The organism is Dyadobacter psychrophilus (assembly GCF_900167945.1).
Taxonomy (GTDB): domain Bacteria; phylum Bacteroidota; class Bacteroidia; order Cytophagales; family Spirosomataceae; genus Dyadobacter; species Dyadobacter psychrophilus.
The window spans coordinates 57,672-173,014 of the sequence record NZ_FUZA01000009.1 but is presented as its reverse complement, the minus strand read 5'-3'; the positions used below and the strand labels follow the sequence as shown (position 1 = coordinate 173,014).

Annotated in this window: 101 protein-coding genes and 1 tRNA gene (2 of these 102 cut by a window edge); 56 read left to right on the top strand and 46 right to left on the bottom strand. The window is 44.5% G+C overall.

Translation table 11 applies throughout. From position 1 onward, the window contains the following. Nucleotides 1–123 carry the beginning of an MlaE family ABC transporter permease gene (locus B5X68_RS25410; RefSeq protein WP_082217572.1) on the bottom strand. Its footprint begins 606 nt before the window's first position, so 123 of the gene's 729 nt are visible here — the first part of the coding sequence; the start codon lies at nucleotides 121–123; its stop codon lies off the left edge, out of view. A 62-nt stretch (nucleotides 124–185) separates the two neighbouring features. Between B5X68_RS25410 and B5X68_RS25405 the strand changes: the two genes are divergently transcribed. The 4 genes from B5X68_RS25405 to B5X68_RS25390 all read left to right on the top strand — a co-directional run bounded on the left by B5X68_RS25405 (nucleotide 186) and on the right by B5X68_RS25390 (nucleotide 4,760). After that, nucleotides 186–896 (top strand): SDR family oxidoreductase, encoded by a 711-nt coding sequence (locus B5X68_RS25405; RefSeq protein ID WP_082217571.1) that lies wholly within the window; start codon nucleotides 186–188, stop codon nucleotides 894–896. A gap of 73 nt (nucleotides 897–969) precedes the next feature. After that, nucleotides 970–1,878: an ROK family protein gene (locus B5X68_RS25400; RefSeq protein ID WP_082217570.1), complete on the top strand. Its 909-nt coding sequence runs from the start codon at nucleotides 970–972 to the stop codon at nucleotides 1,876–1,878. Nucleotides 1,879–1,934: 56 nt separating this feature from the next. Continuing rightward, nucleotides 1,935–2,645 carry a glycosyltransferase family 2 protein gene (locus B5X68_RS25395; RefSeq protein ID WP_082217569.1) on the top strand — a complete coding sequence of 237 codons (711 nt, stop codon included), beginning with the start codon at nucleotides 1,935–1,937 and terminating at the stop codon, nucleotides 2,643–2,645. Nucleotides 2,646–2,765: 120 nt separating this feature from the next. Next, nucleotides 2,766–4,760 carry a T9SS type A sorting domain-containing protein gene (locus B5X68_RS25390; RefSeq protein ID WP_082217568.1) on the top strand — a complete coding sequence of 665 codons (1,995 nt, stop codon included), beginning with the start codon at nucleotides 2,766–2,768 and terminating at the stop codon, nucleotides 4,758–4,760. A gap of 3 nt (nucleotides 4,761–4,763) precedes the next feature. On the opposite strand, the gene murB is transcribed toward B5X68_RS25390, so the two are convergent. Further along, on the bottom strand, nucleotides 4,764–5,780 hold the full coding sequence (gene murB, locus B5X68_RS25385) for a UDP-N-acetylmuramate dehydrogenase (RefSeq protein ID WP_082217567.1): 1,017 nt from the start codon (nucleotides 5,778–5,780) through the stop codon (nucleotides 4,764–4,766). A gap of 55 nt (nucleotides 5,781–5,835) precedes the next feature. Here murB and B5X68_RS25380 point away from each other — a divergent pair, with 55 nt between their 5' ends. Together B5X68_RS25380 and gmd are read left to right on the top strand one after the other, a co-directional pair. Further along, complete coding sequence (locus B5X68_RS25380; RefSeq protein WP_082217566.1) at nucleotides 5,836–6,462, top strand: SPOR domain-containing protein; 627 nt, start codon at nucleotides 5,836–5,838, stop codon at nucleotides 6,460–6,462. Between the two features lie 58 nt (nucleotides 6,463–6,520). After that, on the top strand, nucleotides 6,521–7,633 hold the full coding sequence (gmd, locus tag B5X68_RS25375) for a GDP-mannose 4,6-dehydratase (protein WP_082217565.1): 1,113 nt from the start codon (nucleotides 6,521–6,523) through the stop codon (nucleotides 7,631–7,633). 80 nt (nucleotides 7,634–7,713) lie between these two features. On the opposite strand, the gene B5X68_RS25370 is transcribed toward gmd, so the two are convergent. Continuing rightward, on the bottom strand, nucleotides 7,714–8,190 hold the full coding sequence (locus tag B5X68_RS25370) for a thioredoxin family protein (RefSeq protein ID WP_082217590.1): 477 nt from the start codon (nucleotides 8,188–8,190) through the stop codon (nucleotides 7,714–7,716). 164 nt (nucleotides 8,191–8,354) lie between these two features. On the opposite strand from B5X68_RS25370, the gene yihA reads away from it, so the two are divergent. The 5 genes from yihA (at nucleotide 8,355) to B5X68_RS25345 (ending at nucleotide 12,542) form a co-directional block, all read left to right on the top strand. Further along, complete coding sequence (gene yihA / locus B5X68_RS25365) at nucleotides 8,355–8,963, top strand: ribosome biogenesis GTP-binding protein YihA/YsxC (protein ID WP_082217564.1); 609 nt, start codon at nucleotides 8,355–8,357, stop codon at nucleotides 8,961–8,963. A gap of 108 nt (nucleotides 8,964–9,071) precedes the next feature. After that, entirely contained in the window at nucleotides 9,072–9,596 is a 525-nt protein-coding gene (locus B5X68_RS25360; protein ID WP_082217563.1) for a DUF5606 family protein, read from the top strand. Nucleotides 9,597–9,675: 79 nt separating this feature from the next. Then, the gene (deoC, locus tag B5X68_RS25355; protein ID WP_082217562.1) at nucleotides 9,676–10,335 is read left to right on the top strand and encodes a deoxyribose-phosphate aldolase; all 660 of its coding nucleotides are present in this window, start codon (nucleotides 9,676–9,678) and stop codon (nucleotides 10,333–10,335) included. Then, complete coding sequence (locus B5X68_RS25350) at nucleotides 10,332–11,453, top strand: glycosyltransferase (protein ID WP_229208563.1); 1,122 nt, start codon at nucleotides 10,332–10,334, stop codon at nucleotides 11,451–11,453. The genes deoC and B5X68_RS25350 overlap by 4 nt, the downstream gene beginning before the upstream one ends. 144 nt (nucleotides 11,454–11,597) lie before the next feature. After that, nucleotides 11,598–12,542 carry a 3-oxoacyl-ACP synthase III family protein gene (locus tag B5X68_RS25345; RefSeq protein WP_082217560.1) on the top strand — a complete coding sequence of 315 codons (945 nt, stop codon included), beginning with the start codon at nucleotides 11,598–11,600 and terminating at the stop codon, nucleotides 12,540–12,542. Nucleotides 12,543–12,619: 77 nt separating this feature from the next. On the opposite strand, the gene B5X68_RS25340 is transcribed toward B5X68_RS25345, so the two are convergent. After that, a complete protein-coding gene (locus B5X68_RS25340) occupies nucleotides 12,620–14,614 on the bottom strand; it encodes a M1 family metallopeptidase (RefSeq protein ID WP_141110411.1) in 1,995 nt (664 codons plus the stop codon). A gap of 137 nt (nucleotides 14,615–14,751) precedes the next feature. Here B5X68_RS25340 and meaB point away from each other — a divergent pair, with 137 nt between their 5' ends. Further along, nucleotides 14,752–15,741 carry a methylmalonyl Co-A mutase-associated GTPase MeaB gene (gene meaB / locus B5X68_RS25335; protein WP_082217559.1) on the top strand — a complete coding sequence of 330 codons (990 nt, stop codon included), beginning with the start codon at nucleotides 14,752–14,754 and terminating at the stop codon, nucleotides 15,739–15,741. Nucleotides 15,742–15,956: 215 nt separating this feature from the next. Beyond that, nucleotides 15,957–16,391, top strand: coding sequence for a lipocalin-like domain-containing protein (locus B5X68_RS25330; RefSeq protein WP_170916721.1), 435 nt, complete (start codon nucleotides 15,957–15,959; stop codon nucleotides 16,389–16,391). A gap of 50 nt (nucleotides 16,392–16,441) precedes the next feature. Here B5X68_RS25330 and B5X68_RS25325 read toward each other — a convergent pair whose 3' ends face one another. After that, complete coding sequence (locus tag B5X68_RS25325) at nucleotides 16,442–16,876, bottom strand: YybH family protein (RefSeq protein WP_082217588.1); 435 nt, start codon at nucleotides 16,874–16,876, stop codon at nucleotides 16,442–16,444. A gap of 225 nt (nucleotides 16,877–17,101) precedes the next feature. Here B5X68_RS25325 and B5X68_RS25320 point away from each other — a divergent pair, with 225 nt between their 5' ends. Together B5X68_RS25320 and B5X68_RS25315 are read left to right on the top strand one after the other, a co-directional pair. Next, on the top strand, nucleotides 17,102–17,980 hold the full coding sequence (locus B5X68_RS25320; RefSeq protein WP_082217557.1) for a diacylglycerol/lipid kinase family protein: 879 nt from the start codon (nucleotides 17,102–17,104) through the stop codon (nucleotides 17,978–17,980). Next, nucleotides 17,980–18,315 (top strand): translation initiation factor, encoded by a 336-nt coding sequence (locus B5X68_RS25315; protein WP_082217556.1) that lies wholly within the window; start codon nucleotides 17,980–17,982, stop codon nucleotides 18,313–18,315. The genes B5X68_RS25320 and B5X68_RS25315 overlap by 1 nt, the downstream gene beginning before the upstream one ends. Before the next feature lie 81 nt (nucleotides 18,316–18,396). Here the strand turns inward: B5X68_RS25315 and B5X68_RS25310 are convergent, their stop codons facing one another. Both B5X68_RS25310 and B5X68_RS25305 read right to left on the bottom strand, forming a co-directional pair. Continuing rightward, a complete protein-coding gene (locus B5X68_RS25310; RefSeq protein ID WP_082217555.1) occupies nucleotides 18,397–18,846 on the bottom strand; it encodes a DUF8785 domain-containing protein in 450 nt (149 codons plus the stop codon). Nucleotides 18,847–18,912: 66 nt separating this feature from the next. Next, on the bottom strand, nucleotides 18,913–20,154 hold the full coding sequence (locus B5X68_RS25305; protein WP_082217554.1) for an ABC transporter permease: 1,242 nt from the start codon (nucleotides 20,152–20,154) through the stop codon (nucleotides 18,913–18,915). Nucleotides 20,155–20,300: 146 nt separating this feature from the next. Here B5X68_RS25305 and ggt point away from each other — a divergent pair, with 146 nt between their 5' ends. Continuing rightward, nucleotides 20,301–22,067, top strand: coding sequence for a gamma-glutamyltransferase (ggt, locus tag B5X68_RS25300; RefSeq protein WP_082217553.1), 1,767 nt, complete (start codon nucleotides 20,301–20,303; stop codon nucleotides 22,065–22,067). Between the two features lie 47 nt (nucleotides 22,068–22,114). After that, nucleotides 22,115–23,455, top strand: coding sequence for a hypothetical protein (locus B5X68_RS25295; protein ID WP_141110410.1), 1,341 nt, complete (start codon nucleotides 22,115–22,117; stop codon nucleotides 23,453–23,455). A 16-nt stretch (nucleotides 23,456–23,471) separates the two neighbouring features. Here B5X68_RS25295 and B5X68_RS25290 read toward each other — a convergent pair whose 3' ends face one another. Beyond that, nucleotides 23,472–23,987: a cupin domain-containing protein gene (locus B5X68_RS25290; protein WP_082217551.1), complete on the bottom strand. Its 516-nt coding sequence runs from the start codon at nucleotides 23,985–23,987 to the stop codon at nucleotides 23,472–23,474. A 147-nt stretch (nucleotides 23,988–24,134) separates the two neighbouring features. Between B5X68_RS25290 and nudK the strand changes: the two genes are divergently transcribed. Further along, the gene (gene nudK, locus B5X68_RS25285; RefSeq protein ID WP_082217587.1) at nucleotides 24,135–24,761 is read left to right on the top strand and encodes a GDP-mannose pyrophosphatase NudK; all 627 of its coding nucleotides are present in this window, start codon (nucleotides 24,135–24,137) and stop codon (nucleotides 24,759–24,761) included. A 20-nt stretch (nucleotides 24,762–24,781) separates the two neighbouring features. Here the strand turns inward: nudK and B5X68_RS25280 are convergent, their stop codons facing one another. The 3 genes from B5X68_RS25280 to B5X68_RS25270 all read right to left on the bottom strand — a co-directional run bounded on the left by B5X68_RS25280 (nucleotide 24,782) and on the right by B5X68_RS25270 (nucleotide 26,599). Continuing rightward, the gene (locus B5X68_RS25280) at nucleotides 24,782–25,114 is read right to left on the bottom strand and encodes a YtxH domain-containing protein (protein WP_082217550.1); all 333 of its coding nucleotides are present in this window, start codon (nucleotides 25,112–25,114) and stop codon (nucleotides 24,782–24,784) included. A 123-nt stretch (nucleotides 25,115–25,237) separates the two neighbouring features. Next, entirely contained in the window at nucleotides 25,238–25,969 is a 732-nt protein-coding gene (locus B5X68_RS25275) for an SIMPL domain-containing protein (RefSeq protein WP_082217586.1), read from the bottom strand. Between the two features lie 195 nt (nucleotides 25,970–26,164). Further along, the gene (locus B5X68_RS25270; RefSeq protein ID WP_082217549.1) at nucleotides 26,165–26,599 is read right to left on the bottom strand and encodes a MarR family winged helix-turn-helix transcriptional regulator; all 435 of its coding nucleotides are present in this window, start codon (nucleotides 26,597–26,599) and stop codon (nucleotides 26,165–26,167) included. 285 nt (nucleotides 26,600–26,884) lie between these two features. Here B5X68_RS25270 and B5X68_RS25265 point away from each other — a divergent pair, with 285 nt between their 5' ends. After that, the gene (locus tag B5X68_RS25265; protein WP_170916720.1) at nucleotides 26,885–28,702 is read left to right on the top strand and encodes a M12 family metallo-peptidase; all 1,818 of its coding nucleotides are present in this window, start codon (nucleotides 26,885–26,887) and stop codon (nucleotides 28,700–28,702) included. 8 nt (nucleotides 28,703–28,710) lie between these two features. Then, nucleotides 28,711–29,301 (top strand): hypothetical protein, encoded by a 591-nt coding sequence (locus tag B5X68_RS25260; RefSeq protein ID WP_141110409.1) that lies wholly within the window; start codon nucleotides 28,711–28,713, stop codon nucleotides 29,299–29,301. A 91-nt stretch (nucleotides 29,302–29,392) separates the two neighbouring features. Here B5X68_RS25260 and B5X68_RS25255 read toward each other — a convergent pair whose 3' ends face one another. The 3 genes from B5X68_RS25255 to rpsU all read right to left on the bottom strand — a co-directional run bounded on the left by B5X68_RS25255 (nucleotide 29,393) and on the right by rpsU (nucleotide 33,217). Then, a complete protein-coding gene (locus tag B5X68_RS25255; RefSeq protein ID WP_082217546.1) occupies nucleotides 29,393–31,978 on the bottom strand; it encodes a phosphoenolpyruvate carboxylase in 2,586 nt (861 codons plus the stop codon). Between the two features lie 66 nt (nucleotides 31,979–32,044). Further along, nucleotides 32,045–32,917 carry a tyrosine-type recombinase/integrase gene (locus B5X68_RS25250; RefSeq protein ID WP_082217545.1) on the bottom strand — a complete coding sequence of 291 codons (873 nt, stop codon included), beginning with the start codon at nucleotides 32,915–32,917 and terminating at the stop codon, nucleotides 32,045–32,047. A gap of 105 nt (nucleotides 32,918–33,022) precedes the next feature. After that, nucleotides 33,023–33,217 (bottom strand): 30S ribosomal protein S21, encoded by a 195-nt coding sequence (gene rpsU, locus B5X68_RS25245; RefSeq protein WP_026629542.1) that lies wholly within the window; start codon nucleotides 33,215–33,217, stop codon nucleotides 33,023–33,025. A gap of 156 nt (nucleotides 33,218–33,373) precedes the next feature. Between rpsU and B5X68_RS25240 the strand changes: the two genes are divergently transcribed. The 3 genes from B5X68_RS25240 (at nucleotide 33,374) to B5X68_RS25230 (ending at nucleotide 37,695) form a co-directional block, all read left to right on the top strand. Further along, nucleotides 33,374–34,309, top strand: coding sequence for a Ppx/GppA phosphatase family protein (locus B5X68_RS25240; RefSeq protein ID WP_082217544.1), 936 nt, complete (start codon nucleotides 33,374–33,376; stop codon nucleotides 34,307–34,309). 96 nt (nucleotides 34,310–34,405) lie between these two features. Beyond that, nucleotides 34,406–36,985 (top strand): zinc-dependent metalloprotease, encoded by a 2,580-nt coding sequence (locus B5X68_RS25235; RefSeq protein WP_082217543.1) that lies wholly within the window; start codon nucleotides 34,406–34,408, stop codon nucleotides 36,983–36,985. 8 nt (nucleotides 36,986–36,993) lie between these two features. After that, a complete protein-coding gene (locus B5X68_RS25230) occupies nucleotides 36,994–37,695 on the top strand; it encodes a peptidoglycan DD-metalloendopeptidase family protein (RefSeq protein ID WP_229208562.1) in 702 nt (233 codons plus the stop codon). On the opposite strand, the gene B5X68_RS25225 is transcribed toward B5X68_RS25230, so the two are convergent. The 4 genes from B5X68_RS25225 to B5X68_RS25210 form a co-directional block, all read right to left on the bottom strand. After that, nucleotides 37,692–38,924, bottom strand: coding sequence for an MFS transporter (locus B5X68_RS25225; protein ID WP_082217542.1), 1,233 nt, complete (start codon nucleotides 38,922–38,924; stop codon nucleotides 37,692–37,694). The genes B5X68_RS25230 and B5X68_RS25225 overlap by 4 nt on opposite strands. Before the next feature lie 2 nt (nucleotides 38,925–38,926). Next, the gene (locus tag B5X68_RS25220; protein ID WP_082217541.1) at nucleotides 38,927–39,679 is read right to left on the bottom strand and encodes an SDR family NAD(P)-dependent oxidoreductase; all 753 of its coding nucleotides are present in this window, start codon (nucleotides 39,677–39,679) and stop codon (nucleotides 38,927–38,929) included. A 43-nt stretch (nucleotides 39,680–39,722) separates the two neighbouring features. Beyond that, complete coding sequence (locus tag B5X68_RS25215) at nucleotides 39,723–41,426, bottom strand: S41 family peptidase (RefSeq protein ID WP_082217540.1); 1,704 nt, start codon at nucleotides 41,424–41,426, stop codon at nucleotides 39,723–39,725. A gap of 137 nt (nucleotides 41,427–41,563) precedes the next feature. Continuing rightward, nucleotides 41,564–43,513, bottom strand: coding sequence for an acetoacetate--CoA ligase (locus tag B5X68_RS25210; protein WP_082217539.1), 1,950 nt, complete (start codon nucleotides 43,511–43,513; stop codon nucleotides 41,564–41,566). Nucleotides 43,514–43,811: 298 nt separating this feature from the next. Between B5X68_RS25210 and B5X68_RS25205 the strand changes: the two genes are divergently transcribed. Continuing rightward, the gene (locus B5X68_RS25205; protein ID WP_082217538.1) at nucleotides 43,812–45,419 is read left to right on the top strand and encodes a pseudouridine synthase; all 1,608 of its coding nucleotides are present in this window, start codon (nucleotides 43,812–43,814) and stop codon (nucleotides 45,417–45,419) included. A gap of 76 nt (nucleotides 45,420–45,495) precedes the next feature. Here the strand turns inward: B5X68_RS25205 and B5X68_RS25200 are convergent, their stop codons facing one another. From B5X68_RS25200 to B5X68_RS25180, 5 genes are all read right to left on the bottom strand, one after another. After that, a complete protein-coding gene (locus tag B5X68_RS25200; protein ID WP_082217584.1) occupies nucleotides 45,496–47,028 on the bottom strand; it encodes a Do family serine endopeptidase in 1,533 nt (510 codons plus the stop codon). 221 nt (nucleotides 47,029–47,249) lie between these two features. Next, entirely contained in the window at nucleotides 47,250–47,681 is a 432-nt protein-coding gene (locus tag B5X68_RS25195) for an Hsp20/alpha crystallin family protein (RefSeq protein WP_082217537.1), read from the bottom strand. A 234-nt stretch (nucleotides 47,682–47,915) separates the two neighbouring features. Continuing rightward, on the bottom strand, nucleotides 47,916–48,662 hold the full coding sequence (gene rnc / locus B5X68_RS25190; RefSeq protein ID WP_082217536.1) for a ribonuclease III: 747 nt from the start codon (nucleotides 48,660–48,662) through the stop codon (nucleotides 47,916–47,918). A gap of 14 nt (nucleotides 48,663–48,676) precedes the next feature. Beyond that, nucleotides 48,677–49,930: a beta-ketoacyl-ACP synthase II gene (gene fabF, locus B5X68_RS25185; protein ID WP_082217535.1), complete on the bottom strand. Its 1,254-nt coding sequence runs from the start codon at nucleotides 49,928–49,930 to the stop codon at nucleotides 48,677–48,679. 43 nt (nucleotides 49,931–49,973) lie between these two features. Further along, entirely contained in the window at nucleotides 49,974–50,210 is a 237-nt protein-coding gene (locus tag B5X68_RS25180; protein WP_026629555.1) for an acyl carrier protein, read from the bottom strand. Between the two features lie 231 nt (nucleotides 50,211–50,441). Here B5X68_RS25180 and kdsA point away from each other — a divergent pair, with 231 nt between their 5' ends. From kdsA to B5X68_RS25160, 4 genes are all read left to right on the top strand, one after another. Next, complete coding sequence (gene kdsA, locus B5X68_RS25175) at nucleotides 50,442–51,254, top strand: 3-deoxy-8-phosphooctulonate synthase (protein WP_082217534.1); 813 nt, start codon at nucleotides 50,442–50,444, stop codon at nucleotides 51,252–51,254. Beyond that, a complete protein-coding gene (locus B5X68_RS25170) occupies nucleotides 51,254–51,967 on the top strand; it encodes a phosphatase PAP2 family protein (RefSeq protein ID WP_082217533.1) in 714 nt (237 codons plus the stop codon). Before kdsA ends, B5X68_RS25170 begins: the two co-directional genes overlap by 1 nt. A gap of 81 nt (nucleotides 51,968–52,048) precedes the next feature. Then, a complete protein-coding gene (locus B5X68_RS25165; RefSeq protein ID WP_082217532.1) occupies nucleotides 52,049–52,507 on the top strand; it encodes a GyrI-like domain-containing protein in 459 nt (152 codons plus the stop codon). A 28-nt stretch (nucleotides 52,508–52,535) separates the two neighbouring features. Then, complete coding sequence (locus tag B5X68_RS25160; RefSeq protein WP_082217531.1) at nucleotides 52,536–53,087, top strand: DNA-3-methyladenine glycosylase I; 552 nt, start codon at nucleotides 52,536–52,538, stop codon at nucleotides 53,085–53,087. On the opposite strand, the gene B5X68_RS25155 is transcribed toward B5X68_RS25160, so the two are convergent. Together B5X68_RS25155 and B5X68_RS25150 are read right to left on the bottom strand one after the other, a co-directional pair. Then, a complete protein-coding gene (locus B5X68_RS25155; RefSeq protein WP_229208561.1) occupies nucleotides 53,088–53,849 on the bottom strand; it encodes a glycerophosphodiester phosphodiesterase family protein in 762 nt (253 codons plus the stop codon). Between the two features lie 123 nt (nucleotides 53,850–53,972). After that, complete coding sequence (locus B5X68_RS25150; RefSeq protein WP_082217529.1) at nucleotides 53,973–54,890, bottom strand: PfkB family carbohydrate kinase; 918 nt, start codon at nucleotides 54,888–54,890, stop codon at nucleotides 53,973–53,975. Between the two features lie 185 nt (nucleotides 54,891–55,075). On the opposite strand from B5X68_RS25150, the gene B5X68_RS25145 reads away from it, so the two are divergent. The 3 genes from B5X68_RS25145 to B5X68_RS25135 are packed head-to-tail and all read left to right on the top strand — an operon-like array spanning nucleotide 55,076 to nucleotide 57,998. Continuing rightward, nucleotides 55,076–55,462 carry a DUF5618 family protein gene (locus B5X68_RS25145; protein ID WP_082217528.1) on the top strand — a complete coding sequence of 129 codons (387 nt, stop codon included), beginning with the start codon at nucleotides 55,076–55,078 and terminating at the stop codon, nucleotides 55,460–55,462. A 32-nt stretch (nucleotides 55,463–55,494) separates the two neighbouring features. Then, nucleotides 55,495–56,997, top strand: coding sequence for a cysteine--tRNA ligase (gene cysS, locus B5X68_RS25140; RefSeq protein WP_082217527.1), 1,503 nt, complete (start codon nucleotides 55,495–55,497; stop codon nucleotides 56,995–56,997). A 2-nt stretch (nucleotides 56,998–56,999) separates the two neighbouring features. Then, nucleotides 57,000–57,998, top strand: coding sequence for a M28 family peptidase (locus B5X68_RS25135; protein ID WP_082217526.1), 999 nt, complete (start codon nucleotides 57,000–57,002; stop codon nucleotides 57,996–57,998). A 2-nt stretch (nucleotides 57,999–58,000) separates the two neighbouring features. On the opposite strand, the gene pbpC is transcribed toward B5X68_RS25135, so the two are convergent. Further along, nucleotides 58,001–60,298: a penicillin-binding protein 1C gene (gene pbpC / locus B5X68_RS25130; RefSeq protein ID WP_082217525.1), complete on the bottom strand. Its 2,298-nt coding sequence runs from the start codon at nucleotides 60,296–60,298 to the stop codon at nucleotides 58,001–58,003. Nucleotides 60,299–60,404: 106 nt separating this feature from the next. On the opposite strand from pbpC, the gene glpK reads away from it, so the two are divergent. The 6 genes from glpK to B5X68_RS25100 all read left to right on the top strand — a co-directional run bounded on the left by glpK (nucleotide 60,405) and on the right by B5X68_RS25100 (nucleotide 68,157). Then, complete coding sequence (glpK, locus tag B5X68_RS25125) at nucleotides 60,405–61,910, top strand: glycerol kinase GlpK (protein ID WP_082217524.1); 1,506 nt, start codon at nucleotides 60,405–60,407, stop codon at nucleotides 61,908–61,910. Between the two features lie 130 nt (nucleotides 61,911–62,040). Next, entirely contained in the window at nucleotides 62,041–62,850 is an 810-nt protein-coding gene (locus tag B5X68_RS25120) for a 3'-5' exonuclease (RefSeq protein WP_082217523.1), read from the top strand. Between the two features lie 104 nt (nucleotides 62,851–62,954). Further along, nucleotides 62,955–63,308: an NADH-quinone oxidoreductase subunit NuoK gene (nuoK, locus tag B5X68_RS25115; RefSeq protein ID WP_026629568.1), complete on the top strand. Its 354-nt coding sequence runs from the start codon at nucleotides 62,955–62,957 to the stop codon at nucleotides 63,306–63,308. Nucleotides 63,309–63,338: 30 nt separating this feature from the next. Next, the gene (nuoL, locus tag B5X68_RS25110) at nucleotides 63,339–65,255 is read left to right on the top strand and encodes an NADH-quinone oxidoreductase subunit L (protein WP_082217522.1); all 1,917 of its coding nucleotides are present in this window, start codon (nucleotides 63,339–63,341) and stop codon (nucleotides 65,253–65,255) included. Nucleotides 65,256–65,302: 47 nt separating this feature from the next. Further along, nucleotides 65,303–66,751: a complex I subunit 4 family protein gene (locus B5X68_RS25105; RefSeq protein ID WP_082217521.1), complete on the top strand. Its 1,449-nt coding sequence runs from the start codon at nucleotides 65,303–65,305 to the stop codon at nucleotides 66,749–66,751. Between the two features lie 8 nt (nucleotides 66,752–66,759). Then, nucleotides 66,760–68,157, top strand: coding sequence for an NADH-quinone oxidoreductase subunit N (locus B5X68_RS25100; RefSeq protein WP_082217520.1), 1,398 nt, complete (start codon nucleotides 66,760–66,762; stop codon nucleotides 68,155–68,157). A gap of 17 nt (nucleotides 68,158–68,174) precedes the next feature. On the opposite strand, the gene B5X68_RS25095 is transcribed toward B5X68_RS25100, so the two are convergent. After that, complete coding sequence (locus B5X68_RS25095) at nucleotides 68,175–69,098, bottom strand: alpha/beta hydrolase (protein ID WP_229208560.1); 924 nt, start codon at nucleotides 69,096–69,098, stop codon at nucleotides 68,175–68,177. Nucleotides 69,099–69,459: 361 nt separating this feature from the next. On the opposite strand from B5X68_RS25095, the gene B5X68_RS25090 reads away from it, so the two are divergent. The 5 genes from B5X68_RS25090 (at nucleotide 69,460) to B5X68_RS25070 (ending at nucleotide 74,095) form a co-directional block, all read left to right on the top strand. Beyond that, a complete protein-coding gene (locus B5X68_RS25090; RefSeq protein ID WP_082217519.1) occupies nucleotides 69,460–70,233 on the top strand; it encodes an alpha/beta fold hydrolase in 774 nt (257 codons plus the stop codon). 84 nt (nucleotides 70,234–70,317) lie between these two features. Then, complete coding sequence (locus tag B5X68_RS25085) at nucleotides 70,318–70,989, top strand: CBS domain-containing protein (RefSeq protein WP_082217518.1); 672 nt, start codon at nucleotides 70,318–70,320, stop codon at nucleotides 70,987–70,989. 90 nt (nucleotides 70,990–71,079) lie between these two features. Beyond that, on the top strand, nucleotides 71,080–71,955 hold the full coding sequence (locus B5X68_RS25080) for an NAD kinase (protein WP_082217517.1): 876 nt from the start codon (nucleotides 71,080–71,082) through the stop codon (nucleotides 71,953–71,955). Between the two features lie 11 nt (nucleotides 71,956–71,966). After that, nucleotides 71,967–72,980, top strand: a complete 1,014-nt coding sequence (locus tag B5X68_RS25075; protein ID WP_082217516.1) for a dipeptide epimerase — start codon at nucleotides 71,967–71,969, stop codon at nucleotides 72,978–72,980. A 20-nt stretch (nucleotides 72,981–73,000) separates the two neighbouring features. Beyond that, nucleotides 73,001–74,095 carry an aminotransferase class I/II-fold pyridoxal phosphate-dependent enzyme gene (locus tag B5X68_RS25070; RefSeq protein ID WP_082217515.1) on the top strand — a complete coding sequence of 365 codons (1,095 nt, stop codon included), beginning with the start codon at nucleotides 73,001–73,003 and terminating at the stop codon, nucleotides 74,093–74,095. Between the two features lie 7 nt (nucleotides 74,096–74,102). Here B5X68_RS25070 and tatC read toward each other — a convergent pair whose 3' ends face one another. Further along, entirely contained in the window at nucleotides 74,103–74,978 is an 876-nt protein-coding gene (gene tatC / locus B5X68_RS25065; RefSeq protein ID WP_082217514.1) for a twin-arginine translocase subunit TatC, read from the bottom strand. A 138-nt stretch (nucleotides 74,979–75,116) separates the two neighbouring features. Then, nucleotides 75,117–76,148, bottom strand: a complete 1,032-nt coding sequence (gene pdhA / locus B5X68_RS25060) for a pyruvate dehydrogenase (acetyl-transferring) E1 component subunit alpha (RefSeq protein WP_082217513.1) — start codon at nucleotides 76,146–76,148, stop codon at nucleotides 75,117–75,119. Nucleotides 76,149–76,275: 127 nt separating this feature from the next. On the opposite strand from pdhA, the gene recF reads away from it, so the two are divergent. Continuing rightward, nucleotides 76,276–77,379 (top strand): DNA replication/repair protein RecF, encoded by a 1,104-nt coding sequence (gene recF / locus B5X68_RS25055; RefSeq protein ID WP_082217512.1) that lies wholly within the window; start codon nucleotides 76,276–76,278, stop codon nucleotides 77,377–77,379. A gap of 191 nt (nucleotides 77,380–77,570) precedes the next feature. Here the strand turns inward: recF and B5X68_RS25050 are convergent, their stop codons facing one another. Continuing rightward, nucleotides 77,571–78,638: a mannose-1-phosphate guanylyltransferase gene (locus B5X68_RS25050; protein WP_082217511.1), complete on the bottom strand. Its 1,068-nt coding sequence runs from the start codon at nucleotides 78,636–78,638 to the stop codon at nucleotides 77,571–77,573. Between the two features lie 300 nt (nucleotides 78,639–78,938). Between B5X68_RS25050 and B5X68_RS25045 the strand changes: the two genes are divergently transcribed. Then, nucleotides 78,939–82,019 carry a carboxypeptidase-like regulatory domain-containing protein gene (locus B5X68_RS25045; RefSeq protein ID WP_082217510.1) on the top strand — a complete coding sequence of 1,027 codons (3,081 nt, stop codon included), beginning with the start codon at nucleotides 78,939–78,941 and terminating at the stop codon, nucleotides 82,017–82,019. A gap of 7 nt (nucleotides 82,020–82,026) precedes the next feature. Here B5X68_RS25045 and upp read toward each other — a convergent pair whose 3' ends face one another. Further along, complete coding sequence (gene upp / locus B5X68_RS25040; protein ID WP_082217509.1) at nucleotides 82,027–82,671, bottom strand: uracil phosphoribosyltransferase; 645 nt, start codon at nucleotides 82,669–82,671, stop codon at nucleotides 82,027–82,029. Between the two features lie 125 nt (nucleotides 82,672–82,796). Here upp and B5X68_RS25035 point away from each other — a divergent pair, with 125 nt between their 5' ends. The 6 genes from B5X68_RS25035 to B5X68_RS25010 all read left to right on the top strand — a co-directional run bounded on the left by B5X68_RS25035 (nucleotide 82,797) and on the right by B5X68_RS25010 (nucleotide 90,748). Continuing rightward, entirely contained in the window at nucleotides 82,797–84,581 is a 1,785-nt protein-coding gene (locus B5X68_RS25035) for a hypothetical protein (protein ID WP_082217508.1), read from the top strand. 58 nt (nucleotides 84,582–84,639) lie between these two features. Next, nucleotides 84,640–85,503: a carboxylating nicotinate-nucleotide diphosphorylase gene (gene nadC, locus B5X68_RS25030; protein ID WP_082217507.1), complete on the top strand. Its 864-nt coding sequence runs from the start codon at nucleotides 84,640–84,642 to the stop codon at nucleotides 85,501–85,503. Between the two features lie 24 nt (nucleotides 85,504–85,527). After that, complete coding sequence (locus B5X68_RS25025; RefSeq protein ID WP_082217506.1) at nucleotides 85,528–87,651, top strand: helix-hairpin-helix domain-containing protein; 2,124 nt, start codon at nucleotides 85,528–85,530, stop codon at nucleotides 87,649–87,651. Between the two features lie 59 nt (nucleotides 87,652–87,710). Then, complete coding sequence (gene recQ / locus B5X68_RS25020; RefSeq protein ID WP_082217505.1) at nucleotides 87,711–89,861, top strand: DNA helicase RecQ; 2,151 nt, start codon at nucleotides 87,711–87,713, stop codon at nucleotides 89,859–89,861. Nucleotides 89,862–89,894: 33 nt separating this feature from the next. After that, the gene (locus B5X68_RS25015) at nucleotides 89,895–90,278 is read left to right on the top strand and encodes a RidA family protein (RefSeq protein ID WP_082217504.1); all 384 of its coding nucleotides are present in this window, start codon (nucleotides 89,895–89,897) and stop codon (nucleotides 90,276–90,278) included. A 152-nt stretch (nucleotides 90,279–90,430) separates the two neighbouring features. Further along, a complete protein-coding gene (locus B5X68_RS25010) occupies nucleotides 90,431–90,748 on the top strand; it encodes a hypothetical protein (protein ID WP_082217503.1) in 318 nt (105 codons plus the stop codon). A 15-nt stretch (nucleotides 90,749–90,763) separates the two neighbouring features. Here the strand turns inward: B5X68_RS25010 and B5X68_RS25005 are convergent, their stop codons facing one another. The 5 genes from B5X68_RS25005 to B5X68_RS24985 form a co-directional block, all read right to left on the bottom strand. Further along, the gene (locus tag B5X68_RS25005) at nucleotides 90,764–94,546 is read right to left on the bottom strand and encodes an SNF2-related protein (protein ID WP_082217502.1); all 3,783 of its coding nucleotides are present in this window, start codon (nucleotides 94,544–94,546) and stop codon (nucleotides 90,764–90,766) included. An 88-nt stretch (nucleotides 94,547–94,634) separates the two neighbouring features. After that, nucleotides 94,635–95,075, bottom strand: coding sequence for an NUDIX domain-containing protein (locus B5X68_RS25000; RefSeq protein WP_082217501.1), 441 nt, complete (start codon nucleotides 95,073–95,075; stop codon nucleotides 94,635–94,637). Between the two features lie 40 nt (nucleotides 95,076–95,115). Then, nucleotides 95,116–95,700 carry a D-sedoheptulose 7-phosphate isomerase gene (gene lpcA / locus B5X68_RS24995; protein WP_082217500.1) on the bottom strand — a complete coding sequence of 195 codons (585 nt, stop codon included), beginning with the start codon at nucleotides 95,698–95,700 and terminating at the stop codon, nucleotides 95,116–95,118. Between the two features lie 13 nt (nucleotides 95,701–95,713). Next, nucleotides 95,714–96,370 (bottom strand): tRNA (5-methylaminomethyl-2-thiouridine)(34)-methyltransferase MnmC2, encoded by a 657-nt coding sequence (mnmC2, locus tag B5X68_RS24990; RefSeq protein ID WP_082217499.1) that lies wholly within the window; start codon nucleotides 96,368–96,370, stop codon nucleotides 95,714–95,716. A 35-nt stretch (nucleotides 96,371–96,405) separates the two neighbouring features. Further along, on the bottom strand, nucleotides 96,406–97,674 hold the full coding sequence (locus B5X68_RS24985) for an aspartyl protease family protein (protein WP_082217498.1): 1,269 nt from the start codon (nucleotides 97,672–97,674) through the stop codon (nucleotides 96,406–96,408). Between the two features lie 299 nt (nucleotides 97,675–97,973). Here B5X68_RS24985 and tpiA point away from each other — a divergent pair, with 299 nt between their 5' ends. Then, nucleotides 97,974–98,735, top strand: a complete 762-nt coding sequence (gene tpiA / locus B5X68_RS24980; protein ID WP_082217497.1) for a triose-phosphate isomerase — start codon at nucleotides 97,974–97,976, stop codon at nucleotides 98,733–98,735. Nucleotides 98,736–98,740: 5 nt separating this feature from the next. Here the strand turns inward: tpiA and B5X68_RS24975 are convergent, their stop codons facing one another. From B5X68_RS24975 to B5X68_RS24960, 4 genes are all read right to left on the bottom strand, one after another. Beyond that, nucleotides 98,741–99,766, bottom strand: coding sequence for an OmpA family protein (locus B5X68_RS24975; RefSeq protein ID WP_082217496.1), 1,026 nt, complete (start codon nucleotides 99,764–99,766; stop codon nucleotides 98,741–98,743). Nucleotides 99,767–99,853: 87 nt separating this feature from the next. Further along, nucleotides 99,854–100,612 (bottom strand): DUF5672 family protein, encoded by a 759-nt coding sequence (locus tag B5X68_RS24970; protein WP_229208559.1) that lies wholly within the window; start codon nucleotides 100,610–100,612, stop codon nucleotides 99,854–99,856. Between the two features lie 14 nt (nucleotides 100,613–100,626). After that, complete coding sequence (locus B5X68_RS24965) at nucleotides 100,627–101,604, bottom strand: glycosyltransferase family 2 protein (RefSeq protein ID WP_082217495.1); 978 nt, start codon at nucleotides 101,602–101,604, stop codon at nucleotides 100,627–100,629. A 69-nt stretch (nucleotides 101,605–101,673) separates the two neighbouring features. After that, a complete protein-coding gene (locus tag B5X68_RS24960; protein ID WP_082217494.1) occupies nucleotides 101,674–102,972 on the bottom strand; it encodes a hypothetical protein in 1,299 nt (432 codons plus the stop codon). 100 nt (nucleotides 102,973–103,072) lie between these two features. On the opposite strand from B5X68_RS24960, the gene B5X68_RS24955 reads away from it, so the two are divergent. The 4 genes from B5X68_RS24955 to B5X68_RS24940 all read left to right on the top strand — a co-directional run bounded on the left by B5X68_RS24955 (nucleotide 103,073) and on the right by B5X68_RS24940 (nucleotide 108,345). Further along, the gene (locus B5X68_RS24955) at nucleotides 103,073–103,624 is read left to right on the top strand and encodes a hypothetical protein (protein ID WP_082217493.1); all 552 of its coding nucleotides are present in this window, start codon (nucleotides 103,073–103,075) and stop codon (nucleotides 103,622–103,624) included. Between the two features lie 23 nt (nucleotides 103,625–103,647). Continuing rightward, nucleotides 103,648–104,436 (top strand): cysteine hydrolase family protein, encoded by a 789-nt coding sequence (locus B5X68_RS24950; RefSeq protein WP_082217492.1) that lies wholly within the window; start codon nucleotides 103,648–103,650, stop codon nucleotides 104,434–104,436. 115 nt (nucleotides 104,437–104,551) lie between these two features. Beyond that, nucleotides 104,552–107,416, top strand: coding sequence for an excinuclease ABC subunit UvrA (uvrA, locus tag B5X68_RS24945; protein ID WP_082217491.1), 2,865 nt, complete (start codon nucleotides 104,552–104,554; stop codon nucleotides 107,414–107,416). Nucleotides 107,417–107,508: 92 nt separating this feature from the next. Continuing rightward, on the top strand, nucleotides 107,509–108,345 hold the full coding sequence (locus B5X68_RS24940) for a fumarylacetoacetate hydrolase family protein (RefSeq protein ID WP_082217490.1): 837 nt from the start codon (nucleotides 107,509–107,511) through the stop codon (nucleotides 108,343–108,345). A gap of 61 nt (nucleotides 108,346–108,406) precedes the next feature. Here the strand turns inward: B5X68_RS24940 and B5X68_RS24935 are convergent, their stop codons facing one another. The 3 genes from B5X68_RS24935 to era all read right to left on the bottom strand — a co-directional run bounded on the left by B5X68_RS24935 (nucleotide 108,407) and on the right by era (nucleotide 111,415). Further along, complete coding sequence (locus B5X68_RS24935; protein WP_082217489.1) at nucleotides 108,407–108,790, bottom strand: hypothetical protein; 384 nt, start codon at nucleotides 108,788–108,790, stop codon at nucleotides 108,407–108,409. Between the two features lie 326 nt (nucleotides 108,791–109,116). Beyond that, nucleotides 109,117–110,427: a ribosome biogenesis GTPase Der gene (der, locus tag B5X68_RS24930; RefSeq protein WP_082217488.1), complete on the bottom strand. Its 1,311-nt coding sequence runs from the start codon at nucleotides 110,425–110,427 to the stop codon at nucleotides 109,117–109,119. A 64-nt stretch (nucleotides 110,428–110,491) separates the two neighbouring features. After that, nucleotides 110,492–111,415 carry a GTPase Era gene (gene era / locus B5X68_RS24925; RefSeq protein WP_082217487.1) on the bottom strand — a complete coding sequence of 308 codons (924 nt, stop codon included), beginning with the start codon at nucleotides 111,413–111,415 and terminating at the stop codon, nucleotides 110,492–110,494. Nucleotides 111,416–111,576: 161 nt separating this feature from the next. Between era and B5X68_RS24920 the strand changes: the two genes are divergently transcribed. Continuing rightward, a tRNA-Met gene (locus B5X68_RS24920) sits at nucleotides 111,577–111,649 on the top strand. An 87-nt stretch (nucleotides 111,650–111,736) separates the two neighbouring features. Here the strand turns inward: B5X68_RS24920 and B5X68_RS29300 are convergent. From B5X68_RS29300 to B5X68_RS24910, 3 genes are all read right to left on the bottom strand, one after another. Then, nucleotides 111,737–112,909 carry an ABC transporter permease gene (locus B5X68_RS29300; RefSeq protein WP_229208558.1) on the bottom strand — a complete coding sequence of 391 codons (1,173 nt, stop codon included), beginning with the start codon at nucleotides 112,907–112,909 and terminating at the stop codon, nucleotides 111,737–111,739. Between the two features lie 129 nt (nucleotides 112,910–113,038). Beyond that, on the bottom strand, nucleotides 113,039–113,617 hold the full coding sequence (locus B5X68_RS29295) for an ABC transporter permease (RefSeq protein ID WP_229208557.1): 579 nt from the start codon (nucleotides 113,615–113,617) through the stop codon (nucleotides 113,039–113,041). A 32-nt stretch (nucleotides 113,618–113,649) separates the two neighbouring features. Continuing rightward, a protein-coding gene (locus tag B5X68_RS24910) for an ABC transporter permease (protein WP_082217486.1) crosses the window boundary here: on the bottom strand, nucleotides 113,650–115,343 show its 3' portion. It continues 685 nt past the right edge of the window; only the last 1,694 of its 2,379 coding nucleotides appear in the window; its start codon lies beyond the right edge, outside the window — the gene reads right to left on this strand; it ends in the stop codon at nucleotides 113,650–113,652.

The following is a 115,343-nucleotide window of genomic DNA, read 5'->3' as shown; positions in this document are numbered from 1 at the left end:
GAATATTGAGCTCACCCCTATTCCCACACATTCTTCCATGAGCCGCCGCCAGTACACCGATAGTTTTTCACCCTTTCCGAATAGCGTTCCTAAAAAAATGAAGTATTTCCCGATTACAGACATGATATCTTAATTGTATTCAATATTTTCGGGAAAAATAGGCAAAAAAAGAAGCAATCAGAAAAATGAATCCATTAGCGGTTGTTACCGGAGGTACGAAAGGGATTGGAAAAGCATGCATCGAACGGTTTTTAGGTGAAGGGTTTGATGTAATCACTTGTGCGAGAAACGCTAATGATCTCGAAGAGCTGGAAAAGGAATTAACTAACCGGTTTGCCAATGCCAGACTCTACTACCAGGCCGCTGATCTTTCCCTGAAAGAGGATCTCAGTGCATTTATTGATTTTATTATTTCAAAAAACAGAATTACAGAGGTCCTTATTAACAACACCGGCGTATTCATTCCGGGCCAGATCCATAATGAAACGGAAGGCACTTTGGAAAAAACAATAGAGACCAATCTTTACAGCGCCTATCACCTCACACGGGCAATCGTTCCCGGAATGATGGAAGAACGGAAAGGTCATATTTTCACCATGTGCTCTACAGCAAGCATTATGGCTTATCCGAATGGCGGTTCATACTGCATTTCCAAATTCGCGCTTTACGGAATGACCAAAGTGCTTCGGGAGGAAATGAAGCCGCATAATGTAAAGGTAACTGCCGTATTACCCGGTGCAACGTTTACGGATAGCTGGAAAGGCGCAGACTTACCCGAAGACCGGTTTATGGACTCGAAAGATATTGCGGATACGATTTGGGCTGCGTATACATTGTCCCCAAGGGCCGTGATGGAGGAAATATTGATCAGACCGCAGCTCGGAGATTTAGATTGATTGGTGTACAATAGCGCAATTTTACTAAATTGCCGCATTTTTAAAATTATTTATTAAACCCATATTTCATTTCATGGAACAATACCTCGGTATAGACGTGGGCGGTACTAACGTAAAAATGGGGATCGTTGACGCTACGGATGGAAGAATTTCAAATTTTTACAGTCACGATACCGCCAGCTGGCGCAGTTCAGGGCATTTTATTGAACGTTTGGGTGATGCGATAGCGCTCCAGCTTGTTGAATATCCCGAGGTTAAAAGAGTTGGAATCGGCGTTCCGGGCCTCACTACCCGCGACAGGACTACATTGATCGAGATCACAGCTATCCCCGAAATTGACGGAATTGCCATTGTCCCCGATTTGAAACAAAGGTTTCCGGATCACGATTTTTATCTTGAAAATGACGCCAATGCAGCTGCGTTGGGCGAATATTATTTTGGTGAAGACAAGCTTCCTGAGGACTATATTTTCGTAACGCTCGGCACAGGCATCGGCGGTGCGGCGATCATTGATAAGAAAGTCTTCAAAGGCGGTGGCGGAAATGCTATGGAGCCAGGCCACGTGCCTTCTAAGAACGGCAAAGTTTTGGAAAGGAACATTGGTAAAAAAGAGCTTCTGGACCTTGCCATCTCCATGCGTGCCAGTTATACAGGGCAAACGCAGCTTCCATCTGACGGAACAATCTCCACAACGGGCCTTGTAGCGGCCGCGTCGAAAGGCGATGAGCTGGCGATGCAGGTGTTCCAGGAAATGGGTTATCTGCTGGGTGAAGGATTGGTTTCCATGATCCGCATTCTGGACATTACAACGATCCTGATCGGCGGCGGGATTTCTGCTTCGTTTGAATACATTCTGCCCGCTATTAATGAGCGTTTTGAATACTGGTTAACCCCATATTACCTGAAAACAATAACCATTAAGAGAGCCACATTGGCCAATGACGCAGGTCTTTTGGGCGCGGCTTCTTTATGTTTTGATTAATAGCATTTTACCTTACTCGCTGAACGGTCCTTTATATCCTCCACAATTTTTACCTGATGAAGTTATCAGTAATTGTCCCCGCGTACAATGAAGAAAAAACAATCTGGAAAGTGCTCGAGAAGCTCAAATCCGTTGAATTGATTGGTGGTTTTCAAAAGGAAATTGTGATCGTAAATGATTGTTCAGCGGATAATACCGAGGGCGTAGCCAAAAGATTTATTACTGAAAACCCCTCATTAGAGGTAAGTTACTTTCGTCACGAATACAATCAGGGCAAAGGCGCCGCATTACATACAGGCATTCGCAAAGCCAGCGGCGACTACATTATCGTGCAGGATGCCGATCTGGAATATGATCCGGAGGAATTCAATATTCTACTTAAACCGGTTATCAATGGTTACGCCGACGTAGTTTATGGATCCAGGTTCATGGGTGGACGCCCGCACCGCATCCTTTTCTTTTGGCACACAATCGGCAACAAATTCCTGACTTTCCTGAGTAACATGTGCACCAATCTGAATCTGACGGATATGGAAACCTGTTACAAACTCTTCCGGGCGGATCTGCTCAAAGGCCTCAATCTCAAAGAAAACCGCTTCGGTTTTGAACCCGAAGTGACGGCCAAAATCTCAAAAATCCCCAAAATCCGCATTTACGAAGTCGGCGTTTCCTACTATGGCCGTACTTACGAGGAAGGTAAAAAGATTAACTGGAAAGATGGATTCCGCGCGCTTTACTGCATTGTACGGTATGGTTTGGGCCGTTAGAAAACTCAGACGCCCCGTGTAATAGTTATTGTAATCCATTTTCCTGTTTTCTTCGTACTTACGGAAAAACCTTTATCTTAGTGATAAAGCAAACCTTCTACGTCAGCACCCCTTTACTGCATGAAAAAATTTATACTACTGGTTTTTTTAACATTTATCGGTTCCTCTATTTTTGAAGTTAATGCACAACAATCCGGCATAGCCATTCTTGATAAAGTCCCTGCCGACATGCAACTTTTTGCCAGGGACAGCACCAATTACGCGGATGTGGATTTTTTAGGCCGGGTCCAGGTTTCTGGTTATGCTTATTTTTCTGTTGTAAGATACAGGAATAAAACGAGGGACAGTTACCAAAGAAAAGCGCTTCAATACAACGGCTCACAGGCTCCATTCAACTTTTCATTCAAGATAAAAGCCGAGCTGGCTGAAAATGATTTTGAAATTTACGCCTGCAAATCCGGCTCGGATTCCACGCTGATCGCGAGAAGGGAGAACATTGTCGCCGGAGATTTCTACCTTATTTACGGGCAGTCCAATGCAGTGGCCTGGGAGGTTGACTATGCATATAGAAATGAATTTGCGCGGACTTACGGCTCGTCGGGTGGCGCCGCTGCGTGGGGTTTGGCCAATGCCATTGGTCAGCGCGTGGGAATATTTGGAATAGAATTTCAAAGAGTGATCGCGGAAAGATACCAGATCCCGACCTGCATCCTCAACGGCTCCGCAGCAGGCGCATCTTTAATTGACCTTACCGACAAATCGAGCTTTTACGGGCACTTGCTCAACGCCGCCAGGGAAACCGGATTATTGCCGTCTCTGAAAGCCATCTTTTACTGGCAAGGAGAAACAGAAGCCTCTTCTAACGATCCCCTAACCTGGGCACCGCGCTTTGACAAACTGGTGCAAATGTGGAAAGAAGATTACCCGATGGTCAAAAAGATTTACGTTTTTCAACTCCCTCTGTTTGGCGGCGGTCCCTATGACGACCGGATCGGGGTTTTACGGGAACAGCAAAGAACATTGGACCGAAAATATCCCATTATTCAGCCTTATGCAGCTCTGGGAGCAGAAGGGTGGAACGGATTTCATTATGGCTTAGAAGGTTATCTGCAACTTGGCCGCGATCTGGCGGATATGGCAGGATATAATCATTATGGCGAAAAAGAAAAAATTTCTTCCCCCAGCTTGCAGAAAGCGTTCTTTTCCACACCGGAAAAGGATGAAATAACGATGGTCTTTGAAGATTATCAGCAAATGGTTTATCCCAAAGACACAGTCGCTGTGAACATTGAAGGAAGCTTGGAACCGTCTTCCGTTTTCTCTATGAAAGATTATTTTTATCTGAATGCGGAGTGGAAAAAACTGGCGTCGGGCAGAGCGGAGGCTAATAAGATCATTGTAAAGCTGAAAGAGGTTGGCAATGATTCTACGATCAAATACCTGCCTTCCAAATATCATTACTCGGGATTGCTGAATGCGGCATGGGTTTACATAGGGCCTTTTCTTAAAAACACAAAAGGACAACGCGCTTTTGCTTTCCATCACAATAAGATTTTCCCATATACAAATCTGGGCATCCTAACGCTTGCCGCCGCCGAACAAGACAAACAAGTGATCTTGAAATGGAACAAGTTGCCAGATGCAACGGGATATATTTTGGAAAGATTTGAAGCCAGCGATACGCTTGCTGCGCATGAAATCCTGCGTTTTCCTGCAAATCAACTTGCATATACAGATCCATCCGCGAAAAAAGGCATTCCTTATATTTATCGGATCAGAGGTTACACCGACCAGTCCGAATCAAAGCTGGCGTCCACAACGATAACAAAGCAGAGTGACGACATTGACGTTATACTCGGCGAAGATCCTACACAAGAATTAAGCATCAATGTATATCCCAACCCTGTTACCGACTTAATCAATATTGTCTCCGCCAGATCCGGAATCAATCTGGTAGAATTATTCACAATGAATGGCAAGAAGTTGAAGGAAGCAGGTTATGCGAACAAGGATTGGGCAACATTCAATGTGAACGAATTGAGTAGCGGGCAATACATTCTCAGGGTTTACTACGGAAGTAAAGTCAGCACCAGTAAGGTTGTACTTGTGCGCTGAACACTATACAAAATTGACTTCCGGCGATAAGCGTATGCCGTATTTTGCTTCAACCGAATCCTGAATGGTGCCTGCTAGATCACGGATCTCGTTCCCATTGCCGCCACCGTAATTGACCAGCACAAGCGCCTGTTTCTGGTGCACGCCAATGGCGCCCTGGCGGTAACCTTTCCAACCAGCCTGTTCGATCAGCCAGCCAGCCGGAACCTTCACCATTGTTTCGCCTACGGGATAACCGGGCATTTCCGGAAATGCGTTTTTAAGGGGATTGTATTGTTCCAACGGGATTTCCGGATTTTTGAAGAAGCTCCCCGCGTTTCCGATCTGGGCCGGATCGGGCAATTTGCTTCGGCGGATTGTAATGATAGCCTGGCTTACATCCGCTATGGTGGGATCGGACACGTTCATTTCGGCCAATGTCTTTTGCACATCGCCATAACCGACATTAATCGCCGGTTTTTTATTCAACACAAAGGTCACCCCGGTTACCACAAATTGGTTTTTCAGTGCTTTTTTAAATACACTTTCGCGGTAGCCGAATGCACATTCCTTGTTGGAAAAAACCTTTTTCTGGCCATCCTCAATAGAAACAGTTTCAACCGATTCCACAACATCTCTGATCTCAACTCCATAGGCCCCGATATTTTGCATCGGTGCTGCTCCTACCGTGCCCGGAATGAGCGACAGGTTTTCAACGCCGCCATAGTTGCTTTCAACGCAATGCATCACGAAGCCGTGCCAGCTCTCGCCCGCGCCCACTTTCAGCCAGACATGGTCCTCATCTTCCCTTATTTTATCAATGCCTTTAATAGCCGGATGGATCACCAGTGCGTTAACATTTTGGGTAAAAAGCACATTGCTTCCGCCACCGAGAATAAATTTAGGAGTCTCGTGCCATACGGGATCCAGCAAAATTTCTGTTAATTCTCCTACCGACCTGACTTCGGCGAAAAAAGATGCCAAGGATTCCAGGCCGAATGTATTGAAATTACGAAGCGAAAAGTTAGATTGAATTTGCATTGAACCGGTAAATAAATCCTTGTAAAGTTAGCTATTACATTCAAAATAGCATGTTATGGTGATTCATCCATTTTTGATTAAGTTTGTAGGCTCAGTGATAACGACTAAGGATATGATGCTGAAAAAGAATTTTTTATGGGCTCTTCATCTTTTCATTATCATCCTTTCAGGTTGCAGCAAAAAATCTGTTGTAAGCTCTTCCGGTTCGGAATACAAGGAAGATCTGTCTTCGGTGAGGCCCCGTTTCGAATATGTTGAACCGACGGTTACCGAAAAAGCCGCCCCGGTAAGCACACCTAAAACAAGTACAGCGCAAAAGGGAAATGTGGACAAGCCGTTATATGTCAACAAGCGGTTGGAAACGGTGCTGGATACATTGGCAAAGCACAATAAATCAATCCGTTATGCCAACGGTTTTCGGATACAGATTTATGTGGGCAATGTAAGGCAGGAAGCAGATGATGCGAAAAGCTACATTTATCAGGCTTTCCCGGACCTTAACCCCTACGTTTCTTACACACAACCCACCTATCGCGTGAAAGTAGGCGATTTTATGTATCGGACTGACGCAGAGCAATATCTGGAGCTTATCCGCGAGCGGTATTCTTCGGCTGTGATCCTGGCAGACCGGGTGGACATTAAGCGGAGCCTGCTGGTTAACCCTACTGCTGAAAGCAACTAGGATTTGAAATGTTTCTAACTTTTTAACCCGGATATTATTTATCCACATATACATACTAATGAAAATAGCCTTAATTACCGGGATTACCGGGCAGGATGGTGCTTATCTGGCTGAACTCCTTTTAAGCAAAGGGTACGAAGTGCATGGTATAAAGCGTCGCAGTTCGTTATTCAATACACAACGTATTGACCACATTTACGAAGATCCGCACGAAAAAAATGTGAGGTTCAAACTGCATTATGGCGATTTGAGCGATTCTACCAACATTATTCGCATCATTCAGGAAGTACAGCCTGACGAAATTTACAATTTGGGTGCGATGTCTCACGTCCAGGTTAGCTTTGAAGAACCTGAGTATACTGCCAATGTTGACGGAATCGGAACGTTGCGTATCCTGGAAGCAGTTCGTCTGCTGGGTTTGACTAAAAAAACAAAAATTTACCAGGCTTCTACGTCAGAGCTTTATGGTTTGGTCCAGCAGGTTCCGCAGTCGGAGACTACGCCCTTTTATCCGCGCTCACCATACGCGGTTGCCAAGCTTTACGGTTACTGGATTACAGTGAACTACCGCGAAGCTTATGATATGTTTGCTGTGAATGGTATTTTGTTCAACCACGAATCACCATTGAGAGGAGAAACATTCGTAACCCGGAAAATTACCCGCGCAGTTGCCCGGATTGCTTTGGGATTGCAGGATAAAGTTTACTTAGGAAACCTGGACGCACAGCGCGACTGGGGACATGCAAAAGACTTTGTAGAGGCAATGTGGCTCATCCTTCAGCAGGAAGTGGCAGAAGATTTTGTGATTGCAACGGGCATTACAACACGCATCCGCGATTTCGTAAGAATGGCTTTTGCAGAAGTTGGCATCGAAGTTGATTTCAGTGGTGAGGGTGCAGGTGAAATCGCGAAGGTGGCTAAATGCAACAATCCTGATTTTCAGGTCGAAATTGGTAAAGAAGTGGTTGCAGTGGATCCAAGATATTTCCGTCCGACCGAAGTTGAGCTTTTGATTGGTGATCCTACAAAATCAATGACCAAACTAGGTTGGAAACCTAAATATGATTTGAAAGCATTGGTTAATGATATGGTTACAGCCGATGTATTGCTGTTCAAGAAAGACAGACTTTTGGAAAGCAGCGGACACCGCGTTCCGAATTACTACGAATAAAATTAAGCATTGCTTGTTAAGTAAAAACCCCGAAGGACAATCCTCCGGGGTTTTTACATTTTATATGGGTCAGTTCAGCATCAGATCGCCTTAGGAGATTTTTTCTGAACAGATTTCGCAAGATCAATCAATTTTTCAGGAGTCTGGTAACCGATAACCTGTTTAACAACTTTGCCTTTTGCATCAATGAAAAACAATGTTGGATAGGCTTCCAAAGGATATTTGCCCGCAAGTTTCAAGCCTTCGCCGCTTTCCATATCGTACTTAACATTGATAAAATCTTTGTTAAAAACAGCCGCAACATCCTCACGCGTAAAAACATTCTTCTGCATTAGTTTGCAAGGCCCGCACCAGGTGGTGTAAGCATCGAAAAATATGATTTTGTTTTCTGCTTTGGCTTTTTTGAGGATTTCCGCCCATTTAGCTTCTGTAAACTGAATGCCCTTTTCCTCCGCTTTTACTTCTTTTTTATCCCCGTCAGTTTTATTTCCTTCTGCTACAACAACAACTGTGAATGTCAATGTTAAGATTGCAATTAGGAAAGACAGTTTTTTCAGACCTTTCATTTTTTTGATTTAGTTATGGTTTCAATTGTTCTTAAACGAAAATACCCTATTGTTTTATTTTATCCAATCGTGCTCCCTGTAATATGCCACAAGGGCATTTGAGGTTAGTAAAAAAAGAAAAAGTAACTTCGCACTATTATTAACGTCAAAAAAGCATGAAAGTTCAGGAAGCAAGATACGTAATGAGCAATTCGGATTATGAGAAATGTCCAGACCCGGTTTTGCCCGAATATGCTTTCATCGGGCGCTCTAATGTTGGTAAATCCTCGCTGATCAATATGCTGACCGGGAAAAAATCGCTTGCGAAAACCTCGCAACAGCCGGGTAAGACGCAGCTTATTAATCATTATTTTATCAATGAATCCTGGTATCTGGTCGATTTGCCGGGTTATGGTTATGCCAAAGTGAGCAAAGTTGAGCGTGAGAAGTGGGAGAAGATGATCGGCGATTATCTGCACAACCGCGAAAACCTCATTTGTACATTCGTCCTGATCGATATCAGACATAGCGCATTGGCCGTTGATTTAGAATTTATGGCAGATCTTGGCGAAGCCGGAATTCCTTTTCATATTATTTTCACGAAAGCCGATAAGCTGAAACCCAATCACGCGATCAACCAGATGGAGGCTTACAAGCAAAAACTGGCCGAAATATGGGAAGAAGTGCCGCCAATGTTCATTACGTCCGCCGAAAAAAACGAAGGGCGCGATCCCATTCTTGAGGCAATAGAAACTTATAATCAGTCGTTTGAAAGGACAAAGTGAACCAGAGGTTGTTTAACGCTCAATCTTTCCGTTATTTTGCGCAAAAATTTAGTTGGTCATTGCATTCAACATAATCATTATTAAGATATAACTAATTAGTAAGAAAGGATGAGTGAAAAAGTAGAGTCAACAGGGATGGATTTGTTGAAAGAAATAGCAAATGTTTCAGGAAAAGGTGGATTGTTCCGTATTCTTAAGCCCAGCCGTGCAGGCGTCATCGTAGAAAGTCTGGATGAAAAGCGCGAAAAAACGTTAATCGGACCAACCGCACGTGTTTCAGTTTTGAAAGACGTTTCTATTTTTACCGACGGTGAAGAAGAATCAGCTCCATTGGCAGACGTTTTCCTTAAAATCCGCGAAGTGCATGGTGAAGAAGTTACCTTGCAGCCAAAAACGGCATCAGACAAAGAGCTGATCGAATTTTTAGATAAAATTCTTCCGGAGTTCGACAGGTCAAAAGTTTACGTGTCCGACATCAAGAAGATCATTACCTGGTATAACCTGTTGTCTAAATATACGCCTGAACTATTTGTTCCCGCTGCTGAAGAAGCTGGCGAAGAAGTAGAAGCAACGGAAGTGGTTGCAGAAGAAGTGTCGGAATCGCCCGAGAAAGAAAAGAAAAGCAAAAAATAATCTCAGTTTATAGATCATTGCAGTAAACCCTGTCATTCAGACGGGGTTTTTACTTTTACACTTATTGCCTTACGGATTTATGACCTCCCTTTCTGCTTACATTGATCATACGTTGCTCACAGCCAACGCGAGTGAAACTGATGTCCGGAAATTGTGTGAAGAGGCATGGGTCCATCAGTTCAAGGCAGTTTGCGTCGCTCCCACTTATGTCGCCTACACGGCGGAAATGCTGGAATTTTGCCCTGTTAAAATAGAAATCGCCACTGTCATCGGTTTCCCATTTGGTTACGCAACTGCTGCTGTCAAGATTTTTGAAGCAAGTAATGCCTTGCAAAACGGCGCAACAGAGCTGGACGTCGTGATGAATATTGCACAGTTTAAATCGATGGCATATCTCAGCGTGCGGGAAGAACTTACCCAGATCGCTGCACTTGCGCATGAGCGGAATGCAATCATTAAGGTCATCATTGAAACCTCCTACCTGGACTCTTTTGACCTTTATACTGCCTGCGAGATTTGTGCAGAAGCAAATGCAGATTTTGTAAAAACTTCGACCGGTTTCGCGCCGCAAGGTGCTGATCCTGAAATTGTTCGTAAAATGCGTTCTATCCTCCCGCCAGGTATAAAAATTAAGGCATCCGGTGGGATAAAGACCAGGGAACAAGCCCTTGCGATGATTGACGCGGGTGCAGAGCGTATCGGGACTTCTGCCGGCGTTGCCATTGCAAGTGCATTGTGAAGCGACGCGTCTTGCTGCTCAGCACCGTTCACCCGGCAACAGATCCCAGGATTTTGTATAAAATCGCACCCTCACTCGCAAAGGAGTATCAAGTGTTTTGCGCTCTACCCAATGCCAAACCTGACACAGCTGACGGAACATTTACCGTGATCTCGCTTCCTGACTTTCAAAGTCTGTTTCTCAGATTGCTTTTTTCACACATCGTTGTCCTTTATAAATGCCTCCGTATCCGGCCGGACCTGGTGCATATTTTTGTTCCGGAGCTGATTCCCATTGCATTTGTGTTCAAATTGCTCGGCGGAAAAGTCATTTACGAAGTGCAGGAAAATCTTTTCAAGAAGTTCAGTATTAAGACTCACAACAATGCCTGGCTGTATCGCAGGCTTTTCAGGTTTTTTGACCATTGCGCAAGAAAGCATTTTGCCCTGATTTTCACGGAAGACGCTTATGTGCGGGAGTATGACAAACTGGCTCACCCCGCAGCGATTGTCCGTAATTACGCACTTCCTTCATTTATAGATACATATCTGGCAAACGGACCATCAACCAGCGTAAATCCCGAGATTATTTACATGGGGGTTATCTCGCTGGAACGATCTTTTGATACCATTGTCGTCGCTTTGGCAACATTAAAGAAACGCTATCCTGACTTTAAAATGCATTTGTTTGGCAGTCTGCGGATTGCTCAACATGAAATAGAAAAACTGCCAGGTTACGATGAGATTGCGGAAAATCTGACTTTTTACGGTTATACAGATCAGAAAAAAATCTTTGAATACGCCCGAAATGCAGTTGCCGGCATTGCACTATTGAAACCCGTTGCCGATTATCCCGAATCTTACACAACGAAATTGTTTGAATATATGTCCTTGCAGGTGCCCGTTATTACATCAGATTTCCCATTATACAGGAATGTTGTTGAACAATCGGGATGTGGTTTTTGTATATCTCCCTATAGGGCTGATCTGTTGTCAGAAAAGCTGCAATGGTTGATTGAAAATCCGGAAGAGCGTATCAGAATGGGTAGAAATGGCCGGAATTCGGTTGAAAAAATGTACAATTGGACTTCTGAAGAAGATACACTTTTGTCGTTTTATAGGGCTTTGCTTAGAAATTAATGTTTTTTCAGCAAAGTTTGCTATTTAGTATAATTTTATAAACTTATTATTGAATTGTTCAAATATTAAGTACTACGATTTCTACGAAATATTTAACTTTCGGAATTAAAAAGAATCGTAGCTTGCGAAGTCAACTTCTCAATCATGTATATTAATACAGTTAGTCATTATTTACCAAGCGAAGTTATTGGTAATGAATATTTTACAAATATTAACAATCTATCCCATGAGTGGATTGTAGAACGCACAGGAATTTCAGAAAGACGTAAGGCTTCTCCGGAAGAAAATACTTCCACAATGGCGATGAAAGCAGTGGAGGCCTTACTTGAGAACATCCCCTACAGCAAAAATGAAATTGACCTCATTATCGGTGCCACTTATACGCCATATGACACAATTGTAACATTAGCGCACGCAGTGCAGCATCAGCTTCAAATTCCGGACATCCCGGTTGTCAGCATCTCTTCTGCTTGTTCTTCTTTATTGAATGCTATCGAGATCGTTGAAGGCTATTTTGCATTAGGCAAAGCTTCTAAGGCGGTGGTTGTGGTCTCGGACCATAACACAGCTTATTATAACGAAATGGATACCGTTTCAGGGCATTTGTGGGGAGATGGCGCTTCGGCACTTCTGATTTCGAAAGAACGCCAGACGGATTCGGACATGGAGATCAAGAAACTGATCACCGGCGGCGCTGCAACGAGCGGAAAAGCCATTGAAGCAGTCGTATTAAGACCAAATGACCGCGGGGTAATCATGCCTTACGGTCGTGATGTATTTCAGAATGCGTGCCAGTATATGCCTAAGGTGAGCCAGCAGGTTTTACAGGCTTGCGGCCTTACGATTGATGATCTGGATTATCTGATCCCGCATCAGGCCAATCACCGCATCAGTCTTAATGTGATCAATACACTAGGAATTCCCGTAGAAAAGCTGATTTCCAACATTCAATATCTGGGAAACACAGGCTGCGCAGGTTGCGCGATTGCATTGTCGGAGAATAAGGACAAGTTTAAGAAAGGTGATAACATTGTAATTACCGTTTTTGGCGGCGGTTATTCTTACGGAGCCATGCTGATCACGGTCTGATATTTTATATTTATTTCTAAAACAAAAATGCCCGCATCTTCATCAATGCGGGCATTTTTAGTATCTGTTATAAAATCTTAATTCACTTCCGGCTCAGAAAACATAGCTGGCTTCCAAACATTATTTTCAGGATTAACGTCCGGAAGATTATGCTCCGGATCAATGGTAACCGAACGGATCGGCTGCTGTGTCGCTGCTTTGAAAGTCCAGCTTCCACCGCGCTGCCAGATTTCAACCGGCAATTCAACACGCGTTTTCTTACCATTCACTTCTTCAATGTCGATCTTAGCAGGCATTGCCCACTGATCCAGGTTTTCGATGGTGATAAAAGAGCCTTTTTGCGGGTTTTGCTCAACGTAGCTCACGTCTTTTACGCCTTGGTCCAGTTTATAGTTTTCAAAAAACCATCCTTTCCAAAACCAGCCAAGATCCTCACCTGCAGCATCTTCCATCGTACGGAAAAAGTCGTAAGGCGTTGGATGCTTAAATGCCCAGCGCTGCACATATAAATGAAATGCATAATCAAAGCGCTCTTTACCCAAAACTTGTTCACGCAGCATTTTTAAGCCGAGTGCTGGCTTATAGTAAGCTTCCCAGCCAAGATTCACCGCTTGCACCACATCCGGAATAGTCATGATCGGATCCGCTTTCGGCCGGAAAATGATCGGCGCGAGGCGTTGCATATCATTCATTTGCGAGCTTTTATACTCGCCATTATTGAAGTTATCAGCGGACAGAAAGTTGATGAATGTGTTAAATCCTTCGTCCATCCACGCATATTTGCGCTCATTATTACCCACAATCATCGGGAACCAGTTGTGCCCGAATTCGTGATCCGTTACACCCCAAAGATCATCCTTACGGCTTTTGCTGCTGCAAAAAACAATTCCCGGATATTCCATTCCACCTACTATCCCAGCGACGTTGGTCGCAACCGGGTAAGTGTATTCATGCACATAACCTGAATAAAATTCAATACAGCCCTTCACATATTCTGTCGAGCGGCCCCAGCCGTCCAATCCGCCATCCTCAGCCGGATAAACCGACTGCGCGAGAGCAGTTTTACCTTTTGGCAAATTCATTCTCGCTGCGTCCCAAACGAATGCTTTCGAAGTTGCCCAGGCTATATCACGCGCTTGCAAGCATCGGAAACGCCATGTTAGCGTCCCCGATTGTTTCGGTCTTGTTGCAGGATTAGTAACTTCCTCGGCACTGCGGATCATCACTGTCTGATCGCTTTTTGCCGCCTCCGCCAGTCTTTTTCTTTGCTCCGCCGTGAGAACATCCCCCGGATTTAATAGTTCACCAGAACCAACTACAATGTGGTCCCAGGGAACAGTAACATTATATTCAAAATCACCATATTCCAGATAAAACTCGCCTGCGCCCAGGTAAGGAAGCAAATTCCAGCCCTCAATGTCATCAAATACAGCAACTCGGGGGTACCATTGCGCCATTTCGTAAACGATGCCATTCTTGGTTTCCAATGTTCCCATGCGATCGGAACCATACTCAGGAATTTTGAAAGAATAGGCAATTTTAATTTTAATAATATCGCCGTTCGGCTTCACCGGAGTGGCAAGCCTGATTTGCATGCGGGTATCCGTAATTTTGTAAGTGGCTTCAACAAAACCGCCTTTTCCCTGCTGAACAGTCACTGCTTTGATCGAATCTCCTCCGCTGAAACCCGTATTACCAAACCTTCCACCGGTCACAGGTGTGGTTTTTCCGCCCCTGGATTGATCATTGAAAGCATTTTGATCCAGTTGAAGCCAAATGAAGTCAAGCGCTTCCGGACTGTTGTTCTTATAAGTAAGTTCTACATCGCCGCTCACGATTCCTTTATCCTCTTCCAGGGCAACATTAATTTTGTAATCGGCACGATTTTGCCAATATTTTGGACCGGGAGCTCCTCCGCCCGTACGGTATTCGTTACCTGGCTGAAAATTAAATAATGGATGAAAAAGCACGTGTGAATCGTATTTCACCTTCTCCTGCTCTTGTGCGTGGGCGTTAAAAAATCCAAGACCTGCCATGAAGAACAAGCCCAGACGAAATATTGAAATTTTCATTCTAATGATTATATATTGAAAATATGTGATTGTAAACGAGCAATATACGGCTTTTCGCCTTTTTTAATATAAAAAGTTTCATTTTTGCTAACCGGTAGTTACTTTAACCGATTCCCGGTTTTATCTTAAAATAAACCATGCGCCAGCGCCTTTCCATCGAAGATTACATTGCCGGAATACGCGCTGGCGACCGGATTGTGCTGAGCCAGGCCATTACCGTGACAGAAAGCAGGTTACCCGCAGATAAGGAACTTGCGTCAGCTATTCTTAAGGCAGTCCTCGCTCAATCCGGCAATGCATTTCGCATTGGAATAACCGGCGTTCCGGGTGTAGGAAAAAGTACATTTATAGAGTCTTTCGGCACTTATTTAACCTCCATAGGAAAGCGTGTGGCCGTGTTGGCCGTCGATCCGAGCAGCCAGAAATCCCGAGGCAGTATTTTGGGCGACAAAACGGCCATGGAGAAGCTTTCACATAACCCAAAGGCCTACATTCGCCCTTCCGCAACCGGTTTGTTCCTGGGCGGGATTGCCAAAAGCACCCGCGAGATCATGTTGCTCTGTGAAGCGGCCGGTTATGACGTTATTTTGATCGAAACTGTCGGAGTTGGACAATCTGAAACATTAGTTAAGGGCATTACAGACTTTTTTCTGCTGCTCATGCTGGCTGGCGCGGGCGACGAATTGCAGGGAATCAAGAAGGGAATTATGGAAATGGCGGACGCTATCGCGGTCAATAAAGCGGATGGTGACAATGTGCAGGCAGCCGCCATGGCCGTATCGACTTATCAGAGTGCGCTGCATTTGTTTCCAAAATCAGAGTCAGGTTGCGCGACAGAAGTGCTCTCATGTTCTGCGTTGGAAGAAAAAGGAATGGAGCAAATCTGGAACCTGATCCAGGCTTTTGAAAAAACAACAAAGGAAAATGGTTATTTTGATCAAAACCGGCAGAAGCAAAACCTGAACTGGATGCACGACCGGATCAGACAGTCCTTAGAAGATCGGTTTTACGGAAATCCTGAAATCGTAATGAAATTAAAATCGCTGGAACGGGATGTTAGGGATGGAAAAGAGCTTCCCGACTTAGCAGCGGAAGATTTGCTTCGCATTTTTATACAAAAGAACTGAGAGAACGTTGGCACGCATGCAGGCATGTAACGTCCATTACAGATCCTAACTGCTTAATTCCGAAACGTTAAATCATAAAAACTTTCTGCAAAAGCATTTTTGAAGTATGTTTGAACGTTAATCTTAACGATATACGAAACTAAACCAACTTTTACTTCCCGATTATGAAGATCTACGCCGTATTAAGCAAATTCACACTCCTAACATTTCTGCTAATGGCTTTTGTTGTCACAGCCTGCAAAGACGACGACGATAAAGAACCAGATCCGGTAGAGGATACGAACCCAATCGTCGGCAGATGGCAATTAACTGCGGTAACCCCTGAAACACCAGGAACGACGATCCCTGCTTTGAGCTTTATTCAAACTGTTGCTCCTTGTATTTTAGAGCTGAAACTGACATTCAATCCGGACAACACGCTTACAACCGCTGATTGCCCTTCTGCTGTTACCGCAATAGATCCGTTCGTTCCGGTAGGAACGGATGCAAAATGGAAAGTGGCAGGTGACAAACTGACATTAAGCAGGGGAACAACCAGCCAGGAGTTTAAAATAACCCAAACGGATACAAATCTTACCGTTGTAGTGAATACACAAACAGATACGACCAAACCAGCAGTAAACGCACTGCTGATTTTCAAAAGACTGTAATATTATTCCAATTCAAAAATTGCCCTGGCTTTAAAGCCCGGGCAATTTTTTTATCCACTGGTGTGGTCGCAGACTACAAGCCACTTGCCTTTTATTTTTTTCCAGAGTAAAGTGTAATGTCCTTCCAGATCCCCTTTTTCCGGCCTGGTCAAATGGAATTTCCCTACCAGAAATGCCACGTCCTTTCCTGGGAATGTGAGATTTAAGTAAGTAAATTTTAATGTTCCCATCGTCGCCCGATCGGGATAGCGTTTCAGGTAACCTTCGTGCGTCGCTTTGTAGCCGTACGTTATGCCTGCTTTTCCGACAAACATTAATGAGTCGGATTCCCAATAGCCGTTCATGAACGAATCAATGTCGCCGCGGTTCCAATCGGCCATTTGCCTGTCCATAGTTCCGTAAATCGTTTCTTTATCTTTGGAAGACTGCGCTTTTGCAAAAAGCGAAATCAGGATCAGGATGAGCGTGAAGAGCCGGTTTCTCATAATTTTTGCGGATTTTTGTAAATCGTTTCCTGATTTTAAATATACGCGAAAGAAATAAGGGAAGCGGCTGCAAAACGAAAAATCCAAATCAGAAATATCAGAATGAGTAAGTTCGACGATATATTTAAAAAGCTTGACCGTCAGAAATATCCGTTTATAGACGGCCTTTATTATCTATTCATTGTCGTTTTTCTGCTCATTTTGTTCCTATTCTTCGCCTGACCTGTGAACAAGCCTTCATTCCTGTTTATATTAAACCCAAACTCCGGCACTTCGATTGGGAGAAATACCGGCGAGGTAAAAAAAACGATCGACTCGTTCGCCAAGAAATTCGGGGCAGAAGTGACGATGCTTTTCACAGAAGAAAGGGCGCACGCGACAACATTGGTCAGAGAAAATCTCGATTTACAGCCCTGGAAGGCCATTGTAGCCGTGGGCGGCGACGGGACGGTCAATGAGATTGCACAACCACTTGTGAATACGGAGCAACCTATCGGTATTATTCCGCTCGGTTCCGGCAACGGGTTGGCGCGTCACCTCGGAATTCCACTTACATTGGAAGCATCATTAACGCGGCTTTTTGAAGGAAAAATAACCACCATCGATAGCGCTCAAATCAATGACATCCCCTTCTTCTGCACTGCCGGAATGGGCTTTGACGCCTATGTAGGGCATTTGTTCAGCCAGCAAAGCCAGCGCGGATTAGCTACCTATGTTAATGTTTCGTTTCAATCCTATTGGAATTACAAACCGCAGCGTTTTAAGCTGAATGGTGTGGAAACAGATGCGTTTTCATTGTCATTTGCCAATGCGGGTCAGTTCGGAAATAATGCCTGGGTAGCGCCTCAGGCCAGTTTACAGGATGGTTTGCTGGACGTTTGCACCATAAAACCATTTCCGAAATGGTATGGCACGTCTTTGGCATATCAACTTTTTACCAAGCAGATGAAGGCTTCGCGTTACATTGATTACCAGCATATGACCGAAGCCGTGGTCGAGACGCAAGTGCCGCCGATGATACATTATGACGGCGAGCCTTTTCAGCTGGACACAACAAGGATAGAAGTTAAAATTAAACCGCAGAGCCTGCGAGTAATTGTCTGATGTCAAAAAAGAACCGCACAGGAGTCATTTATTCCACAAACCCTGATTTCGAATACAACGATTCCGGGGCCGACGAACCGGATACATTACCACCCGCACAGCAGGATCTCAGGATCTGGCTGGACCGCAAAGGCGGTGGAAAAGTGATCACTATCGTGAAAGGATTTATCGGAACCAATGCAGATATGGAAGCATTGGGCAAACAATTAAAGGCTCTTTGCGGAAGCGGAGGAACTGTGAAAGATCAGGAAGTGCAAATCCAGGGTGATCACCGCGATAAGGTAATAAACTGGCTGGTCGGGAAGGGTTATAAGGCAAAAAAGGCGGGGGGCTAGGCCTCCGACGGTATTTCCCCTAAATCTCCTAAAGGGGACTTTGCATTTGAAAAGTAAAGTCCCCTTTAGGAGATTTAGGGGCTAGAGAACCTTATTCGTATCAATATCCGTCGGTGCGGGCAAGTTTGATGGCGGTGGCTGAGGCAATTGGTTCGAACGTACGTTTTCCAGCACTTCCACATTGGTCACGAAATATTTGGTATCGCCATTCCAGGGCAGTGTAAAGAATTTTTCCTCATAAGTCAATGAAACACGTTGCCCGTTTTTGATCGCTTCTTCGAGCTTTGCAATGGCATCTTTATTTTTGGCGCTTACTGAAAACACCCATTCCGAGGAGTTCATAGTTCCGTCACCTTCGTAAAGGCCGCCCATTCGCAGCTCGCCTTCATATGTTTTGAACAAATAACCTTTGTTGCTCAATTTTGTGATGAAACCTCCGCGCTTTCCTTCGCTGTAATAGCCAAACGTGAGGTAATAAAGAATTCCGAAAATAATGGCCAGAAATATGGCAAATATGACCCATTTACGCATAGCAGTGTTTTTCTGTGTTTATTGATAGCAGCGAACTTCGCAAAACAGATTGATTAATCCTAAATATTATTTTGCCCGAATTGCGATAACGGGGTCCATGCGCGCTGCGAGCATTGCGGGCACAATTCCGGATAATACGCCAATGATGCTCGAAACCCCCAGACCAAGGATAATGTTACCCGGCGTAAGTAGGATTTCCAGTGAGCCCATAGGCATGAATGATAGGAGAAACACTAAAAAAATACCCACCAAACCCCCGACGAGACTCAGCATAACCGCTTCAAAAAGGAACTGGAACAGAATTGAATAATTTTTCGCGCCCAACGACTTTTGAATGCCGATCAGGTTCGTCCTTTCTTTTACGGAAACGAACATGATGTTGGCGATTCCAAACCCTCCTACCAGGATCGAAAAACTGCCAATCACCCAGCCTGCAATGGTTAAAACAGCAAAAAGCTGGCCTATCGCTTCGGCCGCTGCTTCGGGACGGTTTAATGAAAAATTGCTGCCGTCACGCGGCTTGATGCCTCTTTTCGTTCGCATTAAGCCCGTAATTTCTGCTTCAACCTCTTTCATCCCCTCATCTTCGGGATATCCTTTGACCACAATATCGGCACTGCGGCGGCCGGATTGAAACAGCTTCGAAAAAGAAGCAAACGGGATAATACAGTTCTTGTCCGGGCTTCCGCCGAAATCCACAAGACTTTCGCCCTTGCGGACCTGTACGCCAACAATTGTAAATTTATTTCCTGCCAGTTTGAATGTTTTCCCCACCGCATCCTGCCCGGGAAAGAGAGCCCCGGCTATATCTGCTCCCACAATGGCAACATTACGCGCATTATTGGTTTCAAGAGGGATAAAATAACGCCCGTCCTGGATGGGAATATCTGAAATTTGATTGTACTCATAAGAAACACCCTGAATCTGGGCCACAATGCTGTTTGAGCCATTTTTTAAGGTGGTGCTTCCCCGAAAATCCATTACAGCTACGGCGCTGGCACTTTCCAGATTTTCGTAAAGGAATTTGTATTCTGCGTAAGTCGGCTCAGGCCATTGAAAGTATTTCCACCATTGATATTCGCCTCCGAAGCCCCACGGCCACTTTTGAACGTAAATAACCTTATCGCCGATGAAGCTCATACTATCCTTAATGCTGCGTTCCAGGGAATCGACAATGGTAAAAACGGCAACAATAGCAAAAATGCCGACAGTTACGCCCAATAAAGACAAGATTGTCCTGGTAATGTTGGATTTGAGCGCCTGCCAGGCGAATCGGAAACTTTCTAAAACCTGCCGTAAAAATTTCATAGCGCCGTCGGATATAATGTCTCTTTCAAAATCCTTTCAAACCAAAAGTTAAGTTTAAAGTATCATGCTTAGAAATAAATTGTTACAAAAGGCAAGATAAAGTGATTGATTTGATAAATTACAAACTGAATTATAACACTCCTATAATGACATTACGCCTCAAACTAGCATTCACAATCTGTATTTTACCGGGATTTCTGGCTGCTCAAAAGCCAGTTAAGGAGTCGACCGGATTTTATCAGTTCCTTTCCGACGACCCCAATCAGAAGCCATTTTTCAATGATCGCCCCGGCATTATTGCGAAAAACGGTATGGTGGCAACAGCCCATCCCGAAGCGTCGAAAGTTGGTGTTGAAATATTAAAAGCAGGCGGAAATGCAGTAGATGCTGCCGTTGCAGTGCAATTCGCATTGGCCGTTGTTCATCCTTCGGCAGGAAATCTCGGTGGCGGCGGATTTCTAGTATTAAGAGATAAATCCGGCAAAAGTTACAGCATTGATTTTCGCGAAAAAGCACCTGCAAAAGGCCATGCGGATATGTACCTGGATAAAGATGGCAATGTGATCCCAAAATCCAGCATACTGGGCCGGTTGGCGTCGGGCGTTCCCGGCTCGGTTGCGGGCATGGCAGAAGCACACGCAAAACATGGAAAGCTGCCCTGGAAGCAGCTTATTCAGCCCGCTATTGATCTTGCTGAAAATGGTGTTGTGCAAACCGAACGTGAGGCGCGTGGACTTAATGCAGTCAAAAAGGACGTGTTGGAGCTAAATCCAGGCACAAAATATTTTATCAATCCAACCGGAAAAGACTGGGTTGCGGGTGATTTGCTCGTTCAGAAAGATTTGGGTAAAGTATTACGCCGCATTCAAAAAAAGGGCCATGATGGTTTCTATAAAGGCAAGACGGCCAGGCGTTTGGTAAAAGACATTAATAAAAATAAGGAAGGAATCATCAGCAAAAAGGACCTGGCCGATTACAAGGCACAATGGCGTGAAACGATTACCGAAAACTATAAGGAATATAAAGTGATCACGATGGCACCTCCGTCCAGTGGCGGTGTTGCATTGTTGCAGCTAATGCGCCTGACCGAACAGCATCCATTGCGAAAATGGGGCTGGCACAGCGATTCCACCATTCAGGTGATGATCGAGGCTGAACGCAGGGTATATGCAGACCGCGCCAAATTTCTGGGAGATCCGGATTTTGTAAAGGTTCCGGTAGAGACCCTGATCAGCAAAGATTATCTGAGCAATCGCTGGAGTGACTTCAACTGGAATAAAGCCTCTGACAGTAAGGACATTAGCGGCGGTGTTTTCCCTGGATACGAAAGCTTGGAGACCACTCATTTCTCCATTGTGGACAAGGAAGGCAATGCCGTTTCTCTCACTACAACGCTAAATGGAGGCTATGGAAGCCGGGTTGTGGTAAAAGGCGGTGGTTTTTTTATGAACAATGAAATGGATGATTTCAGTGTAAAAGCCGGTGCTCCCAACATGTACGGACTGATCGGCAATAAGGCTAATGCCATTGCGCCGGGCAAAAGAATGCTGTCGTCCATGACGCCAACCATTATCGAGAAAGACGGAAAGCTGCTGATGGTAGTTGGCACGCCGGGTGGATCCACAATTATCACCTCTGTTTACCAAACCATCCTGAATGTGCTGGAACACGGTATGACCATGCAGCAATCTGTTAATGCATTAAAATTTCATCATCAATGGCTTCCTGATAAAACAACTTTTGAAGCAAATGCTTTTTCAGAAGGCGCCATCAAAAAGTTGCAGGATAAAGGTTATATTCTTGAACAGCAACGCAATACAATCGGGCGTATGGACTGCATACTTGTACTCCCTGATGGCTCGCTAGAAGGTGGTTCGGATCCCAGAGGCGATGATACCAGCATCGGATACTAATATTTTGACGCTTTTGAGCGTTATTATTTAGCATGCCTTTATTTGTTATGAGAAAATTCACATTCCTACTACTATTTATATCCGTTACATGTTTATCTAACTGTAAAAAAGATTCGAAAGATGTTGGCCCTGACCCGGATACAGACCAGCCATACACTCCGATCCAATTTTTGAGGTCATTCGATGTGCCTGGCTCTGAAAAGATCGCATTCGATTCTGTTACGAAAAATTATCAGATCAGCTTGCCCGAATCTTATTTGAGTAACTCCGCAGAGGTAAAAATGTCGTTGAACAAAAATGTGGTTCTGATCGACAGTCTCGGGAAACCTACCGCGGACAGCACAATCACATATAATTTCAAGGGAAATCAGCCGCTGTCATTTACATTGCGTGATAAGGAAGATAAATTTGCCGGTTTATTCACGGTCTATTTTGAAATCGCAGGCGCACCCAAAGTGGAGCTGCTAACCAAGGCTATTACGATCAATACCAATGGTTTTAAGTCACCATTCAAGTTTGTTTCGGGAGTAGGGACAATTCCTTCGCGTCCCGGGCAGACACCACCGGTGATTAAGGCTACAAATGCAAAAACTGGTTTTTCTACCCAAACGACTTACTATCAAAACCAGGAAAATATCACGTTTGAAAACATTGACAAGTTGGTAGGGGCCGATCCTATCAAAGTCGAAATCCTCTTTGCAGATAAAGATCCGATTGTTTTTGAAGGATTAACATTTACCCGTGGAGAGCCATTTTCCAGAATTCCGGATTCTAAATTTGTATATTCTACCAAGGACTCTGTTTTCGTAAGCGGCGGCTATTTTATTTCAACTTCGAAATACACCGTCAAATTTACCAGTGATTTTGTGACAACGCCCGCAACGGCTTCATTGAAATTTCTCAGTCCGACAAGCTTAAATCTTGAAAAGTTTCCTGCCAACATCGCCGAAGGATCATATCTCCTAACCTTCCACGAAGGTGAAAAGCAAATTGGCGAGGGCGCCATTTATGTTTCTAATGTGGCTTCGAAATCCATCGAATCCGTTTGGAAAGGCGAATTAATGCAGGCCTTAATCAGAAATACAGCACCATTAACCTTTAAAAAAGGGGATACTTTTTATGCAAAACCATCTCCCGTGGAATATGGCTCTTCCAACACGAATTTTGATGTGAACAAGCTGCCCGTTTTACGTCTAAAAAGTGGTTCGACAACCATTGACCTGAAACCAGCATTGGCTGTCGTAAACTGGGCAACGGCGGGCGTAAGCTATCCGGTCGGCAAATATGTTTTGCCGGCGAGCCTGGCAGCAGGGCAATATGAGATTACTGCTGTGTTCCCGGATAAAACTGTTTCAAAACCGTATTGGGCGAAAATGCGTATCAATTAAAGGTTGCCTTGCATTATTAAACTCTTGTCAGTTCCTGAATGATTTGTTCGAATTCAGGAAACTGCGTTTGTAATGCTTCTCTTTCAGCCATTTCAAAATCTGCAAAATCGAAACCGGGCGCAACGGTGCATCCCACTAATGCATACGTGCTGCCTTTTGCCGGACGGGACGCAAACCATGATTCTGCCGGGACTACGGCCTGGAATGTTTCACCTTTTTCAGGATCATTTCCCAGTCTGATCATCTGCAATTCCCGGCGTTCTTCATTGATCACAAAAATTTCCAATGCTTCCCCGGCATAGAAATGCCACATTTCATCGGATTTGATCCTATGGAATGCAGAAAAGTTATACGTTTCCAACAGAAAATATATCCCGGTTGAAAAAGATCTGGTCCCACTAAATCTTGCTGGTAATGCCTGCTGCGGCACATTTTCATTTGCCCGGTAAGTTTCTGCATAGTAGCCACCCTCCGGGTGCGGGCTTAACGCATATTTTTCAATCCAGTACGCTGCTGGTTTTAGATCTTCCATAGTGGGACCAATATAGCATGACCGTTTAATAACTGACGCTTACAATTACACTTTTTTCAACCCGCAAAAAATTTATTAATAAACACTCGGTCCAATTTTTCATTAATTTTGATCAAAAGAAATCATATCCAATCAAAAATGATCAAAATGAAAAATGACCGCGTGAACATTGTAGCCGACGAGGTGCTTTCGAATAATTGGTATACATTAAAAAAATACACATTTGATTACCTGAGTGCCGGCGGGCAATGGGAAAGGCAGTCGAGAGAAGCTTATGACCGTGGGAACGGCGCTGTCATAATGCTTTACAACCGCGAGAAGCAAACTGTTATATTAACCAGACAATTCCGCATTCCCACTTATGTGAACGGGAATGAAACCGGCATGCTAATAGAGGCTTGTGCGGGGCTCTTGGATCGAGATAACCCGGAAGATTGCATTAAGAGAGAGACCGAGGAGGAGACTGGCTATAAGATCAATGCTGTCGAGAAAATATTTGAAGCATACATGTCGCCGGGTTCTGTTACAGAAATTCTATACTTTTTCGTGGCCGAATATAGCGAGGATATGAAGGTAAGTGAAGGCGGTGGCAGTGTGCAGGAGCAGGAAAATATTGAAGTAATGGAATTACGATTTAATGAAGCGCTTAACATGGTAAAGACAGGCGAGATTAAAGACGCCAAGACCATTATGCTGCTGCAGTATGCACAACTCAACCAATTGCTTACAAAAAATGGCCAAAAAGAGCATTTTCAGCTCTCTCAGGCCATTTAATATATTTGTAACGCTAAAATTTATGATATTGGATCAGGCGTTGGCGTTGTTTCAGGAGTTGCTGTTCCCGCGGCTCCTTTGTTGCCTACAAACTTTTCATAAAGCTCTTTGAAAAAGTTTTCAGCATCAGGGAAACTGCTTTTAAGCGAGTCTGCACCTTTCGTTTTCAACTCTTCAAAATATTCAGGAGCCTTGTCGATCGCACCTTCCGCTTCGGCCTTCAAATTGTTGGCTTTGGTTTTCAGGTCTTCCAAAAGCTTTTCGCCTTCTTCGCTTTGAAGATACTTATGTGCAGCCACTCCAGCGGCCGCCCCAAGAATAAATGTGGCAAGGTGTTTCGCGTTTATGCTCATGATTTCCAGTTACTTAGTTTGAGATTAAATTTAAAGAAACTTATGTGTTGTTACAAAAGGATTGCTTTAAGTTACTAAACTATTTTCCAGAAAAAACTGTGCCCACCTTCTTCGCCAGGAAGACTATTTGATTTCAAAAGCCGCTTGCATGCGATAGCTGATCTTAATTTTCTGATATTGAACATCGCTCTCAACCACCGCGTCTGCTGACTCCGCTTGTGCGAAAGTCCTCATGTTGGCTTTGGCGAAAACCGGTTGCGGGAAATACAAATTTTCATCCAGCTCCTTAATTTCCATCACCTTGCCCAGCTTTTGGTCCAGCGAGGCAACGAGATACTCAGCTTTCACTTTTGCCGCTTTTAAGGCATCGATCTTCACCTGCTTTTTATACTCTTCTCTTTTCGAGTGATCCACGCGTGCAACATTTGCATACTGCACACCGCGGCTTTCCACTTTTGATAAAATGCCGTCCAACTTATCCGCGCTGCTTACTTTCAGCTCGTACTGCTTGCTTTCCAGGAATGTCGCTGGCTTTTTCTTTTTGTCCGTATAGTTTTGATAACCACCTAAACCGCTGATAGACAATGCCTCTTTTGGAAGTCCCGCGTCGGCGATTGCTTTCAAAAGCTGTTTTTCCAAAGTACTGATCACCACTTTGTCTTTCTGGCTTTTCTCATCTTCAAAATACTCCCTTAACGAAATGCTGAAATAAATTTCGTCGGGCACTATTTCCATTTCAGCGAAACCGGCCACTTCTATTTTTGGCAGGACGATCTGCTGCTCATATTTGACCTGGGAAAAAGCAGGAAACAAAACGCTCATTGCAAACAGGGAACTCAAAATAATCTTCTTCATGGCTTTCATAAAATAATATTGGATATAAAGTACAGATGCGGGCGGCGGGCTTATCGTTGTAATGAGCTGAAATAATTGCCGTCCACGTAGTTTAGATGCAATGTTATACCAAAGGTTTAAAACAAAAATGGGAGGATAACGCAATCTGCTGTCATTCTCCCACTTACATTGAATTATTTTTTGTCCTGCCGTAATTCAGGTAAAATTCTGATAAATCGAGTCCATAATACGGACAAAATGCTGATAATCGGAATCATTGAGACTTCCCCAACCCTTTCTGCGAATGTCCGCCACAATCGGAAATGCCTCGTTATAAGTTGATTCGCCTGTTTTGGTAAGAAATAAATTAAACTTTCTGCGGTCACCTGCGGCGGGTCCGCGCTCCACCAATCCTTTTTTTTCCAGTAAATCAATGATGCGCGTAACGGTTGGCGGATCCTTGAATGTAAGTTCTGCCAATTCGTTCTGACTAATTCCCTGCCTTCTGAAAATGTGATCTATAAGCACCCACTGGTCCACTGTAAGGTCAAAACCAGCCTCCGTTAGTTGTTTCTGTAAAGCATTGCGGATTTTTTTGATTGTCGTATCTATTTTGAAAAAATAGGCACGCTGATCAGAATGATGCGTCATGATAAGTTAAGTTGAAGCTTTGGGCAATTGAGTATTTGATTACAATTATAAGTCCCTTCAACTATTCGTCTACTAATTATTGCAAGGAAAATTACCGATAATTTTAGTGCATATCAGTTACAATGACCGCTGGATAATCCATATCGACACCACAATAACTGGATCATAGAATTATTTTGTTTCACCTCGAAATAAGACAACATTCGGCGGTGCAATAACTTAAACTAATTGACAGACACTATGCAAAAGTTATTTACCCTACCAATTAAAAGTTGCGCTTTCTGCATGCTTATCTCGCTTATTTGCTGCAATCTGACATTCGGGCAAGTGCAGAAATTCATTGAAGCAGTTCCAGATAACACCGTCCCTGACAACCCGGAAATGACTGCATACATTGCCCGGCTAAAAAAGAACCCAAACATTTCGAACTATCACTTCATCCATTTAAATCCCCTTGCAACAGCTCAGAAAGAAGGCATTCTGACATTAGAAATTCCAGGAAAAGACAAACCCATCCTTGCCGAAGCAAGTGAAGTCAAATATCACTCAGCTACTGATTATGAATGGATTGGCAAAACGGATGATAACCGGGGAACCGTCATTATCCTATCAAAAGCTGGCAGGATTACCGCGCATTTCTCAACCCCGGACGGTGTGTATGAAATATTCCCTGCTCCTAACGGCCTGTATTGTTTGCAAGAAGTTGACATGGCCAAAGCTGGTGACGTCGGCTGCGTTACTACGAATGAGCCTCCGGCTGGTAGGAAAACAGCCGCACAGGAACCGGAGCAAGCACCGCCTGGTAATGTCAATGCTAAGATGAACCCATGTCAGCCGTTGATCAGTCCTAGAGTGCTGATTTTGTACACGCCGAAGGCGCTGGCACTTGTGGGAAATGTTGCAGGAATTCAAACAATGGCTGATTTGTCCGTAGCACAATTTAATTCCTGCATTTATAACAGCGGTGTCACCAGCAATGCAGCATTAACGCTGGCGGGAATTGCTCCACTTAATAATCTGCCAGAAACACAATTCATTACTAATGACCTTAATAACCTTGAAAAAAACTTGGTTGCCCAGGGTTTAAGAGATAGCTATCATGCTGATTTGGTCGTACTCTTTACGGACGGTGAATATCAGGGTGGAGACACGCGGGGAAAAGCACAGACACAAGATCTGGTAAATTCTCAGTCATATGCAATAGTAGAACTTTGGAGTGCAACTTCCCGGAAAACCTTTGCACACGAGGTAGGACACCTCTATGGATGCAGGCATGAGGATACGCCTGGATCACCTGTATATGCACAAGCCTATTGCATTAAAAACGGCCTAGGCATCGTGACAGACAGGACCGTTATGGTCGGGAAAAGTATAACAGATGAGCAAGCCAAAAATCGATTACTTCATTTTTCAAATCCAAATGTACAAGCAGGTGGGAAAGCATCGGGAACAAATAGTGAAAATAATGCAAAAAGGATCACTGAATCCCACACTATTGTAAGTGTTTTCAGACCTAATCCTATTCCTCCCTTAGTTGCTTATGTTGACGGACCAACATCAATTGCTACACCCGGCGGCAAAAATTATGAGGTAACATACAGTTGTGGATCTGCTCCCTATTCAATCGCATGGCATTACAGCTATGACGGAGTTAACTATCTGCCTTCCAACATTACTACTGACATTTTTACCTGGTATTTCAGTCAAACCCAAAAAATATGGATTAGAGCCACGGTTAAAGGCAATGGAAAGTCTGTTTCAGCATTTATTGCAGTGTCAGCCCAAATGCCTAATCCTTATAAAGTCAATGCCTTCGTAAACGATTCATTGGCATCGGAATCAGTGCCATTTACTGTAACTCCAAATCCATCGTCAAGTGAGGTTGAAGTAAATTTCAACTTATTCACAGACAGCAATGTACAGCTTGAAATCCTGGATCAATCCGGTAAGGTTATCACGAAAATAATTGATCTAAAAAGCTTTCTGAAGAGCGGGCGGCAGTCTGTAAAATGGGTTACTGGTAATTATCCAAGTGGTACCTACTTAGCGCGGTTACTAAGGAATGGAGTTACAGAGACAAAACGACTTATAATCGCTAAATAATCCAGCCTATGAAACTCTGTAAGATATCTCACTATTTCATTTTTCTAATTTTACTATCAGTTGGATGTGAGCGTGAAACAACTGTCCCTCATGACTCTTGGGGCTATTTTTCTGTCAATGTAAATGGCAGAAGATGGGAAAAGACTTTCAAAAACGCATATCAGGCAGTGCGGGGAGCAGCTCAGGATTTTGGTGATACAACTTGCAAAAGGGTTTATCTTTACTCTTTGCTTTTTGACTCTGAAGGTGTACTTGAAGAATATTTATACCTTTCGGATATCCCGACCAAGACCGGCCGTTATAGGATCATGTCAGATCGGGATGTTCCATGCAGTGATTCAACAATTGCAACTTCAACTTTCACCGCATTCATCGATTTTGACATATTTAGGGATCGTTATGAGGTTTTGGAATCGGCGGATAACTACTTGCAGATAGATCAATATCAGGAAAGCGGTAACAGAGAAATAAAAGGGCGGTTTCAAGTAACATTTGTTTTGCGGTCACCTCGGTTTTACAACTCTTATGAGGACACGCTAAAATTTACAAATGGTAAATTTCACACGAAAATCTTACCCCGCAAGAATCGACATCTTTAATCCTTTTTCACATGCATTGCTCAACACGAAATGTAAAAAAAGCTCCTGACCAACACGATCAGGAGCATACAACTTTTTATATTTCTAGCCGTTAAGCCGAGTTCCTCGCCGCATTAATAATCCCGAACATTGCCCGCATAATCAGCTGGTTATAAGTTTCAACATCCACTGGCAAGTTCTTTGGATCTTCCGCCAGCATTTGTAATGCGTATTGCTGGATTGTGATCAGTGGCAAAACAATTCTTTCGCGGGTTTTGATGGAGACTTTGGTGACATTGTTGCTGTCCAGAAGCTCTTTTTGCCCGGATACTTCCAGCAACTGGTCCCGGGTTAACAGGAATTCGTTGTACATTTTGTCCCAGAACTCCTTGTAATCCGCTTCGTCGCGAAGATATTTTGTTGCAGGGAAGAATGCTTTCGACAGCGATTGCATTGAATTTTCAATCAATGTTCTGAAAAACAGCGACTTTTTATATAATTGCTTGATCTCCTCCTTCTTACCATCCTTACCCATTTGCTCTATCGCCGTTCCAAAGCCATAAAAACCCGGAACATTCTGTTTCATCTGAGCCCACGAACCCACAAAAGGAATGGCACGAAGATCTTCGAATTTCAAACCTTCATCATCATTTCCCCGCTTGGTAGGCCGGCTTCCAATGTTGGTTTGTCCATAAAAACGCAAAGGCGTCTTTTTATCCAGATATTTTACAAACATCGGATGATTTTTCAGATCAAGATAGGAATCGTAAGCCAAGGAAGCCATTTCCTCAATCAGAACCTTATCGTCCGCCGACAATTCATCCTCAACACGATTTCCTCTGAACAAGTGATTCTCCAGACCGGCAGTAAACAACCTTTCCAGATTGTACATGGCGGTTGTTACAGTTCCGTAATTGGAGCTTATCGTCTGTCCCTGAACAGTAAGCTGAATTTCTTTGTCCTCAATGTCCGTTCCCAGTGATGAGTAAAAGTTGTGGTTATTGCCACCTCCGCGCGCCGGAGGACCACCACGACCGTCGAAGAATGTGACTTTAATCCCAAATTCACGGGAAACTTTTGTTAATTCTTCCTTAGCACGATAAATGGACCAGTTTGCACGCAAGTAACCGCCATCTTTCGTTCCATCAGAAAATCCAACCATAATGGTTTGGTGATTTTCACGATTTTGCAAATGATCCCTGTAATACTCGTTTTCATACAATGACCGCATGATTTCAGGCGCATTGGCCAGGTCATCAACCGTTTCGAAAAGTGGAACGACGTCCAGTGCAAGCTTTCCGCTTTCATCAGCAATGAGGTTTTTAGCGAGCGCAACCACTTGCATGACATTCAACGCGGACGTGTTATTACTAATCACATAACGATGCGCGCCTTTTTCACCATTGTTTTTCTGGATCGTTTTGATCGCACGAATGGAGCCTAAAATATCTTTCGTTAGCTCATCTTCATAATCTTCATCCCGGAGCGGAATGTTTAGCGAGAGCAACAGATCTATTTTTTTAGCCTCATCCCAGCTTTCATAGTCGCTGTATTTCAGCAATGGAATCTTTTTCTCAAGCCTTTTAAGAATATCTTCCCAAGCTTTTCCATGCTTACGGCTGTCCTGACGCACATCCAGACTCGCGAAGAAAAACCCGAAAATGTTCAGTTTAAGGATAAAGTTGTCAAGCAATTCCACAAACAGCCCCTGATGTTTGGAAACCAGCACTTCGCGGGCCTTAAGGAACTCGTCGATTAATTCCTGCGCATTGTTATAGCCCTCTTCAAAAGGACCGAAAATGGTGCTGTTCATTTTGCGCTCAGCCAAACTAATCGCCTCGTCCACTCCTTTGAAAGTCAGCCTGCGCTTCAACTGTCTCAAATCACGATAGTAACCTCTCAACAGTGTTTCCCGTAATCTGGCAGCAACCTGCAATGTGATTTCAGGGTTAACGAACGGATTCCCGTCGCGGTCACCGCCCGGCCAGAAGCCTAAACGATATACATTCGGATACGGCCAGTCATGCACGCTCATGCCGAGTCCATTGATCAGTTTTTCAAGAATGGATGGAATAGCGTCGTAATATACATTTTCCAAAAACCAGCACAGACTCACAGCTTCATCGAAAGGCGTGGGTTTTTCGTGGTTAATGAATGCAGTTTTACCCAATTGCAGCAGTAACTGGTTTACTTCCGTAAAGTCGTTTTCTTTGATTGCATCTTCCAGGTCGTTGATAATTCCCAGCACTTTCCCTGAGTAAAACTGCGTTGGGTGCGCAGTAAGCACGATCCGCACACTAAAATCTTCCAGCTTGGTAAGCAGCTTTTTTCTGAGCTCGTCATTATCCAGGCGATCTGTAAGATAATTTACCGACCCTTTGCCTGTAAGGTCATGGGTCTGATCGAATGCAGCATCTTCCACAGAGTCGAAAAGTACAACTTGCCTTTCGATGTATTGGATAAAGGCAAAAAGCAGATCAGCCCTCTCCTTTGGCGTTGCAGTTTCTAATAATTCTGAAAAAAAGTGCTCTATAATCTCCTTAGGCGACTTTCCCTCTTGAAATCCGATCTCACTTTGCTGCGTTAGTATGGGGAGTAACGATCCCGTCTGAAAAATGCCCCGGTAAGGCAGACTCAGAAAAAGACTATTAAAAATATTGTACTTCGTTACAACCGCGTCCTGGAAACTGTTATTCATACTGGAGTGACAAAATTATATTCTGGAAACTGCAATTAAGGCAAATATACTTCTAAAAAATGGGTTTCAGGCTTTTGGATGGGCTTGTTGATGTGTTTTTTTGAGCTTTTCAATAGAGTTATGCGTGTAGATCTGCGTGGCGGCGAGGTTTGCATGCCCTAAAAGTTCCTTTATCGCGTTCAGATCCGCACCACGATTGAGCAGATGCGTAGCATATGTGTGGCGCAGCACGTGAGGGCTTTTTTGGGATAATGTTGTAACTGCGGACAAATATTTACCGACAGTTCTTTGCACAAAAACCGGGTAAACGGCTTTCCCTGAATTTGTTAATATTAAAATGTTCGTGTCTTCCTCTGGCGCCCGTAATGCCAAATATTGGAAGAGCAAGTTTGCAAGGGATGTAGAGATAGGGACCACACGTTCCTTTGATCTTTTTCCAAACACGCGTATAGTTCTTGCAGGAAGGTTAAGATCATTTATTTCAAGGGACACAAGTTCCGCTAGCCGGATTCCACTTCCGTAAAGCAACTCCATAATGGTTCGATCCCGAACTCCCTCAAAATCGTCGGTGAAAGTATCTGGCAGGAAAAGCATTTCCATGGATTTCTCTTCGACAAAAGCAGGAAGTTTCTTTCGGGTTTTTAGCGCAGAAAGAATTTTGGTAGGATCCTGCGAAACCACATTTTTTCTCTTCAAAAAACCGTAAAAGGTCCTTAATGAAGCAATTTTACGATTAATCGAGGACGGATTCATGCCCTCTTCCATCAAACTGACAACCCACGACCGAAGCATCGGAGCCTTTGCCTCCTGGGGTTTCTCCAGCTCATATTGAAACAGCAGATATTTCTGAAACTGGTCCAAATCCGTCTGATAAGACTTAATCGTGTGGACGCTGGCCCGTTTTTCGAATTTCAGAAAATCAATGAATAACGTAATCATAACAGCAACATACAAAAAAGGGCCGCCTTTAACAAGCGGCCTTTTTTCCGTATGATATGGATATAATAATCCTGTCGAAATCTTTCAGAACACCATTCCCGGGAACTAGTCTTCTAAATGACCGTAAGTTTTTTCTTTGTATACGGCACGCAAAACTTCGAAACGACGTCTAACAGATGGTTTTTCGAAAGCAGTACGAGCACGAAGCTGGCGCATTGTACCAGTTCTTTCAAATTTCTTCTTGTAACGCTTAAGAGCGCGGTCAATCGATTCGTTGTCTTTAATGTTTATAATAAGCATGCTTATAAAATATAATGTTCTTTGAATTGGTTTCTGAAATCGGACTGCAAAGAAAAGCTTTATCAAACAGAAAATCAAGAAATAAGTCATTATTATTAGGTTATTTTTGTGATCATTGCATTGAAGAAAAAGCTTTTAACCGATTAAACGCCCGATATGAGCTCGCGACTGGGAATTATTGACTTAGGAACAAATACTTTTCACCTGCTCATTGTAGATAAAAACGGAGATGCTGTTACAAATATCTTTCATGAAAGCAGGCCAGCGAGGATCGGGTTGGGCGGAATCAATAAAAAGATCATCACGCAGGAAGCCTTGCAACGCGCGCTGGCTGTTCTTAATCATTTCCGTGAAAAGCTGGATGAATTTGGCGTCGCACCCGATAGCACGTTCGCCTTCGGAACCAGCGCCATACGAAACGCCGAAAATCAAGCTGATTTTTGTGCAGAAATTCTTTCTAAAACTGGCATTGCTATCACTGTAATAGATGGAAATCGCGAAGCGGAATACATTTACAAAGGCGTTCGGCACGGGGCGGACATTGGCGATTCCCCATCTCTGATCATGGATATTGGCGGCGGAAGCGTGGAATTTATCATTGGTAATAAGTCGCAAATTTTCTGGAAACAAAGTTTTGAAATCGGCGGACAGCGGCTGATGGAAAAATTTATGCGCAACGACCCGCTTTCACAAGGCGACAGAAAAAATCTTTATAATTATTTTGAAGAAAGCCTGATTCCACTAGCCAATGCGGTGCACCAATATTCCCCCGACAAGCTTGTAGGTTCATCGGGCACATTCGATACGCTGGTTGACATTGATTTCCATTTTCGCGTCAATAACTGGCCGCCCAAAAGCCAGACCGATTTCCAATTGCCCCTGGAAGAATTTTACCGGGCATATGCGCTTATTCTCTCCGGAAATCATAATGACAGAATGCAAATTCCAGGCATGATTGAGCTCCGCGTCGACATGATCGTCGTGGCCGTATGCCTGGTCGATTATGTGCTTAAAAGCTACGGGATCAGGAAGATACAAATTTCAAGTTATGCTTTGAAAGAGGGTGTCGTTGCCGAATTGGTATCTAAATAAGTCCTATCTGTATTTTTGTAACCTCCCTCGAATTATTTGTATGTCCTATCAGGCAAACTTCTATTTTTGTAAGCAAGCAAAACATAAACCAACTCTATGAGATTAATTCGTTATTTCCTCCTTGCAGGGATCGTATTCCTGTTTATCACAACCACTTACGCGCAAAAGAAGAAAAAGAAAGAAAAACAGGAAGACGTCAAAATTGACAAAGCAGTCGACGCTGTGGCCACCGCGGTGAAAGAAAAACTTAAAGACGACAGAAAAAAGAGCCCCAAGGCTTTTAAAGATTTGATTGACACCAGCGCAATTAGTCAGAAGGGAATGATTTCCGTTCATAAAATGGACGAAAAATGGTATTTCGAAATTCCTGATTCGCTGTTGGACAAAGATATAATGGCCGTTACCCGTTATGCCAAAACGGCGGCAGGCGGAGGCATTTTTGGAGGTGAGGAGGTTAACCGGCAAATGATCCGCTGGGAAAAGGGAATGGACCACAATCTTCTTTTACGATCTGTGACTGTGGTTGTTGCGAGTCCGGACAGCACCAAGCCTATTTTCCAGGCCGTAAAAAATTCGAATTCGGACCCTATTATTGGCGTTTTTGAGATAAAGGCTGTAAAAAAAGAACCGGGGGCAAAATCGTCGGTTATTGATGTAACCGATTTCTTTAATGCTGATAATCAGGTATTTTCATTAAGTGCGATTAGTAAGCAACTTCTGAAACTTACAGCATTTAAAAAGGAGGCATCCTATATCGAGAAGATCCGGTCGTTTCCGATCAACACCGAAATCCGAACGGTTAAGACGTTTTCTGTAACACCTCAACTTCTTTCAACTTCGCCAGTGCCATCGATCGGCCAATATTTGCCTTCCGGACTTGATGCCGGCGTTGTTACCATGGAAATGAACACTTCGTTAATCCTCCTTCCTGAAAAGCCAATGCGTAAAAGGATTTTCGATAGCCGGGTTGGTTATTTCGCCAATCAATATGCCATTTTTGGGGAAGAATCGCAGCGCTCTGATACAGAGGTTTTTGCGGTAAGATGGCGCCTGGAACCCAAAAACGCAGAAGAAGCGAAACGCCAGCAAAACGGTGAATTAATCGAGCCAAAAAAACCAATCGTTTATTACATTGATCCAGCTACTCCCGAAAAATGGCGGAAGTATTTGAAAGCAGGTGTTGACGACTGGCAGGAAGCATTCGAGAAAGCAGGCTGGAAAAATGCGATCAGAGGCGAATACTGGCCGGACAATGATACGACTATGAGCCTGGAAGATGCGCGTTACTCGGTGATCCGTTACTTCGCAGCTGACATTCAAAATGCTTACGGGCCTAATGTGCATGACCCAAGAAGCGGCGAAATTCTGGAAAGTCATATCGGCTGGTATCATAATGTAATGCGTCTGCTGCGCAACTGGTACATTATTCAGGCTGGCGCGGTGGATCCGAAGGCACGCACAAAAAAGTTTGACGATGAGCTCATGGGCCAGCTTGTGCGCTTTGTTTCGTCACACGAAATCGGTCATACGCTGGGACTGAGGCACAATATGGGCGCGAGTTCGGCAACGCCCGTTGAAAAGCTGCGCGATAAAGCCTGGATTGAAGAACATGGTCACACAGCTTCCATAATGGATTATGCGCGGTTTAACTATGTGGCCCAGCCAGAAGACAGCATTACCAATCTTTTTCCAAGAATTGGGGACTACGATAAATGGGCGATCCAGTGGGGTTACAGCAATTTTATGGATGCAAAAGACGTGAAGTCTGAAAAACAGCTGTTGAATGCGATGACCAAAGAAGCGTATAAGGACTCCCGCCTGCATTTTGGAACGGAAATCAGCCCTTATGACCCACGTTACCAGACCGAAGATTTGAGTGACAATGCCATGAAAGCTTCCGAATATGGAATCAAAAACTTGAAAAGAATTCTTCCGAACCTTATCGAATGGAGCCGTGAAGACGGAGAAAGTTATAAGGAGCTGGATGAGATTTACAACAATGTAATACAGCAATATCGCCGCTATCTTGGTCATGTAATGAAAAATGTCGGTGGAATTTATGATAACCCGACAACGTATGACATGGAAGGCTCCACTTTTGAAACTGTGCCAAAAACAACTCAGAAAGAAGCAGTTGCATTTTTGAACAGCCAGTTATTCAAAACGCCAACGTGGTTGTTAGACCAAAACATTCTAAGTAAAATCAAACCGGAAACCGGTGTCGAAGCGATTAAAGCATTGCAGGAATATGCATTAACAACCCTCTTCGCAGGCGACCGGGCAGTGAGGTTAATGGAAACCGGAATTTCGAGCAAAAATTACACATTAGACGATCTTTTTTCAGATCTTGAAACCGGCATCTGGGCTGAAACAAAAACAGGCAAAAGCATTGATCTGCATCGCAGGAACCTCCAAAAAGTGTACATCGAAAAATTGGTTGATCTACTAAAACCAGGTAAAGCCAATGTCCTTTCAGTGCCCGTTGGCATTACTTATGGGTATTCTACCCGAGTTGTTGAGCTTGAAAAAACCGATCTGCCTTCTGTTGCAAGAGCGCATTTAGAGAGTTTAAAATCATCGTTGCAGCCTGCTATTGCAAAATCAACGGATAAGATCACCAAATATCATTTGCAGGATGTTTTACAGCGGATTAAAATGGCGCTGGATCCAAAATAGGAAAACGAATGCCAACATCAATGCTGACACTTCAAGAAATTCTCGAAAAACACGATGGCTTTGCACCCGTAATCAACAGTGCAAAGCCATTTAAAAAGCTTGATTTTTCCGCAACAAATGAAGCCCTGTTACAACGCGACTTATCTGAAACCTCCATTTTTTCTGATTTTGTCTTCAAAGAAATGTTGGTAGGAAACGCCTTCGTTGGAATTGGCGGCTACGCCGAAAACCGCATTATTTATCGGCAACGCAAATATTTCAATAATGAAGCCGGCCAACCCAGAAGCATTCATCTTGGAACGGATATTTGGGCAGATGCTGGCGAACCTGTTTATGCGCCATTAGATGCAACCGTACACAGCTTCGCATTTAACAATCATTACGGCGATTATGGCCCGACAATCATTCTCGCACACACATTGGAAAATCACACATTCTACACGCTTTACGGGCACCTGTCCGTTGCTTCGCTGGACGGACTATACGTTGGCAAAAACATTTCAGCCCACCAACATTTCGCAGCCATAGGCTCTTACCCGAAAAATGGCGACTGGCCCCCTCACCTGCACTTCCAGATCATTGAAGATATAGGCGATTTCAAAGGTGACTTCCCCGGCGTAAGCAGTATCCAGGACCAGGAATACTATCTGAACCTTTGCCCCGATCCAAATTTGATTTTAAGAATTAAGGAAAATGATCCGCCTGATTAGGAAGTCTTACTCCGCTCTAAATTCGGTAAGAAACCGGTCAATAAGCCGATAAGTGGCAAAAACGAACAGATCCAAAAGACATATTCGATGCTGGTTTTATCCGCCAGGCTGCCCAAAATGGCTGAACCGATTCCTGCTATGCCAAAAGCGAAGCCGAAGAACAAACCTGCGATCATGCCGACTTTTCCTGGAATTAGCTCTTGTGCATAAACCAGGATTGCAGAAAAGGCTGAGGAAAGAATAAGCCCAATAATGCAGCTTAACACGCCCGTCCAGAACAAATTCACGTAAGGAAGCAGTAATGCGAATGGAGCCGCGCCTAATATCGAAATCCAGATTACATATTTCCTTCCGATCCTATCCCCAACCGGCCCGCCGATGAATGTTCCAGCCGCGACTGCAAACAAGAATGCAAACAGGTAAATCTGCGAATTTTGAATGGAGACGCCGAATTTATCAATAAGATAAAATGTAAAATAGCTTGAAATGCTGGCCATGTAAATGTATTTCGAAAAAATCAGCAGCAGCAAAATACCAATCGCAAACACAATCTTCCCTTTTGACAAATGCGATTCCTGATGCGCTTTTTCTACTTTTTTGGCAGCCACATGGCTCAAACTTTGCTTATACCAGCCGCCCACCCAGGAAAGAATCACAATTGCCAACAACGCCACCAGCGAAAACCAGATCACTTGAAAACGGCCATAAGGAAGCAGAATCAATGCCGCGAGTAACGGCCCAAGCGAACTGCCCGCATTGCCTCCCACCTGAAACAGCGACTGCGCCATGCCATGCTTCCCACCCGATGCCATACGCGCTACGCGCGAAGCCTCGGGATGAAAAACCGCAGAACCAACGCCGATCAATCCAACAGACAGCAGAACAAGATTAAAGCTGTTTGCAAGAGACAAAGAAATCAGTCCAAGTAATGTAAAACACATGCCCACCGCCAATGCAAAAGGTTGCGGTCGCTTGTCCGTAAAAGCGCCGACCACGGGTTGAAGCACCGAAGCGCTCACCTGAAATGTAAATGTAATCAGCCCGATTTGTGTAAAATTAAGTTGGAAAGACTCCTTTACCATTGGATAAATGGAGGGAATCAAAGATTGCATCGTGTCATTTAATAAGTGACAGAAGCTCAAAGCAAGCAATATTGGGAAAACTGTTTGCGAAGTATTTATTGCTGGATTTGCATCGACAGCAAGGGAATTTTGTTCAATAGGTTTCATGCTTACTTCCGGTGAATCGTCGTTGCGGCAGATTGCGCACCAGCTAAAATTGTTATATCTGCGATCGTAACCCGGCTCGGGGCATTCACCGCGTAGAGAATGGCGTCAGCAATGTCAACAGCCTGCAAGGGGTCAAAGCCCTGATATACTTTTTCGGCTCGGTCTTCATCACCTTTAAAGCGAACCAGTGAAAATTCCGTTTCCACAGCGCCGGGCGCAACATTGGTAACCTTAATGCCATGCTGTGTCAATTCGAGGCGCATTCCTTCACTAAGCACTTCGACGGCAGCCTTAGACGCGCAGTAAACGGCACCATTAGCGTAAGTTTGCTTTCCCGCAATCGAACTGATATTAACAATGTGTCCCGCTCCTTTTTCAAGCATAAGAGGAATTACCGCTTTTGAAACATAAAGGAGGCCTTTCACATTTCCGTCGATCATTGCGTCCCAATCCTCTGTGTCGCCCTCATCCAATGCCCCCATTCCATGCGCATTTCCGGCATTATTTACCAGAATATCGATATTTTTCCAATCGTCCGGCAGCGATCCGATCATCGCGAGCACAGCACCTTTATCACGCACATCAAAAACAAGTGTGGTAACTTTGACTTTGCCGGATAATTCGGCAGAAACTTCATCTAAACGCTCCTGGCGGCGACCGCAAAGGATGAGATCAATTCCGGCATCAGCAAATAACTGCGCAGTCGCCTTTCCAATTCCGGATGTAGCTCCGGTAATCAATGCAATTCGAGACATTATAAAATCAAATTCGTCAATGGATGTGAACTTCCTCAGACGCTCACTTTCTATTTTTCGGAATGTTCAAACTGCTGAACTTCCCTTTTTCAAGCTGCGCAGCCTGGCTAAATAGCTGAACTGCTTGCTGATAAACGTTATCAGTTGGATTTAATACCTGAAAGATCTCGTTATTAAGCCCGCTTTTCTGCTTCCTACCCCAAACGTACCGCCCGATTATCGCCTTCGTTTGTGATGTAATAATAGGTTTAGAAAGCGTCAATTCCTTCTCATTTGGCTTAATTCCAGATTTGGAAGCGTCTTTTACCATTTCCGCAATCATCGCATCGGTTATCTGGAACGAGGTCAGGAATTCATTAAACGACTGTTTTTCAAGCTTTTTCTGATTGTCATTCGCATAACGCAGCGCGTATTCACGGATAATGTTTTTAGAATAAAGCTCAAATAAATATTTGCTGTTCAGAAGCGTGTCTTTTGGAACAAAAATATCAGGCGTAATGCCGCCGCCGCCGTAAACGATCCGGCCGCCGTCCGTTTTATAGATTTTGCTTTTATCAAATTTAATGCTGTCCGCATTGAACAACTCGCCGCTTTCGTAACGATGTGAAAGATCCTGGCTGTAATCCTCTCCTTTGCCTAGCTCATAAGGTTTTTGAATGCTCCGGCCGCTTGGCGTGTAATATCTCGAAATTGTCAGACGAAGTTCCGAAGCATCCGAAAGCTTGATTGGCATTTGCACCAAACCTTTTCCGTAAGACCTTCTTCCAACCACCAATGCGCGGTCGTGATCCTGTAATGCGCCCGCTAAAATTTCAGATGCTGACGCACTTCCTTCATCCACAAGAACGATTAATGGCCCTTGCTCAAAAAGTCCATCCACATGTGAACGGGTTTTTCTGTCAAACCGGCTGTCTTTTCCTTCCGTGTAAACCAAAAGCTTGTCGCCGGCAATAAATTCATCAGCCATGCTTGTCGCACGCTCCATATAACCACCAGGATTTCCTCGCAGATCCAGGATCAGGTTTTTTAAGCCATTCGCTTTCAGCGTTTTTAATGCTGATTTAAATTCATCATAAGTGGTTTCTGAGAAACGGCTCACTTTAATGTAACCAATCTCCTGATCCACCATATAAGAGGCGTCCACCGAATAAGTTGGGATGCGATCGCGAACAACGGCAAAGTTCATTTTTTCATTTAATCCAACCCTTTCAATAGCCAGATCAACCTTAGTGCCCCTTTTACCACGTAACAGTTTGTAAACCTGCGCATTAGTAACGCCAGGACCTGAAAGGTTCTCTTTATTAACTGAAATAATGCGATCCCCGCTCTGGATTCCCGCAGCTTCCGAAGGACCGCCGCTCAATGGCGTTACCACATAAACGGTGTCATTATAGATGTTGAATTCCACGCCGATCCCGTCGAATCCGGAATCCAGCTGCGACCTGGCAGCCGTAGCTTCATCCGTGTTGAAATAGGCCGTGTGCGGATCCAGCTTTTCCAGCATTTTTGAGATAGAAAAATCCACAAGCTCCTCAGTATTAACTGAATCCACATAATTATTTTCAACGAGCATGAGCACTTCGCGATATTTGGCGTAACCCTTTGCAACGTCGGAAAGCTTGCGGCCTCCGCTAAAAAAAGTGCTTCCCAACAGCACGCCGGCAGCCAACGTAATGGCTATAATGATAGGCAGGCGAACCACAGAACGGGAATTATGAATCGGATTAGGAGATTTTTGTTGATTCATGCCAATAAAATATTTGAAAGCGTTGTATGAATGCCGGTTGCAGTTGGCACATTTTTCTAACGTGAAGTAAGCAATTTTGGTTGCCTAAAGCAAATGGATCGGCGGTGATTTATAACATATTAGTCCGGCTTTTGACGTTAGACAAATGCCTTTAAAGACTCCGGATTGCGCATTGTCTCTAGATTAATGCACTTCGCTGGATCCTGTCCCATCAAAATACGCTTCATAGGTGCCTCCATTTTTTTCCCGTTGATCGTATAGGGAATGTCGCTCACCTGCTCAATGGTGTCGGGCACATGACGGGGGCTGTATTCCTTGCGTAACACGTCCTTAATGTGCTGTTTCAGCTCGTCCGTAAGGGTTTTATCCCTGCTAAGCACCACGAATAACGAGATCGTGCCTTCGCCATTTCCTTTTTCAAGATACACGGCCAGGCTGTCTTTCACATCCGGGATGCTCTCCACGGCCCGGTAAATTTCGGCGGTCCCGATCCGCACACCTCCCCTGTTTAATGTTGCATCCGAACGGCCATAGATAATCACCGAATTACGATCCGTAACCTTGATCCAGTCGCCGTGACGCCATATATTAGGATACATTTCAAAATAACTGCCAAGATATTTTTCGTCGTCTTCATCGTTCCAAAAATAAATGGGCATAGAAGGCATAGGCTGCGTGATCACCATTTCGCCAAGTTCGTCGATGAGCGGTTTTCCATCTTCACTATATGCTTCGATCCGGCAGCCGAGCATACGACATTGTATTTCGCCCGGATAAACAGGCAGGATCGGGCAGCCGCCTACGAAAGCGCTGCAAACATCCGTTCCACCGCTAAGTGAAATGAGCCAGACGTCTTTTTTGACATATTTATAGATCCATTCGTATGCTTCCGGCGGCAGTGGCGAACCGGTTGAACCGATCGTTTCCAATGCGTGCAAATTTTCCGAAGTAATGCTGACACCCGCTTTCATGGAAGCAATAAAATAAGCTGCACCACTTCCAAAATGGGTTATTTTGGCCTTTTCGGCTAGCGTCCAGAGCGTTTGTGAAGAAGGAAAAGCCGGTGCGCCGTCGTAAAGCACAAGCGTTGCGCCGCATAGCAGCGACCCCAATGCATAGTTCCACATCATCCAGCCAGTAGTAGAATACCAGAAATAACGGTCGCCGGGTTTAACATTCTGATGCAGGATCAATGCTTTGTGGTGTTCGATCAGGCAGCCGCCTACGCTATGCGTAATCGCTTTTGGCTTGGCCGTGGTTCCTGATGAGTAAAGGATCCAGATCGGGTGATCGAAAGAAAGCGGTTCAAAATCGATTCCAAAGTTTTCAAGGTGCAGAATGTCCTCCCAGGAAGTAAGCCGTTCCGGGCGGTTTTCTGCATTGATATTATTTATTAAAACTGTGTCTTTAACACTTGGTAATGAAAAAGATAGCTCTTGCGCAAATGGTGTGATATCGTACGTTTTCCCATTATAAAAATACCCATCTGCTACAAAAAGCACTTTTGGCTCAATTTGTGAAAAACGGTCTGCAATGGCTGTTTTTCCAAAATCCGGTGAACAGGAAGACCATACGGCGCCCACGGCATTTGTCGCGAGGAATGCAACCACCGCCTGCGGAATGTTAGGCAAAATCGCCGCCACGCGATCACCAGGCCGCACGCCCCGCTGTTTGAGCCAGGCAGCCACCGCGGCAACCTCCGTTTCAAGCGTTTCCCAGGAAATTTCGGTTAATGCAGATTGTTCTGACTGGAAAATAATGGCCGGACGATCCTTTGTTTTATTTCTGAAAACATGCTCGGCATAGTTGACTTTAGAACGCGTAAACCATTTTGTACCGATCATCCCATGCTTCGGCCTTTGCAAAACTTCCAGGTATAGATCATGGGATTTTATATTGAAGTAAAGCCACAAACTCTCCCAGAAATCTTCCAGGTCCGTCACAGACCAATCCCAAAGGTCATGGTAGGAGCGGAAATAAAGGCCTCTTTTGACAAAAAGCCAATCCATGTACTTTTTGAGATTGGATTGCTCCAGAAGCGCTCTTCCTGGTTTCCATAATGGTTGAGGCAGCACGTCGGTAGACATATTTTAAATCATTATAGGTGAAGGTTAGGTCATGGAAAAAGGCGTTTGCGACGCATTTAACCAATAGTATTAATAAACGTTCGGTTACGAAAAATGGCATAAGCCGAAGTGAAAATATTTACTTAAAAATTTACTGTATCTTTGTACCCTTAAATAAAACACTTAGTACTCTGATCATCAGATACGTTGATCGGCTGGTTTTAGTGGCAGTTTTGCAATTACATCCAAAGAACCGCCTGATCAGTACACGGCAAATAGTAAGAGGAAACAAAAATCCAGTAGTGATACTGCATTCCTAATGAGAAAAAGAACATCAACACCCTCGAAGGCGCCAAGAGCTTCGCAGCCTTCGACCAGCGGACAAAAAACTTTCCGCAAGTCTAACGACGGCACAGGCCATCCTTTCAAAAAAGTTCGGCCCGAAGCAGAAAGCCGCTTCAGTAAGCCAAGCATCAAAAAGTCAAGTTTTAGAGTTGCCAGTGGTAATGCAGACAATGCAGGCCAAAAAGCACGCCCAAATTTCGACCACGAAAAAGGCCCGAGCGACAGACCACGCTTTGATAAGCCACGTTTTGACAAACCACGTTTTGATAAGCCAGGATTCGACAAGCCGGGTTCAGATAGGCCTCGTTTTGATAAGCCGGGAAATGACAGACCAAGATTCCCGAAAAAAGACGGGGATTTCCGCGGCGAGCCAAAGAAAGATTTCGGACAAAGAGAAAGACCATCTGGCGACAGGGAGTTTAAACCTCGCTTTGACAGACCTGCACGTGAAGGTGACAGACCACGTTTCGAAAGAAACGCCGATCGCCCCACTCAATCCGGAGAATCACGCCCATTCCGTGGAAGAGAAGAATCCGCACCAAGGGAAAGGCCGGTTGGCGACAGAGAATTCAGGCCTCGTTTTGAAAGACCATCACGCGAAGGTGACAGACGCGATTCCAGGTCTTCAGGTGATCGCCCATATGACCGTCCAAGCAGAGACGGCAAGCCGGAATTTAAAAAAAAAGATGAAACCGGGCGCGTAGAACGCGATAGTTTTCCAAAACCGTCCCGTGATGAAAATCCGGAACAGGCAGCAGATCGCAGCGGACTGGATAGAAGAGTTGGACGTTTTGAAAGTGCCCCGCGTTATAACCTTTCCAGCTACGAAAAGAAAGCAGCACCAAAACGGAAAGAAAAAGATAAGGAAGAATCCGCTTTGATCCGTTTGAACCGATACATTGCGAACGCGGGCATATGCTCACGCCGCGAGGCAGATGATTTGATTTCTTCGGGACAAATTTCTGTAAACGGAAAAACGATCACAGAAATGGGTTACAAAGTAATGCCTACTGACGTTGTGAAATACGGCAAGAAGGCATTGAACCCGGAGAAAATGGTTTATATTTTAATCAATAAGCCGAAGGATTACATTACGACAACAGACGATCCGGAGGAACGCAAAACCGTGCTTGACCTGATTCAGGGAGCTTGTGCTGAGCGTGTATATCCTGTTGGTCGTCTGGACAGGAATACAACAGGGTTATTGCTTTTGACGAATGATGGCGAATTGGCTGAAAAGTTGACGCATCCATCCGGCGGCATCAAGAAAATTTATCAGGCAGAACTGGACAAACCCATTACCACGGAAGATTTTGAAAGCCTGCAACACGGACTGGAACTGGAAGACGGTTTTATCCGTCCCGACGAAGTTGGCATTGTTACGCCCGATGCAATGGTCGTTGGTCTGGAAATTCACAGCGGCCGCAACAGGATCGTTCGTCGGATGTTTGAACATTTGGGTTATGAAGTCCAAAAACTGGACCGCACAGTGTTTGCAGGTTTAAACAAAAAAGACCTTCCACGCGGCAAATGGAGATTCCTGAGCGAGAAGGAAGTTGTGAAGCTGAAATTTATGCTGTAAGATTTTTCGAATAAAACAAAAGAAAACCGGCTGCTACGATAAACGTATCAGCCGGTTTCTTTTTTGAACCTATATATTACAAACGGAATCCGAAAGAGTAAACATCATATGGAGCGTCCGGATAAAGACCTTCGAACTGAACCATTGATTCTTCCTTGCCTGCGATTGCAGCCTGGAATTCTTTTACTGTCCGCACTGGCTTACCATTCACTTTGGTGATAATAAAGCCTTCTTCTACTTGCGAACGGGCAAATTTACCGCCGTCGATGGAAACAACTTTCACGCCGCCATCGAGTTTGTAACGAGACAAACGTTGTTTTTCCTGATCAGTAAGGTTACCAAATTGCGCACCCAACGCATTCATGATAGCAGCGGATTCGTCGCGTTTCAGAATGTCGGAGCCGCCTGTACGGTTACGCAATGTAATGTTCAGGTCTTTCTCCTTACCATCACGGTTAACAGTAAGGTTTACTTTGTCGCCAGGCTTGTGCAAGCCAATTGATTGTTGCAATTCAGGAATTGAGTGAATGTTCACACCGTCCACTTTCACGATCACGTCGCCTTTATTTACACCGCCTGCTTTTGCAGCACTGTTTTCTGTAAACTCACGAACATAAACACCATCATTCACTTTCACGCCATATTCTTCGGCTTTTCTGCTATCCAGGTCATCCAGGGCAATACCCAGGTAACCGCGCTGCACATTACCGAATTTGATCAAGTCACTTGAAACTTTCTTAACAATGCTCGAAGGAACCGCGAACGCATATCCTGCGAAGCTTCCCGTTGGGCTGGCAATTGCAGTATTGATACCGATCAATTCGCCTTTCAGGTTTACCAATGCTCCACCACTGTTACCAGGGTTTACAACAGCATCTGTTTGAATAAATGATTCAAGAGGTGAATCTACCGAAGAGGCAGAAGCTGGTGTTACACCACCACCACGTCTTGAACTACCGATAATGCCCAGTCCACGACCTTTTGCACTTACAATCCCAGCTGTTACAGTAGACTCGAGGTTGAACGGGTTACCCACGGCCACAACCCACTCTCCTACTTTCACCGCATCCGAATTGCCCAACGTTACCGCCGGCAAATCCTTTGCTTCAACTTTGATCACGGCAATGTCCGTAGACGGGTCTGTTCCGATCACCTTTGCTCTGAACTTACTTTTATTATGCAATGTAACTTCCAGTTCCTGAGCACCTTCCACAACGTGGTTATTTGTTACGATATAACCGTCAGGAGAAATAATTACGCCAGAACCAGACGCTTCCTGTGACTGTGGACCGCGGGATCCGCCTTCGAATTCATCACCAAAAAAATCGCGGAAAATATCAGGAATCTGCTGCTGCCCACGCGAAGCCTGACGCGTCATTGTAGATTTAATGTGGACCACAGTAGGGGTTGTAGCCTCTGCTGCATAAACGAAATCACCAGGTGCGCCTACCGGTGAACCGGTTGACGTGAAACGTGTGATCGACTCCGCAGGAGCCTCCTTAAAAATTACATCTTTACCATCGTTATCGCCAAATAGTTTAAAGCCAGCCAGAGTTGATGCACTTGAAATCAACCCAACCAACACTAAACCTTTCCAATTTGTTTTCATATACATTTGTTGGGGTTATATTTTTGTGATTAAATAACGCAAAGCATTTACTAAATTATTCCCACACAAGGCTCATTTAACATATTTTAACAGGAGACATTCTCAATGCGATTTACTAAAATATCCTGCCAATGTCACTAACAATTTAATCGCATCTTTGTTCACAACAAAAGGCGCTATTAATAAAAATTAATAACGCCTTTCCAAAATCACTCCGCCGATTACGCTACTTCAATCGCACGTGCAGGTTTTTCTTTGGCTTCTTCACGTTTTGGCAACGCGATGCTCAACACGCCTTCATTGTAAGTGGCTTCAATTTTGTCACCGTCGATAGAATTAGGCAATGTGAATGTGCGTTGGAAAGAAGCATATTTGAATTCCCTACGCGTATATTTTTCGTTTTTCTCTTCCTCTTTTTGTTCCTTCTGAGCTGAAATGGTCAGTTGGTTCTTTTCAAGGTTCAGTTTGAAATCTGATTTCTGCAGGCCAGGAGCGGCTACTTCGATCCTGAATCCTTCTGTGCTCTCAACAACATTTACTGCTGGAACGCTGCCTGAAAATGCAGGGGCTGCTAATTCGTTGAAGAGGTCCTTGCCAAAAAATCCGTTTAAGTAAGATGGATTTGCAAAATGGGTTTTTACTAATGTGCTCATTGCTATAAGGTTTTAATTGTCTGTTTATTTTTTAAGATTACCAATCCGGTATGTTGAGTCATCATCAATACTCATACCGAAGCGCCAAACTCGAAAAATAGCGGACAAAATGGCTTATTTATCAGAATAACCGGAACATTATGTGCCATAATGTCTGATTTAGCTCAAAAATAATGAGACAATCCGACATTGAGTCGTCGATAATCCAGACAAAAAAATTAATGAAAGAAGAAATTAGCGAAGTTCTAGAATGGCGCAGGCCTGTTCCGAAGCAGATTGCTCGGCTTTTTTCTTGGTGAAACCATTGCCTTGCGCAAATGGCTCGTCGTTGACAAGAATTTGGGAAATGAATTCGCGGTGGTGGCGTGTGCCGCGCTCTTCAAGTATTTCAAAACGGATTTCTTTCCCCTCGCGCTGTGCCCATTCAATGATCAGGCTTTTGAAATTGGCGTTGTTCTGGATAATGTTCTCCAGATCATAATGCGTAATCAGCTTACTAATGATGAATGTACGTGTGAAACGAAAGCCCTTATCCAGGTAAATAGCACCTACAAATGCTTCGAGCGCGTCTCCATACATAGAAGATCGCGGGGACATGCCGCGACGGTTGCCATCGTATTCGATCAAGCGATCGAGGCCAAGTTTTCTGGAAATTTGATTGAGCGATTCCCGGTTGACAATTCGGGAGCGGATTTCGGTAAGAAAACCTTCGTCTTTGTAAGGATATTTGGTAAAAAGGAATTCCGCTACCACCATTCCCAAAACGGCGTCACCGAGATATTCGAGTCTTTCGTTGGATTCACGAAATCCTTTAATTGCAGTTTCTCTGGATGCAGACGTGTGTCGAAAAGCCAGTTGGTAGACGCCAAGATTCGAAGGCCGGTCGCCAATTACATGAGCAATCGATTCCTTAAATTTTTTATCCTCAGCACTTCCGGTTCTGAAAAGAGAGAGTATCGGTATAAGAATTCGCTTTGCCAAGTGTAATTAGTTAATCAGTCTTCATATTTTTTGAAAACGACTGATGCATTGTGTCCGCCAAAGCCAAATGTATTGCTGAGCGCAATGTTGATCTCGCGTTTTTGAGCGTGGTTAAATGTCAGGTTCAATTTTGGGTTGATTTCCGGGTCATCGGTAAAGTGGTTGATGGTAGGAGGAACAACCTGATCCCGGATCGCTAAAATACATGCGGCAGCTTCAATAGCACCAGCCCCACCCAGCAAATGGCCAGTCATGGATTTGGTTGAACTAATATTCAGCTTGTAAGCGTGCTCACCAAAGTATTTTTCGATTGCCTTAATTTCCTGCGGATCACCGATCGGCGTTGAAGTGCCGTGCGTATTGATGTAATCCACATCTTCCGGTTTGATTCCTGCGTTCTCGATCGCATTTTTCATAACAATGTGAGCACCAAGTCCGTCCGGATGGGGCGCTGTAATGTGGTAGGCATCGGAAGACATTCCGGCACCGATCATTTCAGCGTAAATTTTTGCTCCCCTTGCCTTCGCATGTTCCAGCTCTTCCAGAATAAGCGCTGCCCCGCCTTCTCCCAGTACAAAACCATCACGGTCTTTATCATACGGACGGGAGGCAGTTTCGGGAGAATCGTTTCTTTCGGACAAAGCTTTCAATGCGTTGAAACCACCCACGCCTGCGATGGTCACTGCTGCTTCTGAGCCTCCGGAAATACATACGTTCATCATCCCAAGCTTGATGTAATTGAATGCATCGATCAAGGCATTGGTTGCTGAAGCGCAAGCTGAAACTGTGATGAAATTGGGACCGCGGAAGCCATAGCGGATAGAAAGAACTCCCGAAGCACTGTCCACGATCATTTTGGGAATGAAGAATGGGTTGAATCTGGGGGTTTTACCATTTTCTGCGAAATTCATCACCTCTTCTTCAAAGGTTTTTAATCCGCCGATTCCGGTACCCCAAATTACACCGGCTTTGTCGAGATCAAGCGTATCTGCGTCAAAGCCGGCGTCCTTCATCGCCTCGTCTGCTGCAATGACGGCGTATTGTGTAAACGGGTCCATTTTACGGGCTTCCTGACGAGGAATGTAATTTGTAACGTCCAGACCTTTTACTTCACAGGCAAACTTGGTGCGAAACTTCTCAGCGTCGAAACGCGTAATAGGAGCCGCTCCGCTTACACCTGCAACTAAATTATTCCAAAAGGTAGAAACATCATTTCCCACGGGCGTTAGTGCACCCATTCCGGTAATTACAACTCTCTTCAAACTCATAAAATGGGGACAGAAATAAAATGATACTGGTGCAAAAACCGAATTACTTCACGTTTTCTTCCAGGTATGCAACAGCCTGACCAACTGTACCAATGTTCTCTGCCTGATCGTCAGGGATAGATAGATTGAATTCTTTTTCAAATTCCATGATCAATTCAACGGTATCTAGAGAGTCTGCTCCCAAGTCGTTCTGGAAGTTTGCTTCCGATGTTACTTCCGACTCTTCTACGCCGAGTTTCTCGACGATAATTTGCTTAACTCTTTCTGCAATTGCTGACATTTTATATTCACTTTTTGGTTAAAATCGCAACAAAGAAAGAAATTTCGATTCACTTTGACAAAATTTTTTTAGTCCTTTCAAATTATTGCTTTCAATGTTGTTGAAATAAAAAAACCAGAAAATCAAATGCTTACCACGGATGTGTCCCAGTAAATCTGTCAATTATATAAAGAACATATAGGATAGCCGTACATTCGCGAAACATTTACCGACCATCAGACGCAGTATTGTATGATTTCGATATCGAATATAAAAAATGCCGAATCGCCCTTATTTTTTTTAATGGCAGGCCCTTGCGCAATCGAAGGCAGGGACATGGCTTTGCGCATCGCAGAACACATTACCGGCCTTACAGACCGGCTCAAAATCCCATATATCTTCAAAGGTTCCTACCGCAAGGCCAACCGCACTAAAATAGATTCTTTCACGGGGATCGGAGATGAAAAAGCATTAAAGATCCTAGAAGAAGTTCGTAATACATTTGGAGTGCCCGTAGTGACAGACATTCACGAGTCGCATGAAGCCGCTTTCGCTGCCGAATATGTTGACGTGTTGCAAATCCCAGCTTTCCTATGCCGACAAACTGAATTACTGGCCGCAGCTGCCAGAACGGGAAAGGCTGTGAACGTGAAGAAAGGACAGTTTTTGTCAGGCGCATCCATGAAATTTGCTGTTGAAAAAATCAATGAGGTTAACCCTGAATGTCCCGTGATCCTGACCGATCGCGGCAACAGCTTTGGTTATGGCGATCTGATTGTTGATTATCGTAACCTCCCGGAAATGAGCTCTTTCGGCGTTCCTGTTGTGATGGATTGCACACATTCATTGCAGCAGCCTAATCAAGCCTCCGGCGTAACGGGCGGCAAACCCAAGCTCATCGAAACCATTGCAAAGGCCGCTATCGCGGTTGGAGCGGATGGATTGTTTATTGAAACGCACTTTAATCCGGCCGAAGCTAAGTCCGATGGCGCCAATATGCTTCCTCTGGATCAGTTGGAAGGACTTTTGGAGAGACTGGTGCGTGTTCGTGAAGCTGTAATGTAATGGTCGCACGATTTCTGAAAGCGCAGCTGTTTTGCGTCATTTTCTGTTTTCAAATAATCTCGCCAAAAGTTGTTGCGCAGGGGGACGTTTCCCAGTTAAATGCGCCCGTGCGAAATTCGACCCATGGAGACTCGACACTTTGGGTCATCAAGGCTGGCGATGTGATTCCGCCTGTTACGCTCGCTCTGGCGGGATTGGTGGCGCAGGGAAGAATCAGCAGGCATTTTCACGAAAAAGTACATTCACAATATCCTAATTTTCATTCCAAAGCGGATGAATTTCTGCCGTATGCGCCTGGTGTTGTGAGTCTCGCACTGGCCTCTGCGGGCGTAAAAGGCAGGCATAAGCTCGGTGACCAGATTATCCTTGCATTGCTTTCCAACATTATAGCACAGGGCGTGACGCAAAGTTTGAAGCGGGTTATTAAATATCCGCGGCCCGATCAGTCTGACTATTATTCTTTTCCCTCCGGCCACACTACCACGGCTTTTGCCAACGCCACTATTTTACATGAGGAATACGGCCAACGCAGCGTTTTGTACAGCATTGGAGGATATGGGACCGCCACGGCGGTAGGCACATTAAGGGTTTTAAACGATAAACACTGGCTCGCGGATGTCCTCATGGGCGCAGGCATAGGCATAGGGGCCACAAAAGTCCTTTATATCAGTTACCCCTGGCTGCAACAGACCGTTCGCAGAATGAAACATTAATTGCACATTTTTGAAACCAGCTGACATAGGGTTGTCACAAGCGGCTGTTTCATTTGCAAAAAACAAACCAACATTCTCATCATGCAAACGAAAACAATCCCGCCTATCCATGTGCTCTATTTTGAAACCGAAACTTCTCTTAATGAACTGATGGATTACGTGCGCTTGGTTGCGCATCGCCTGTATAGGGAGGCAATTCGAAAGGAAATGGAAGTAACCGGTCCCATTTACTGGATTTATAACGGTGCTGACGGCAATCCCGAAACGCGGTTCCACCTTACCATCGCATTGCCGGTTACTGTTTCCGACACGCCTTTGACCGACTCTGAATTCAAGCTCAAATATCTGGAACCGTTCAGATGCGTTGCCGGACAACTTTACGGAAGTTGGGAAGGTTTGGGAAAAATATACGGTGATTTGATCTCAGCGTTAATGTCGGAAAATTTGATCATGACCGGCCAAAATCGGGAGATATATTTGAATATGGATTTCCAAAATCCGGAAAACAACATTACTGAGATCCAGATCGGGATTAATTAAATTAGATTTTCAAAACACTTTCAGCCTCATGTCGTATTGCAGCTATATCAATAATAATGTCACGGAAACAGCCGATTATTTGCTTCATAAGCATTATCACGACAATCAGTATGGTTTTGAAATAACCGATGATGACGAACTTTTTGGTCGCTTGATCCTGGAAATCAACCAGGCCGGTTTAAGCTGGACATTAATGTTAAGGAAGCAGGATAGTTTCAGAAAGGCCTATGATAATTTTTCCATTGAGAAAATCGCTCAGTATGACGAATCCGATCGGGAGAGGCTTTTACTGGACGCAGGAATTGTTCGTAACAAGCTTAAAGTCAATGCCGCGATTGTAAATGCGCAAAAAATCCTGGAATTAAAGAAAGACTTCGGATCATTTAAAGGCTGGATCGATGCGCATCACCCTTTAACGAAAGAAGAATGGATCAAGGTTTTTAAGAAAACATTCAAGTTCACAGGCGGCGAGATCGTGAACGAATTCCTCATGAGCACAGGTTACCTGCCCGGCGCGCATACGCCTGACTGTCCTATTTACAAGAAGGTCAAATTGATTGAAGCGACGGCAAAAGCGTAATTACCGGCTGCCGTTCTCCTGCAAATATTTAATCAATGCAGCAGGCTGATCGGTTTGCAAACCCTGAACGCCCTTTTGCAAAGCCTCTTTCCAGGAAACGAGGCCTTCCGTCGCACTTTGCACATCCAGCCACACCTGAACACCCGCTTCATTAATAGCACTCAAAAGTTGCGGGTGCGGTAAGTTATCAACGATTTTTAAAGGTAATCTTTTCAAAAAAACCGACAGCTTTTCTTTGGAATCAATGTCCTTTGGCAAACTTGACATTAAAGGAACTTCCGGGGCGACCTTCTGCCATTCACTATAGTCGCTTTCTTTATTAAGATAAACAATCACCTGTTTTTCCATCCCTGCCTCTCTGATCTGCTTCCAGGTTTCGGAAACATCGGCAGCTTTAAAATCCAGATAGATATTGATCTTGCCTTTACAAACGGCCAGCATTTCCCTGAACTCAGGAATTTTATTCGTCTTTTTATTTCTGTTAAAAACCTGCAAATGCTTCACTTCATCCAGGGTCATTGCGCTCACTTTTCCTGCGCCGTTGGTGGTTCTGTCCACAGTTGCGTCATGTAGCACGACCAAATGTCCGTCTTTCGTTGTCCTCAGATCCACTTCTACATAATCTGCTCCGCTGGCGATTGCTTCCCGCGCAGCCGCAAGCGTATTTTCAGGAACGGCAATATGATTTCCTCTGTGCGCTATGACCACGAGTTTGTGCTTTGTTTCAGGCAAAACTTGCTGCGCATATGCGCTCAAAGACATTATCAATGATAGTAAAAGGAGGCTTGTGGCTTTGCTAAGCATAAGGGCTTTATAAAAAACGAGTCTACAAGTAAGAATAAAAACTTCTCAACTCATAGACTCATAAACTTTCAAAACGGGTAATTATTGGATTTCGAAGCTTGACAAATTCACAAAATCCTGAACGCGGGCATTGATTTCCTCCTGTGTCAGATTTACAATACGCTCTGTTCCAAACTTTTCAACACAGAATGAGGCCATTGCCGATCCATAAATAATGGCACGCTTCATATTCTCAAAAGAAATGTCGTCTGTGCTAGCCAGGTAACCTATGAACCCGCCTGCAAATGTATCGCCAGCTCCGGTTGGATCAAAAACCTCTTCCAATGGCAATGCCGGGGCAAAAAATATCCTTTCGCCCTGGAACAACAACGCACCGTGTTCTCCTTTTTTAATGATCAATGTTTTCGGGCCCATTTCCATGATCTTCTTCGCTGCCTTCCGTAACGAATATTCGCCTGAAAGTTGACGAGCTTCCTCGTCGTTGATCGTGATCAGGTCCACCATTTTCAAAACCGCTTTCAGATCGTCCATTGCAATGTTCATCCACAAGTTCATTGTGTCCAGCATAATCAGCTTGGGACGGGATGTCATGCGCTCGATAATCAGTTTCTGAGTCGCCGGAACAGTGTTTCCTAACATCAGGAATGTCGTTCCCTGGTAAGATTCCGGAATAATGGGATCGAAATGTTCCATTACATTCAATTCCGTAATCAGGGTGTCCCGGGTGTTCATATCCTCGTGATATTTCCCCGACCAGAAGAAAGTTTTACCTTCTTTCACGATTTCAAGTCCTTCGGTATTAACGCCGTGGTCCTGCAAAAGGGAGATCATTTCATCCGGGAAATCGCCACCGACAACGGCAACGAGATTGTTTTCTTTGGTGAAATATGATGCTGCTAGTGTGATGTAAGTGGCCGCACCGCCAATAATTTTATCTGTTTTTCCAAAAGGTGTTTCAAGCGCATCGAATGCAACAGATCCTACGGTTAATAAACTCATAAATAAGTATTGTATTGATTTTAAGATAGTTTCAAACTGGGCCTTCCTAGTAAAAGCGCTGCGAAGATAATCAAAACGCCCGAATAGCGTCGGCACCCCATTCTATTATGCCAAACTGTTTAACTCAATCATTGGTTATTTGCTATTTTTGTAAAATTTACCACTTTCACCACTAACACATTACTATGGAAGCGATCAGCGAAGCCAGAAGGCACATTGACAACGCCAAAGACTTTTTGAGTAATAATGCTAAGAAGCAGGACGGAATTTACCATGACAAAAAATATGTCAAGATCGCCGGACACACTGCTTACACTGGCATTTTATTAGCATTGAACGAATTACTGGGAGAAAAAAATAGAAAGACTCCCAAAAGCGTAGAGTGGTATCAAATGGAGCTCAGCAAACTAGACAAGAGCTTGCTGGCCAAGTTTACAACTGCTTATCAGGTTTTACATATTGATATGGGTTACCAAGGCAGCAAAAGTGCGAAGTTAGCCTCAGTAGGACTTGGAGAAGCAGAAAAGATCATAAGTTGGGTGGAAACCCGCCTTGAAAAGAAAGAACATTAATTGAATCAGTTTTTAAGAAAGTAAAAACATAGATGACCGCGCAAACTTTCCAGCCGCTTAAAATATTCAATACACTTACCCGTAAAAAGGATGTATTTGTTCCTATTGCCCCTCCTTATGTCGGCATGTATGTCTGCGGTCCCACGGTTTATAATAATGTCCATTTAGGAAATATCCGCACGTTTCTATCTTTCGATATTCTTTACAGATATCTTACGCATATCGGCTACAAGGTCCGCTATGTGCGGAACATTACGGATGTAGGACATTTAGTCGGTGACGGGGAAGTGGGAGAAGACAAGATTGGTAAAATGGCAAAGCTGCAAAAGCTTGAACCTATGGAGATCGTGCAGCGCTATACCAATGATTTTCACGACGTTTCGGCCACATTTAATTTAATTCCTCCGAGCATTGAGCCAACAGCCACAGGTCATTTGATCGAACAGATCGAAGCAGTGAAGACTTTGATAGGAAAAGGCGCCGCTTACGAATCCAATGGCTCTGTTTATTTTGATATCAACAAATATCAGGCTGACGGGAATGAGTATGGCAAACTGTCGGGCCGCATTATTGAAGATCTTCTAAACGAAACACGTGAGCTTGACGGACAGGCTGAAAAGCGTAATCCGCTGGATTTCGCACTTTGGAAAAAGGCCAGCCCCGAGCACATTATGCAATGGGATTCGCCCTGGGGAATGGGCTTTCCAGGTTGGCATTTGGAATGTACTTGCATGAGTGGCAAGTATTTAGGCAAACAATTTGACATTCATGGCGGTGGAATGGATTTGAAATTCCCACATCACGAATGCGAGATCGCACAAGGCAAATCGCTTACGAATGAGGAGCCGGTGCGTTACTGGATGCATACCAATATGTTGACGGTGAACGGTCAAAAAATGTCCAAATCACTCAACAATTCCTTTCTGCCAGCCGAGCTGTTTTCCGGAAACCATCCTTTGCTGGACCAGGCTTATAGCCCCATGACGGTGCGGTTTTTTATGTTGCAAAGCCAATATCGCAGCACACTCGATTTTTCGAATGAAGCATTGAAAGCTGCGCATAAGGGTTATAAAAAACTCGCAAATGGTCTGAGAAACGCCAAATTGCTTTCCTATGCACTAGAAGAAGGCGTAAGCATTGACGAGATCAAACAAATTGAGATCAACAAGGCGATTGAAGGATTTTACGGAGCCATGAATGATGATCTTAACACGTCAGTCGCATTCGCGAATCTCTTTAATTTGCTCAAATACATTAATATGCTCAACATGGGCCAGCTGAAAACGGCGGCACTTGGTGAAGAGACCTTTCATGCATTGAAAGATAATTTCATTACTTTCTTTGAGGATGTCTTGGGCTTAAAGGAAGAAATAAGTGAAGGTTATGCGATCCTGGATGGCATGCTGAAACTATATAGGGAATATAAATTATCAATGAACTACGAAAAAGTAGACGAGATCCGTTCTTACTTCAAAAATCAGGGACTGGTGATACGCGACACAAAAGTGCGGATCGATTGGGCTTACGAAGAGTAAATATGAAAAAGTTATCAATATTAATGTTTGTCTTCATGCTGGCTTATGGCTGCAAAACCAAAGACAGCACAGAACAAGCCGCCGAGCAGGCACCAGCTCTTGTCAAAAGCCCCGATTTCAATGCAGATTCGGCTTATACATTTGTCCAGAAGCAAGTTGATTTTGGTCCGAGGGTCCCTGATACGAAACCGCATGACGCTTGTGGTGACTATATAGCGGAAAAACTTAAAAGCTACGGTCTTCAGGTTATTGAACAGGCTTTTAAGGATACAACATTTGATAATAAAATCCTGAACGGCAGAAATATTATCGGCAGCTTCAATCCCAAGGCCTCCAAACGCCTTTTACTTGCAGCGCACTGGGATTCAAGACCTTACTCAGACCAGGATTCCTTAGTAAAGAACAAGCCTGTGCTGGCGGCCAATGACGGTGCGAGCGGCGTGGGCATATTGCTGGAAGTTGCGCGGGTGTTATCCATGCAAAAAACCACTCCTGAAATCGGCGTCGACATTGTTTTTTTCGACATGGAAGATTGGGGGAATTCCGAGCAAGCTGAGGATGAATATGGTGGCTACTGCCTTGGTTCACAATATTGGGCAGCAAATAAGCATACGCCAAATTACACTGCCTACTTTGGAATTTTGCTGGATATGGTGGGTGCAAAAGGCGCAACTTTTTTTAAGGAAGGCCATTCCGTTCAACTAGCCGGAAGCGTTGTCAATTCCGTTTGGAATACGGCCAGCAGACTTGGTTACAGCAATATTTTCATCGACGACCGAGGTGGGTCAATAACCGATGACCACGTGGCCGTTAATAAAATCGCCAAAATCCCGATGATCGATATCATTCACACCAAGCCGAATAACATGTCAAAAACGTTTTTTGACCAATGGCACACCACGGACGATACAATGGAACACATTGATCCTAAGACTTTAAAGGCGGTTGGACAGACATTAATCCAGGTTGTATATCAGGAAGCGGAAGGCGAAGCACTTTAATTTCACAGCTTTTTGACGGTAACCCAGATATTCGAATTCCGGCCCTTATCGTCGCTACAAGAAATTTTGACCCGGCCTAATGGAAGGCTCACAAAGACACTTTCATGCGGGACCGATTTCCTGCTTAGTTTGTCATTAATATACCAGAAAACTTCCTGTACATCATTGGAAGTCTGGCAACCCAACTGAATCTGTTGCGGCTCGTCGGGCCGCAAATAATATTCGCTACCATCATTCGGGCTCACGATCAACGGCGGGCCTTCGTGGAAAACGCGCTCACAATCAGGGTTATGCGGCGGAATTTTTTGGTAAGGGATTTTTTGCAGCTCGTTATAGGCAATTAATTCCGGCGCCAGATTGGCATAAGCTCGCTTTTCAAAACCATTTTCAGGAATACAATACGTGCAGTAAGAAATCTTCCCAGATTTATCTGTAAAAACCCATCGCAAATGCTGACATTTCTTATAAGCAGAAACGCCCGTAATGTATTGATCCAGAATTTGATGTGTGCAAAATTCGGATGGAATATCGCCACTTTCTGCACAGACTTTTCGTAAAGAAACATTAGCTGGCGTTTGGTACCAGCCTTTCGGTGAATTGTAATCCAATGCATTAAAAATAGAAAACAGCAATGGTGTCGCGGTATTTGCGCCACTGAGTTCGGGAACACCTTCCCCGGAAAAATTACCAACCCAAACGCCGACTGTATATCTGCGGTTATAACCAATGCTCCATGCATCGCGCTTGCCATACGAAGTGCCCGTTTTCCACGCGATTTTGGGCAAATGATAGGTGTTATCGAAGTTTGTCGGCAAGTCGGGACGTGTGATTTGGGTGAGAATGTTGGTTAATAAATAGGCGGCTTCCTGAGAAATGACCGGCGTGCCTTTTTTATCCAAAGGCGTTTCTGAGGAATAACGCAGCTTTTTTAGTTCACCATCATTGGAAAATGCTGCAAATAAGCGTGTTAACTCTTCCAATGTAACACCGCAGCCGCCCAGGATCATAGAAAGTCCAAGATCTTTTGCCTGTTTATCAATGGTCTTAAATCCGGCTTTCCGAAGCTTTGAGATCAAAACCGGCGTGCTTACTTCTTTCAAGATCTTCACCGCGGGAATGTTCAAAGAATTGGCCAAGGCAAATTCCGCAGTAACCGGACCATTGAAATGTTGATCGAAATTTTCGGGTTCATAGCCACTGAAATTGCTCGGAACGTCATTTACGATGTTTTTCGGAGTGATGAACCCTTGGTCAAATGCTGTGGCGTAAAGCAATGGTTTTAAGGTGCTTCCAGGTGAACGAACTGCTCTCACGCCATCCACCTGACCGCCGTCGAAGGGGTTATTAAAATCCGCCGAACCAATGTAAGCCTCCACTTCCATAGTCTCGTTATTCACCACCAGTACCGATGCATTGTGAATGTTCATCATTTTGCGGCGGTTAATGTAGTTTTTAACCTGCTCCTCAATCTGATTTTGCAGCTGGATTTTAAGCTGGCTATGGATTACAGGCTGATCTGGATGTTCTTTTTTGAGCCTTAATGCCAAATGTGGCGCGAGCTTCGGCGCTTGCAAGCGCTTCACCACCAAAGGCTCGTTCAATGCATCCTGAATGATATTTTTATCAAAAAGCTGCTCTTCCTCAAACCGGCGGAGCCACACATTCCGGGCAGCCACCAATGCATCATTACGCGTCCCCGGCCGCAGACTCGACGGCCGGTTAGGCACAATGGTCAAAGCTGTAATTTCCGACAGACTAAGCAGCTGGGGCGGTTTTCCAAAATAAAGCAGCGAAGCGGCCTTAATGCCTTCAATGTTACCTCCGTAAGGAACCAGGTTGAGATACATTTGCAGGATCTCGGCTTTGGAATAATGCAATTCGAGCTGGAAGGCGCGGTGGATTTCCAGTATTTTGTTCAGATAAGTCCGCCTGCGTGGCTCTATCAGCCGAACCACTTGCATCGTTATGGTAGAGGCACCCGAAGTTCTGCGCCCTGTAAAAATGTTACGGACCCCAGCCCTTACAATGGCAAAAGGATTCACGCCCAGATGCGCATAGAAATATTGATCTTCTTTGTAAATCAATGTCTTACGCAGCAGCGGCGTAATTTCTGACACATTTGCATACAGGCGCCACTTATCTTCTTTACTCAAAAAAGCATGGATCACATTGCCCTTGTGGTCGGTTACCTGGGTTGCGTAATTAATCTTGGGCTGAAAGGGGAAGGCGAAATCCAGGATTAAAAACAAGCATACTGCTGACAGCACAGCCAGTCCGGCTATTTTGAATTTACGCTTCATTTTTCGAATGTGTGTGAGGGTTCATTTTGGGTTCTGATTTGTCCCTATCAGGTAATTTTCTCTAATTACTGACTTTATTGCAAAAAAAGCCAATCAAAATACCACCATGTCGAAATACGTAGCCGCCATTGACCAGGGAACGACAAGCACGCGTTGCATACTCTTCAATCATCAGGGAAATATCGTTTCAGTTGGACAAAAGGAACACGAGCAAATTTACCCGCACCCGGGCTGGGTGGAGCATAATCCGACCGAAATCTGGAAAAACACATTGGAAGTGATTGCAATTGCACGGATCAATGTTTCGGCAACGGCAGCGGATATCGCAGCAATTGGCATTACAAATCAAAGAGAAACAACGGTTGTCTGGAACAAGCGCACGGGTAAGCCTTACTATAATGCATTGGTTTGGCAAGATACGCGAACGACAGATCTCGTCGCAAAATACGAACGCGAAGGCGGCTTAAACCAGTTTCGGGAAATTACCGGGCTTCCGGTCTCAACCTATTTTAGTGGATTGAAACTGAAATGGTTGCTCGATAATGTGGAAGGAATTCGTGAAGATGCTGAAAAAGGCGAAGCCATTTTTGGCAACATGGACACATTCCTGATCTGGCATTTGACGGGCGGGACGCATGGCGACGGCGGCATCCACGTAACGGATGTGACCAATGCAAGCCGCACGCAACTCATGAACCTTAAAACATTGCAATGGGACAAGGAAATGCTCGCTGCTTACGACATTCCCGAAAATATGCTTCCGGCCATTAAAAGCAGCAGCGAAATTTATGGTTATGTAAACAATGAGATCCTGCCAGGCGTGCCGGTTGCGGGCGATCTGGGAGATCAGCATGCCGCTTTGGTCGGCCAAACCTGTTTCAAGCCGGGAATGGCCAAAAACACTTACGGAACCGGCTGCTTCCTGGTCATGAATACAGGCGACGAGCTCAAAACCTCTGAAAATGGTTTGCTAACGACCATTGCTTATAAGTTTGGCGATAATCCCGTTCAATATGCCTTGGAAGGCAGCGTCGCTGTCACTGGTGCCCTGGTGCAATGGGTGCGGGATAATTTGGGTTTGATCCAAAAGAGCAGCGACATTGAACAACTCGCACAAACTGTTGAAGATAACGGCGGGGCCTATTTTGTGCCTGCATTTTCCGGGTTATACGCGCCTTACTGGCGAAACGACGCGCGCGGAGTTATCGCCGGGCTCACCCGATATGTGAACAAAGGTCATATTGCGCGGGCCGTTCTGGAAGCGTCTGCTTATCAGACCGTCGACGTTGTAAGAGCTATGGAACAAGATTCAGGCATTGCGCTTTCCTCCCTGCGCGTAGACGGCGGAATGGTCGCCAATGAGCTCCTCATGCAATTTCAGGCTGATATTCTAAACACGCAGGTCGTATCGCCAGCCATCGCCGAAACCACCGCATTAGGAGCAGCCTACGCCGCAGGCCTCGCAGTTGGTTATTGGAAAAACACCGACGAGCTCACCGCCAACTGGGCCATCGCCCACACCTGGAACCCGGATATGGAAGACGAGACAAGGGATAAATTTTACAAAGGCTGGCAAAAAGCGGTTACGAAATCTTATGGCTGGATGGATTAGGCATTGTTAGCGACTGACATAAGATAGCGCAATTTTAACTTTTTTATAATCTGTATAAACTAACCTCTTTCTTGCGCTATCTTATGTTTAGGCGTAACTTCACGGCTCGAAAATCAAATTTGAGTGCCTTATGCATACCCTCCGTCTGAAAAAGCCTTTGGCTTTTTTCGATCTTGAAACAACCGGAGTCAATATCGTCCGCGACCGTATTGTTGAGATATCTGTCGTAAAGGCACTTCCCAACGGCGAAACTGAAATCCGCACAAGAAGGATCAATCCTGAAATGCCTATTCCGCTGGAAAGTAGTCTTATCCACGGCATTTACGACGAGGACATCAAGGACGCACCCACATTCAAAGGCATTGCCAAAAACCTCGCAACATTTCTGGAAGGATGCGATCTGGCGGGTTTTAATTCCAACCGGTTTGACATTCCCATGCTCGTGGAAGAATTCCTGCGTGTTGGTGTTGAATTTGACTTAAAAAATCGCAAAACGGTTGACGCTCAGCGAATTTACCATATGATGGAACCTAGAAATCTGGGCGCGGCTTATAAATTTTATTGCGGAAAAGAGCTTCTGAATGCACACAGCGCAGAAGCAGACACCATTGCGACTTTTGAAGTTTTACAAGGACAAATCGCTCGATATGAAGGCGTAAAAGTCATTGATTCACATGGTGTTGAGACTGAACCAATCAAAAACGATGTGGCCGCATTGCACGAGCTAACCGCTTCCAAATTGATTGACTTTGCCGGCCGCATGTGCTATAATGATAAGGGTGAAGAAGTTTTCAATTTTGGTAAACACAATGGAAAACGCGTTGTGGAAGTTTTGAAAAACGAGCCTTCATTCTTCGACTGGATGATGAAAGGCGAGTTTCCATTGGACACCAAAAGAAAACTGACTGAAATTAAACTAAGGGCATTGACCCAGCGCTGACATAATCGTTACCAACTCACTTGAGTAAGTAGGATTTATGTCTATTTTTGCCGGAAATCTATTTTTGACTATTTTAACCGAATATCCAACCAGGTAAACCTGCTATGATCCCAAACCCCAATATTCCAGAGGTCAATATACCAGCGGTTATTCAGAATATTCCCCTACAACATTATCTCATTCTCAGCACTTTACTTTTTGTGATTGGTATCATCGGTGTTTTGACACGCCGCAATGCGATCATCATTTTCATGTCTGTTGAATTGATGCTTAATGCTGCCAACTTGCTCCTTATCGCTTTTTCTTCATACAGATCTGATCCTTCCGGGCAGGTTTTTGTGTTTTTTATCATGGCTGTAGCCGCTGCGGAAGTGGCTGTGGGACTTGCGATTATCGTAATGATCTACCGGAACACAAGGAATACGGATATTGGATTTCTCAACAAATTGAAGTGGTAAGCATCCGCTAATAAAGATTAAAAAATAAACATGTCTGCATCATTACTCATTCTGATTCCACTTTTACCCCTGATTGGTTTTCTGATCAATGGAATTGGATTTAAGACTATACCCAAAGGCGCTGTCGGCATTATCGGAACATTGGCTGTTGTAGGCAGTTTCGTGCTGTCGGTGATGACATTCAATGCGTTCATTGCTGCTGGAAGTCAGCCGGTTATCGTGCCGCTATTTGACTGGATCACGGTTGGCAATCTGAACATTCCATTCTCCTTCCAGGTTGATCAGCTTTCACTCTTAATGCTGATGATCATTACAGGAGTTGGTTCACTAATCCACATTTATTCCATCGGCTACATGCATCACGATGAAGGTTTTGGTAAGTTTTTCGCTTATCTCAACCTGTTTTTGTTCTTCATGTTGCTGCTCGTTTTGGGTTCCAATTATGTGATCATGTTCATTGGTTGGGAAGGTGTCGGGTTGTGTTCTTACCTGCTGATCGGATTTTGGAATAAAAACACAAATTACAACAATGCTGCCCGCAAGGCATTCATTATGAACCGCGTGGGAGACTTAGGTTTCCTATTGGGAATTTTCACGATCATTTCCACATTCGGTTCAGTTGAATATCTGGAGGTTTTCAGCAAGGCAACGGATTTTGAAATCGGTGATCCGGTGATCATTACCATTACATTGTTCCTTTTTATTGGGGCAATGGGAAAATCGGCGCAAATTCCGTTGTACACCTGGTTACCAGACGCAATGGCAGGTCCAACGCCTGTTTCTGCGCTTATTCACGCGGCTACAATGGTTACAGCGGGCATTTATATGGTGATCCGTTCCAATGTCCTCTATTCGCTGGCTCCTTCTACATTGGAAATCGTCGGCATTATCGGTGCGGCGACAGCATTGTTTGCGGCTTCCATTGGTCTTTTACAAAACGACATTAAAAAAGTGCTGGCTTATTCCACTGTGAGTCAGCTAGGTTATATGTTCATGGGCTTGGGCGCGATGGCTTATTCGGCTTCCATGTTCCACGTCATTACCCACGCTTTTTTCAAGGCATTGTTGTTCCTCGGCGCTGGTAGCGTGATACACGCCATGTCCGACGAGCAGGATATCCGCTCCATGGGTGGTCTGCGGAAAAAACTTCCGATCACATTCCTGACATTCCTGATCGCAACGATTGCGATTTCCGGAATCCCGCCATTTGCAGGGTTTTTCTCGAAAGATGAAATCTTAGCTCATGTTTTTGAACACAACAAATTGCTTTGGGTAATCGGGGTTTTGGGCTCATTAATGACTTCTTTCTACATGTTCCGTCTGCTTTTCCTTACGTTTTTCGGAACATTCCGCGGCACGCACGAGCAGGAGCATCATTTGCACGAGTCGCCTGCTTCCATGACCATTCCGCTGATCATTCTAGCAGTTTTATCAGCACTAGGCGGTTTTATCGGCGTTCCGGAAGCTTTGCACGGCACGCACCATCTGGCCGAGTTCATGAGCCCATTGTACGATGCAAGTCGTCAGGTTAATCCTGCGGCTTTCTTGCCTACGGAGCTTTCGCATTCAGAGGAATATTTGTTAATGGGCGTTTCGGTGGCCGTAGCGTTGGTTTCGGCGGTGGTGGCTTATGTGATGTATGTTCAAAAAGCATCTGTTCCAGCGCCCGACTCTCAGCCAAAATCAGCATTGCAAGGTTTGGTTTACAATAAATATTATGTGGATGAGCTTTACGACAATGTGTTTGTAAAACCGATCAAAACCTTATCCAATGTCCTTTACAGTTTCGGAGAATTTTTCATTGATCTGGTTGTAAATGCATTCGTCAGATTAACACAGTTTTTAGCAGGGCTTTTGAAAAAAACACAGACGGGATCCACAGGAGACTATGTTTTTGCCATGGTTTTAGGCATTGTGGTTATATTATTCTGGAAGCTTTTACTTTGATCATTAAAATCCGTTCACCATTTGTTGCTGACCGTTGACTTGAAAATATGCTTACTCTTCTTTTAATACTTTTACCCATTGCCGCAGGTGTTCTTACGCTGCTATCAGGCGAACGCCTGGCGAAGCAGGTTGCTTTGGTGAGCGGTTTGGCTGTGCTTGGCGTTGCCGTTGCCACCTGGCTGCAATTTGATCCGGCTGCGGGTACGCAATTCAGTTTCAAGTATGCCTGGCTGGCATCAGGAGGCATTTCTTTCGCCGCCGGCATCGACGGGATCAGCCTGGTTCTCGTCCTGCTTACAACATTTCTGACACCGCTTATAATCCTTTCCGCCTTTAATCACGATTACAGAAAACCTGCTTCATTCTATTCCTTGATTCTGTTCATGGAAGCAGCATTAATCGGTGTTTTTACGGCTACGGATGCGTTTTTATTCTATTTGTTTTTCGAAGCTGCGCTGATTCCGGTTTACTTCCTTGCTGCGATCTGGGGCGGAGAAAATCGTTTGAAAGTAACATTCAAGTTCTTCATTTACACCATTTTCGGAAGCTTGTTAATGTTGGTTGGGCTGGTTTATTTGTATTACCAAACACCTGGCACGCATACTTCTGAGATCACTGCATTTTACCAACTACAACTGCCGCAGCAAACACAAGGCTTCATATTCTGGGCATTTTTCATTGCCTTTGCGATCAAAATGCCACTTTTCCCTTTCCATACCTGGCAACCAGACACTTACACAGAATCTCCTACGCCAGCAACCATGCTGCTTTCCGGGATCATGTTGAAAATGGGGGTTTATGGATTGATCCGGTTTCTACTTCCGATCGTTCCGGGAGGCATGGAAATCTGGGGCACAATGGCAATGGTCCTTTCTGTAATCGGCATCATTTACGGTTCTATCATTGCCATTCAGCAAAGCGACATGAAGCGTTTGATCGCTTACTCGTCCTTTGCGCACGTTGGCTTGATGGCCGCAGGTGTTTTCTCTTATTCGATCAACGGCTTGCAGGGAGCGCTTATTCAAATGCTTGCCCATGGAATCAATGTAATCGGTCTTTTCTTCATCATTGACATTATTTATGCCCGCACCAAAACCCGCTATCTGGATCAGCTGGGCGGCATTACGCAAAGCACGCCGCATTTGAGCGTTTACTTTATGATATTGCTGCTGGGAAGCGTTGCGCTTCCGTTGACAAACGGTTTCGTTGGCGAATTCCTGCTGTTATCCAGTGTTTTCCAATATGATGGCTGGCTCGGCGCCATCGCCGGTCTTACCATCATTCTTGGGTCGGTTTATATGCTGCGCCTGTTTCAAAAATCCATGTTTGGGCCTCGCTCCAAATGGGTTGAAGGTTTTCAGGACCTTACCATGAGTGAGCGCGCTGTGCTTTTGCCCTTGGTTATCATGGTTTTCTGGATTGGCATTTACCCCAACACGTTTCTGAAATTAACAGAGCCAGCTGTAAGCCAGCTTTTACAAATGGTTAATAACTAAGTAAAAATATGTATCCCATAATATTGTTGTCTGTTCTTGGCGTCGTAACCCTCTTTCTGGGCTTTTCGAAATCAAAGAATATTTTACTTCCTGCCGTATTATTTTTCCTTGTCCTTGCCATCGCCAGCAATTTCGTGGAGTGGAACAAAGGGCCGTTACTGTATTTTTATGATATGCTTCGTGTTGATAATCTGACGCTTGCATTCAATGGCATTGTCTTGCTCTCGGCTTTTATGATCGTGGCCATTTCAGGAGGTTTTCAGGACAACCCGGATTCGGAACCGGCAGAATATTATGGATTAATGCTTTTTTCGCTCGTAGGCGCGTTGATGATGATCGGATTTGAGCATATGATCATGCTTTTCATCGGCGTTGAAATTCTGTCTGTTGCAATGTACATTTTGACAGGAAGCAACAAGCGTAACCTCCGTTCCAATGAAGCTGCGCTGAAATATTTCCTGATGGGCGCTTTCGCAACCGGTTTTATGCTTTTCGGCATGACCTTGATTTACGGGGCGACAGGATCTTTCAAACTAAGCCACATTCACGGCTTCGCTTCCAACATTCAGGCTGGAACACAACCATTTCTTATGTATGCCGGATTGCTTTTGTTGCTAATCGGCATGTTGTTCAAGGTTTCCGCCGCACCATTCCATTTCTGGACGCCCGATGTTTATGAAGGCGCGCCTACGATTTTTACAACATTTATGTCAACTATCGTAAAAACAGCAGGCTTTGCTGCACTTTTCCGTTTGTTGAATACATCATTCAGTGAAATCTATGGCTTTTGGTGGATCATAATCGCCGTCATAGCGGTCCTTACACTTCTTGTCGGGAACATTGGCGCCACAAGCCAGAACAGCTTCAAAAGAATGCTCGCCTACTCAGGGATTTCGCACGCAGGTTACATGCTGATTGCTTTAACCGCATTGACCAAGCCTTCACAAAGCGCAATTGTATTTTACTCGTTGGCTTATTCACTGTCCACGATATGTGCTTTCGGAGTGTTAATTTTGGTTTCAAAGGAAAAAACATTCGAAGGGCAGCCTAACGAGCGTTACGAAGCCTTTAATGGTCTGGCTAAGCAAAACCCCGTGCTCGCATTCGTGCTTGCGGTTTCTATGCTGTCATTAGCAGGAATTCCTTTAACGGCTGGTTTCTGGGGTAAATTTTTCATCTTCACCAGTGCCGCGGAAAGAGGGATAATCTGGATTACGGTGATTGCCGTTTTAATGTCCGCTGTTGGTATCTATTACTATTTCCGCGTCATCATTTCATCTTATCTGAAAGAAGGTGATCTGATCAAAATCCGTGTTGCGCCATTTTATCAGGTCATTTTATTGCTTGCCACATTCCTTACGATCCTCTTTGGACTTGCCCCGGGCGTGTTTGAAGGATTAATATAAAGCAAAAGGAGAATGCTTTATTTCGAAGGCAAAAACTGATTGACCTGCATCCAATGCAGGCATCGGCCAAACCATTCGCTTAAATCCGGGGTTTTGGGATAACCGTGTTGGCCTTTTGAATAAATATGCATGTCAGCAGGCACTCCGTTCGCAATAAGCGCCTCATAAAACTGAATACTATTGGAAACGGGCACAACCGTGTCATCGCCCGCATGCGTAAGGAACGCAGGTGGCGTCGTTTTCTTTACTTGCAGTTCGTTCGAAAAATATCTGACTTTTTCTGTGGTTGGCGCAGCACCAAGCAAGTTGCTGCTTGAACCTTTATGTCCGATTTTATCCATTAAGCTAATCACAGGATACACCAAAATCATAAAATCGGGTCGAAGGCTGGTTTTTTCGGGATTGTCAATAAATGTGCTGTCGTAATGTGTCCCTGCCGTTGCTGCCAGATGGCCGCCTGCCGAGAATCCAATAATGCCAATCTTGCCGGGATCAATTTTCCATTCTTTCGAACGCTCCCGGACTGTTTTGATGGCCTGCTGCGCATCCTGCAATGGCCCTATTGACTTATCAGCCATAATTTTCTCGTCCGGCAACCTATATTTTAAAATAATTGCCGCAATTCCGGATTTGTTCAATTCCTTAGCAATTCTGTATCCTTCCCATTCCATCACCAGCACGCCATAACCGCCGCCCGGGCATACGATGACGGCAGAACCGTTTGCAGTTGCTGCAGGAGGTAAAAAGACGGTTAAGGTTGGCTTGGAGACTTTTCGGATGACCTGATCTTTGTTGGTTTCTTCATCCGGCCCCGCAATCGCATTGGGAATTCTATCGGGATAGAGTGGCATTACTGTTTGAGCAGCAGCTGGAAAGATCCAGAAAACCAATAACAAAATCCTGATTCCAAACATTGTAGAAAATGCTGCCGGGCGCGTCATATTAATTATTTGTGTTTTAATTTTTTTCTAATCGGTATAACTATAAAATGTAACTAAATTTCGGATACACTCGTCTTTACCCCAATGAAGCAGTAAACAGGATTTTTTTACCTGTAACCGGAAAGTTACCTTAATACGGGACACTTCCGCAGCGGTATAAACCAAATTGCACCATTCTATGTTATGTTTCCAGTTTTGATAGTATTAATATAATATTTACAAGAAAATAGAATTTGCTTTGTTACTTTATATCTGTTACCAATAAAAAAAATTAACTAGTTTTGTAGCTTATGGAAATCATGCACTAGTTTCTTTGATGCGTCATAATTGGTCCATATCATAATAAATCCACAATAACAGAATGAAATATACAGTACATGCAGAAGGCAGGTTTCAGTTTATCGACGAGGGAAAAGGCGAAACATTACTGCTTTTGCATGGCCTTTTCGGTGCATTGAGCAACTGGGACGGCATCATTGATCATTTCTCAAATCGTTTCCGCGTTATAATTCCTTTGCTTCCTATTTATGAACTGCCTCCGCGCGAGGCCGGATTGGACGCGCTTCTGACATTTTTAGAGGATTTTGTTACCTTCAAAAATCTCACCAATGTGACCGTGATCGGCAATTCGCTGGGAGGGCACATTGGATTATTATATACTTTAAAGAACCAGGAAAACGTTCACAAACTGGTTTTGACGGGGAGTTCGGGCCTATTTGAAAATTCAATGGGCGGCTCTTTCCCGAAACGTGGGAGTTACGATTACATTAAGGAACGGGTTGCATATACATTCTACGATCCTAAGGTTGCTACAAAAGACCTCATTGACGAGGTTTTTGAAACAACATCAAGCATTCCGAAATGTATGAGCATTGTGGGCATTGCCAAGTCGGCGCAGCGCCATAACCTTGCCAAAGACCTGCATGAAATCACCGTTCCTACTTTGCTGGTATGGGGATTGAATGACACCATTACGCCTCCGCATGTAGGCTACGAATTCAACAGGCTTATTGCCGGTTCGGAACTGCATTTTATAGACAAATGCTGCCACGCTCCAATGATGGAACAACCTGACGAATTTAACGTTATACTGGAAAGCTTTTTGGAAAAACACGTTTCAGTGCCCGTTGTCTGAGTGTTTTTAACGGGAATTTCTTTTGATAGGAAAGTTGTTACATATATAGTTTTTTTATAGCTTCGAAAAATGACGAACTGAAATATGCTTGCTGCTACCCTGATAAATCCCATGATCCCTGTTCTGAAACTGACCGATTCGGTGAGTACAGCATTGGATTGGATGGACGAATTCAGTGTTAAACAGCTTGTAGTGGCAGATTCGGGACTTTATCAAGGAATTGTATCCGAAGACATCCTTTTTGATGTAGCCGATAATTCGGATCCCCTGGCGAAGATCATTATCCAGCACAAAGATATTTTCGCCGGCGAAGACCAGCATCCGTACGAGCTTTTGCGGCTTGTCAATCAGTTTGGATTGCAGATCATCCCTGTTTTGCATGATGACCGCAGCTTTGCCGGAAGCATTCTGGTTAACGATCTGATCGAACATTTCGTAAACGAGCTGGGTGTGCAGGAAAAAGGGGCCGTTATTGTGCTTAAAATTGCCGAACGCAGCTATTCGCTTTCCGAAATCAGCCGTTTGATCGAATCCAACGGAACCAAAGTCCTGAGCAGCTATTATTCATCAGGGGAAAGTTACAATCCGCTGAACGAAGCCCGGCTTACATTAAAACTTAACCGGACGCACATTACGCCTATCATCGCTACACTCGAGCGGTTCGGTTATGAGATTGAGGAAGCGCATGCCAACGACCCTATCGAAAGTGTTGATCAGGAGCGTTTGGATATGCTTTTGAGATATCTTGCCACCTGATTACTTCACATTACTTCTCACGCCGCTGTTTTGAATCGGCATATTTGCGCGTATCTTTCGGAAGAAACAAGATGATCTACTTTTTCTTCCATGAAAATAGCAATTCACGGACGCAACTTTAATGAGTCCGCCCGCCCGTTCATTGAAAACATGTTCAATGAGCTGTCGCGCCGGAAAGTTGAAGTCCAGCTCTCCAAACCCTTTCGGACTTTTCTGGATCAGAACGGGATCACGCACTACTCCGAGCTTGTATACGAAAAACCCGACGAAGTTTTTGACGCACGTCTCATCGTGAGCATGGGTGGCGACGGAACATTGCTCGAAACCATCTCACACGTAGGAAGACGGCAAATCCCCGCGATTGGCATCAACGTAGGCCGGTTAGGTTTTCTGGCAACTGTTCCGCCCGAAAGAATCACTGATATGATCCAGGCGCTGGAAAGCAGCCAATACAGAATCGATGAAAGGACGCTCGTTGAAATAGAATCTAACATCGATCTATTCGATGGCCAGAATTTCGGTTTGAATGATTTCACGATCACAAAAACTGACACCTCGTCGATGATCACCGTTCACACTTATCTCAATGATGAATTCCTGAACTCCTACTGGGCCGACGGTCTGATCATTTCCACACCAACTGGCTCCACGGGTTATTCGCTCAGCTGCGGCGGACCTGTGCTAGTTCCACATTCCCAAAACTTTATCATCACGCCTATCAGCCCGCATAACTTGAATGTCAGGCCGCTGGTTGTGGAAGATAATGCAGTTATCAGGCTTGAAGTGAAAAGCCGCAGCAATAACTTTCTGGTGTCGTTAGATGCGAGGTCAAGAGTGGTTGATGAAAACACTTTGCTGACCGTTAGAAAAGCCGGCTTTATCGCACGATTAATAAAAATGCGTGACGACAGTTTCTTGAATACATTACGGAATAAATTATCCTGGGGATTGGATATGCGGAATTAACATCATCACGGATGCAACTTATCTTTCACACATTTGACCTGCAACTCAGGCATACATTCACCATTGCACACGATTCCCGCGACGTGCAGCCAACATTGATTGTCGAGCTTCGTGATGGCGAATTGAGCGGACTAGGCGAAGCAACGAGCAATCCTTATTACGGCATTACGATCGAAAATATGATCAGCTCGCTTGAAGCGGCAAAGGAGGGCATTGAAACCGGAGCCTATCAAAGCGCCGAAGAACTTTGGGATCTTGTGCATCCTGCTTTAAAATCCAATCCATTTGCGCAATGTGCATTAGACGAAGCTGCCCACGATTTTTTTTCTAAAAAGAAAAAACAGAAGCTGTACGAAAGTTGGGGGCTGGATATAGACAATATTCCGCTCACCAACTTCACAATAGGCATTGATACAGTCGAAACAATGGTGTCTAAAATGAAGGAGCTTCCATGGCCGATTTACAAGATCAAATTGGGCACCAACGAAGACCTTCGTATAGTTTCAGAATTGCGTAAACACACCGATGCGGTATTTCGGGTAGATGCAAATTGTGCCTGGACAGCCGGGCAGACTATTGCTTTTGCTCCCGAATTGAAGAAGCTGGGAGTTGAATTTATCGAGCAGCCTCTTGCCGCAAATGACATTGAAGGAATGAAAAAAGTTTTCGCGGAAAGCGTGCTACCTGTCATTGCCGACGAGAGCTGCATTGTTGAAAGTGACGTAAATTCCTGCATCGGTCTTTTTCATGGCATTAATATAAAGCTTACTAAATGTGGTGGCCCCACCGCTGCAAAACGAATGATCACTGAGGCTAAGAGCCTCGGAATGAAAACAATGATCGGCTGTATGACAGAGACAAGCGTTGGTATTTCGTCCATTGCACATTTCCTGCCATTACTCGATTACGTGGATATGGATGGCGCACTACTGATCACGAACGATCCTGCTTCCGGGGTAACTTTTGATTATGGAAAAATCATTTTCCCTGACCGCAATGGCTCCGGTGCAGTTCTGAATGTTTGACTTTCTGATCCTCATTTAAATTGAAAACCTTCCAAACCAATCATCTTCCCGGCCGGACTGTGCGCACTAGCGAAGGCAAAGAATATCTTTGGTTTAGCGGGACAGACTACCTCGGCATGGGACACGACGAAATCTTTCGTAGGTTTTTAAATGAAGGTCTGGATCGGTATGGATTGCACTTTGGAGCTTCGAGAAACAACAGTTTACGGCTTGATGTTTACGAAGAAGCAGAATCTCGCCTGGCGGATTGGATTGGCTCACCCGCCTCGCTATTGGTATCCTCGGGGATGTGGGCGGGCCAGCTCGTCATGAAGCGCATTGAAGAAATTGTGCACGCCGATCCGTTGGTCTCCACAATTTGCTATCACTATGCTCCCAAAGCACACCCGGCTGTTTGGGGAAAAGACCTTAATATTTCTACCAACCCTTGGATTGATTGGGCAAAACAGACCATTGATAGTATAAGTCGATGCCACCAAAACATGGCGCACGTCATTTGCACAGACGGAATCGGCTCTCCGATGGTTGAAGCGTTCGACTTTTCTATTTTCGCCAATTTACCGGCAGCGGGCAATATCTGGATAGTTGTGGATGAGTCGCACACATTAGGGGTTTACAAGAACGCCGGAAAAAGCATTTATCGGTCAATTAATGAACTGGGTAAAGCCCATGTGATCTTGGTGTCTTCCTTAAACAAAGCATTAGGCATTCCTGCTGGCGTTATAGCCTGTGAAAAAGCCACGTATGACTTGCTTCGTTACAATCCCTGGTTCGCGGGAGCATCCCCGCCTTCGCCTGGTTATATTTTTGCGCTTTCAAAGCTTCTGGAAACAGATCATTATACAAAAGTGCAGAAGATGCTTGCCGCTAACATTGATTATTTCAATCAAGAATTAAAGGTGCACGATATGTTCGGCAATGTTTCTGGCTATCCCGTCTTTTGCAGCCAGAATGCGCTACTTTTCGACCATTTGCTATCCCGGCAGATCATGGCCTCCTGCTTCTCCTATCCCAGCCCCGATGATTCCGCCATTACCAGGCTGGCAATCAGCGCACTTCACCAAAAAGAAGACCTCAACCGATTGGCTGAGGTCTGTAATGGATTTATTTTTTGATTCATTCTCAGATATCTGAGCCACCAGTCGAATTAGCCAAAGCTTTTTCTTCCGCTATCTTTTCTCTCTCCACTTTTCCTGCAACCAAAATACTCAATTCATAAAGCAGGAACAAGGGAATTGCCACGATTACCTGGCTGTAAATATCAGGCGAAGGCGTGATTACAGCTGCTACGATCAGGATTACGATCATGGCGTGTTTTCTGTATTCGCGCATGAATGCTGGTGTAAGCACACCGACTTTTGCCAAAACATAAACTACAATAGGAAGCTGAAACGCAATCCCGCACGCGAGTGTCAATGTTGCAACCAATGAAATGTAGGAGGACAAACTGAATTCATTAATGATCGAAGGATCTAATGTAAAGTTTGCTAAAAAGTTGATTGCCAACGGAGTTACAATGTAGTAACCAAAGAAAACGCCGGAGAAAAACAGGAATGTTACATAAAATACCGCGCCCCTCGCCGACTGTCGCTCAGATGGTTTCAATCCAGGCTTTATAAACCGCCAGACTTCCCAGAAAGCGTAAGGAAACGCAAACACAAGTCCGGCAATAACGGCAGACGTCATACTCATAGTGAACTGGTCTCCCACTCCGATTGCCTGCAACTTAAAGTTTAACGCTTTGATACACAGCTCATCATACTGGACTTTATCTGCAAGCTTACACAGCATCCGGTAAGTCCAGAAATCAGGCTGTGAAGGCGCTATGATCACATAATGATATATTTCTTTGATGTAAACAAAAGCCAGAATTGCGAAAACAAGAATGGATCCACCCGCTCGAATAACATGCCATCTTAACTCTTCCAGATGCCCGATAAATGACATCTCTTTGCCGGTTTCCTCTTCTTCGCTATCAAATTCCTGATCCAAGGGCATATTATTATATTATAACTAAAATTCTATCTACGTAAAAAAACAAAAACGAGATTGTTCTATGTTTGTGAAAAGCCGAATTTACTTAAAAAACCCGTCGAAATGATCCGACGGGTTTTTTTAAATTCCTGATATGTTTGATTAATCCATTACAAAAGGATAGTCATTCTCTACATAAACATCGGTGTAGGCCTCTTTCGGATCCGGGAATTCCGATTCTTCTGCAAACTGAACAGATTCGGCAACAATGTCTTTTACTTTTTTGTCGAGGTTTTCCAAATCTTCCTCCGAAGCAAGCTTGTTTTCCAAAATTACCGCACGGATCTGCTCAATCGGATCGCGGTGTTTGTACTCTTCAACTTCTTCCTTCGAACGATATTTCTGAGGATCTGACATTGAGTGGCCTCTGTAACGGTAAGTCCTGAATTCCAGGAATGTAGGTCCTTCACCGCTTCTGGCGCGCTCGGCAGCTCTGCCTACCGCTTCATGAATCGCCTCAACGCTCATTCCGTCCACAGGCTCAGATGGGATATCGTATGCCTCACCTAATGTGTAAAGCTCCGTCACATTGGAAGACCTTGCTACCGAAGTTCCCATCGCATATCCGTTGTTTTCAACAACGAAAATAACAGGCAATTTCCAGCTCATAGCCATGTTCAATGCTTCGTGAAATGCACCCTGACGAATTGCACCATCGCCGAAATAGCAAATGCAGATATTTCCGGTTTTGTTATATTTCTCAGCAAAAGCGATTCCTGCTCCCAAAGGGATTTGCGCACCAACGATTCCATGACCACCTACAAAGCCTTTTTCTTTATCGAAAATGTGCATCGAACCGCCTTTTCCTTTGGTAGTCCCTGTTTTTTTTCCGTAAAGCTCAGCCATAATCGCATTCGGAGAAGTCCCTAATGCTAGCGGAATGCCGTGGTCGCGGTAAGCAGTAATGTACTTGTCGCCTTCTTTAAGCGCTGTAACGGCTCCGGAAGAACAAGCTTCCTGGCCAATGTACAAGTGACAAAATCCTCTGATTTTTTGCTGACCGTATAACTGGCCGGCTTTTTCTTCAAAACGACGCTGTAAAAGCATATTCTCGAACCAGAACATGTACTGTTCTTTCGGATGCTGTAACTTCTTTGGGTCTGATTTTTTCTTTTTTTCAGTAACGGTGGCCATGTATTTGGTTCTCGTTTATAAAGACAGAACTTTGTCTTAAAGTTTGAGGTTTGAACAGAGTCTGTTTTTGCCGTACTCACGCATATGATTTGCGAAAATAAGCATAAACTAAATAACAAAGAAGTTCATGTGGCTAGAAAAGCTCCATCTTACATACTTTAAAAGCTATGAAGAGAAAGCCTTCACCTTTGGGGAACATGTAAATTGTCTGGTTGGGGAGAATGGGAGTGGAAAAACGAACCTCCTGGACGCCATTTATTTTCTCAGTCTTACCAAAAGCGCCTTCCATAATCAGGATGCGCTTGGAATACGGCATACGGCTGATTTCTTTGTTTTGGACGGTATATTCAAAGATTCCAATCGCAATACACAGATCACCTGCAGCATGCAGCGAGGCCAGCGCAAGATTTTCATGGCCGACAAAAAGAACTATGACCGGCTAAGCGATCACATTGGTCTTTTTCCACTGGTTTTGATCGCACCGAATGACACAGATTTGATCCGCGACGGCAGTGAGGAGCGCAGACGGTTCTTTGATGGCGTTCTCGCGCAGGCCGCTCCCGGCTATCTCACCGATTTTCTCCAATATAATAAGATACTAAGCCAGCGAAATGGTCTTTTGAAGCTTTTTGCAGAGCGCAATTATGTGGACGAAGACTTGTTGGAAACTTACAATGAGCCGCTGATCATCCTTTCACAACGCATTTACAATCACCGCAGCACATTCATGAGCCGGTTTGTGCCACTGTTTCTCAAAAGCTATGAGTTTCTCAGCAGCGGCCACGAGCAAGTGGAAGTGATTTACGAAAGCGAGGTCGCAAGTGAAAACTTCGCAGCAGAATTCCGTAAGAACCGCGCCCGCGACTTACACGCACAGCGGACTGGAAAAGGCATTCATAAAGATGAATACACATTTGAAATTGACGGAGTTACGCTCAAAAAATTCGGCTCTCAAGGCCAGCAAAAGTCTTTTTTGATCGCATTAAAGCTGGCACAGTTTGAATTATTAAAAGAAGAAAAAGAAAAAACGCCCATCCTCTTGCTGGACGATATTTTCGATAAACTCGACGACCGCCGCATCCAAAAACTCATCGAATTAATCGACACCGGCTTCCTAGGCCAGGTCTTCATCACCGACGCCCGGCCCGAACGCTCCCAGAAGATCTTAGAGAATGTGAAGGCGGATGTGCGGTTTTTTGAGATTGAGAAAATCCGGGTCGATTCTATTTAAGGCGCTATATCAAAATCGCGGAGCGATGCCACATTGGTAGCAAACGGTCAATTCGCAAAAAGTAAATCCCGGAGGGATGTAACGGCGTGCATGTCGTTACATCCCTCCGGGATTTACTTTTGTATTAATGCATTTAACCGCGATGCGGCTACCAATATTTTATCCCGCTGGGATTGTATTCTTATTAACGGTTAAACATACTTCACATCCAGCTCCTTTGCCTCGGCGACAAACTCCTTCACTTTCTGCTCGTCCTCTTTTTTGCAGATGAGCAAAACGCCGTCGTACTCTGCCACGATGAAGCCGTCGAGGCCATTGACAACGACCAGTTTATCCTTTGGCGTTTTAATGATGGAATTTGTTGTGTTATGCAGTATCAGATTGCCGTCCGTAACGTTCAGATTTGCGTCTTTTTCGGAGACTTCGTAAAGTGATTTCCAGGTTCCGAGATCGGACCAGCCGAAGTTACTCAACACCACGTGAACGTTATTCGCTTTTTCCATAATCCCGTTATCTATGGAAATGCTGCCGCAATGCTGATATGCCCTTTGAACAAATGTATCTTCTGTTTCCAGGTAATAATGACTGTCTCCGCCTTCAAAAATCTCGGCAATATTGGGTTGAAACGATTTCAATGCTTTTTTGAATGCATTTACATTCCAAACAAAAATCCCCGCATTCCAGACAAAATCGCCGCTGTCCAGAAATTGCAGCGCTAATTCAAGATGCGGTTTCTCTGTGAACGACTTTACCTTTTTAACCGTAAGCTTGTCGGGAATGTATTGAATGTAGCCATATCCCGTGTCCGGGCGGCTTGGCTGAATGCCCAGCGTCACCAAAATGTCTTCGTTACGCGTTGCGCCCAAAGCAATATTGATAGTATCCCGGAAATTCTCTTCCTTTAAAATGATATGGTCCGCAGGAGCAACAACCACATTCGCGTTCGGATTTTTGGCAGCGATCTTATAGCACGCATATGCAATGCAAGGCGCCGTATTACGCCGGTTCGGCTCCAGAAGGATCTGATCGTCCGTTAACGCCGGAACCTGTTCCTTAACAATGTCCTTATATTCCTGGCTTGTAACAATATAAATATTTTCGATGGGGCACACGCCGTCGAAGCGCTCAACTGTCTGCTGCAAAAGTGTTTTACCGGTTCCCAACACATCGTGAAACTGTTTAGGAAAGTCCGTTCTGCTGAAAGGCCAAAACCTCGTACCAACTCCACCGGCCATTATAATAACATAAGAATCCTGCATTGTGAAAGGTAAATTTATTATCCACACTATGAAAACTACCCAAAGCTAACTATAAACGCGCACTTATGACCAATGACAATCAATCAATGTGCCAATAATTAGCGTTAGGGCACATTTTGAAGTATAAAATCAAAAATATAACCTGAGAATGCGGAAGCCCTGCAATCACCTTGTTTACGCCGTAAAAATGATAATAAAGTATAATTTTGAAATGATTTAAAGAAAAAATAGTATAATAATGCTATGCGATAATGCATTATTATTTTAACTTGCTTAGACAACATCAACCCATTAAAAACCATGAAAAAATTCTCTACCATTTTAAAAATATCACCTCTGATTCCGCTGCTAATGCTGTTTTTCACGGCAAATGCACAGATTACAATTGAAGGTCAGGTCACAGAATCTACAACCGCCGAACCGCTTGCCGGTGTGAGCATTCAGGTCAAAGGGAAAGTAATTGGAACCATCACAGATAATAAAGGAACTTTCAACCTCACCACAACATCCAACCCGCCTTTCGTATTGATTGTTTCCTCGGTAGGCTTTCAAACCCAGGAGATATCGGTATCAGGTGGGATGTCCAAACTTGACATTAAGCTGGCGGAACAAGTTGTTCTTGGCCAGGAAATAATTGTTTCGGCTTCCAGAGTGGAAGAAAGCGTGATGAAATCGCCCGTTGCGATCGAGAAAATGGACATCCGGAATATCAGGGAAACGCCTTCGGCCAACTTTTACGATGCATTGGCAAACCTGAAAGGCATAGATATGACTACGCAGGGTGTTTTGTTTAAATCCGTTAATATGCGCGGCTTTGGCAGCACGGGTAATCCGCGAACCGTTCAAATGATCGACGGAATGGATAATCAGGCTCCCGGCTTGAATTTCCCTTTGGACAACATCATCGGCATGTCCGAACTGGACGTTGAGAATGTGGAGGTTTTGCCAGGCGCCGCTTCTGCCCTTTACGGACCTAATGCAATCAATGGCCTGATTCTCATGAACAGCAAAAGTCCGTTTTTATATCAGGGATTAAGCGCTAATGTGAAATCGGGTGTGATGCACGAGTCGAACCGATCCAAAGCAACAACCCCATTTATCGACGGCACCATTCGCTATGCAAAGGCATTCAATAATAAAGTGGCATTCAAGGTCAACTTATCTTACATTACTGCAAAGGACTGGGAAGCAACTAATTACAACAACCTGAATGTTGGCGGGGCGTCCGATCCAAGGCGCGGCGCGGGAACGGACAATGATTATGACGGCGTGAATGTTTACGGAGATGAGGTTCAAACCAACATTAATGCCGTTGCCGGTACATTGGCTGCCAATGGTCTGATTCCCCAAGCTGCTGTGGCACTTGTTCCTAACACATTCGTGAGTCGCACGGGTTACCAGGAAAAGGACATTGTCGATTATAATACCAAAAGTTTCAAAGCCAATGCGGCAGTTCATTACCGGATCAATGAGAAAATTGAAGCCATTGCCCAGGTTAATTATGGCTACGGAACAACGGTTTACACCGGAACAGGCCGGTATTCCCTGCGTAACTTCAACCTTACCCAAGCCAAGCTCGAACTGAAAGCCGACAATTTTACTGTTCGGGCGTATACAACCCAGGAGCGTTCAGGAAAGTCCTATCTAGCGGGGCTTGCCGCCGTTTCAATGCTCAATGATTTCAAGCCTCATGCTACGTGGTTTGGCGAATATGTGGGTGCATTTGCAACCGCCCGGGGCGCAGGAATGCCCGAAGATCAGGCGCATTTGGCGGCACGCGGCGTGGCGGACAAAGGCATGCCTATGCCCGGAACTGCTGCCTATGACCAGTTATTGGATAAATACAGAAATCTGGCGATTGTGAATGGTGGAGGCGGTTTTGCAGATAAAACCAATCTGTATCACATTGAAGGATTTTATAATTTCAAAAATCAGGTCAAATTCGTAGAGCTGCTGGCTGGCGCAAATTATCGGCTTTACGAGCTGAGATCCGCAGGGACTTTATTTGCTGACACCAAAGAGGGCCGTGATGGCAAAATCCCGATTTCGGAATATGGGGCATTTTTACAGGCCGGAAAAACGATTTTAAGTGATCATTTGAAATTAACCGGTTCAATTCGTTATGACAAAAACGAAAATTTCGACGGACAATTTACACCCAGAATCTCGGCAGTGACCACATTTGGCGAACACAACATTCGCCTATCCTACCAAACCGGTTTCCGCATCCCAACCACACAAAACCAATACATTGATCTCAGAACGCCATCCGGAACATTGATCGGCGGCTTGCCTGAATTCGATTCCAGATATAATCTCTCCAGCGGGATTTTAAGACAAAATTTATCAGAAGACGCTATTATGCAAGTGATTGCAGGCGATCCGAGCATTGTACAAAATGCCACAAATTATGCGAAAGCGGCCGTAACTCAGCAAGCCACCACTGCCATTACCGCAGCTGTAACCGCACAAGTAACAACGGCTGTAAACCAGGGTGTCGCTTCCGGAACTATCCCAAATGCACCAGGTGCTATCCAGGCAGCGATTACAGCGGGCGTGAACCAGGCGCTGCCGGGCGTTCTGGCTGCTCAGCTTCCGGGAATCCTAGCTGCGCAGGTTCCAGGTTTGGTGCCTAATCTGGCCAAGGCTTATGCACTGGAAAAACTGCCTAAATACAAGCCGGTAAAACTAAAACCAGAGCGCATTGCTTCTTATGAAATTGGTTATAAAGCTGTTATAGCAAAAAAACTCTTTATTGATGCCTATTACTACATTAGCAAATACAAAAATTTCATAGGCGGAACAGTGATCGTCGTGCCGACGGCCGCAGCTGCTCCCGGTTTGCCGATCGAATCCGGCATTGGCGTTGGAAATTTCAATGGTTACGCAAGAACAGTGAACACAACAGAGACCATTACTACACGCGGATTTGCAGTAGGGCTGACTTATGCATTGCCAAAAGGATTTAATGTGGCCGGAAATGTCGCCAACAATGAGCTGAATGATTTCAAACCGTCGCCGGAAGTGCAGTATTCGCAGTTCAACACGCCAAAATATCGCTACAACCTCTCTTTTGGCAGAAGAATTACCAGTAACAATTCCGTTGGATTTAACATTGCCTACAAATATCAGCAAGCCTTTTTGTGGGAATCAAGTTTCGTTTTGCCCACAACGACGGATGTTCCGGTTTTCTCCAACACGCGTGTGCCGTCTGTGAGCGTGCTTGATGCGCAGGTAAGTTACAAGGTCAATGCATTGAAATCAATTATCAAACTGGCCGGAACCAATCTATTCGGCAAGTCTTATATACAGGCTTACGGAAGTCCGAATGTGGGCTCAACTTATTATGTGTCCATCACATTTGATGAATTGCTGAACTAAAGCTGGCTTACTTTTCGCCGTAAGCCAGATCGCCCGCATCGCCAAGTCCGGGCACAATGTACCAGTGCTCATTGAGTTTCTGATCCACGGCGCCTAGCCATAACCGGCAGTGCGGAATGCGTTTTTGAAGATAATCGACGCCTTCGGGGCTTGCAATCACGGATGCAATGTGCGTTTGTGCTGGGATTCCGAACCGGAGCAAGGCATGGTAAACCTTCTCCATGGAACGCCCCGTTGCCAGCATAGGATCAATCAAAATTAATATTTTCCCAGTCAAATCCGGGCTGGTAATGTAGTCCATTTCCACCTCAAATTCTTCCTCAGCATTGATATGATGACCGCGGTAAGCGCCGATAAATGCATTATCGGCCTTATCAAACATATTTAAAAACCCCTCGTGCAAAGGAAGCCCGGCACGCAAAATCGTGGCTAAAACGACAGGTTGGAGCAATGTTCGCGAAGACGCTTGTCCCAATGGCGTCTCTACTTTCTCTGTTTTAAATGTCAGCGTTTTGGAAAGTTCGTAGGCCAGCAACTCTCCTATCCGTTCCAGATTTTTGCGAAAACGCATCCGGTCTTTCTGCAAATTTACGTCACGCAATTCGGCCAGATAATGATCGGCGATAGAAGGTTTTTGGGAAAGTAAAAACATAGTTCGGACAGTTTTTTAAACTACTCCATGCAAGATAATACAAATTCATTGACGTAATTTGGAAGAGTTATTTGAAAAATCATCCGCAAACGGTGAATTGTGTGAACAGTAGATTTTTTTTGCCTATGGATCAAGGAATTATCCGGCTTTTCAAAATATTGATTTTATCTCTGCTATCCCTGTCATACGTACATGCACAAAGTTCGTTTGTTCCTTTTAATGACGATTATTATCATTTAATTGATCGTTTAGAGATCAAAAGGGGCAAGTTCACAGAAGGTTTTCATTCCAATGTTAAGCCCTTTGAGCGTAAAGCTGTGGTTGCCTTAACCGATTCCATATTAAAGGAAGGAACGATAAATCTTACGGACAGGGATTGGGAAACAATTGATTATTTGAGGGAGGATAGTTGGGAATGGACAAGAGGAATGATCGCCACGGATTCGCTGAAATATGACAAGATGGCCAGATTAGGTCTTTTTAAAGATCCGCCCCCCGGTAAAAAACGCAAGTTTTTCAATCATCCCGCCGACCTTTACAGCATTCACAACGAAGATTTCGACTTGCATTTTAATTTTACCACCACAAATTTCATAGGCGGCGATAACAGTTACGGCCTAAATTTCGGCACACGCATCGATTCGACACCATCCCAAATATGGGGAACAAGCCGGGGCGTTGAGATCCGGGGGATGATCAATGAGAAACTTGGATTTTATACATATGTTACAGATAGCCAGGGCCGTTACCCGCGCTATGTCGATGATTTCAAGCAAAAATTCAGCTTCCCCGGCGAAGGTCTTGCCAAAGTAACGCGGAACCGGGGAACCGACTTTCTGACGGCAAGAGGCTACATTACATTCAGACCCTTAAAGAGCATTAATGTTAAGTTTGGGCACGATCACAATGTTTTCGGGAGCGGTTACCGATCCTTGATTTTATCAGACAACAGCAGTCCATATTTGTTCCTGAGGCTTGATACGCAGCTTGGTAAATTTCATTACACAAATCTTTACACGAGCATGGTCAATGCAAGTAAAGATGCTTTCACAGACTTTTTGAGAAGTAAAAAATTCGCTGCCATTCACCATTTGAGTGTGAACCTTACAGACCGCATCAACATTGGCGTATTTGAGGCAGAGGTTTTCAACCGCGATTCTGTGGGCGGAGGTTATGACCTGAATTATCTGAACCCGATCATCTTCTACCGTTATGTAGAGTCCTATCTCGGAAGCCAGGATAATGCCCTTCTTGGTTTTGATTTTCGCTGGCTGGTTGCTAATAAAGCTTCTATTTACAGTCAATTTGTATTGGACGAATTTTTGACAAAATATCTTTTCAACGGAAGCGGTTCCTGGACCAATAAATATAGTTTTCAGCTTGGCGGGAAATATGTGGATGCATTTGGCGTGCCTAACCTGGATTTGCAGGCAGAATATAACGTAGTGCGGCCTTACACATACTCTCACAAAGACGGCGGCCGGAATTACGTGCATTATGGACAGTCATTAACCCATCCGTTGGGCGCCAATTTCCGCGAGTATCTGGGCATAATCCGCTATAAGGCCACTTCGCGTCTGTCTTTTTATGGGACGATCATGATGGCCAATCAAGGCCGCGATCCGAGTAATAATGAAAATATGAGCTTCGGGGGCGACATTACCAAAAGCTACGAAAACCGGAATGTGGACCGTGACGGTGAGTTGAACCAAAAAATCGGCCAGGGCATCAAAGCATCCACTGCTTACACAGACTTGCGGGCAAGCTATTCACTGGCTCATAATCTTTTTATCGACGGCCGTTTTCTCAAACGAAGAATTAATTCTCCCGACGAATCAATAGCCGCCAAATCAACGGTTTGGTCTCTGGCACTGCGCTATAATATGGCTTTCCGCCAGCAGGCTTACTAGTAATCAACTACTTCCTTTATTTTTACACCGATAAATTTTATCAAAAACCATACGTAATATGGAAACCAACCCCCATGAACTTCGCGATCTGATCCGCCTTGCTTTGCTGGAAGATATTGGAGACGGCGATCATTCTTCCCTTTCCTGTGTGCCCGAGAATGCGACCAAACGCGCACAATTGCTGGTAAAGCAGGAAGGAATTTTGGCGGGCGTTGAAGTTGCCCAGATCATTTTTGATGAGACCGCCGCTGCATATAATTATCCCCCCCTAAAAATAAATGTGTTACTTCTTGACGGAACTTACGTCAAAAGCAAGGATGTGGTATTTACGGTTGAAGGGAATGCAAGATTGATTCTCAAAGCTGAACGGCTGGTTCTCAACACAATGCAGCGCATGAGCGGCATTGCAACCTACGCCCGCCAGATGACAGATTTGATCAAGGATTTACCAGTAAAGCTGCTCGATACAAGAAAAACGACACCCAATTTTCGGGTTTTTGAAAAACTGGCGGTAAAAATCGGCGGCGCGGTAAATCACAGAATGGGCCTGTACGACATGATTATGCTGAAAGATAATCATGTGGACTATGCAGGCGGCATTGAACCGGCCATTTTGAGGGCGAGTGCTTACCGCGAAAAAATTGGAAAGAACCTTAAAATAGAAATTGAGACCAGAAATCTGGAAGAAGTCGACGAAGTGCTGCGTGTGGGAAAGGTCGACATTATCATGCTGGACAATTTTTCGCTCGACGACTTGCGCGAGGCCGTAAAACGCATTGGCGGACGGTATGAAACGGAAGCGTCGGGGAATATTACGGAAAAAACATTGCGTGCTGTTGCAGAAACCGGGATTGACGGAATTTCCAGCGGTGCATTAACACACCAGGCAAGGAGTCTGGATTTAAGTTTAAAAGCCTTCTAACCTTTCACTAAAACCGAAAAGCGTATGATTAAACGAAATATATTAACATACGCTTTTAACTTGAAAATTCCGGATAGGACGGTTCTACCTTGTGTCGTGCTTGCGCTCATTTTCTTATTTAATGCAAAAAATCTTTCCGCCCAGGAGCCGCCTCGCAGGGAAATTGACATTGATCCCTTCATTCAAAACCTGATCGCCGACCCTTCCGAAGAAGCCGATTACAGCGAATTATACGAATCGCTTTTTGCATTATATGCTGATCCACTGGACATTAATAAAGCAACCCTCGACGAGCTGGCAGCGTTAATGCTTCTTTCGGAAACCCAGCTGAATTCCTTCTTCAAATATCGTGAACAGCTCGGTTCGCTTATTTCCCTTTACGAATTACAAGCCATTCCTGACTTTGATTTGGCTACGATTTATCGGTTACTGCCATTTGTAACGGTCCATCTGCGCACATTATCCATTGTCGAGTCGGTGAAAAATCCTTCACAACATTTTCTGATTGTTCGCTCGGGTAAATTATTGGAAAAACAAAAAGGCTTCCTACCCGCCGATTCCGGCTCTGCGTCTTCGCGATATCATGGAAAACCACTTTATGGCTATGTGAAATACAGAAATTCTCGCGCTGGGGTATACAGTTATGGCTTCGCTATGGAAAAAGATGCGGGTGAAGCATGGTGGAACTGGAATGGAAAACGACAGATCTTTGGTTCAGATTTCTCTTCTTTTCATACCCAAATCATGAACCAGGGTAAAATTAAAAACCTGATCGTTGGTGATTATCAAATGCAGGCCGGCCAAGGACTTGTCATGGCAGCAGGATTCTCGCTAGGCAAAGGCGCAGAAGTCATAAGCTCCACATACAGAAGCACATTAGGTCTGAAGCCTTACACATCTGTATTAGAATCCAACTTTTTCCGAGGAGCCGCAGCGACTTTGTCATTGTCAAAGCATTTTGAGCTCACTACATTTTATTCTCGTGCCAAACGCGACGCAACCATTAATGAGGCTAAATACGATAATGACCACATTGCCAGCTCATTGCCCATAACCGGTTACCATCGTACAGCCAGCGAGCGCGACAAGCATAATAATCTTTTGGAACAAAATATCGGCACACATTTACTCTTTAAGCTGCCTTCCAAGGCTGGACAGCTAGGCCTAACATTGCTGAATACAAGCTATAACGTCAAATTACAAAAGCGGACCGCAGCTTACAATCGCTATGAATTTTCAGGAAAACACAATTTGGCTGTCGGTTTACACGGCGATTACCGATGGCAGAATGTTCACTTTTTCGGAGAAGTGGCGCGCTCAAAAAGCGGAGGTTTTGGCGCTATCGCAGGCTCGATTGCTGCACTGGGTAAAAAGTTTGATCTGAGCTTATTAGGACGACATTACGATCGCGATTTTCATACATTTTACGGAAATGCCATTGCTGAAGCTACGCGGCCGATCAATGAAACGGGCGGTTATGCGGGCATTCGTTATGCGCCAAACCGGCGTTGGAAGATGAGCGCTTATTATGATTATTTCAAATTTCCCTGGCTGAAATATCTGGTGGATGCGCCTTCGAAAGGCTATGATTATTATTTCCATGTTCTCTGGAAACCAAACAAGCGCTTCAACGCCTATGCCTTATATCATCAAAAGAAAAAGCAGCGCAATGCGCCGGCCGACGAGAGTGACGAAGCGCTTGTTTCGACAATTCGCAAAACGGCCACAATCAATGTGGAATATGAAAAGCCACTTCGCTTTTCGCTGAAAACACGTTTGCAAAGCGGGAACCTGGCTTATTTAAAAATCTCAAAATCAAACGGTTTTACTGTGTTGCAGGATGTGAGCTGGCAATTTCCCAAGCTGGAACTGAGTGCGCGTGTGGCCTATTTCAAAACCGATGATTACGACAGCCGCCAATATGTCTACGAAAAAGATATGCTTTACGCCTTCTCCATTCCGGCCTATTACGACGCCGGCACCAGGCATTATCTCATGGCCCGTTATGCGGTTTCAAAAAATATGAAGCTGTGGCTCAGGTGGTCGCAAACGCGCTATGCGAATCTGGATAAAATCAGTTCCGGCCTTAATGAAATTCAAGGTGACAAACGGAGCGAGTTAAAGGCCCAGGTAATGTATCAGTTTTAATTAAATGTTTTTGAATGCCCATAATTAATCCCAAAATTTGACCTCTTTTTCAAGATCCAATGCAAGACAACAAACTAGAAGCACTAAAAAAATATTTTGGTTACGACTCTTTCCGACCGCAGCAAGCCGAAATTATTGACACCGTTATGGCAGGCAAAGATTGCCTCGTGCTTATGCCAACCGGAGGCGGAAAATCCGTTTGCTTTCAAATCCCCGCCATATTAAAAGATGGCCTGACTGTCGTCATTTCACCACTGATCGCACTGATGAAAGATCAGGTGGAAGCGCTGCGTGGAAATGGTGTTAATGCTGCATTTTTAAACTCCTCATTGTCTGGCGCTGAGCAGGATAGCGTGATGTGGCAAGCCAAGGTAGGAGAGTTGAAGTTGCTATATATCGCTCCCGAGCGCCTTTTTTCGGGAAATACATTTGAGTTTTTGCGGGAGTGGAACGTAAAGTTGTTTGCAGTAGACGAATCCCACTGTATTTCTTCCTGGGGCCACGATTTCCGCCCGGAATATCGCCAGCTGAATACATTGAAAATGCGCTTCCCGGACATTCCCGTAATCGCATTAACCGCAACAGCAGACAGGGTAACGCGGCGCGATATCCTGAAACAGTTGAACATTGAATCCGCCGAAACATTCATCGCCAGCTTCGACAGGCCAAACCTGAACCTGAGCGTGCTTCCCGGCAGGAAGCGCATGCAGCAGATTCAGGAATTTTTGAAAAAACACGAAGGGCAAGCGGGCATTATTTACTGTCTGAGCCGAAAAGGAACTGAAACGGTGGCCGCCAGCCTGAAAAATGCTGGCTTTAAAGCTGAATATTATCATGCAGGCTTAGCACCGGATAAGCGTTCGCGCGTGCAGGAGCAGTTTCTGAAAGATGACATTCAGGTGATTGTGGCTACTATTGCCTTCGGAATGGGGATCGATAAATCCAATGTGCGCTGGGTAATCCATTACAATCTGCCTTCTAATGTAGAGAGCTTCTACCAGGAAATTGGCCGGGCCGGGCGTGACGGTTCTGCTTCGGACACTGTGCTGTTTTACAGCTTTCTGGACATTATTACCAGGCAGGATATGATCAATAATTCGGACCAGTCGGCTGAGCAAAAGGAGCTTTTGCACGCCAAGCTGAACCGGATGAAGCAATATGCGGAAGCGGACATTTGCCGGCGGCGCATTTTGCTGAGCTATTTCAATGAAGCCGTTGATTACGATTGTGGAAACTGCGACGTTTGCCGGAACCCAAGAACCCGGTTTGATGCCACTGTCATCGCCCAAAAAGCACTTTCCGGCATCGCCAGAACGGATCAAAAAATCGCAATGGGGATGCTAATCGATATTCTGAGGGGCAGCCGGAACCGTAACATTTTACAACATGGCTATGACCGGCTTCCTACTTTTGGCGTAGGCAATGAGCTTCGCGGAGAGGAATGGGCGGAATACATCGGCCAGCTGCTAAACTCCGGCGTGATGGACATTGCTTATGACGAAGCACATTCATTTAAACTAAATCCGGTCAGTAAGCAAGTTTTAAAAGGCGAACGAAAAGTTGAACTCGTGAAATTTATTCCAATTTCTGAGCGAAAAGCGAAAGAAGAAGAACTTGTTCCAAAAGAAAAACCAAAACAGGAAATTATCCGTGATGCATTATTTGAGCGGCTGCGCATTTTAAGAAAACAAATGGCCGACGCGCTCGGAGTCCCGCCTTATGTGGTTTTCAGCGATGCAACACTTTCCGAAATGGCGCAGAAAAAGCCAATATCCGAGGCACAAATGAAAGCGGTTTCCGGGATAGGTGCAGAGAAATTCCGCAGATATGGCGAAACTTTCATCAACGAAATTCTTTCGTTTGCCCGAGAAAATACGAAGCCGGGGACCCGCGTGGTAAAAGGAATGACTTATGTTGAAACGCTGGATTTGTATAAAGAAGGTTACTCTTTAAAAATAATTGCAGAAAAACGTGATCTCAGCACAGTTACTATTATTTCTCATTTGATAAAGCTAAAAGAAGACGGCCACGATATTGATTTGAAAGGACTCATTGATAATCAAGCTTATAACACCATTACACAAGCTGCATTAGAAATTCAGGTGGGAAAGAATGATCCGTTGAAACCACTTTTTGAGCTTCTTAATGAACAATTTGACTACGGGCAGATCCGGCTCGCACTTGCACTTTTCGAGGAAACACGAAATTAAGCTTTATATTTACATCTATATAACAATAACGCCATGTCAAGACAAAATATACTATCAGGTTCTCCTTGGGAAGACAAAATGGGATACTGCCGGGCGGTTCGCATTGGCAACATTATAGAAGTAGCCGGCACCGTGGCAATCGTAGACGGAGAAAAAGTGAAGGCCGACGATGCTTTTGCCCAAACTAATAATATTATTGAAAGAATTGAAAAAGTTTTGCAGGAAGCCGGAGCTGGTTTAAGTGATGTTGTCCGGACACGTATGTTTACAACGGATGTGAGCTTATTTGATGATATAGCGAGGGCCCACGGCACTTATTTTAAGGATATCAAGCCAACCACGAGTATTTACGAGATCAGCAAACTTGTTGCTCCGGAATATTTAATTGAAATAGAATTCACTGCGATAGTTCAGTAGCATATTAGAAAAGTTAAAAAAGGCCTAAACAAAGTGATACGGGCTTTTTTGTACTTAAATAATTTTTTAACGGTTACAACCATCTGGAGCGGAAATTGCTCTTTGTGTTGTAGTTGTCTGATAAGGACCCGTAAAAAATAGACATCTTATTTATGAAAAATAAACATACGTTGCTCATCGCCACCTTTTTACTAGGGCTTTGTGTATTACAGAAAGAAGCGCGCTATAAGACAATGACGGGTGGGAATGTGGACAAAATGTACCATATTCCCTCAATAAACAGAAGTGGCGAATTAGTAAATCAAGAAAATTTGAAAACGAATGGGACAGACGAAGTCACTATTCTGTCTAAAACAGATTTATTTGATTTCGCTTCGTTAGACAGTTCGTCGCAATCAGTGAGCTCAGTGAAATTAATGAACAACAGCTTGCTTAATATTTCGTCGGGAACGAAAATGCTTAATAATTAAAGACGTTATGGGAGCTTAGCTGAAAAGCCCCATAATGTCTTCCTGACTTAGTTTTTTGATAAAGCCTGATTCTCCTCCTACCAGGTCTTCCGCCAAATCTTGCTTCCGTTGCTGAAGCAAAAGGATTTTCTCTTCAATCGTATCCTTACAAATCATTTTATAAGCAAACACTTTGCGCGTCTGCCCGATCCTGTGCGTCCGGTCGATGGCTTGTCTTTCTACTGCAGGGTTCCACCATGGATCTACGAGATACACATAATCCGCTTCGGTAAGGTTAAGCCCTACGCCACCTGCTTTAAGGCTCATCAGGAACACGCGGCAAGTCTGATCATTTTGAAAACGGTTCACACGACCAGCCCGGTCCACAGTTTGTCCATCCAGGTATTCATAGGGAATGTTAACCTTTTCAAGATGTTGACGAATCAAGTCCAACATCCCTAAGAACTGGCTGAAAATCAAAATTTTATGATTTGAAGCATTCTCCTCAATTTCTCTTATAATCTCTTCCAGTTTGGCTGATTCGTTACCAAAATCCTCGTCGCCAGACAATATGGAAGGTGAATCGCAAATTTGACGCAGCTTCAACAATGCTTCCAGGATAAGGAAACTGCTCTTATTCAAACCTTCTGTGGCTAATTTTTCAGCAATTTCAAGTCTGTATTTTTCCCGGAATGTGTCGTAAACTTTGCGTTGTTTCTGTCCCATTTCACAGAACAGTATGGTTTCTGTTTTGTCCGGCAAATCCGTCGCAACTTCCTCCTTTGTCCGTTTTAACATAAAAGGGTAAACCAGTTTGCGCAATTCCGCCGCTTTTTCTTTATCCTGATATTTGTCGATCGGCGTGGCGTATTCGCTACGGAAAAAGTCTGCATGTCCCAGCATCCCCGGATTCAGGAATTCAAATTGAGAATACAGATCAAATGTATTGTTCTCAACCGGCGTTCCAGTCATCGTCAGACGATTCTTCGCATGGAGCAGCCTTGAAGCCTTTGAAGTCAGCGAATCCGGGTTTTTTATAGCCTGCGCTTCATCCAGAACAATGTAGTTGAAATCGAATTTACGAAGCAACTCCACGTCACTGCGCATGGTGCCGTAAGTGGTGAGGATAATGTCATATTCGCGGAAAAAATCAATGTCTTTCCTGCGCGCCATTCCCCGGTGGACGTAAAGGCTGAGGTCAGGTGTAAATTTGGCCGCTTCCGCTTGCCAGTTGAAAATCAATGTGGTAGGAACTACGACAAGGTTCGTATGTTGCGGGTTCAGGTTTTTCTGCTGCTGCAGAAAAGTTAACATTTGAAGGGTTTTTCCTAAACCCATGTCATCTGCCAAACAACCGCCCCAACCGAATTCATCCAGAAAATGAATCCATTTATAACCTTCTTCCTGATACTGCCTTAATGTCGCATTCACATTTTCGGGCAAAGCCACATTCGGAATTTGCTTGAAATTGAGCAGTTTTTGCTTTTTCTCGTAAAGCTCCCGAAACACTTCTTCATTATCCGTCTCCGAAACAAGTTCGTCTATTAACGAAAAATGGATTTTTGACAAATGTATTTTTTCACCGTTCACACGGCCAAATTGCAGTAATGGTTCCAGCTTACTGATCCATTCGTCAGGCAGAACACCCAGCGAACCATCTTGTAACTGCACATAGTTCTGTTTTTTCAGCAATGCTTTTTTCGCATCAGCCAGCGATATCTTCTGGTCTCCGAAAGTGATTTCCACTGTCATGTCAAACCAGTCGATGCCCGAAGAAGCATTCACTTTTACAGTTCCCCGGTTCGGATTGAAGCGCATTTTTTTCAGGTCTTTGAAACCCAAAAGTTCATATTTCTTCTTGCCAATCGCCTCCACAAAGCTGAAAAGCCATCCGCCTTTCATCACCTGGTCCAAAGGAACATAGAAGAATGGTTGCCCGGTTTGATTTGCAAAAGCCGGATTGAGCGATTTCACCCACTCCCAAACTGCGTTTTCGGCAGGAAGGTCGCGTTCCAGCATGGTGATTTTATTGTCTTCAAAGCCCGTTTTGCTTCGTCGCTGGTCGTGCATGAATGTTACTTCGGAGCCTTCCTCATTTTCGTCCTGGTAAACAAAATTGGGAACAATGAGGAGGTTAGCATCGTCCTCTTTCAGATAAATCCTTGGCTTACTGAATGTAAGCGGACGTGAAAGCACTTCATGACGTGTCTGGAAAATTACGTCAAACTGCTCGGCAACCGGAATGATCCAGTCGCGTAAAAATTCCTCCGAAAACTCCTTCTTGACCCGAATTTTATATCCTGTCTGGCCAAGATACGCGACCATTTCGGCCTCGCTGATGCCTGCCCAGCGGAAAAGTGTCTTATCATTATGAATGCCCAGCCAAAAACTATCCAGCGAAACGACTTTTTGCAGTTCCAATGGGCTTCCGGCCGTTAATTCTACATATGGATTTAATGTTATAAACTCCTTGTCCTCCGTGAGAACGAAGAAAAGTTTAACCGGTTCACGGTGCAGTTCAAGTTGTGTGAGTTGGTTATTGCTCGTCACATAATCGCCGTCGGCGAGATAAACGCGCTCTGCATCCAGGTCGTTAAAGATCCTGTTCAAATGCTTGCCAACATAATTTCTGGCTTCATATCGCTGCTCCGAACTCACGTCATCAAAATGCAGATAAGCATTATAGGCCCAGCCTTGTTTACGAATGAATTTCTGTAAACCTTCTTCCCAATGCTTCGCTATGCGCACAAGCCGTGCGTCCGCATCCGTTAAAACGGGTATTTCATCGGCAGAATAATAGTGGCTGGAACCGCCGGCAATGTTCCGGATATTCGTAATTTTTTCTGATTTGGAGCTGTATTTGACCGAAAAAACGCCGAAACCAATGTCCAGCAAGTGATTTTTTCCTTTTGGCCAAAAAACGAAAATCGAGATCCGGTCCTCATCCTCCTGCTGGCTATCCGGCGAAACGCTGAAAGAAACACTCTGGGCGGGCAATATGCGGTCTCTTAAAGTTTGCCAATCCTGGTAGGGGCCTACTTTCTGCAGCGCAGGGTCGGCTTTGATCAGATATAACCCTCCGTCCTCGTCCAGCTTGAACTCAAACTTTCCCTTAATGTCGTCTTCAAGAGAATAGCCATATTCGGCTAACAGGTTATTTTTTTCAACGGTCAGGTCACGCATTACTTCAAATGCGCGTTCGCCCAGTTCTTCCCGCAGTTTGAGCAATGCCGCCAGTTTGTGCTGACATAACGGAACCCAAAGTTGCTGGTTACAAGTGCATGAGGTGTGAACCTGCTTGGTGCTTTTAATACGCTGAAAATCGACGGTAAAATCCTCGTTATTTTCACGCACAATGCATTGTGCCTCACCTTCTTTGGCTGAAACTATTGTTACATTCTGGATTGATTCCCTGTTTTTCCAGGTGTCTTCCAGAACAAGATTTCTCAGTTGAAGTTCTTTGATTTCACCTAACTCAATCACCGTGCTGCTCATTTCATGAACAACCTGCTTAATGGTCGGCATTTTATCCAGAATATACAGAATTCCGGCCACGCGGTGCTTGCAAAGGCCGTTTTTATCCGGGCAGGAACACTCGGTGGTGATCTGCGGCGTAAGAAAATCCCGGATATATATTTGGTAAAATTGAATAGAATAGTCGCTCTTGACCTTAAATTCGGCATTACCCGGACCGTTATAGTCGAGCTTGGAAACCTTTAATCCCCCGCTGCTATAAATGGAACGCCCTCTTGACAATACATCCTTCTCCGTCCGTCTTAATAAGAAGTTGGATAATTTCTCCTTCTTTTCGTTTTCCATTTACCCTGCTGCCATTTAAAATGCAAAAGTACGGTATGTTTCTCTTTTATAGAAACGAAGAGAAAATATATGGAAAATCTAAAATCCCCTATTTAATATAAGGCTGGTCAATCACGCCAACGTGACCGGGATTAGCCGCTTTTTCACAGATGCCAATGATATGCCCACCCACATTCGGATATAACAGCTTTGTGCCCAGTTCTGCAACGGGCAGCCACACCATCTCCAAAGCGGAAGTGTGGACCGGGTTAAGCGCCGGAACGCCTTCCGTGATGGCGGCCAGAAAAACAATGTGAAGTGTTTCTTTTTTCACTTCGGGCCAGATCACTTCACCGCATAAAGCCATCTTACTAACTTCTGCCTGGACGCCCAACTCCTCATGAAGTTCCCTTGCAAGTGCCTGTGAAAGGCATTCTCCCGGATCAGGATTGCCTCCCGGCAATGCATAAACCTCCTGATCTCCATAGCAATAGCGCAAAGTGAGCACGCGCTCATCTTGTAAAATAATGGCAGATGGACGAACATTCATTTTGATTCGGGATTGGTGTGCAGAGCATAATATAGCCCAATTATTGCTGCAAAACCATTTTTTCGATCAAAAGCATGAAAATATGGATCACCTTGATGTGTATTTCCTGAATGCGGTCGGCGTAGCCAAAGTGCGGAACGCGGATTTCGATATCGGCAACTCCGGCGAGTTTTCCACCATCTTTCCCAGACATAATGATCACTTTCATCCCCTTTGCCCTCGCCGCTTCCGTTGCCCGGATAATGTTTCCGGAATTGCCGCTTGTGCTTAATCCAAAAAGGACATCCCCGGGCTGTCCCAGGCCTTCTATAAAACGAGAAAATACAAATTCATAACCATAATCATTGCTCACACAGCTCAAATGGCTGACGTCGGATATGGCGATTGCGGGCAATGAGCGACGATTATCACGATAACGGCCGGTTAGCTCTTCGGCGAAATGCATTGCGTCACAATGTGAGCCGCCATTTCCACAGGAAATAATCTTACCGTTTGCCAAAATTGCGTCCGCCATCAAACGGGCCGCTTTTTCTATTTTTTCAATTTGAATAGGGTCGTTCAAAAACTGATCTAAAACGCTCTGCGCTTCTTTCAATTCCTGACTGATAATGTTCGCGTAATCCATTTATATGTAGATTTTAAATTTTTATCGCTTTAAGAACGTGCGTTTTTCTCCCCGGTCCTTTGTGCCGTTGCACCTCAAAACCTGCTGCACGCAATGCACGTTTCACAATTCCTTTGGATGAATACGTTACCAATACGCCTCCCCGACGCGTTTGGGCCGCTAATTGTGAAAATATTTCTGATGTCCACAATTCTGGCTGGGCCCTTGGGTCGAAGGCGTCATAGTAAATTACATCAAAATTTTCGGTTGATTTGAAATCTTGAACCCTTAAGTGCTCTTTCCGTATTGTAAAATGCCCGGATAGGGCGCAATCCTCTGACCAAGGGCAATCGTGCAGTTCCATAAATCCGGACTGACCGGTTAATGCAGCATAATTCAAAGAAAAAGCCTCGTCCCGGGAAACGGGAAAGGCTTCGACTGCGACGTAGTAAATATCTTTTTTGAGCAAATCGGCCAATTTCCAGGTCAGGAAAGCATTCAGCCCTGTTCCAAAACCCATTTCGAAAACATAAACCGGAGATTCAGCTTCTTCAAGCAGCGGACGCAGACCGAGATTGATATAAATGTGCTCTGCTTCGACCAGTGCGCCTTGTAATGAATGATATTGCTGATTGTACTGCGGACTGTACAGCGAATGAGAACCGTCTTCGGTTACGATGAGGCGTTCCAAGTTAAGCCGTGTATTTTAATTTGGCTTAAAAGTAACTAAATCATTCTTTTCAGGGTAATCTGGGTAAAGAAAATGTCCCCTTTCCGTTTTACCAGCAAATCAATGTTCCGGCCGTCACCGCGTTGCAGCAATTTGTAAATTTCGCTTACATTCATTTCGGAAGCAGAATGATCATCGATAAACAACAACTGATCACCTTCCAAAAGCCCTGCTTTCAATGCCGGGGAATCTTCTGCCACGTGGTTGACGATGTAAGAACGCAGGTCAATGCCTTCCGCACGGATCTCCAAGCCGCTCATATCGTGTTCGAATTTCTCACGCAAACGGCTTTTGACCGGTTTGAGCACCATATAGCTCTGCGAATAATTCATGGTAACCTTAAAGCGACGCAGCAATTCACATCCGATATTTCCCTGGCGCGACTGTCCCGCCCGAAGTTTCGAACCAAATGCGATGCTGTCCGGGAACGACGCCACAATGTTATCCATTGTAAATCTGCCCAGCCGCAACTTGTCGATTCTGCCCAGATTGCCATTAATGACACCATTTAAACCACGTCCGAGTTGCGCCCGGATCACTTTTTGGGGAAGTCTGAACGATTCTTTGGGTGTATTATTCAGAAGCAATGCATGTCCTGCACCTGTATCGATCAATACCCGGATCGGGTGTTCACGACCGTCTGCAAAAAGTGTTACAGCGTCTGTAAATGGCTTGGTATCCTCAATGATAAGCGGATGCTTATCTCCTTTACTTGGCTTGTAACGATATTTATCTGGGCGCATTAAGATCAATTCCTTCTTCGAAAAGTCAATCGTAACCACGAAGTTGTTGAAAATTTCATAGCCAAAAATACCGTGAACAGGCACACCAACATATTCTGAAAGTCTCAGAAAATCCTCTTCCAAAACCACAATATTCTGGTGATTGGCTTTGAGCCGGCCCATTGCGAATTTATTATCAATCGCAACGTGCGCGGAAATACTTTTTCCTTCACCGGCCCCGGTCAGGTTTACTTTTCTGGTAAGGCGGAGCTTGTCTGGTTTAAGAACGTATGGGTCAGTGATAATGATGGAACTTACCCCCGTGTCCAAAATGAAGCGGAGGGAATCGGTATCGTTGATCTTTGCATACAAAAGGATGAGATTTGAATGCAGCTCAAAAGGGATGCGGGTAGATTTGTGATTTTTATCTAAAAAGTAGCCATACTTTTCCTCGGAAACGGGGGGTACATCCTCTGTATTAGCAAATGCTATGCTGTTCGTAAAAAGTATGATCGCTACAATTAACCACTTAGACGTTTTCATCGTGGCCTCCTTTCTTTAAATTCTAAGTTCTAAAATCCGGTATTAACATTATAAAACACGTTGATTATAAATGGCTTAACTCTGTCTTTATTATCCTCTGTGTACAGTAAGTGTCGAAAACGACACTATCGGTTATCTAAGTAAAATTAATGCATTTTATCTTAATTAAACACAAATAAATCTTTATATGTGCAAAGTTTCTGTGATTTTTTAGAACATTTATTCATAATAATGTAAATGATGAAATTATGGTAATTTTGTTGCGTTAAAAGGCGTTTTTTCACAATAAAAATTTTCTCATGCGAAAAAAAATTGTTGCAGGTAACTGGAAGATGAACAAGGTTCTGGATGAAGCAGTTGCGCTGACTTCCGAGCTCGTAAATATGGCTAATGATGAGGTTCAAAGTGACGTAAAAGTGATCCTTTGCCCTCCTTCCATTTATCTCACTACTATTAAGAAATATCTGGAAAGCGCACCGAATTTTGCTTTGGCTGCACAGAATTGTTCAGACAAGGTCTCGGGTGCATATACAGGAGAGATTTCGGCTCAAATGTTGCAGTCTATCGGTGTGGAATACGTGCTAATCGGACACAGCGAGCGCCGTCAATATTTTAATGAAAGTAATGCTGTATTGGCAGAAAAAGTAAATACAGCGCTAGCAAACGGCGTTTCTCCGATTTTCTGCTGCGGCGAATCGCTGGACCAGCGCCAGAATGAAGACTATATCGGCTTTGTAAAAAACCAGATTACGGAAAGTCTTTTCCACCTTTCGGAGGAACAATTGCTTTCGGTTATCATTGCTTACGAGCCAATCTGGGCGATCGGCACGGGCTTAACGGCTTCGGCTGAGCAGGCGCAGGAAATGCATGCAGCTTTGCGTCAGCATATTGCATCAAAATATGGTGCAGAAGTTGCTGAGGAGATTTCTATCTTGTACGGTGGCAGTGTTACAGCAGCGAGCGCTCCTGAATTATTCAGCTCCCCGGACATCGACGGCGGCCTGGTAGGCGGCGCATCCTTGAAATCCAGGGAGTTTACAAATATTATCAAGGCAAGATAACAGCATTACATTTGGGTTACGACAAACTCAACCCTTCTGTTTTTGCTGCGTTCTACTTCGGAGGTGCCTTTCGCCAATGGCCGGGTACCTCCGTAGCCTTTCGCTTCTATCCGATCGGCAGCGATCCCTTTTTCAATCAAATAACTCCTGACCGATTCTGCGCGCTTTCTGGAAAGATCCAGATTTTTGTCAAAATCGCCCACATTATCCGTGTGCCCTTCGACCCTGATTTTAATATTCTCACTTTCCTTCATCAAGTCAACCAGCGTGTTAAGCTCTTCGTATGATTCTGGGAGCAGGTCTACTTTTGACGTTTCGAAATACACATTAGGCAAACTGATCGTCTCGCCGACCGCCATTTTACCAGTCTTCATTTTTTCCAAACCGCTTTTTGGCTTTTCAGCTGCAACCGGTTCCTCTGCGGGCTCCTGTTTTTCTTCAACTTTTGGCTTAGGCGCAGGCTGAACGGGCTTTTTCACAGGTTTGTCTACTTTTGCAGCCGCTTGCGGTGCTTTTGCGTCTTTTTTCAGCGGGTTTTTAATGTGTATGCCATAAAAATTCCAGGATTGATTTCCGCCGGAACTGCGTCCTTCATAAAAGTCGAAAACTTCAATGCCCGGGTCCAACCTTTCGAAATAAGCCACAAAATTGACCGTATCGCCAGGCATAACACCTTTCCGCGAGTCTGTTGGAATGTTATCTGCTTTGATAAATTTGAATTTTTTATCCACTTCTCCCGGTTTGTATAATCTTGTTTCGGGATCAAGCCAGATTGAACTGGTGCCCTGAAATTCTTTTGGAATGCGTTGATCTGGTGTTCTCGGAGAAGGAAAAAATAAAGGTTGGGGACTGGACTTTTCTGTAAACAGCAAATGAACAATCGTAAATTGGTCGGTAAGCTCTACGCGCTTAATTTTTACGTAAGCCGCAGAAGATTCCTCCACTTTCGGGTTATTGGTGATTTGTCCAAAACCTGGACTGAATGAAAATACAATGGCAATTGCTCCTGCCAAAAGCACTTTGATATTCATGTCATTTCAATGTTAACTTTTTAAAACTAACTGCAAGAACGCCTGAACATTCCTGATAGTTTGTTAAAATTTGTTAAACAATGTAAGCTATTGATTTTCAACTATAAATGTAGACCAAAATTGCGGATCATAACGCTCCCAGGCATGGCATCCGAAGGGAAGTTTGTGCTGCGTGATCTCATAAGTGGCGGCCGGACTTTTCTCAAAAGCAAAACCCAATGCTTCGTGCCAGGATGGAAGTTTTAAAAACAATTTCATAGGGATCAGCCGCGTTGCTTCCTGTGAAAAAAGCATGTCTTCATTCCCTACCCAGGCCGGATAAAATGCATTATAGATCTTTAAATAACGAATAATGGCCGGGATGCGCCTCAGTGAAAGTCCGCCATTGAATACAACGCGGTGGGTTGAGAGCGCATCTGCAAATTGCTGGTAAGACGCGGCTTTCAGCGAATCGAAAGCGGGCAAGTGCAGCGACGGCGCTCCTATGTAGTCAAAACCCTTTGCGCACCATTCTAAAAGTGAATCATGGAATACGTAAGCATCTAGTTGATAGATCAGTATGTATTCGTAAGCAAGAAATTTTTTATAAAAATCAATGGAGATCATAAGCCGGTTATAGGCGGCAACGTCCGCAAAAAACACATCGTCAAAGCTGACAAGTTCAATGTTCGGGTAAGTTGCTTTTACAGCATTCAGATCGAGGCTTGCGGGTTTAACAATTTTGACGGGATACGTGCCTAAAACCTCCATGCATTGCATCAATGACAACTTCTCGTTGTCGCTCATTACCGATTTATAAACCGGGATAACGACTGCAACGGAGGATTTCGCTTTGCTTGATTTCACTATAAACTGTTCATTTATTCAAATAAATCACCCATTGCAGGCAACCACCAATCTTTGCTGCTAAAACTATAATGCCCTTTCACTACATCGCCGACCACAGCTGGAAGCCGCAAAAGGCGGTTATCAGGCAATGCGGCACGTTTGAAAAAATGCTCCTGCGCGAGGTCCAACTTTACAAGCTTTTCCTGCGGCACAAACGGCAATGCTTGCAGCAGCGCATACATACCCAGGAGCTTTTCTCCTTTTTCTTTTAACGGAATCAATTTTTTATTGCGGTCTCTGTTCAGGCGATCTTTCAACTGCACTTTGTCCACCTTATTGCCAAAACCAACCTGTTGGCTGGAATGGATGCGATAGTAAATGAGCGTTTCGGGAATGAAATCAATTTTACCTTCCAGGCTCAGCACCATGGCCATCCACGCGTCGTGAATAAGGTCGGGGACATTGGTCGGAAATGGCATTAAGCGTTTCAAACACGATTTTCGAATGGCTAATGTTGCACCCGTTACAATAAAACCCGTGAACAGGATCTCATGCGCTTTGCCAGCTTTCCACTTGTTCTGCTTTTTTAGATCAAATTCAATTTCCTCCCAGATTGTGCTGCCGACGGGTTTTGAATCATCGCCTATTTTCATGGCATCACAAAAAACGGCATCCTTATCCGCATGGGCATTCAGGTAATCCGCCTGCTTTTGAACGCGGTCGGGCCGCCATTGATCATCCTGGTCGCAAAGGAAAATAATATCACCTGTGCATAGGGAGAGGCACTTTTCAAAATTTTTTGTTGAGCCAAGGTTCGTTTCATTGATATGAATGTGAACCGGGAAAGCACTTTCTTTCGCGAAAGATTCAATAATTTCAATGGTGTTATCCTTCGACCTGTCATCACAAACAACCAATTCGTCAACCGGGAGTGTCTGATCAGCAATGCTCTTCAACTGCTCAGACAAATATTTTGCCCCGTTGTAAGTACACAAAGCCACTGAAATCATAAATACTTTATAAATGAATTAAAACGCCTGCAAGTTAGCAGTCAATTTGCACTATCTGCAACCGCAGCATCAATTTTGAACAGATTCGGTTTCCCGGAATTCGTTCAAATCCGGAATTTTGACCACTTTATTGTCAACCGCCCATTGCATTGCTTCGGAATAAGGCTTGGCCTCGTGATAGTGGATCAGGCGCGTTTCAGGATCTTCCTGCCATGCAATCACTCTATGCGCCAGATCCCGGTTCATTTCTGTCAACGCCTTTCGGTTGTTAAAAAAAACTATTCCCCAAAGCAGCACGCCCGAATAAGCCAGAACCCGCAGATGGCGCCTTCGCAGTATTTTCATATCCAGAAAAATAAGCAGTAAAATAACCGGGATCGTCGCCGTGAAAAACATATAACGCGGCGCAATGCCCCCGCCGGCTTTGGACTCAAATCTTGAAATAGAAATGATGATGCCGGTAAGAACAGGCATGGATAGCAAACAATATAAAAGCGGGTTTTGACGCGCATAACCCTTAAAAAACAACCAGATCCAGACAAAAAGGACAGTTGTTCCTACTATCATGCAAAAGTAAATATTGATATAATGATTGGATGCCGGATTGATATAAACGAAACTGCCAAGAAAAGTCAGAAGCAGGCTTTTCATCCAATCAAAATTAAACTCAACATTATGTTTATCAATTACTTGCGAGCCGAGAACGAATGTAATCCAGAGTAAAATAGCAGTAATGATGCTCCAGACGATCAGCTGAGGCCATTTTTTTTGAACAAACAACAGAAAAGCACCCAGCAACAAGCCTAAAAACCCATTTCCAAATGAGAACACGGCAATGATAACGGCTAGAATAGCCAGAAAAAAAGAAAAGCTTTTGATGCTTTTTGATTTATCAAGCAAAAACAGGCTGAGAAAACAGAAGAAAAAAACCGTATAATGCTGAATTCCTCCCCAATAAAAAAACGTAACCTGCCAGAAACCCAGACTGAAAAGAAAAACAGTTGTGAACAGGACGCTTTCGCCGGACAGCAACCGGTTTTGATCCATAATCTTCAACATTAGTTTAAAGAAACAGATTAGCAGCAGGTTCTGAAAAAACACAAGATTTTCAAAATCAACCTGATGAAAAACGCCGAAATACGCGGCAGCAGCGAGTCGGGAAAAAACGATCCGGTGCTCATTGTGGCGGCCAAAAAGGATTTCGAACTTCCCTTTTGCCCTGTAATCATCGAAGAAAATGCGTTTGATGAAGCCTAATGTGGTGTCGTAATCGTCAAAAGACGGAATGTTGAGCGTGTTTGTGAAAAGGGTCACGCAGAAGATCAAAAAAATAGCAATGCTTAAACCGATAGGAAGATATTTAGGCATATCTGATATTTTTGTCAAAAAACTGAACGGGCTTTCTGCGATACATAAAGTTACACGCGGATTTCTGAGATTCTAAATTTAATGTTCACAAAAGCAAATAATGGCATTACCCGATCAACTTAAAAAGGCGATTATCCAGATGCCGGCCAAAGAAAAGGATAAATTACTGCTCCGGCTGATCACAAAAGACAAAACGCTTTCCGACCGGCTGCATTTTGAGCTGATCGAGGACAGCGCCACCATTCCCGAACGCCGGGAGGAAATCATTGGCCGGATCTTGCGCACTTCCAAGTCTAACCAGAACACGCCGGGCTGGATTTTGATGGACATGCGTAACCTGAGTGGCGACATTGCTTACCATGTGAAGGTTACCAAGGATAAAATCGGCAGCATTGAGCTCAACTTGTTCTTAATGAACACATTCATGGAAGAATATGCCGGTATTTTAAAAACCTATTCCTCACGGGCAGACACCTGCGCGCTCTATCTTGCCAAAAAAGCGCAGGTTATTTTGAATGCATTCAATAAATTGGACGAGGATTACCGCGTAGATTATATTAAGGACACAAACCGCATGTTAGCCTCGCTTTACACACTTTGCTCCAAAATGTACGCGCGCCAGATGGAAATTCCCAAAGAACTGGAAAGCTGATTGGCCTATAAAAATCTTCCAAAATGAAAAAGACAGCATTGTTGCTTATTGATGCGCAGTTTGATTTTTGTGATCCAAAGGGCGCGCTTTTTGTGCCAGGTGCGGAAATGGACGTAGAGAGGATTGCGAGATTGATTGCCCTGGAAGGTGAAAAGATCGATTGCATTTTTGTCACGCTGGATACGCATAAGGTGCTGGACATTGCACATCCGCTGTTTTGGGAAGACGCTAATGGAAATACCGTGGCGCCGTTTACCCTCATTACCGCCGCAAATGTGAAATCCGGAAAGTGGACGCCACGCTATGAACGCGATTACGTGATCCAATATCTGGAAACATTGGAGGCCGAAGGTGAATTCAAACATTTCATCTGGCCGGAACATTGCCTCATAGGTTCCAAAGGCGCTGCGCTGGACGATACGATTATGGAAGCATTACTCGCCTGGACGCACAGAACGGGCCGGGATTATAAGGCTGTTATTAAAGGAACGAATCCCCTAACCGAGCATTTCGGCGTTTTTCGGGCACAAGTTCCCGTTGCCAATGCACCGGAAACTGAGCTGGATCGGCCGTTTTTAAATGATCTTGCGGCATTTGATCAAATTCTGATTGCAGGAGAAGCCCGCTCCCATTGCGTGGCTACGAGCATTAACCAGATCCTGAAATATGCGCCGGAACTAGCTCCTAAATTGACTATTTTGACGGATTGTAGTTCGAATGTTACAAACTTCGAAGACATTGCCGACCCGATTTATGAGGAAGCGGAGCAAAAAGGAATGACTTTTTTGAAGGCAAATGCAGTCCAGCTGTAATAAGGCCGCATTGGAAGATTCCCTCCCCAAATGCCAAACTAAATAAATGTACTTTTGGTTAGTATAAAGATCGGTGCATGACCAAACATATGCCGGCTATCCCATTAATTTCTCTATGATGCAATTACCTGTGCCACGGATTGAGGCTGCTCAATTCGATGATCTGGATCCGAGACAATACATTCTGATCAAAGGTGCCCGAGTGAATAATCTTAAAAATGTTGATGTTGCGATTCCACGGAATAAGCTCGTAGTAATCACTGGGTTATCTGGTTCCGGAAAATCTTCACTGGCTTTCGACACATTGTTCGCCGAAGGGCAGCGCATGTATGTGGAAAGTCTGAGCAGTTATGCGCGGCAGTTTTTGGGCCGGATGGAGAAGCCCGAGGTGGAATATATCAAGGGCATTTCGCCCGCCATTGCCATTGAACAAAAGGTGAATACAAGAAATCCTCGCTCCACGGTGGGGACTTCCACGGAAATTTATGATTATCTCAAATTGCTTTTTGCCCGCATAGGGCACACTTATTCGCCTATATCGGGTGAATTGGTGCGGAAAGATACGGTTACGGACGTAGTCAATTTCATGCTCGGTCATGAAGAGGGTACGCGGGTGATGATCCTTGCGCCATTGCACATTCGCGAGGGACGCACGCAGGCAGAAGAACTAACGATTTTATTATCAAAAGGTTATAATAGAATTTATCTCAATGATGAGGTTGTTTCTATTGAAGACATTCTCGAAAATCCGGACAACTTTTCGCAAGCCGGCAACCAGGTTTTCATACTAGTTGACCGTGCAGGAGTTAAGCATGACGATGAAGACACACAATATCGTCTTTCAGATTCGGTTCAAACTGCTTTTTTTGAAGGTGAAGGCATTTGCATTGTGCAAGTGTTGAACGGCGAGCGCAAGGTTTTTTCTGATAAGTTTGAGCTGGACGGCATGTCATTTGAGGAGCCGACTGTCAATCTTTTTAGTTTCAACAACCCTTATGGTGCATGTAAAAGGTGTGAGGGTTTTGGTAAAATATTAGGCATTGATCCTGATCTGGTGATTCCGGATAAGGGCTTGTCCGTATACGAAGGCGCAATTGCTCCCTGGCGTACGGAAAAAATGGGCGAATGGCTGACGCCGCTTGTCCGCAATGCTGCAAAATTTGATTTCCCGATTCACAGACCCTATAAGGACCTTACGACAGAACAAAAAGAGCTGCTTTGGACAGGTAACAAACATTTTCAGGGATTGAATGACTTCGTTGCAGAGCTTGAAACCCAGACTTATAAAATTCAATATCGGGTAATGCTTTCGCGTTTTCGCGGCCGCACAACCTGCCCCGACTGTCGTGGATCGCGGCTGAGAAAAGATGCTTCGTTTGTAAAATTAGGCGGAGCTTCGATTACGGACCTCGTTTTAATGCCGATCAAGGATGTTTCTGTTTTTTTCCAAAATCTGGAAATCAGTGAACACGACCGGCAAATTGCAAGACGGGTTTTAACTGAAATTGAAACGCGCCTGGATTACATGAACCGCGTTGGTTTGGGTTATTTAACCTTAAACCGCCTTACCAGCACATTATCCGGCGGAGAATTTCAGCGGATCAAGTTGGCGACTTCACTGGGAAGCGCGTTGGTGGGTTCCATGTATATTTTAGATGAGCCCAGCATTGGCCTCCATCCAAGAGATACGCAGCGGCTGGTCGGCGTGCTCGAATCTTTGCGTGATCTGGGTAATACAGTGATCGTTGTGGAACATGAAGAGGAAGTGATGCATGCGGCGGATCAGATCATCGACATTGGCCCGGAAGCCGGAACGGGCGGCGGACACGTGGTTTTTCAGGGTAATTGGGAAGATATTTCTGATTTGAAAAACAATGGTTATATCGAAAACAATGAGACCGGCATTAAATCACACACATTGGATTTCTTGCTGGAAAATGATTCTATCCCTGTTCCAAAGGTCAGAAGGACATCACTGCATCATTTGAAAATCAAAGGAGCGAGGGAAAATAATCTGAAAGAACTCGATGTAACCATTCCGTTAAACACATTGACGGTTGTTACCGGGGTAAGCGGTTCGGGAAAATCAACATTGATCCGCAAAATCCTTTACCCTGCGCTGATGCGTATGAAAGGTGAGTTTAGCGAAGAAGTGGGAAAATTTGACGAGCTCACAGGAAGTGTGGACAGGATCGAGGCGGTTGAAATGATCGACCAAAACCCGATCGGAAAATCTTCGCGCTCCAATCCGGTTACTTACATCAAGGCCTACGATTATATCCGTCAGATGATGGCTGATTTGCCATTATCAAAAGCGCGGAGTTATAAACCTTCGCATTTCTCATTCAATGTGGACGGCGGGCGTTGCGAAATTTGCCAGGGCGAAGGCCAGGTGAAGATTGAAATGCAGTTTATGGCCGACATCTATCTCAAATGTGAAGGCTGCAATGGTAAGAGATTCAAGCAAGAGATTCAGGAAGTGCGCTATAATGAAAAAGATGTGGCTGAAATCCTGGATATGACTGTGGATGAAGCGATTGAGTTTTTCAAACCAACCGAACCAAAATTGGTAGAAAAATTGATGCCTTTGCAGGAGGTTGGGCTTGGTTATGTAGGATTGGGACAGTCTTCCAACACATTATCGGGCGGGGAAGCGCAACGTGTGAAACTGGCTTCTTTCCTAGGAAAAGGCTCTTCCAATAAAGGAAAGACGCTTTTTATCTTTGACGAACCAACAACCGGACTGCATTTTCATGACATTAAAAAACTTTTGAAAGCCATTAATGCATTGGTGGACCAGGGCGACAGCGTGATCATTATTGAGCATAACATGGAAATCATTAAAAGCGCCGACTGGATCCTGGATCTCGGCCCCGAAGGCGGCGACGGCGGTGGTTATCTTACATTTGCCGGAACACCGGAAGAAATGGCCAAAATCGACGATAATTACACAGCCGCCTTTTTGAAAGACAAAATTTGACGGGATAGCCCGATTGCATTGAAGAATCGTAGATATTGCAGTAAAGAAAATAGGCTGACGACTTATTGAAACTAAACCAAAAAGCAATTTCTATGAAGTTATATAAAACAGAAAACGGCATCCTGCTGGAAAGAGACGACCTTTTCTACCGTTTGCATGAAAACGACTGGGATGTTGCTGTGAACCGGGACGACCTGTACGAGTGGCTTGAAATTCAAATTGAAAATCTTATTCCACTCACTTTTACAGACGATATTCCTATGCCTGAAATCCTGGCACCTGTTGGTTCTCAGGAAGTTTGGGCGTCGGGCGTTACGTATTTCAGAAGCCGCACTGCCCGCATGGAGGAATCTGAGAAAGCAGGCGGCGGCAGTTTTTATGACCGCGTGTATGAAGCCGAAAGACCTGAGCTTTTCTTTAAATCAACTGCCTGGCGTGTTGTAGGAAATCACGGAACCGTCCGTATTCGCCGCGATTCTACGTGGGATGTGCCTGAGCCTGAACTTACATTGTTCGCTTCCTCATCGGGAACATTGGTAGGTTACACCATCGGAAATGATATGAGTTCGAGGAGCATTGAAGGTGAAAATCCTTTATATCTGCCTCAGGCTAAGTCTTATACGGGAAGCGCAGCGCTTGGCCCATGCTTATATGTGCCAGAATTCCCACTTGGCGATGACACCGTAATTGACATTGCTATTGTGCGCTCAGGAGAAGAAGTTTTCAGCGGCGAAGTGACATTATCCCAGATGAAACGTAAGCCGGAAGAATTGCTGCATTATTTGTTCCGCGAAATGGCTTTCCCGCACGGTGCTTATCTCATGACAGGCACAGGCATCATTCCCCCATCCGATTTTACATTACAACAAGGCGATATCGTCCACATTTCCATAGAACCCATTGGCACATTAACAAACACAGTGGGTTGAAAAACAAAAAGCTGCAACCTTGACAGTTGCAGCTTTTTAGTTCATGGTGAATATTTCTCTATCAGCTCGGCAATCCGATAAATGTATAAATCGTGCAGCGAACGAATGAGATCAGTTTTGTAACGATTGAATCGTCGGAATCAATGTCTTCCTCACTTGAAAAAAATGATGAGGGGCCTGCTTCCAGGATTCTTTCATTTAATGTCATCGCCTCTGAATTGCTGGTAAACTGAGCCGTGAAGGCAGTTACACGCTTCACACTTGCATGGTGCTTAACCATTTTAGACGGCTTCGCCTTTTTTGCAATAATGCGTTCGCTTGGCTGCGTGCATTCTTTGCCTGCCTGTAACTTTTTGTGTGCTACAAACATATTATGAGAGTATCCGGTTGCTCCGGCCTGAAGGCTGAAAAGAACTAGGAGTGTAAATATTTTGATCGTTTTCATGGCTATGTTTTTGGTCGTTCAGAGAAAAATCAGGATGCGATTTCGTTGTAACTAATTGACTCTACAAATATATATGTTTTATTAGGTATCTTGCAATACATAGTACCTTGTTTTTAACAATTTTTAGGAAATTTTTTTGAGCTCTAAAAATGTTGAACGGTGGTGCTTTCGTATTAACAGATGTAAATATAATTTAAAAGGTTGCAGCTCGAGGGCAAAAAAAGACGAAACGCGTAATTTACCCGCTGAAATGTAGTAGATAACCGATAAAACACAAACGCCGGACTGTGCAGCCCGGCGTTTTATTACGTAATAGTCTGATTATCTTATTTTTCTCGAAAGAAAATCGTGATCGGCACACCCGAAAAATCGAAGTTTTCGCGCATTCTGTTTTCCAGATAGCGTAAGTAAGGCTCTTTCACGTGCTTTGGATTACTGCTGAAAAACACGAATGTCGGCGAAGGCGTTGGCAGCTGGATCATATATTTAATGTTGATATATTTCCCTCTGTCTGCCGGCGGCGGATATTTTTCGATCTCAGCCTGCATCACTTCATTCAACTTCGAAGTCGTGATTTTCTTGGTTTTGTTTTTATAAACCTCCATCGCCTTTTCCATCACCTGGTGAATACGCTGTTTTTCAACAACGGACGCAAAGATGATCGGCATATAATTCATCGGGGCCAGTCTTTCCAAAAGCGCTTTTTTGAATGTATCAGCCGTTTTAGAATCCTTTTCAACTAGATCCCACTTATTAACCATGATCACAATGCCCTTCTTCGCCTTATCAGCCTGACCGATAATGTTCATATCCTGCCCTTCCAGACCTAATGTCGCATCCAAAAGAATGATACAAACATCCGATTCCTCCATCGCTTTCACCGAACGCAATGTGGAATAATATTCAATGTCTTCGTTAACGCGTGATTTGCGGCGAAGTCCGGCAGTATCCGTTAAGATAAACTCCATTCCGAAAGCATTATAATGCGTGTGAATGGCGTCGCGCGTTGTTCCGGCAATGTCTGTCACAATGCTTCTGTCTGTGCCCGTAAGCACATTCAGGAACGAAGATTTACCCACATTCGGCCTTCCCATGATCGCGATACGCGGGATTCCAGCCTCGGGATCTTCAACGCCTGGCGTTTCAAAATGTGTGATCACCTGATCCAACAACTCACCCGTTCCAAAACCTGTTTGTGCAGAAATAGCAAATATCTGATCCCCAAGCCCTAACTCATAGAATTCAGCGGCAGACTGGTAACGTTCTTGTGTTTCCGCTTTGTTAGCAACCAGATAAACCGGCTTTTTGACGCGTCTAAGCACATTTGCGAAATCTTTGTCCAGATCCGTAAGTCCCGTCATCGTGTCCACCATGAACAAAACCACCGTGGATTCTTCCAGTGCAAGCTCAACCTGCTCGCGAATTGCGCCTTCAAAAATATCTTCTGAACCAACGACATAACCGCCGGTGTCAATTACCGTAAAATATTGATCGGTCCATTCACCGTAACCATAATGGCGGTCACGGGTAACGCCGCTTTGGTTGTCCATAATTGCCTTACGACTCTCCGTAAGGCGGTTAAATAATGTGGATTTGCCCACATTCGGACGCCCAACAATTGAAATAATATTTGCCATTTTGTATTAATTAATGTGGTCCAAACGGTTCGCAATCAACCGTCCTTCTTTCTTTTATTATAAATTATTCGTCGTAGCCAAACTGCCTGAGTTTGTTTTCCTTGCTTCTCCAATCCGGCTCAACACGCACATGTTGTTCCAGAAACACTTTTTTACCAAAAAACGCTTCCATATCAATCCTTGCCTGCGTCCCGATTTTTTTCAGCATTTCGCCTTTTTCTCCTATAATGATCCCTTTCTGGCTTTTGCGTTCCACAAGGATTTCCGCACGGATGACGATCATGTCGTCCCGTTCTTTAAATTCTGAAATTACGACTTCGGAGCTGTATGGAATTTCCTGGCGATAATTAAGAAATATCTTTTCACGGATGATTTCCGAAGCAAAGAAACGCTCCGGCTTGTCTGTAAGTTCATCTTCGCCAAAATACGGCGGGTGAAATGGCAATCTGGTGATTACGGCGTCAAAAAGGGTCGCAATGTTTGCCTGGTGCAATGCAGAGATCGGCACAATGGCATCCGGCTGGATCGCCGCTTCCCACTCGGCCATTTTCGCATCCACATGCTCCTGATCAGAAAGGTCAATTTTATTCAAAACCAGCACAACCGGTGCATCGGCGCGTTTCAGCAAAGGCAAAACTTCATGATCTGCCACTTTCTCTCCTATTTCCGCCACGAACAAAACCACGTCTGCATCTTCCAATGAGCCCTTTACAAAAGTCATCATCGAATCGTGCAGCTTATAAGCCGGCTTGATCACGCCGGGCGTGTCCGAATAAACCAGCTGAAACGGGATATCTTCATGCTTACCATTCAGAATGCCCATGATGCGGTGGCGCGTAGTCTGGGCTTTCGAGGTTATAATTGACATCCTTTCGCCCACCAGAACGTTCATTAAAGTGGATTTACCAACATTAGGTTTACCAATAATGCTGACGAAACCAGCGCGGTGGTTGCGGAAAGGAACTGCTATTTCTGTCTTTTCTTCCATGTGTTACTTAAAAATCACACAAAAGTACGGTTTTCCGCCTAGGAAATTGCTATAAATGATTGTTAAGGAGCATGATTACAAAAAATGATCATTTATTTTTCCCTCAAATGTTGCGTTATATTCCAAAATAGTCGTATGTTTGCACTCCAATTCAACAACACCGCGGGATGGAGCAGTTGGTAGCTCGTTGGGCTCATAACCCAAAGGTCGCTGGTTCGAGTCCAGCTCCCGCTACAAGAGAAAGGTCGCAAACGAAAGTTCGCGGCCTTTTTGCGTTTTGGCGCCTACATCTGATCTCCGCGAATTCGGTGGAATTAGCCCCTACTCACTCTTCAAACTCTTCACCGGATTCAGCATTGCGGCTTTTATTGCCTGATAACTTACTGTAAGCAACGTAATTCCCAAAACGCTTACACCTGCCACGACGAAAATCCACCAGGAAATGGCTGTGTGATATTTGTAGTTATTGAGCCAGTTAGTCATTGTATACCAGGCGATGGGTGCGGAAAGCACGCAGGAAATAAGGACTAAGGAGACAAATTCAAGCGACAGCAGGCTCCAAAGGTTTAGGATGGATGCGCCGAGCACTTTGCGGACCCCTATTTCCTTGGTTCGCTGCTCGGCCATGAAGGATGCCAGGCCGAAAAGCCCTAAACAGCTGATTAAGATGGCGAGCGACGCAAACGCTGAGGCGAGACTACTGATGCGTTCTTCAGACTCGAATTTGAAATCATATTCTTGGTCTACAAAATCGTAATTAAAAGGAGCATCCGGGCTGTATTGCTTGAAAACTGCTTCAATATTTTTTAAGGCTTGCTGTGTTTCTCTCGCAGGATTGATCCGGATTGTGACAAAATCTCCGGCGCGTGGTCGAATAAAGAAGATGGTTTGCCTAACTGGCTCGTATGGCGACTCCATGATCATATCCTTCACTACGCCTAAAATGCGGAAACTCTTGCCTTCCCATTTAACGGTTTCACCGATTGCAGTCTCAACGTTCGGGCGATTCAAACCCATGAATTTTACAGCCGTTTCATTTAACACAAATCCATTAGAGTCGGTTGGAAAACTTCTTGAAAAGTCCCGGCCTGCGACGAATTTCCAGTCGAGGGTTTTGCCAAAATCGTGCGAAATGCCAATGGTGGCGAACTCTGCTTCGAGGTCGGGATCTTTGCCTTTCCAATCAAATCCTACATTGGCTGACCTCACCTCGGTCGGCGGCCCCATGGACTCGGCCATGGCGGTTATGGTGCCCGTTTTCAGCAAATCATGCTGCACTGCTTCGAAATGATTGTGAATGTCCGGCGTGTTGACGTGAATGGTCACAAGGTTTTCGCGATTATAACCAATAGGCCGGCTCTTGGCATGTAAAATCTGCCTGTAAACGACAATGGTGCCGATTATCAATGTTATGGACACTGTAAATTGAAGCACAACCAACACTTTTCTGGGCAGAACAGCTGCTAGTCCAATTCGTGCGCCGGTGCCTTTCAATGTTTTTACAGGTTGGAAAGAAGACAGATAAAACGCTGGATAACTGCCTGCGATCAGGCCGGTTACAGTGCTGAAAGAAATTACAACAGCCAGAAAATCGGATCCGACCAGAGCATAACCATCTCCTTATCAGCCATTCGATTGAAAAACGGCAGCATAACCTGCACAAGGAGCAAAGAAATGACAAGCGCAATCAGGATCCAACTTCAACACCTTATTAAGCGGATCATCACTTCCGAAGAATGCTGTTGCCAAGGACTCGGAAAGCAACACCGAACCGGGCTCTTTCAAGCCAGACCACGTTCCGTGAATCATTTGCAGCGACAGCATTTCTGCTGCCTCGGGTGACATAAAGTTTCCTGCTTTTGTAAATTTTAAGCTTTTGTAGGTGAGGATATGCCTTGTGGTCCAGGACGAAAGCACCACATTTTCAAAATCATCAGAGAAATTGTTTTTAAGCTCCGCAGCGAGCGGAATGGGCACATTACTGCCTGTGATAATTTCTCCATCCAAGGTTTGTTGCTGCATCACCTGTGCAATCCGGGCGTAATTCCGATGATATTTATTGAATGACAATTCATCATAAACCCACAAACCGATCAGCACTGCAGCCGCCATGCCCACAGCTAATCCGCCAATGTTGATGGCCGAGTAACCTTTGTTTTTGATCAGGCTACGAAGGGCAATTTTGAAATAATTTTGCAGCATAATCTGGAAAAGAGCTGGTTAGGATTTTAAATTTAATCACTTTTCAACGACTTCACTGGGTCCATGAGCGCGGCCTTGATGGCCTGATAACTCACTGTAAAAAGCGTTAATGTTAATGCGCCCGCCGCTGCAAGCGCGAAGATCCACCAGGAAATTTCTGTGCGGTAAGTGAATTTTTGCAACCAGCTGGTCATAAAATAGAAGGATATCGGGCCGGCAACGAGGCAGGAAATCGTAATTAAAAGCACAAAATCTTGAGACAACATTTGCCAGAGATTCGCGACCGAAGCGCCCAGAACTTTCCTAATCCCGATTTCCTTGGTGCGCTGTTCAGCCGTAAATGACGCCAATCCGAAAAGCCCAAGGCAAGAAATAAAAATGGCCAGAACGGCAAAAAAAGTCACCAATTTGCCCGTGCGCTCTTCATCATTGAACTTCCGCGCATATTCGTCATTCATGAATGTATATTGAAAAGGATTTTCCGGGTCAAATTTTTTAAAGACACGCTCTATTTTTGCCAATGCCTCGCTGGCGCTTACAGCCGGTTTCAGCTTCATATTCACCAGGCTAACCCGTTTATAATTGATAAAGAAAATGGTCTGCTTAGCTGGTTCATAAGGCGACTGCGTCACCATGTCTTTCACCACACCAATGACTTTATATTGTTCATTATCACCCCAATGGATCGTTTCATTGATCGGGTCTTTTAATCCCATATATTTCACGGCGGCTTCATTCAATATAAAACCCATGGAATCGGAAACAATGTCTTTGGAAAAATCCCTGCCTTCTATGATCTGCCAGTCCATTGTTTTCCCAAATTCATGGGTTACCCGCAACGTTACAAATTCTTCCGCCATCCCCGGGTCCTTTCCTTTCCAATTAAAACCGCCGTTGGTCACCGTAGTGTTGGTAACCGGCGTATCTGTTGCTGCCAATTCTTCTACGGCACCCATATTGATCAGTTCTTCGCGGAATGTTGCGAAATGGTTCAATATCTGGTCTGACTTGATCGGGCTGGAAATCACATTGCCGCGATTGTAGCCAATAGGCCGACTTTTTGCGAATTGCACTTGCCGATAAACGATCATTGTGCCGATGATCAGGGTGATGGAAATCGTGAATTGGATTACTACCAAAACTTTTCGCGGGGCCACAGCCATGCGGCCAAGTCGGGAAGAAACGCCCTTCAATGCTTCGATCGGGCGGAAAGAGGAAAGATATAATGCTGGATAACTGCCTGCAATAAAAGATGTTAATAAAATAAAACTAATGCTGGCCAGCCAAAAAACCGGGCTTGCCCACGGAATAGCCACTTTCTTGGCAACGACTTCATTAAATTGAGAAAGGCTGAGCTGTGCCAATATCAAACTCAGCAAAAAAGCAATGGCAACAACCAGAAATGATTCACCAAAAAACTGCATTACCAATTGTGCCTTCATCGAACCAATCGCCTTCCGAAGCCCGACTTCCTTGGCGCGCTTTTCGCTTCGTGCTGTGCTCAGGTTCATGAAATTAATGCAAGCCAACAGCAACACAAACACGCCGATTACGCCAAAAAGCCACACATATTCAATCCGTCCGCCTGCATTCACCCCATTTTTAAACTCTGAATAAAGATTCCATCTTGACATAGGGAGCAGGAACATTTCGGGCTTGTATTTGGCTTCTTCGGCGTCGATATTTTTGAGTTTGGCATTGGCAATTTTAGCAGAAACTGCCTCAA

What these genes read in the sequence shown, in the direction of transcription:
- B5X68_RS25405 (WP_082217571.1), top strand. Translation starts at nt 186, where the DNA reads ATGAATCCATTAGCGGTTGTTACCGGAGGTACGAAAGGGATTGGAAAA.
- B5X68_RS25400 (WP_082217570.1), top strand. Translation starts at nt 970, where the DNA reads ATGGAACAATACCTCGGTATAGACGTGGGCGGTACTAACGTAAAAATG.
- B5X68_RS25395 (WP_082217569.1), top strand. Translation starts at nt 1,935, where the DNA reads ATGAAGTTATCAGTAATTGTCCCCGCGTACAATGAAGAAAAAACAATC.
- B5X68_RS25390 (WP_082217568.1), top strand. Translation starts at nt 2,766, where the DNA reads ATGAAAAAATTTATACTACTGGTTTTTTTAACATTTATCGGTTCCTCT.
- murB (WP_082217567.1), bottom strand. Translation starts at nt 5,780, where the DNA reads ATGCAAATTCAATCTAACTTTTCGCTTCGTAATTTCAATACATTCGGC.
- B5X68_RS25380 (WP_082217566.1), top strand. Translation starts at nt 5,836, where the DNA reads ATGGTGATTCATCCATTTTTGATTAAGTTTGTAGGCTCAGTGATAACG.
- gmd (WP_082217565.1), top strand. Translation starts at nt 6,521, where the DNA reads ATGAAAATAGCCTTAATTACCGGGATTACCGGGCAGGATGGTGCTTAT.
- yihA (WP_082217564.1), top strand. Translation starts at nt 8,355, where the DNA reads ATGAAAGTTCAGGAAGCAAGATACGTAATGAGCAATTCGGATTATGAG.
- B5X68_RS25360 (WP_082217563.1), top strand. Translation starts at nt 9,072, where the DNA reads ATGAGTGAAAAAGTAGAGTCAACAGGGATGGATTTGTTGAAAGAAATA.
- deoC (WP_082217562.1), top strand. Translation starts at nt 9,676, where the DNA reads ATGACCTCCCTTTCTGCTTACATTGATCATACGTTGCTCACAGCCAAC.
- B5X68_RS25345 (WP_082217560.1), top strand. Translation starts at nt 11,598, where the DNA reads ATGTATATTAATACAGTTAGTCATTATTTACCAAGCGAAGTTATTGGT.
- B5X68_RS25340 (WP_141110411.1), bottom strand. Translation starts at nt 14,614, where the DNA reads ATGAAAATTTCAATATTTCGTCTGGGCTTGTTCTTCATGGCAGGTCTT.
- meaB (WP_082217559.1), top strand. Translation starts at nt 14,752, where the DNA reads ATGCGCCAGCGCCTTTCCATCGAAGATTACATTGCCGGAATACGCGCT.
- B5X68_RS25330 (WP_170916721.1), top strand. Translation starts at nt 15,957, where the DNA reads ATGGCTTTTGTTGTCACAGCCTGCAAAGACGACGACGATAAAGAACCA.
- B5X68_RS25325 (WP_082217588.1), bottom strand. Translation starts at nt 16,876, where the DNA reads ATGAGAAACCGGCTCTTCACGCTCATCCTGATCCTGATTTCGCTTTTT.
- B5X68_RS25315 (WP_082217556.1), top strand. Translation starts at nt 17,980, where the DNA reads ATGTCAAAAAAGAACCGCACAGGAGTCATTTATTCCACAAACCCTGAT.
- B5X68_RS25310 (WP_082217555.1), bottom strand. Translation starts at nt 18,846, where the DNA reads ATGCGTAAATGGGTCATATTTGCCATATTTCTGGCCATTATTTTCGGA.
- B5X68_RS25305 (WP_082217554.1), bottom strand. Translation starts at nt 20,154, where the DNA reads ATGAAATTTTTACGGCAGGTTTTAGAAAGTTTCCGATTCGCCTGGCAG.
- ggt (WP_082217553.1), top strand. Translation starts at nt 20,301, where the DNA reads ATGACATTACGCCTCAAACTAGCATTCACAATCTGTATTTTACCGGGA.
- B5X68_RS25295 (WP_141110410.1), top strand. Translation starts at nt 22,115, where the DNA reads ATGAGAAAATTCACATTCCTACTACTATTTATATCCGTTACATGTTTA.
- B5X68_RS25290 (WP_082217551.1), bottom strand. Translation starts at nt 23,987, where the DNA reads ATGGAAGATCTAAAACCAGCAGCGTACTGGATTGAAAAATATGCGTTA.
- nudK (WP_082217587.1), top strand. Translation starts at nt 24,135, where the DNA reads ATGAAAAATGACCGCGTGAACATTGTAGCCGACGAGGTGCTTTCGAAT.
- B5X68_RS25280 (WP_082217550.1), bottom strand. Translation starts at nt 25,114, where the DNA reads ATGAGCATAAACGCGAAACACCTTGCCACATTTATTCTTGGGGCGGCC.
- B5X68_RS25275 (WP_082217586.1), bottom strand. Translation starts at nt 25,969, where the DNA reads ATGAAGAAGATTATTTTGAGTTCCCTGTTTGCAATGAGCGTTTTGTTT.
- B5X68_RS25270 (WP_082217549.1), bottom strand. Translation starts at nt 26,599, where the DNA reads ATGACGCATCATTCTGATCAGCGTGCCTATTTTTTCAAAATAGATACG.
- B5X68_RS25265 (WP_170916720.1), top strand. Translation starts at nt 26,885, where the DNA reads ATGCTTATCTCGCTTATTTGCTGCAATCTGACATTCGGGCAAGTGCAG.
- B5X68_RS25260 (WP_141110409.1), top strand. Translation starts at nt 28,711, where the DNA reads ATGAAACTCTGTAAGATATCTCACTATTTCATTTTTCTAATTTTACTA.
- B5X68_RS25255 (WP_082217546.1), bottom strand. Translation starts at nt 31,978, where the DNA reads ATGAATAACAGTTTCCAGGACGCGGTTGTAACGAAGTACAATATTTTT.
- B5X68_RS25250 (WP_082217545.1), bottom strand. Translation starts at nt 32,917, where the DNA reads ATGATTACGTTATTCATTGATTTTCTGAAATTCGAAAAACGGGCCAGC.
- rpsU (WP_026629542.1), bottom strand. Translation starts at nt 33,217, where the DNA reads ATGCTTATTATAAACATTAAAGACAACGAATCGATTGACCGCGCTCTT.
- B5X68_RS25240 (WP_082217544.1), top strand. Translation starts at nt 33,374, where the DNA reads ATGAGCTCGCGACTGGGAATTATTGACTTAGGAACAAATACTTTTCAC.
- B5X68_RS25235 (WP_082217543.1), top strand. Translation starts at nt 34,406, where the DNA reads ATGAGATTAATTCGTTATTTCCTCCTTGCAGGGATCGTATTCCTGTTT.
- B5X68_RS25230 (WP_229208562.1), top strand. Translation starts at nt 36,994, where the DNA reads ATGCCAACATCAATGCTGACACTTCAAGAAATTCTCGAAAAACACGAT.
- B5X68_RS25225 (WP_082217542.1), bottom strand. Translation starts at nt 38,924, where the DNA reads ATGAAACCTATTGAACAAAATTCCCTTGCTGTCGATGCAAATCCAGCA.
- B5X68_RS25220 (WP_082217541.1), bottom strand. Translation starts at nt 39,679, where the DNA reads ATGTCTCGAATTGCATTGATTACCGGAGCTACATCCGGAATTGGAAAG.
- B5X68_RS25215 (WP_082217540.1), bottom strand. Translation starts at nt 41,426, where the DNA reads ATGAATCAACAAAAATCTCCTAATCCGATTCATAATTCCCGTTCTGTG.
- B5X68_RS25210 (WP_082217539.1), bottom strand. Translation starts at nt 43,513, where the DNA reads ATGTCTACCGACGTGCTGCCTCAACCATTATGGAAACCAGGAAGAGCG.
- B5X68_RS25205 (WP_082217538.1), top strand. Translation starts at nt 43,812, where the DNA reads ATGAGAAAAAGAACATCAACACCCTCGAAGGCGCCAAGAGCTTCGCAG.
- B5X68_RS25200 (WP_082217584.1), bottom strand. Translation starts at nt 47,028, where the DNA reads ATGAAAACAAATTGGAAAGGTTTAGTGTTGGTTGGGTTGATTTCAAGT.
- B5X68_RS25195 (WP_082217537.1), bottom strand. Translation starts at nt 47,681, where the DNA reads ATGAGCACATTAGTAAAAACCCATTTTGCAAATCCATCTTACTTAAAC.
- fabF (WP_082217535.1), bottom strand. Translation starts at nt 49,930, where the DNA reads ATGAGTTTGAAGAGAGTTGTAATTACCGGAATGGGTGCACTAACGCCC.
- B5X68_RS25180 (WP_026629555.1), bottom strand. Translation starts at nt 50,210, where the DNA reads ATGTCAGCAATTGCAGAAAGAGTTAAGCAAATTATCGTCGAGAAACTC.
- kdsA (WP_082217534.1), top strand. Translation starts at nt 50,442, where the DNA reads ATGATTTCGATATCGAATATAAAAAATGCCGAATCGCCCTTATTTTTT.
- B5X68_RS25170 (WP_082217533.1), top strand. Translation starts at nt 51,254, where the DNA reads ATGGTCGCACGATTTCTGAAAGCGCAGCTGTTTTGCGTCATTTTCTGT.
- B5X68_RS25165 (WP_082217532.1), top strand. Translation starts at nt 52,049, where the DNA reads ATGCAAACGAAAACAATCCCGCCTATCCATGTGCTCTATTTTGAAACC.
- B5X68_RS25160 (WP_082217531.1), top strand. Translation starts at nt 52,536, where the DNA reads ATGTCGTATTGCAGCTATATCAATAATAATGTCACGGAAACAGCCGAT.
- B5X68_RS25155 (WP_229208561.1), bottom strand. Translation starts at nt 53,849, where the DNA reads ATGTCTTTGAGCGCATATGCGCAGCAAGTTTTGCCTGAAACAAAGCAC.
- B5X68_RS25150 (WP_082217529.1), bottom strand. Translation starts at nt 54,890, where the DNA reads ATGAGTTTATTAACCGTAGGATCTGTTGCATTCGATGCGCTTGAAACA.
- B5X68_RS25145 (WP_082217528.1), top strand. Translation starts at nt 55,076, where the DNA reads ATGGAAGCGATCAGCGAAGCCAGAAGGCACATTGACAACGCCAAAGAC.
- cysS (WP_082217527.1), top strand. Translation starts at nt 55,495, where the DNA reads ATGACCGCGCAAACTTTCCAGCCGCTTAAAATATTCAATACACTTACC.
- B5X68_RS25135 (WP_082217526.1), top strand. Translation starts at nt 57,000, where the DNA reads ATGAAAAAGTTATCAATATTAATGTTTGTCTTCATGCTGGCTTATGGC.
- pbpC (WP_082217525.1), bottom strand. Translation starts at nt 60,298, where the DNA reads ATGAAGCGTAAATTCAAAATAGCCGGACTGGCTGTGCTGTCAGCAGTA.
- glpK (WP_082217524.1), top strand. Translation starts at nt 60,405, where the DNA reads ATGTCGAAATACGTAGCCGCCATTGACCAGGGAACGACAAGCACGCGT.
- B5X68_RS25120 (WP_082217523.1), top strand. Translation starts at nt 62,041, where the DNA reads ATGCATACCCTCCGTCTGAAAAAGCCTTTGGCTTTTTTCGATCTTGAA.
- nuoK (WP_026629568.1), top strand. Translation starts at nt 62,955, where the DNA reads ATGATCCCAAACCCCAATATTCCAGAGGTCAATATACCAGCGGTTATT.
- nuoL (WP_082217522.1), top strand. Translation starts at nt 63,339, where the DNA reads ATGTCTGCATCATTACTCATTCTGATTCCACTTTTACCCCTGATTGGT.
- B5X68_RS25105 (WP_082217521.1), top strand. Translation starts at nt 65,303, where the DNA reads ATGCTTACTCTTCTTTTAATACTTTTACCCATTGCCGCAGGTGTTCTT.
- B5X68_RS25100 (WP_082217520.1), top strand. Translation starts at nt 66,760, where the DNA reads ATGTATCCCATAATATTGTTGTCTGTTCTTGGCGTCGTAACCCTCTTT.
- B5X68_RS25095 (WP_229208560.1), bottom strand. Translation starts at nt 69,098, where the DNA reads ATGACGCGCCCGGCAGCATTTTCTACAATGTTTGGAATCAGGATTTTG.
- B5X68_RS25090 (WP_082217519.1), top strand. Translation starts at nt 69,460, where the DNA reads ATGAAATATACAGTACATGCAGAAGGCAGGTTTCAGTTTATCGACGAG.
- B5X68_RS25085 (WP_082217518.1), top strand. Translation starts at nt 70,318, where the DNA reads ATGCTTGCTGCTACCCTGATAAATCCCATGATCCCTGTTCTGAAACTG.
- B5X68_RS25080 (WP_082217517.1), top strand. Translation starts at nt 71,080, where the DNA reads ATGAAAATAGCAATTCACGGACGCAACTTTAATGAGTCCGCCCGCCCG.
- B5X68_RS25075 (WP_082217516.1), top strand. Translation starts at nt 71,967, where the DNA reads ATGCAACTTATCTTTCACACATTTGACCTGCAACTCAGGCATACATTC.
- tatC (WP_082217514.1), bottom strand. Translation starts at nt 74,978, where the DNA reads ATGCCCTTGGATCAGGAATTTGATAGCGAAGAAGAGGAAACCGGCAAA.
- pdhA (WP_082217513.1), bottom strand. Translation starts at nt 76,148, where the DNA reads ATGGCCACCGTTACTGAAAAAAAGAAAAAATCAGACCCAAAGAAGTTA.
- recF (WP_082217512.1), top strand. Translation starts at nt 76,276, where the DNA reads ATGTGGCTAGAAAAGCTCCATCTTACATACTTTAAAAGCTATGAAGAG.
- B5X68_RS25050 (WP_082217511.1), bottom strand. Translation starts at nt 78,638, where the DNA reads ATGCAGGATTCTTATGTTATTATAATGGCCGGTGGAGTTGGTACGAGG.
- B5X68_RS25045 (WP_082217510.1), top strand. Translation starts at nt 78,939, where the DNA reads ATGAAAAAATTCTCTACCATTTTAAAAATATCACCTCTGATTCCGCTG.
- upp (WP_082217509.1), bottom strand. Translation starts at nt 82,671, where the DNA reads ATGTTTTTACTTTCCCAAAAACCTTCTATCGCCGATCATTATCTGGCC.
- B5X68_RS25035 (WP_082217508.1), top strand. Translation starts at nt 82,797, where the DNA reads ATGGATCAAGGAATTATCCGGCTTTTCAAAATATTGATTTTATCTCTG.
- nadC (WP_082217507.1), top strand. Translation starts at nt 84,640, where the DNA reads ATGGAAACCAACCCCCATGAACTTCGCGATCTGATCCGCCTTGCTTTG.
- B5X68_RS25025 (WP_082217506.1), top strand. Translation starts at nt 85,528, where the DNA reads ATGATTAAACGAAATATATTAACATACGCTTTTAACTTGAAAATTCCG.
- recQ (WP_082217505.1), top strand. Translation starts at nt 87,711, where the DNA reads ATGCAAGACAACAAACTAGAAGCACTAAAAAAATATTTTGGTTACGAC.
- B5X68_RS25015 (WP_082217504.1), top strand. Translation starts at nt 89,895, where the DNA reads ATGTCAAGACAAAATATACTATCAGGTTCTCCTTGGGAAGACAAAATG.
- B5X68_RS25010 (WP_082217503.1), top strand. Translation starts at nt 90,431, where the DNA reads ATGAAAAATAAACATACGTTGCTCATCGCCACCTTTTTACTAGGGCTT.
- B5X68_RS25005 (WP_082217502.1), bottom strand. Translation starts at nt 94,546, where the DNA reads ATGGAAAACGAAAAGAAGGAGAAATTATCCAACTTCTTATTAAGACGG.
- B5X68_RS25000 (WP_082217501.1), bottom strand. Translation starts at nt 95,075, where the DNA reads ATGAATGTTCGTCCATCTGCCATTATTTTACAAGATGAGCGCGTGCTC.
- lpcA (WP_082217500.1), bottom strand. Translation starts at nt 95,700, where the DNA reads ATGGATTACGCGAACATTATCAGTCAGGAATTGAAAGAAGCGCAGAGC.
- B5X68_RS24985 (WP_082217498.1), bottom strand. Translation starts at nt 97,674, where the DNA reads ATGAAAACGTCTAAGTGGTTAATTGTAGCGATCATACTTTTTACGAAC.
- tpiA (WP_082217497.1), top strand. Translation starts at nt 97,974, where the DNA reads ATGCGAAAAAAAATTGTTGCAGGTAACTGGAAGATGAACAAGGTTCTG.
- B5X68_RS24975 (WP_082217496.1), bottom strand. Translation starts at nt 99,766, where the DNA reads ATGAATATCAAAGTGCTTTTGGCAGGAGCAATTGCCATTGTATTTTCA.
- B5X68_RS24965 (WP_082217495.1), bottom strand. Translation starts at nt 101,604, where the DNA reads ATGATTTCAGTGGCTTTGTGTACTTACAACGGGGCAAAATATTTGTCT.
- B5X68_RS24960 (WP_082217494.1), bottom strand. Translation starts at nt 102,972, where the DNA reads ATGCCTAAATATCTTCCTATCGGTTTAAGCATTGCTATTTTTTTGATC.
- B5X68_RS24955 (WP_082217493.1), top strand. Translation starts at nt 103,073, where the DNA reads ATGGCATTACCCGATCAACTTAAAAAGGCGATTATCCAGATGCCGGCC.
- B5X68_RS24950 (WP_082217492.1), top strand. Translation starts at nt 103,648, where the DNA reads ATGAAAAAGACAGCATTGTTGCTTATTGATGCGCAGTTTGATTTTTGT.
- uvrA (WP_082217491.1), top strand. Translation starts at nt 104,552, where the DNA reads ATGATGCAATTACCTGTGCCACGGATTGAGGCTGCTCAATTCGATGAT.
- B5X68_RS24940 (WP_082217490.1), top strand. Translation starts at nt 107,509, where the DNA reads ATGAAGTTATATAAAACAGAAAACGGCATCCTGCTGGAAAGAGACGAC.
- B5X68_RS24935 (WP_082217489.1), bottom strand. Translation starts at nt 108,790, where the DNA reads ATGAAAACGATCAAAATATTTACACTCCTAGTTCTTTTCAGCCTTCAG.
- der (WP_082217488.1), bottom strand. Translation starts at nt 110,427, where the DNA reads ATGGCAAATATTATTTCAATTGTTGGGCGTCCGAATGTGGGCAAATCC.
- era (WP_082217487.1), bottom strand. Translation starts at nt 111,415, where the DNA reads ATGGAAGAAAAGACAGAAATAGCAGTTCCTTTCCGCAACCACCGCGCT.
- B5X68_RS29295 (WP_229208557.1), bottom strand. Translation starts at nt 113,617, where the DNA reads ATGCTGCAAAATTATTTCAAAATTGCCCTTCGTAGCCTGATCAAAAAC.